Origin of the sequence: Streptomyces sp. NBC_00466 (assembly GCF_041433995.1) — a bacterium.
Taxonomy (GTDB): Bacteria; Actinomycetota; Actinomycetes; order Streptomycetales; family Streptomycetaceae; genus Streptomyces.
In genome coordinates, this window is the sequence record NZ_CP107896.1 from 2356966 (window position 1) to 2470294 (window position 113329).

Consider the following 113329-nt stretch of genomic DNA (forward strand, 5'->3'; position numbering starts at 1 on the left):
GGCCGTCCTCGGCGATCAGCACGTTGGACGGCTTCACATCGCGGTGCAGGATGCCCTCACGGTGCGCGAGGCGCAGCACATCGAGAATGGCGAGGCCCACCTCGGCCGCGCGTACCGGTGTGAGGACACCCTTCTCCCGTACCAACTCGGCCAGCGAGCAGCCCTCGACGAGCTCCATGACGATCCACGGCCGGTCGTCCTCGTCGACCACGTCGTAGACAGTGACCGCTCCGTTGTTACGGATCCGGGCAATCGCCTTGGCCTCGCGCAGCGTGCGCGTCACGAGCCTGCGCTTCTCGTCCTCGTCGATGGCCGAGGGGAAACGCAGCTCCTTCACCGCGACGGTGCGGCCGAGTGTCTCGTCCACAGCCCGCCAGACGGTGCCCATGCCGCCCTTGCCGAGCACCCCCCCGAGCCGGTACCGCCCAGCCAGGAGGCGCCCCTTGGTGTCCTTCGCCTGCTCCGCCTCCGACATGCGTCCCCTCTGCATTCAACCCGCCCTGGCAGAGCGTCCATTGTCTCTCACTCCGGCACCGATGATGGTGCCGGGTCCGTGGGCGACCATCATGGGCCATGCGGAAGGCATTTCCTGCCACGCCGGTGCCCCACCTGCCGCTCGCCACCGCGGCCGATCCCGGTACCGCCCGGCGGTACCGCCCAGTCCCTGCCCGGAGAACCCGAGGTCAAGCAGGCGTACGGCGCCCTCCCGCCCCGCACACACCACCATCCCCCCGGACCCCACCCGGCTCGGTCCAGCCCGCCCCGGCCCTGCCCCATGCCTCGAAACAGCCGTTCCCCATGAGGAGTTCCACCTGCTCCGGCCGGGCCCCGCCGAAGCGGGCCCCGACCCCGCCGAAGCAGGCCCCGCCCCACCCGCTCGCTCACTCACTCACTTGCTCACCCACTCATCAACCCGCTCGCCCGCCCCGTCCGTTGCTCCGTTGCTCCGTTGCTCACTCCAGCGGCACAATGTCCGGCGCCCCCAGCCTCGCGGCGTCCGCCGTCAGGTCGTCCGGCTGGCGCTGCGACTCCCGCTCTGCCTCGACCCGCTTCTCGTAGTGCTCGATCTCCTGCTCGACGCGCTTCTTGTCCCAGCCCAGCACCGTGGCCATCAGCGCGGCAGCCTCCCGTGCGCTGCGCGTGCCCCGGTCGAACGTCTCGATCGAGATGCGCGTGCGCCGGGTGAGTACGTCGTCCAGGTGCCTGGCCCCTTCGTGCGAGGCCGCGTAGACGACCTCCGCCCGCAGATAGTCGTCCGCGCCCCCCAGCGGTTCGCCCAGCGACGGGTCCTCGGTGATGAGGTCGAGGACCTCCTGGGTCATCGCACCGAAGCGGTTCAGCAGGTGTTCCACCCGGGCCACATGCAGGCCCGTCCGCTTGGCGATGTGCGCCCGCGCATTCCACAGGGCGTTGTACCCCTCGGCGCCGATCAGCGCAACATTCTCCGTGACGCACTCGGCAACCCGCTGGTCCAGACCGTGCACCGCCTCGTCCACCGCGTCCTTCGCCATCACACGGTAGGTCGTGTACTTCCCGCCCGCGACGACCACGAGCCCCGGCACCGGATGGGCCACCGTGTGCTCCCGCGAGAGCTTGCTGGTCGCGTCGGACTCCCCGGCCAGCAGGGGCCGCAGGCCGGCGTACACGCCCTGTACGTCGTCGCGCGTCAGCGGCACTGCGAGCACCGAGTTGACGTGTTCGAGCAAGTAGTCGATGTCGGCGCTGGACGCGGCCGGATGCGCCTTGTCGAGGTCCCAGTCCGTGTCCGTGGTCCCCACGATCCAGTGGCGCCCCCACGGGATCACGAACAGCACCGACTTCTCGGTCCGCAGGATGAGCCCGGTCGTCGAGTGGATCCGGTCCTTCGGTACGACCAGATGGATCCCCTTCGAGGCCCGCACATGGAACTGGCCGCGCTCCGCGATCAGCCCCTGGGTGTCGTCCGTCCACACCCCTGTGGCGTTGACGACCTGCTTGGCGCGGATCTCGTAGTCCCCGCCGCCCTCGACGTCCTGCACCCGCGCGCCGACGACCCGCTCGCCCTCCCGCAGGAAGCCGGTCACCTTGGCCCGGTTCGCCACCAGTGCGCCGTAGCTCGCGGCCGTCCGCGCCAGCGTCGCCACATAACGCGCGTCGTCCATCTGCGCGTCGTAGTACTGCAAGGCGCCGACCAGCGCGTCCTTCTTCAGCGCCGGGGCCACCCGCAGCGCGTGCTTACGTGTCAGATGCCGGTGCATCGGGAGCCCGCGGCCGTGCCCCGACGAGACCGACATGGCGTCGTACAGCGCGACACCCGAGCCCGCGTACCAGCGCTCCCAGCCCTTGTGCTGCAAGGGGTAGAGGAAGGGCACCGGCTTCACCAAGTGGGGTGCCAGCCGCTCGAGCAGCAGCCCGCGCTCCTTCAGCGCCTCCCGTACGAGTGCGAAGTCGAGCATCTCCAGATAGCGCAGGCCACCGTGGATGAGCTTGCTCGACCGGCTCGACGTTCCCGACGCCCAGTCCCTCGCTTCGACCAGGCCGGTCGCCAGCCCGCGCGTCGCGGCGTCCAGCGCCGTCCCCGTGCCGACCACGCCGCCGCCCACGACCAGTACGTCCAGTTCACGCTCGGCCATCCCGGCGAGCGCCTGTGCGCGCTCCTCGGGCCCCAGTGTCGCTGTCCTCACTGCTGCCTCCCGTTGATCAGGCCGCCGAAGCGGTGTCCGGTGCACCCTCGATTCTGTCCGCGATCTCCGACTTCAGCCACCGCCTGTGGACAACACACGGACACCCAGGCCCGCCCAATACCGCAAATCGGTCATATTTACTCCTAACCTGACATTGCGCTGTCCACAGGACTTGCGCACTCGTCCCCCTCCGGCTATTGGGAAGGACGGATCACCCATGCCCGCAGATCTCGCCGTGATCGGACTCGGCCACCTCGGCCTGCCGCTCGCCCAGGCCGCCGTCGCCACCGGCCTCGTAACCATCGGTTACGACACCGACCCGCGCCGTCTGCTGCAACTCGCCGCCGGTCACACCCCCGTCGACGGCTCCCTCAGCGCGGCCGACATCCGCCGGATGCTCTCGGGGGGCTTCCGGCCCGTCACCGATCCGGCCGAACTGGGCCGGGTCCGTACCGCCGTCATCTGCGCGCCCACCCCACTGGGCGAGGACCGGGCACTCGACCTGGCACCGGTCACCGACGCGACCCGCGCACTCGCCGCCAGGCTCCGCCCGCACACCACGGTCATCGTCGAATCGGCCGTCTACCCGGGCACCACGGAGGAAATCCTGCGCCCGCTCCTGGAAGAGGGCTCAGGACTGCGGGCCGGCCGGGACTTCCACCTCGCCTACTCCCCCAGCCGCCTCGACCCCGGCAACCGGACCCAGGCGTACGCGGCGACCCCCAAGGTCATCGGCGGCCTGACCCCCGCCTGCACCGAATCCGCTGCCGCCTTCTACGGCCGGTTGAGTGACAAAGTCGTACGGGCGCGCGGCCCCCGCGAGGCCGAAATGACCAAACTCCTCGAAACCAACTACCGGCACGTCAACATCGCCCTGGTCAACGAGATGGCCGTGCTCTGCCACGAGCTGGGCGTGGACCTCTGGGACGTCATCCGCTGCGCCGAGACGAAGCCCTTCGGCTTCCAGCCCTTCCGCCCCGGCCCCGGCGTCGGCGGCCACGGCGTCCCCGTCGACACCGCGGGCCCCCCGCACACCGTCCGCCCGCTGCGCATGGTCGAACTCGCCCAGCAGGTCAACGACCGGATGCCGCAGTACGTCATCCAGCGCTGCGCCACCCTCCTCAACGAGCACGGCAAGTCGGCGCGCGGCGCCCGCGTGCTGCTCCTCGGCGTCACCTACAAGCCCGACCTGGCCGACCGGCAGAACTCCCCGGCAGGCGAGATCGCCCGCCGGCTGATGGACCTGGGCGCGTCGGTGAGCTACCACGACCCGTACGTCCCGGACTGGCGCATCCGCGACGTGCCGGTGCCCCGCGCGGACTCCCTCTACGAGGCGGCGGCGGGCGCGGACCTGACGGTGCTGCTCCAGAACCACCGCACGTACGACCTCCAGGGCCTCGCGGTGAAGGCCCAACTCCTGCTGGACACCAGGGGAGCCACCCCGGTGGGAGCCGCCCACCGGCTGTGACCGCCTTGCCGCGGTCGCGCAGGCCGGCCACCCGGACCCGGTCGCGCAGGCCGACTGCCCAGACTTCCCAGGTGGCCACCCGTGAACGTCATGTGTGGATTTCATGTGTGAATGGCGGCGCAGGCTGCTAGCGTGCGGCGTTCGCTTATCGCACAACCGTGCGTATCTGTCCCAGGGGGACCCCGTCATGACCCAGCCCGTGCCACCGCCTCACACGCCGGACCCGTCCACGCACCAGCCGCCGGCCTTCGGCTACCCGATGGCTCCGCAGGCCGCCCCGGCGAAGGTCAACATCGCGGGCGGCATCGTGGCCGCCGTGATCACCGCTCTCGTGGTGGGCGCGGCGTACGGGGGCATCCTCGGTGCCACCAAGCACGAGTTCGGTTACGCGGCCGTCGCCGTGGGGTTCATCATCGGTTTCGCGGCGGGCAAGGTGGGCGGCGACCACGTCGGGCTCGCGGCCGTCGGCGCCGTCCTGTCACTGGCGTCCGTCTACTTCGGGCAGCTGCTCGGCGAGGCGATCCTCGCGTCCAAGCAACTCCCGGTCTCCGTCGGTGAGCTGTTCTTCCAGCACTTCGGCCTGCTCAACGACGCCTGGCGGGCGGATGCGGACTTCCTCAGCTACCTCTTCATCGCGATCGCCGTGGGGGCGTCCTTCGCGGGCATGAAGCGGGCCCTCTGACGGCAGACGCCGGGAGGACTCGACCGTTCGCGGCACCCCGTACCCCACACGAAGACGCCCAGCACCACGAAGATACCCAGCACGAAGCCCGGACCGCGGCTGCGGTCCGGGCCTGTGCAGGGCGCGACAAGGGCGGCACCGGCCGGTACCGCCCCGTCGGGCTCAGCGCTTGTGCTGGGCGTCCGCCACCGTCACCTCGACGCGCTGGAACTCCTTGAGCTCGCTGTACCCCGTGGTCGCCATCGAGCGGCGCAGCGCCCCGAAGAAGTTCATCGAACCGTCCGGGATGTGCGAGGGCCCGGCGAGGATCTCCTCGGTCGTGCCGACGATGCCCAGGTCCACCAGCTTGCCGCGCGGCACGTCCTCGTGGACGGCCTCCATGCCCCAGTGGTGGCCCTTGCCGGGCGCGTCCGTCGCGCGGGCCAGCGGAGAGCCGATCATGACCGAGTCCGCACCGCAGGCGATGGCCTTCGGCAGGTCGCCCGACCAGCCGACGCCGCCGTCCGCGATGACGTGCACATAGCGGCCGCCGGACTCGTCCATGTAGTCGCGGCGGGCCGCGGCCACATCGGCGACCGCGGTCGCCATCGGGACCTGGATGCCCAGCACATTGCGCGTGGTGTGCGCGGCGCCGCCACCGAAGCCGACGAGCACACCCGCCGCTCCGGTACGCATCAGGTGCAGCGCGGCGGTGTACGTCGCGCAGCCGCCGACGATGACCGGGACGTCCAGCTCATAGATGAACTGCTTCAGGTTCAGCGGCTCGGCGGCACCGGATACGTGCTCGGCGGAGACCGTCGTACCGCGGATGACGAAGATGTCGACGCCCGCGTCCACGACCGCCTTGGAGAACTGGGCGGTGCGCTGCGGGGACAACGCGGCGGCCGTGACCACACCCGAGTCGCGCACCTCCTTGATCCGCAGGCCGATCAGGTCCTCCTGGATCGGGGCCGCGTAGATCTCCTGGAGACGCCGCGTCGCGGTCTCCTCGTCGAGCCCGGCGATCTCGTCGAGCAGCGGCTGGGGGTCCTCGTACCGCGTCCACAGGCCTTCGAGGTTCAGGACTCCGAGGCCGCCCATCTCACCGATGCGGATGGCGGTCTGCGGGGACACGACCGAGTCCATCGGAGCGGCCAGGAACGGCAGCTCGAATCGGTAGGCATCGATCTGCCAGGCGATCGAGACCTCCTTCGGGTCCCGGGTGCGCCGGCTCGGCACGATGGCGATGTCGTCGAACGCGTACGCCCTGCGGCCGCGCTTGCCGCGCCCGATCTCGATCTCAGTCACGATGTGTGGCCTTTCCCTCTACGTCTGCCGTTCCAGTATCCCCGACGCGCGCGCGGAAGCCCGCGGGCCGTCCGGCCCACGGGCTTCCGCGTTGCTACGTACGCCTCAGCGCCGTGCGTAGTTCGGCGCCTCGACGGTCATCTGGATGTCGTGCGGGTGGCTCTCCTTGAGCCCCGCCGACGTGATCCGGACGAACCGGCCCTTGCTCTCCATCTCGTCCACGCTGGCCGCACCGACATACCCCATCGTCTGGCGCAGACCGCCGACGAGCTGGTGCAGGACGTTGCCCAGCGGACCCCGGTAGGGCACCTGCCCCTCGATGCCCTCGGGCACGAGCTTGTCGTCGGACGCCACATCGGCCTGGAAGTAGCGGTCCTTGGAGTACGAGCGGGCCTGGCCGCGCGTCTGCATCGCGCCGAGCGAGCCCATGCCGCGGTACGACTTGAACTGCTTGCCGTTGATGAACAGCAGCTCACCGGGCGACTCCTCGCAGCCCGCGAGCAGACTGCCCAGCATCACGCTGTCGGCACCGGCGGCCAGCGCCTTGCCGATGTCGCCGGAGTACTGCAGGCCACCGTCGCCGATCACCGGGACGCCCGCGGCACGCGCGGCGAGCGCGGCCTCGTAGATCGCCGTGACCTGCGGGACACCGATACCGGCGACCACGCGGGTGGTGCAGATCGAGCCCGGTCCGACGCCGACCTTGACGCCGTCCACACCCGCGTCGACCAGCGCCTGGGCGCCGTCGCGGGTGGCGACGTTCCCGCCGATGACGTCCACGGAGACGCCCGACTTGATCTTCGCCATCCAGTTCAGGGCGTTGCTGTTGTGGCCGTGCGAGGTGTCGACGATCAGGAAGTCGGCTCCGGCCTCGGCCAGCGCCTGGGCGCGGTCCAGCGCCTCCGGGCTCGCCCCGACGGCCGCACCGACGAGCAGCCTGCCCTCGGCGTCCTTGGCCGCGTTCGGGTACTTCTCGGCCTTGACGAAGTCCTTGACCGTGATCAGGCCCTTGAGGATGCCCGCGTCGTTGACCAGCGGAAGCTTCTCGATCTTGTGCCGGCGCAGCAGCTCCATGGCGTCGGCGCCGGAGATACCGACCTTGCCGGTCACCAGCGGCATCGGGGTCATGACCTCGCGCACCTGGCGGTTCCGGTCGGACTCGAACGCCATGTCACGGTTGGTGACGATGCCGAGCAGCTTGCCCGCGGGGTCGGTCACCGGGACACCACTGATACGGAACTTGGCGCACAGCTCGTCGGCCTCGCGCAGCGTCGCGTCGGGGTGCACCGTGATCGGGTCGGTGACCATGCCGGACTCGGAACGCTTGACCAGATCGACCTGGTTGGCCTGGTCCTCGATCGAAAGATTGCGGTGCAGCACACCGACGCCGCCCTGGCGGGCCATCGCGATGGCCATCCGCGCCTCGGTGACCTTGTCCATGGCGGCGGACAGCAGCGGGATGTTCACGGTGACGTTCCGCGAGATCCTGGACGAGGTGTCGACGGCGTTCGGGAGCACTTCCGATGCGCCCGGCAGCAGCAGCACGTCGTCGTATGTCAGCCCGAGCGTCGCGAATTTCTCGGGCACTCCGTCGACGTTTGCAGTCATGACACCTTCCCCAAATGGCCTTGATCGGTGCGGATGTCCATGCTAACGGGCCAGAGAGGCGTCTCATTCCACGATCGGCCCGATCTGACATCCTTGGAGGTTCCTACCGCCAGGAGCGACATCCGGCGCCCGGCCCGCCCGTGGCTGTGAGCGGCCGCCGGTGCTTGCCGAGCGCGGCGAACGGTTGCCCGCGACCGCCGATGACCGCGGGTGGCTGTGACGAATGTCCCTGCGCGGACAATGGGGCCTCACGGACATGGGGGACTGACGGGCATGAGGACTGACGGGCAGGGGACCAGGCGGGCGCCTGCGTGAGCACGAGGCCTGCGCGCGGCCGACGCCTGCCGTACGCACCTCATGCCCGTACGCACCTCATGTCCGTACGTACCTGATGCCTGCCCGTACCCAGTGCCTGCGTGTGCCTATTGCCTGCGTGTGCCTATTGCCTGTGTGTGCCGACTGCCTGCGTGTGCCTACTGCTCGGCCAGTGCCCGCAGCCGGCTCAGTGCGCGGTGCTGAGCGACCCGTACCGCCCCCGGTGACATCCCCAGCATCTGCCCGGTCTCCTCGGCGGTCAGCCCGACGGCGACCCGCAGCACCAGCAGCTCGCGCTGATTCTCCGGGAGGTTGGCCAGCAGCTTCCTGGCCCAGGCGGCATCGCTGCTGAGCAGCGCACGCTCTTCGGGGCCGAGGGAGTCGTCCGGACGCTCGGGCATCTCGTCCGACGGCACAGCCGTGGATCCGGGATGTCGCATGGCCGCCCGCTGGAGGTCAGCGACCTTGTGGGTGGCGATGGCGAAGACGAAAGCCTCGAAGGGCCTGCCCGTGTCCTTGTAGCGCGGCAGCGCCATCAGGACGGCGACACAGACCTCCTGGGCGAGATCCTCCACGAAGTGGCGGGCATCGCCGGGCAGCCGGTTCAGCCGCGTACGGCAGTAGCGCAGGGCCAGTGGGTGGACGTGCGCCAGCAGGTCGTGCGTGGCCTGCTGGTCTCCGTCGACAGCGAGATGGACGAGCGCGCCGATGGCCCCATGGGCATTCGCAGCCTCGTCGTCACGCATCGGTCCATGGTGCCTCGGCACCGAACCATCCGCTTCACCACGCTCGTAGTTGTGCACTGAAGCGTTATGAGCAGGTGCGCCGGAACTCATCCGCTGCGCCCTCCCCTCCCGCTCGAACGACTCGTCCCCGAGGAACTCCACACCCTCAAGGATGCGGCATCGCGCGGGAAACAGAGTTGGGGCGTCCGCCACCCCGTCCGCCACCGAGCGGACGGGGGTCCTGCCGGTCATCCTCTAACGAACCAGACCCCAGCGGAAACCGAGCGCCACCGCGTGCGCGCGGTCCGAGGCGCCGAGCTTCTTGAACAGCCGCCTGGCGTGCGTCTTCACCGTGTCCTCGGAGAGGAAGAGCTCCCTGCCGATCTCCGCGTTCGACCGGCCGTGACTCATCCCTTCGAGTACCTGGATCTCACGCGCAGTGAGCGTGGGAGCCGCGCCCATTTCGGCCGAACGGAGTCGTCGCGGGGCGAGTCGCCAGGTCGGATCGGCGAGCGCCTGCGTGACCGTCGCGCGCAGCTCGGCACGCGAGGCGTCCTTGTGCAGATAGCCACGGGCACCGGCGGCGACCGCCAGCGCGACACCGTCCAGATCCTCGGCGACCGTCAGCATGATGATCCGGGCACCGGGGTCTGCCGAGAGGAGCCGGCGCACCGTCTCCACACCACCCAGACCGGGCATGCGTACGTCCATCAGAATCAGGTCCGAACGGTCGGCTCCCCAGCGGCGGAGGACTTCCTCGCCGTTGGCCGCCGTCGTCACCCGCTCGACGCCGGGCACCGTCGCGACCGCGCGACGGAGCGCTTCTCGGGCAAGCGGGGAATCGTCGCAGACGAGGACGGATGTCATGACCGCCCTCCGCAGCTGATGCGCGTCACCTTGAGCCTCCAGGCTGGGTACGAATCGTCACCTGTGCGGTCGACGCCTCTCGGACATGTGCCCGAGCGCTTCTTGTTTCAACCGCCCACACACTCTCAACGATGGTCACTCGAAAGAGTTACGGGCCGGACGGCCGCCTTCGACACTCTACGTGAGGGAACGGTCGCAGAGGAGAGCCCCACGCCCCATTTGTCTAGTTTGAAAGACAATGACCCGTTCAGCTGCTTTTCTTCCATTTTGCTGGTGTCTATGACTAGATTCGTAATGAGTCATATTTACATCTACTTACATCGTGGATGTACGGTCGCGGGTGCGGTCGACATCACCGCCCCCGCCTCAGCAACGGCTTCAAGGGGACAAGCAATGGCAGATTTCTCCCGCCTTCCCGGACCCAATGCCGACCTATGGGACTGGCAGCTCCTCGCGGCCTGCCGCGGGGTGGACAGCTCGCTCTTCTTCCATCCAGAGGGTGAACGGGGCGCAGCGCGCAGCGCGCGTGAGACCTCGGCGAAAGAGGTGTGCATGCGCTGCCCGGTCCGTGCCGAGTGCGCGGCGCACGCACTTGCCGTACGCGAGCCCTACGGAGTGTGGGGCGGCCTGACCGAGGACGAACGCGAGGAGCTGATGGGGCGCGCCCGCAATCGGCTGATCACCGCGGCGAGCCCGAACGGCCCCGGGGCCGCTTAGCGGCTCAGCATCGGAAACCTTGAGAGGAAACGTTCCTGCACTCTCGCCTCCCGCACGCACACCCACTCCCGCGCAGCCTCTCCCGCGCGCCGCATCCGCTCCCGTTCACTTCAGCGAGTCCACCGTCGGCAGGGCAGGACAGAGGCCGGCAGGACAGAGGCCGGCAAGGCAGCGGTCAGCAAGGCAGCAGGGCGGCCCCGGCCGTGACTCGGCGCTCAGGGATCAGCGCGCGGCGGCCCGAGCGAGCCGGTCCAGGGTCGCCGCGACGGCGGGGACCTGGGCCAGGTCCGGAAGGGTCAGTGCGACGATCTCGCGCTGGACCGCCGGTTCCACCGATACCGTCCTGGCCCCCATGGGCCGTACGGACTCGATCGCCAGCTCCGGCAGCACAGCGACCCCGAGACCCGCGCCGACCAGGCCGATGACCGCCGGGTAGTCATCCGTAGCGAAGTCGATCCGGGGGGTGAAGCCCGCGCTCTCGCAGACCTCGACCAGCTGACGGCGGCAGCGCGGGCAGCCCGCGATCCAGGACTCTTCGGCCAGGTCGCCCACGCTGATGGCATCCGCGTCGGCCAACCGGTGCCCGTCCGGCACCAGTCCGACCATGCGGTCGGTGAGCAGCGGCCGTACGACCAGGTCGTCCCACTCGTCCGTGGCGGGTCCGTAGCGGAAGGCGAGCGCCACATCGCAGTCCCCGTCGCGCACCATCTCGACGGAGCGCGGCGGCTCCCCCTCGACCAGGGAGACCCGGGTGCCGGGGTGGGCGGCCCGCAGTGCGGCCAGGGCGGTGGGCACCAGCGTCGAACTGCCGCTGGGGAACGACACCAGCCGCACCCGGCCCGCGCGCAGCCCGGCGATGGCGGCGACCTCCTCCTCGGCGGCCGTGAGTCCGGCGAGGATCCCGCCCGCGTGGCGGACCAGGGCCTCCCCCGCCTGCGTGAGGCGCATCTCGCGGCCCGTACGGATCAGCAGCGTCGTGCCCGATGACGTCTCGAGGGCCTTCATCTGCTGGCTGACCGCAGGCTGGGTGCAGCCCAGCTCGCGGGCGGCGGCGGAGAAGGATCCGGTGGCGGCGACGGCTCGCAGGACGCGGAGATGACGGGCCTCAATCATGATGCAAGCATAAGCGATTCTTGGGGTGGGCGCGGATTATCGCGTATCAGCTATGACGATGAAGTGGCACGCGGCGGCGGTGCCGGACAGAGACACGGTGTCAGCAAGCCTCTAGCCTCTTCCCATGAGACTTCTGTCAGTGAATGTGGGGCGCGCCAGGACCGCCGCGTACACGGACGCCGAGGGCGGCAGGACCGGCGTCGACAAGCGGCCGGTCGACGGGCCCGTACGGGTTTTCCAGCCGGGCCCCAAGGGTGTGGGCGCCAGTGGGGTCGAGGGCGACTCGGTCTGCGACCTGCGCTTCCACGGCGGCAACGACCGTGCTGTGTACGCCTTCGCGCGCGAGGACCTGGACACCTGGGAGCAGGAGCTGGGGCGCCCGCTCGCCGACGGCTCGTTCGCCGAGAACCTCACCACCAGCGGTGTCGATGTGAGCGGCGCACTCATCGGTGAACGGTGGCGCGTCGGCCCCGATGTCGTACTCGAGGTCACCGGCGGCCGCATTCCCTGCCGCACGTTCCAGGGACACATGGGCGAGCCGGGTTGGGTCAAGCGCTTCACTCTGGCCGGGGCCCCAGGAGCGCTGCTGCGGGTGATCCGGCCGGGCGCTTTCCGTGCGGGCGATGCCGTCGAGGTCGTACGCCGCCCGGAGCACGACATCACGGTGGCTCTGCTCTTCCGCGCGGCGACGATCGAGCGCGAACTGCTCCCCCGGACGCTGGTGGCGGCGGAGTGGATGGAGTCGGGGCTGCTGGGCGTGGCACGTGACTACACGGACAAGCACGGGAGTTCGGACTGACGGGCCGGCGGGAGGGCGCCCAGCCCGGCCAGGACGGTGAGCGGGAGTATCCGGTTGATCCGCGCTGACGGATCGGCGGGAGGGCGGACCGGCCGGCCGGCTGATGCGTGAACGGGCACGGCCGCGGTCGTACGGACGGCCGGATCCGGGGTCGTCGCAGGTGCTGGGCGGGGCACTAACGTTCCGCTCATGACGACAGCACTGATCACGGGCGCGACAGCGGGAATCGGAGCCGCCTTCGCGCGGCGACTGGCCACGGACGGGCACAACCTCGTTCTGGTGGCACGCAATACCGAGCGGTTGCAGGAGCAGGCGACCGAACTGCACGACCGGCACGGCATCGAAGCCGAGGTACTGACCGCGGACCTCGGCACCGAGGACGGCATCGCCCTCGTCGAGAAGCGCCTCACGGACTCCCGGAACGCGATCGACCTGCTGGTCAACAACGCCGGGTTCGGAAACAAGGGTCAGTTCCTCGACGTCCCGATGTCCGAGGAACTGACCATGCTCAAGGTGCACTGCGAGGCCGTCCTGCGGCTGACCTCCGCCGCGGTGCCGGGGATGCGGGCGCGGGGCCGCGGTGGCGTCGTCAACGTGGCATCGGTGGCGGCGTTCCTGCCACGGGGGACGTACGGCGCTTCGAAGGCCTGGGTCGTGCAGTTCACCCAGGGCGCTGCCAGGGACCTGGCCGGCTCGGGGGTGCGGCTGATGGCACTGTGCCCCGGCTTCGTGCGTACGGAGTTCCATGAGCGGGCGGGCATGGGGACGGACAACATCCCCGGGTGGATGTGGCTGGACGCCGACAAGCTGGTGACGGCCGCGCTCGCCGATCTCTCGCGCGGGAAGTCGCTGTCGATTCCCGACCCCCGGTACAAGGCGCTGATGGGCGCCGCGAAGCTGGCGCCGCGCGGCCTGCTCGGAGGCATCACCTCCAAGACAGGCCGCAAGTACGGTCCTCAGTATCGGCCGGCAGCCACCTCAGCGTCAGCCACGGGCGGCAGCCACGGCTGTCAGTGCATTCGGCCGCCACGGCCATCAGTCGCAGTCGGCGATTCGGCAGACCTGGCCGTCGGTAGCGGGTCTCTGGGGTTGCGGCAGAGATCCTGGTCAGCCGGTGGTGCCCGGCCCTGCGTAGGCGCCGATGTTGGGTGCGCCCGGCTTCAGCTTGTTGCCGAAGTAGTCCTTGCCGCCGTTGTCAGGGACGGCCGTTCCCGCGCCGATGGCGGGTGAGCCATCGGACAGGCGGAAGTCGCTGCGCAGCAGCGGGTCGGAGGTGATGCCTCCGGGGTTGGGGCGGGTCATGTCGATCCCGTAGAACGCGTTGTGGTCGAGCGCCAGCCCTGCCGTCGGGTTGGAGAAGCCGTAGCCGCCGGTCCCGCCGCTCACGAAGATGTTGTTGCGGATGTGCTGCTCGTGCTGGGTGGTGGCAGGGCTGCTGTTGTCGTCCTGGACCAGATATCCGGGGATCGTCTCCTTGTTGGAGAAGGTGTTGTTGTAGATCTGGGTGTTGAGGATGGGGCCCGCGCAGTTCTGGAGCAGCCGGGTGCCGTCGTTGTGGCTGACGTTGTACCGGGCGACCGTGTCGATCGTCTTCGCCCCGCTGTACGGGCAGACCAGCAGGAAGCCGCCCTTGTTGTCGTGGCTGTAGTTGTACTGGAAGACCGTGTGGCTGGAGGCGCCGTCCGCATCGAAGGACATGCCGTCGTGACTGTTCCCGCCGCCCGAGACCTCGTTGTGCTGGATCAGGGTGTCATCGGTGTTGAACGTCCAGATACCGGCGTTGGCAGAGGGCGAACGCAGCTGGAATCCGTCGACCCGGTTGCGCTCGACGACCGCGCCGCTGGTGGTGTCCAGCTTCATCCCGTCGCCGCCGATGGACTTCAGGGTGTTGTCGTGGACGCGGACGCCGGTGGACGGGGTCCAGGCGCCGGGGTAGACGTTCGGGTCCTGTTGCTGGCCGACGAGATCGCGCTTGGAGAACGTCGACTTGAAGTAGATGCCCTCGCGGTCGACGTTCTCGATGCGGTTGTGGTGGATGTCCAGGCCGTCGTAACTGCTCGCCTTCGCCGTGCCCTCGACACCGATGTGGATGGCGCTCGAACCGGTGAGGGTCTTGGCGTCACCGCCGCGTACGTCGTGAATGTAGAGGTGGTCGATCTCGAAGCCGTGGGCAGTGCCGTAGTCGGTGAGGCGGAGCCGGACGGCGTTGCGCTCGCTGCCGGGGTCGGCGGCGTTGGTGATCTCCAGTCGGGACAGGTGAACGTACTGGGTGTTGGAGAGCAGGACGGCGTCGTGCGCGCCCGCACCGTCGATCGCGGCGCGGCCGTTGCCCGGGCCGTAGTCGGCGATGGTGAAGGGGGCGTCGGACGATCCGGCTCCCTTCGGGGTGAGGGAACCTGTGCACGTCGTGCCTCGTTTGAAGAGGAGACGGTCGCCGGGGCCGTAGGTGTGGGCGTTGGCCTGGGCGAGGGTGGTCCAGGGGTGGCTTGCCGAGCCGTCGCTCCCGGCGGGTGCGGCGGGTGCGGTGGCGCAGTCGACGTGGAAGGTGGCTCCGGGGTGGGGAGCCGCTTGGGCGGGGGTGGCTGGTCCGGTGACTGCCAGTCCCGTCACAGCCAGTCCCGTCACAGCTAGCCCCGTCACCGCGAGTGCGGTGAGGGACGCGGGGGTCAGGGGGGTGTGCGCAGGGCGAAGTCTCATCGTTCCTCCGGGAGTTGCGGGGGCTACGGGAGCTGCGGGAGCTGCAGAACGGCGGTGGTGCCGTCCTGCCAGGTCACGTGGATCGTGCGGGGATCGCTGACATGAACGTTCGCGAGGGCTGCGGCGGGGGCGGGGTCCGGCTCGGCGGTAAGCGAGGCGAGGCTGACGAAGAGCGACTCGGGGGCGGTAATGACGCCGTCGAGCGCGAGAATCTGCGAGCTTGGGCCGAACAGGGTTGACCCAGCGGCAAGTTGGCGTGTCACCCCTGTGTAGCCGTGGACGGGGTGGAGCTGGGCGGTCAGGTGGGCAGGCGCGTGGGCAGAAGCGTGGGCAAGCAGGTGGGCGGCGGCCGGTTCGGCTGGGGCAGGCGGAGTGAGCGCGGACTGTGGGGCGGCCTCACCCGTTGTGCCGGTCGTGGTTTCTGTTCCGGTGGCGGCGGTTGTGGCAGTGGTCGTGGTGGTGGCAGCGGCGCTGGATGTGCTCGTCGTGGCGATGGCCCAGCCGGTCTGGCGTACGGAGGTGCCGGCGTCCGCTCCGACGACCAGATGCACACGGAGCTCTGCACGGCCGTGGACGACCGTCGCGGAGACGATTCGCACACCTGGGAGCGGTGTGGTCACGGACGCCACCCAACCGGGCCCGGCGGCGAGGGGCGTAGCTGGGCCACGAGAGGTGGAGTCACCGTCGATGACCAGGGCGAAGTGGTTGTCGCACGGCGAGACCTGGGAGCCGGCTGGGGCGTTGGGAACGGTGGCGGCAGTGGGGGTTGCCGGGGCAGGGGCGGGGACAGCAGCAGGGGCGGGGGCAGGAGCGGCGGCGCTTGCGGAACCGGCCGGATGGCCCATATCCGTGCCGGTACTGACGGGGCTCGTAAATCCGGTGCGGGTGGAGTACGCGTAGCGGGAGTACCCCGGGTCGTCATCCTCGCCGACGTGGTTACTGCCGTGATTGTGGAGACGTACGAGCCCGTCCGCCGCGGTGGACTGGATCAGCATGGCGGGCGGACCCAGCACGGTCACGGCGTCTGCCGTCTCGGCGGGCAGCCGCTCCTCCGTCGCCGTCCAGACCGGATGACCGGCCGGCATCAGGAGCCCGAGGAACCCCTTGGACGCCCAGTACGGTGATGCCGGGCCCGAGTACGGCTGGATGATCGGTTCGTACGGGCCGTGCCAGCCCAGAGTGAGCAGTCCGCGTTCGTCGGTCGCGCGACGGCGCGCCAAAGGGCTGGGGACGACCGAGTCCACTGGGGCTACTGGGGCTACTGGGACAACGGGGACTATCGGAGCTGTCGGGTCCACCGGAGCTGCTGGGGCGGGGCTCGGTTGCGGGGCCGCGTCCCGGTCCAGGAAGTACCGCAGCGTTCCGGAGGCCAGGCGGCGGGTGGCTCCGGGAGTCAGCGGGGTGTAGCCGGTCATGGCGCCGAGCCAGGGGGCGGCCGCGGCGGCGAAACGGTAGCTCAGCGAGCGGCCGTACGGCATCGGCGCCCCGTCCGCGCCGAACATCCGCGTGTACGCGTCGAGGTGGTCGTGCAGCCGGGGCCCGTACCGGGCAAGCAGTTCCTCGTCCCCGCCGAGATGGGCATGCAGGACCGGGTAGAAGTGCATCGCCCAGGCGTTGTAGTGGTCGAAGGAGCGGTTGGGTCCGTCGCTGTACCAGCCGTCGCCGAGCCACCACTCCTCTATGCGTTCCAGGGCGCGGTCGATCGTCTGCCGCGCCCGGTCGGTCTCGATTCCGGCGTCCTGCAGAAAACCGGCCACGGTGAGGCCGAAGAGCCACCAGTTGTTGTTCACGGGGGACGGGCCGAGCGCGGGCAGTAGCCAGTCGACGGCCTGCTGCTGTGTGCGGCCGTCGAGGGTGTCCCAGAGCCAGGGCCGCGTGAGGCGCAGACCGATCGCGACGGATGCAGATTCCACGACGGCCTGCGGGGTGTCTGCCATCCGGGGCCAGCGGTCCGCGGCATCGTGACCCGCCCCCTCCGGGCTGGGCGACGTGCCCGCCGCGAGGCCCTCGGCGTAACGCGGGAGGAAGCCGTGCGGGTCATCGCCCTCCGCACCGGCGACCCGGAAGGCGGCAAGGAGCCAGGTGCGGGCGTACCCTTCAAGGCCGTCGGAGCGCGGGCCCGACCAACTGGGCCGGTGGCCGGGGAGATTGATCAGACCATGACGGGGCGAGGCGTAGGGCCGCACGGCCAGCAGCAGTTCATCGGCCGCACCCTCCCAATCGGCACGGGTCCAGCCGGTGCACGGGCTGAGCAGGCTGGACGGGACGGGCCAGCCAGGGTCGGGCTGAGCGGACCGGGCAGGCCGGCCGGAAGGGACGGGCTGAGCGGACGGGCTTGGCCGGCCGTGCGGGCCGGGCCGGCTCGACAGGTTCGGGCTCAGCATGATGCTCCCTGGGGGCGGACTTCGTCGTCGCCCGGCATCTTGAACCCACGAATGATCGAACGTCAATGCAAGAGTGACGAATGATCGAAACTCCCATCGTTCGATCAAATTGCACTAGGGTCTGGCCGTGGCATCCGAACCTGCCCAACCAGCCGTCGCATTGCCAGCCGTCGCAACGCCAACCACCGCACCGCTACCCGTCACACAGCCAGCCACCACACAGCCACCCATCAGACCGCGAGGGGGACCGCCGCCGTGCGCGAGAGTGCCGACGAACGCCATGACCGACTGCTCGAGTTCGTACGGGAGCAGGGATCGGCCCGCGTCTCCGATCTCGCGGCGCAGCTCGGCGTCTCCCCCGTCACGGTCCGGCGGGACGTCGAGACACTGGCGGAACGCGGACTGCTCGACCGGGTGCACGGCTCGGTCTCCTGGCCGCGGTCAGCGGCAGCCACAGCCGGAACGGCCGCACCCGCCGGAGGCAGCGGCCTGGTTCTCGGGCTGCTGGTCCCCTCGGCGACGTACTACTTCGCCGAAGTGATCAGAGGTGCCCACGACGCGGCCGCACAAGCCGGCGCACGGCTGATCCTTCGGATCTCCGACTACCGCCCCAAGGAGGACAAGGCCCGCGCCGAGGGCCTGCTCGCGGCGGGCGCCGAGGGGCTCCTGATCGCGCCGGGCTGGCAGGCGGCGGGCGACCAGGCGGCGTACGGCGACTGGATGTCGGAGCTGCCCGTACCCGCCGTGCTCCTGGAACGGCAGCCCGCGCTGGGCAGCCCCCTCGACGACATGGACCGGGTCTGTTCCGACCATCGGCACGGGGTCCTGCTGGCCGTGCGCCATCTGATCCGCCTCGGCCACGGCGCACCGTTGCTGGTCGCGCGCACGGACAGCCCGACCGCGCTCGCGGTACGGACCGGCTACGACGAGGCACTGGGCGCGCTTGGCCTGGAGCAGCCGCACCCCGTGATCGATTCGGTACCGGCCGAACTCGACCGGAGCCGCTTCGAGGAGGCCGTACGGACCGTGCAGGCCGCGGTGGCCACCGGGGGCGTGACGGCGGCCCTGGTCCACAACGACGTGGATGCCATCCATCTGGTCCAGCGCCTGGCCGAACTGGGCGTACGCGTGCCGGAGGATCTGGCCCTGGTCGCCTACGACGACGAGGTGGCCGCCCTCGCGGATACTCCGCTCACCGCGGTGGCTCCGCCGAAACGCCAGGTCGGGATGTACGGGACCCGGATGCTGGTCGAGCGGCTGAGCACGGGACCGCGTCGCCGGACGCCGGAACGCCAGGAGCAGGAGGAGGCGGGCCAGCACCTGGCACTGCTGCCCAGGCTGCACGTACGGATTTCCTGCGGGGCCGCCGCACCCCGGTAGCCGGAGCGGGCCCGGCAGCCGGAGCGGGCCCGGCAGCCGGAGCGGGCCCCGTTAGCCGGAGCGGGCCTCGGCGAGCGGAGTGTCCGCGGGCGCGGGGGAACAGGCGCGGGCACACGGCTGAGCGCGGGACTGCGGGATTCACCACGCCTCCACGCGAGCACAGGATTCACCGGGACCGGCGGGATTCCACCGGCCCTCCACGGGTTCCGGCCCCGCCGGGATTTCGATAACACTCTGATCTTTTTTCGATCATTCAATCTTTCGCTCTTGACTTCGGTCATTGCGGGGCCAAGGATCACGGCCAACGTCAATGTCGCCGCTAGCTCAGGAGTGTCACTGTGAGCCGCAGTTGGAGCAGAACGACCCTTTCCATAGCCGGCGCCGCCACTGCCCTGGCCGTCCTCACGGCCTGCGGCAGCAGCGGCGACGACTCCGCGAAGGGCGCGGACGGCAAGCCCGTGGCCATCACGTTCTGGGGCTGGGCCAAGGGCTCCAAGGAGACCGTGGACGCGTTCAACGCCTCGCACAAGAACATCCACGTGAAGTACGAGGAGATCCCGTCCGGCAACGCCGGCGGCTACGCCAAGATCTCCAACGCGGTCAAGGCGGGCAACGCCCCCGACCTGGTCTCCATCGAGTACCCCCAGCTGCCGGAGTACGTCAGCCAGGGCGCGCTCCAGGACATCAGCAAGTACATGACCGACGACGTCAAGAAGAAGTTCCTGCCGCAGGCCGTCGACCAGACCACGCTGGGCGGCAAGAACTGGGCCGTCCCGTTCGACGCGTCGCCGCAGGCCTTCTACTACCGCAAGGACCTCTTCAGCAAGTACGGAGTCACGGTACCCAAGACATGGGACGACTTCCGCAAGGCCGCGGAGAAGATCAAGAAGGCCGACAAGAAAGCCCGGATCGGCACCTTCTTCCCTGACGACCCGACCACCTTCGAGGCGATGGCCTGGCAGGCCGGCGCCCAGTGGTTCAAGGCGGACGGGGACACCTGGAAGGTCAACACCACGGACTCCGCCACCACCAAGGTCTCCAGCTACTGGCAGGGGCTGATCAAGGACGACCTGATCCGCTCGCAGGCATCATTCAGCCCGGAGTGGACCAACTCCCTCAAGAACGGCGGCACCATCGGGTACCTCGGCGCCGCCTGGGGTGCCGGAGTCCTGAAGTCCACGCTGCCCGAGCAGAAGGGCAAGTGGGCCATCGCTCCGATGCCGACCTGGGACGGGCAGGCCGCCAGCGGCATGCTCGGTGGCTCCACCTGGGCCGTCACCAAGGACAGCAAGCACGCCGATGCGGCAGTCGAGTTCGCCAAGTGGATGTCGACCACGCAGGACGGCATCAAGGCCCGTATCTCTTCGGGCACTTCGAGCGCCTACCCGGCCGCGACCGAGCTGCTGCCCGCCGCGAAGAAGGCCTTCGACGACTCGTACTACGGCGGCCAGGACATCTACCAGCTGTTCGGCACCGCGGCTGCCTCGATCAAGCAGGGCTGGACCTGGGGCCCGGCGACCGGCACCACGAACACCGCGATCAAGGACCAGTTCGGCAAGGTCGCCAGCGGTGGCTCCACGATCAGCGGGTCGGTCAAGGCCGGCCATGACGCGACCGTCCAGGAACTGAAGAAGCGCGGACTGAAGGTCGAGGGCTGACCGGTATGAAGGCCCGCACCCGCGCCGCCGCGATCCTGCTGACCCCGTTCTACGTCCTGTTCACCGCTGTGATGCTGGTGCCGATCGGATACGCGGTCTGGCTCAGCCTCTTCACCGAGAAGCAGTCGGGACTTGGGTTCGGCGGCTCCGAGTCCGTGTTCTCGGGTCTCGACAACTACGCGGCGGCGCTGGGTGACCGGGCCTTCCGTGAGGGCTTCGGCGTACTGCTCGGATACTGCGTCATCTACATCCCCCTGATGGTCTGCGGCGCCCTCGCACTCGCACTGCTCCTGGACTCCGCGCTGGCCCGCGCCAAGCGCTTCTTCCAGCTCGCGCTCTTCCTGCCGCACGCGGTTCCCGGCATCATCGCGGCGCTGATCTGGGTCTACCTCTACACACCCGGACTGAGCCCGGTGGTCTCCGCGATGCACTCGGGTGGCATCGGCTTCGACTTCTTCTCCTCGTCGGGCGCTCTCCCCTCCGTCGTCAACATCGCACTGTGGGAGTGGCTCGGCTACAACATGGTGATCTTCTACGCCGCCCTGCAGGCCATCGACCGCTCGGTTCTCGAAGCGGCCACGGTGGACGGCGCCGGCGGCTGGCGCACCGCCGTCAGCATCAAACTCCCGCTGATCCGCGCCTCTGTGGTGATGGTCGCTCTGTTCACCATCATCGGTTCGCTCCAGCTGTTCACCGAGCCGCTGATACTCAACAGCGGCGCCGGGTCCGCCGTCTCCTCCACCTGGACACCGAACATGTACGCGTACACCGCCGCCTTCTCCCGCAACGACTACGGGCTCGCGGCGTCCGCCTCCGTCCTCCTGGCTCTCACCGCCGCACTGCTGTCGTTCCTCGTCACCCGCTTCACAGGCCGCAAGGGGAAGAACGCATGAGCCCCCGCCCGGCACCGAAGAACCGCTGGCTCTCGAAGACCGCAGTCAACGGCGCACTGGTACTCGCCGTCGTCTACACGCTCTTCCCGCTCATCTGGCTGGTCACCGCCTCTACCAAGGACACCGGCGGGCTGCTCTCCGGCAACGCCTTCTCGTTCAAGGGCTTCAGCCTCGGCCAGAACATCTCCGACCTGGCCTCCTACGGTGGCGGCGTCTACTTCCGCTGGTACGGGAACAGCCTGTTGTACGCGGGTGTGGGCGCCGTCCTCTGCTCACTGATCTGCGTCGCCGCCGGATACGCCTTCGACAAGTACGAGTTCCGGGGCAAGGAGAAGCTCTTCGGGCTCGTTCTGCTCGGCGTGCTGGTGCCCACCACCGCACTCGCACTGCCGATGTACCTGCTGGCCAGCAAGATCGGCATCGTCAACACCTACTGGTCGGTGCTGATCCCGGTCCTGGTCAACCCCTTCGGCGTCTACCTCGCCCGGGTCTTCAGCGCCGGCTACATCCCGAATGAGGCGCTGGAGGCAGCCCGTATCGACGGGGCCGGCGAGCTGCGGACCTTCTGGTCCATCGGTATGCCGATGATGATGCCGGGGTTCGTGACGATCTTCCTTTTCCAGTTCACAGCGATCTGGAACAACTTCTTCCTCCCCCTGGTCATGCTCTCGGACCGCGATCTCTTCCCCTTGAGCCTCGGCCTGTACTCGTGGAACACCAACACCCACGGCGAGCCGAGCTTCTATCCGCTCGTGGTCACCGGTTCCCTCCTCGCTGTCATCCCCCTGATCGTCGCCTTCGTCTCCCTGCAGCGGCACTGGAAGGCCGGCCTGACCGCCGGAAGCGTCAAATGACCACCGCCGAGCGGCCACCGACCATCGCGGTCCGGCCCCGACCGGTCCTGACTGGACCAGTCCGGACCGACTCCGACCAGGCCAACACAGACCAGGCCGACCCCGACCGGACCGACTCCTACCGGGCTGCGCCCGGAGTGACCGAGAAGGAGCACTGGAACCACCATGCACCACGCCACTGACAATCGGCCGGGCGTCCTGCTTGCCATGGCTCCGGGCATCGTGGACCGCCTTTTCGCCGAGCGCCATCACGTCCGGCTCACCACCCTGGCGCGTACGGACAGCCGACTCGTCGCCCACGATCTGGCGAGACCCACGGCCGAGGTCGCCGCAGCTCTCGCCGAGGCCGAAGTCCTCTTCACCTGCTGGGGCGCGACCCCGCTCACCCCCCGGATCCTGGACTCCGCACCCCGGTTGCGCGCCGTCGTCCACGCGGCCGGCTCGGTCAAGCACCACATCACCGAGGCATGCTGGGAGCGCGGCATCACCGTCGCTTCGGCCGCCGCGGCCAATGCGCTGCCCGTGGCCGAGTACACCCTCGCCACGATCCTGCTCGCCAACAAGCGTGTCCTGCAGTCCGCGTACCGGTACCGCGCGATGCGCGGCGACCACGACTGGCGGGACGAGCTGGACGGCGCGGGCAACTACCGGCGCACCGTCGGCATCATCGGCGCCTCCCGGATCGGCCGGCGGGTGATCGAACTGCTGCGCCCCTTCGATCTGCGGGTCCTGCTGTACGACCCGTACGTCGATACGGCAGAAGCCGCCGTGCTCGGTGTGGAGCCGGTGCCGCTGGACGCACTGTGCGCCCACAGCGACATCGTCAGCGTGCACGCCCCTCAGCTTCCCACCACCCGGCACATGATCGGAGCCCGTCAACTGGCCGCGATGCGGGACGGCGCGACGCTGATCAACACGGCCCGCGGCTCGCTGATCGACGAGGACGCGCTGGTTCCGGAACTGGCGAGCGGGCGGCTGCACGCGGTGCTCGATGTGACGGATCCTGAGACCCCGTACGCGGATTCACCGCTCTACGACCTGCCGAACGTCCTGCTGACCCCGCATGTCGCGGGGTCGCTCGGCGGCGAACTGCACCGGATGGCGGACCAGGCTCTGGACGAACTCGAACGGTACGCGTCGGGGCAGGAATTCGCGGATCCCGTGCTTCCGTCCGACCTGATGCACTCGGCCTGACGGGAGACAGCAGGCACCAGGCGCGGGCACGGGGGCACCAGGCACGGCACCGGGCGTTGGAGGAACAGGCATTGAGGAAACGGATGGGAACGGACGGAACGGACCCGGACCTGTCCCATCCTTCGGGGCCAGCCAGTCCCGAGCCCCGAACCCAGTCCTCAAGAGCCCCCGGCCCGTAACCACCGAGGCCCGGCACCCCTTCGAAGTGAAGGGGTGCCGGGCCTCAGACGTGCGTCGGGTCAGCCTCAGTGCGAGTGGCCGTGGCCGTGGCCCGCCTCGGGCTCCTCCTCCGCCGGCTTCTCGACGACCAGGGTCTCGGTCGTGAGCAGCAGCGAAGCGATGGACGCGGCGTTCTCCAGCGCGGAGCGGGTGACCTTGACCGGGTCGATGACGCCGGCCTTCACCAGGTCGCCGTACTCACCGGTCGCGGCGTTGAAGCCGTTGCCCTTGTCGAGCTCGGCGACCTTCGAGGTGATGACGTAGCCCTCGAGGCCGGCGTTCTCGGCGATCCAGCGCAGCGGCTCGACAGCGGCGCGGCGGACGACCGCGACACCCGTGGCCTCGTCGCCGGTCTTGCCCAGGTTGCCTTCGAGCACCTTGACGGCGTGCACCAGAGCGGAGCCACCACCGGAGACGATGCCCTCCTCGACCGCGGCGCGGGTCGCGGAGATGGCGTCCTCCAGACGGTGCTTCTTCTCCTTGAGCTCAACCTCGGTGGCGGCACCGACGCGGATCACGCACACGCCGCCGGCCAGCTTCGCAAGGCGCTCCTGGAGCTTCTCGCGGTCCCAGTCGGAGTCCGTGGACTCGATCTCGGCCTTGATCTGGTTGACGCGGCCCTGGACCTCGTCCGACTTGCCACCGCCGTCGACGATGGTGGTGTCGTCCTTGGTGATGGTCACGCGGCGGGCGGTGCCCAGCACGTCGAGACCGGCCTGGTCGAGCTTGAGTCCGACCTCCTCGGCGATGACCGTGGCACCGGTGAGGGTGGCCATGTCGCCGAGCATCGCCTTGCGGCGGTCGCCGAAGCCGGGGGCCTTGACCGCGACAGCGTTGAAGGTGCCACGGATCTTGTTCACGACCAGGGTCGACAGGGCCTCGCCCTCGACGTCCTCGGCGATGATCAGCAGCGGCTTGGAGCTACCCGCCTGGATGACCTTCTCAAGGAGCGGCAGCAGGTCCTGGATCGAACCGATCTTGCCCTGGTGGATCAGGATGTACGGGTCGTCGAGGACGGCCTCCATACGCTCCTGGTCGGTCACCATGTACGGCGAGAGGTAACCCTTGTCGAAGGCCATGCCCTCGGTGAAGTCCAGGTCCAGACCGAAGGTGTTGGACTCCTCGACGGTGATGACACCGTCCTTGCCGACCTTGTCCATCGCCTCGGCGATGAGCTCGCCGACCTGCTTGTCCTGCGCGGAAAGACCCGCGACAGCGGCGATGTCGGACTTGTCATCGATCGGGCGGGCGGTCGCGAGGAGCTCCTCGGACACAGCCTTGACCGCGGCGTCGATGCCCTTCTTCAGGGAGGCGGGGGAAGCGCCGGCGGCGACGTTGCGCAGACCCTCGCGGACCAGCGCCTGGGCCAGCACGGTGGCGGTGGTGGTGCCGTCACCCGCGATGTCGTTGGTCTTGGTCGCCACCTCCTTCACCAGCTGCGCGCCGAGGTTCTCGTACGGGTCGTCGAGCTCGACCTCGCGGGCGATCGTGACACCGTCGTTGGTAATGGTGGGAGCGCCGAACTTCTTGTCGATGACGACGTTGCGGCCCTTGGGGCCGATCGTCACCTTGACCGTGTCGGCAAGCTTGTTGACGCCGCGCTCAAGGGCGCGACGGGCGTCCTCGTCGAACTTCAGGATCTTCGCCATGGAGCTGATTCAGTCCTCTCAAAAACGAACTGCGCCCCCAGTGCCCGTCACTCGGTGTGCGAACACAGCAGATGCGGGGCCAGGGGCGCAGATCAAGAAATACGTCGGTGAATTACTTCTCGACGATCGCGAGAACGTCGCGAGCCGAGAGGACGAGGTACTCCTCGCCGTTGTACTTCACCTCGGTGCCGCCGTACTTGCTGTACAGCACGACATCGCCGGCCTTGACGTCAAGCGGAAGACGCTCGCCGTTCTCGAAGCGGCCCGGGCCCACGGCCAGGACGACGCCCTCCTGGGGCTTCTCCTTGGCGGTGTCCGGAATGACCAGGCCGGAGGCCGTGGTCTGCTCGGCGTCGAGCGGCTGGACCACAATGCGGTCCTCGAGCGGCTTAATGGCAACCTTGGAGCTGGTTGTCGACACGATCCGGTCTCCCCCTTCGGAGATCTCACGGGGTGAACTGTCTGAGTGGCGACCGGATGGATCCGTCGTCGCGGGTGCCGGACCGGCCCGTCGCCATATTTGGCACTCTCCCGTGGGGAGTGCCAGAACTGAGACTAGGACGGCAGTTAGCACTCGGTCAAGCGGAGTGCCAATCTGCTCAGGCCATGTCGCCTTCCCCCTGCGCCTCTCGTGCGTCCAGTGCCTCCCTTGCTCCCCCCTGCCCTCTCAACGGACGGACAGCCATCACCCGCCATGGCGATCACCCACAATGGACGGGTGACCGATCTCGACGCCTTCACCGCGCTGTTCACCAATGAGGGCGCCGCCCTGCTCGCATCCCTGCGGGAGTACGACCCCGCACAGGAGCTGGCCGTCGCCACCCGGTTGCGCCGCACGTACCCCACCGAGCTGGTCTCCGCCGCCCTGGCCCAGGCGCGGCTGCGGCAGCGGGCGGTGCCGAAATTCGGCGCGGACGACGCGTACCGGATGTTCTTCACACCCAACGGCGTGGAGCAGTCCACCCGTAAATCCGTCGCCGAGTACCGCGCCCGCCGCTTCGCCGAGCTGGGCGTACGCAGCGTCGCGGACCTGTGCTGCGGCATCGGCGGGGATGCCCTGGCACTCGCCCGCGCCGGGCTCTCCGTACTGGCGGTCGACCGCGACCCCCTGACAGCCGAGGTCGTACGGGCCAACGCCGACGCCCTCGGGCTGAGCAGCCTGATCGAGGTGCGGTGCACGGATGTGGCGGAGGTCGGCACGGACCCGTACGACGCGGTCTTCGTCGACCCGGCACGGCGTGGCGGTCGCGGACGGATCTTCAACCCCGAGGCGTACTCACCGCCGCTGTCCTGGGCTACTGGCGCGGTGGCCGGCCGCCCGGCGTCCGGCGCGTCGTCCCGAGCAGCGGGCGCTATCAAGATCGCTCCCGGTATCCCGCACGAGATGATCCCCGGCAGCGCCGAGGCCGAGTGGATCTCCGACAGCGGCGACGTCAAGGAAGCGGTGCTCTGGTTCGGCACGGATCCGGGGCTGCGCCGTGCCACGCTGCTCCCTTCGGGGGCCACCCTCACGGGCCGCGGACTCCCCGACCCCGCGGTGCGCACGCTGGGCCGGTATCTGTACGAACCGGACGGCGCCGTCATCCGCGCCCACCTCGTCGCCGAGGTCGCCGAGGAACTCGGCGGCGGGCTGATCGACGAGACCATCGCCTACGTCACGGCGGACGAACTGTGCTCCACCCCGTACGCGACGGCCTACGAGATCACGGACAAACTCCCCTTCGGCCTGAAAAAACTGAAGGCCCTGCTGCGCGAGCGGGAGGTCGGCAACCTGACCGTCAAGAAGCGCGGCTCGGCAGTCGAACCGGAAGAGGTACGGCGCAGAGTCAAGCCGCAGGGGCCGAACGCGGCGACCGTGATCCTCACCCGCGTCGCAGGCGCGCCGACGATGCTGATCGGACAGCCGGCGGGCCCCCCGTCGAGCCCCTGACGGAGCCGGACCCTGCGATTCCGTACCTCTGCTCTGACGCTCTTCTCTTCCCTGACTCTCTTTCCCTGGCCCTCTTCCGCAGGTCTTTCCCCAGGCTCTCTTTGCTCAGGCCCTCTTCCTCAGGCCCTCTTCACTCAGGTCAGGTCGGTCAGCTCGTCCGCATACACCTGGGACAGCGGCTGCGGTCCCACGTACTGCTGGCAGTTGCAGACCCCGGGCTCGAAACTCAGCGGTTTCTTGTTCTCGTCCCAGGCCGTCGGAACCTCGACGGTCTCGTGGCACTTGCCCTGCCGGTCGTGCTTGGCGAGGTGATGCGTACAGCCGCAGACCGGCTCGGGCGGTTTGTGCGCCGCCTCGATCTCCCTGCGCTCCCGCTCGGCCGTCTCCAGCCGCTCCATCCGGCGCTCATGGCGCGTGCGCAGAGCGGTGCGGCCCGTGTCGGCGATCCAGCCGAAGCCGCCGACCATGAAGAAGATGAATACCCACCAGAACCAGCTCACTTGCGGCCCCTTCCCCCGGCCGGTGCGTCCCGGCCTTCAAGGTTACGCGCACGGGTGCCGGGAGCCGTAGGGCCGGACGGTAATCCTGGCCCGGTTTGCTGGACGGGGCTGGGTGAAGGGGCCGGGGCGGCTTGGTCCGCCGTCCCCCGTACGGACCTTGTGCCGGGCGGGATCCGACGGGTCGTCAGAGGATGATCGACATGACGCCTCGTAAGCCGTCGCGCCCGTCGGCGCGTTTGTCGCTCCGTTCGTCCCACACGTCCCTCCCAGCACCGTTCCGCACGCCGTTCCGTACGCCGCCCGGTACGTCCCCCGGTGAGCCGTCCCGTAAGGCGTGGGCCGGCGTGCCCCGTAAGGCCGTCGGCCGTGCCGTGGGATGCGCCGCTGCCGCTTCCCTGCTGCTCGGCGGGCCCGCGTTCGCCGCCGCGCCGGCACCGCCTGCCGCCACACCGTCGGGAGCCGCCGGCGCCGGCGCGGCATCCCCGGCTCAGGAACGGCCGACATGGACCACGTGTCCCGCGCCTTCCCAGGCGCAGGGCGGCGGCAAGGCACCCGGCACGGGCTGGACCTGCGCCACTCTGAACGTCCCCCTCGACTACGCCAAGCCCGGCGGGAAGACGATTCCGCTGGCGCTGATCCGGCATCGTGCGACGGGTCCCGGCAAGCGCATCGGCTCGCTGATCTACAACTTCGGCGGTCCCGGCGGCTCGGGCGTCGACACACTGCCTGGCTTCATGCCCACGTTCGCGAAGCTCAACACCCGCTATGACCTGGTGAGTTTCGATCCACGCGGAGTTGGCAACAGCGCGCCCGTCCACTGCCTCACCGGCCCGGAGACCGATGCGTTCAACGCGGTCGACTCCACCCCCGACACCCCCGCCGAGGTCCGGCGTTGGATGGACGCGACCCGGAACTTCGCGGCGCACTGCGCGAAGAAGTCCGGCCCACTCCTGCCGTATCTGACGACGACCAATGTGGCCAGGGACCTGGACCGGATCCGCGCCGCGGTGGGCGACAGGAAGCTGAACTATTACGGCTTCTCGTACGGTACGGAGCTCGGCGCGACGTATGCCCACCTCTTCCCGCGGATGGTGGGCCGTGCGGTGCTCGACGGGGTCATGCACCCCGACAAGGACTTCACACAAGGGGCCCTCTACCAGCTGAAGGGCTTTCAGCTGGCGCTGGACCACTTCGCGCGCTCGTGCGTCGCGGCCACGTACCTCTGTCCGCTGCACCGTTCCACTCCCGAAGGGGTCGAGAAGGTACTGACCGGTCTCGTGGCCGGTCTGGAGAAGCACCCCGCAGCCGCAGCAGGGGGCCGCACGCTCAACGACTCGCTCGCCCTGACAGCGATCGAAGGCGCCCTGTACTCGCCGGCGTCCGGCTGGCCGCGGATGGCGATTGCGGTCGCCGGATACCTCCGTACGCACAACCCCGCGGCGCTGCTCATGATGGCCGACAGCATGACGGGCCGTGATGCCAAGGGGCATTACTCGAACAGCAACAACGTCTTCTCCGCGACCAGTTGCGCAGATTCCGGCGTACCGGTGCAGACTGCCGGGATCGAGCGGCGACTGCCCGCTTACCGCAAGGCGTCGCCGCTGTTCGGCGCGCAGTTCGCGTGGGCGCTGAACCAGTGCACGTACTGGCCCGTCAAGGGAGCCATGAAGCACATGGAGGTCAGCGCGAAGGGAGCCCCGCCCATTCTGGTCATCGGCAATACGGGCGACCCTGCCACCCCGTACGGCGGCGCGAAGGCGATGGCGCGGCGGCTCGGGAAGGGGGTCGGAGTGCTGGTCGCCTGGAAGGGCGGCGAGGGGCACTGCTCGTACGGGAACGGCAGCGCGTGCATCGACGGCACGGCGAACGCGTATCTGCTGGACGGGAAGGTACCGGCATACGGGACTAGCTGCTCCTGACCGGTGGCCTGGGGGGGACAGTTGTTGGAGCGGGGCGCGGAACCCCCGGGGGGCGGGGCCCCGGGGGGGCGCGGGCGGGGCCCCGGGGCGGGTACGGCGGGCGGGGTTCCAGGGCGGGTGCGGCGGGCGGGGTTCCAGGGGTAAGCCGCGCCCCCTCTGCAGCTGTCACTCCTCCAGCAGCTCCGCCGCGAGACGTTTGACCTGGTCGGCGAGGGGGCGTTGAGCGGGCTCGTGCTGGGCGGCCGCGTCCGCGAGCCGTACGACGTCCGCACGCCACCGGCCGCTCGCCGACCCGCTGGCGCCGACCCTCCGCAGACCGCGCTCCAGCAGCCCCGCTGCCACGTCCGGCTGCCCGCGCAGCACCGCCTTGACGACAGCCACGGCATTGGCGAGCGCACTGGCCGCGAGAGACCACTCGGGATCCCACACTGCTGCGGGACTGCCGCCGTCCTGCGCCCGGTCCCCACCGGCGCCCGCACCCACCACACCCCCCGGGCCCGCCGACTCGTCGGACACTGCCGCGATCTCCAGATCCAGCCGCCAGAACAGCGGCATATCCCGGAAAGCGAGGAACAACAGTCTCCGGCGGCAAGGCCGTTGGGAATACCGTTGAGAATCCGGATCGCTGCGCAGCGAGACGACCGCTCGAACCGCACCCAGGCAGGGCCCGACGGCAGCCACACAGGTCTCGAACTGCGCGTCGGGGACAGTCCAGGCAAGGTCGATGTCGCTGTACGAATCCGCCGTGCCCCGGGCAAGCGAACCACGCAGCTCCGCCACCGAGCCGGGGCACTGCGCCACGAGCGCGTCCCGCAGTTCCTGAGAGAAGGCGGCCCGGCGGGCGGGGTCGAGGTCCATGGCGGGCGGAGTGGAGGACATGGCGCCACAGCGTAAGGCAGGTCGGGACGACCGAGCCGTGCCCGCGCCCGACCCCATGCCCGTGGACACAACGGGTAGCACTCGCGACCTCAGGGGCTCCCCGACCGGATCTGAACGGTGCCCTGCCACCCAGAAAACCGACCGTACTCAATCGGCTTGGCCAGCACCGGCTCGTCCCACGCAGCAGGGCGAAGATGTTGAGTTCCGTGTTCCGGATCTGCCATTCATACGAGTGAAAATGCGCCACGACCTGGTATTACTACGGAGAGTAAGAAACGATAGGGGTGTGGCTCGCCAGGGGAATGGCGAGATTTGAGGCCAATCACGGGGGTGTCGGCCATGACCATCCAGACTGATCAGACGAACCGAACGGCAGGGGCCGGCAGGAAAGGCCAGTCCATCCGGACAGCCCGGATCGGCACCGACCGGTCGACATACGTAGCCCAGACCGCTGTGCTGGACAGAAACGAGCCTGAGCCACCGACTTCATCCAGCCCGCGCGCCCCACTTGGCGCGGCGGACGGGCCGGACGGGCCGGACGGGCTGGACGGGCTGGACGGGCTGGACGGGCTGGACGGGCTGGACGAAGACTTCCAACTCCGGCTGCCCGGTGCACCGGCCCTGCCCAATCCACCAGTTCCTTCGGGCGCTTCAACTCCAGGAGCCCCATCAGCTCCAGCAGCTCCACCGAGCCCAGCCGGCCCTCAGACACCGGACGACTGGGCCGCCCACCTACGGGAAACAGCCCCCTCAGCCCAGACTGCAGCGCTCCTCGGAGCCCTCGAGTCAAAGAAGCTGTCACCGCGCGGACGTATCGACGCATTGGCCGTACTGGAGCGCCACGCAGCATGGTTCGCTGCCCGGCAAGTCCATCTGCTGGCGGACATCGCAGCACATGCCGAGTCAGCGCCGCCCTCCAACGAACGCGATATCGACACCCAACTCCTGAACAACGGGGACTACGCAGCCGAAGAGGTGGCCTGTGCCCTGCGCATCAGCAACGCGACCGCCGCCGAGCGGCTTCAGACCGCCAAGGAACTGGCCGGCCGGTATGCCGGCACGCTCGGCCTGCTCGAAGGCGGAGAGATCTGTTACATGCAGGCCAGAAACCTTGCCCACGCATGCCGGGTCCTCGAACCGAAGGCGGCCGCCCAGGTCGAGACGGCCATGGCGACGAAGATGCCCACCCAGGCCACCGGCCAGAGTTCCCGAGCGCTGCGCCGCCAGGTAATCAAGGCAGACCCGGAGGGCTACCAGCGCCGACTGGAGCTGCGGACGAAGGAGCGGGAGATCGTCCGTTATCCGCAGGACGACGGCATGATCACCTGGGGTGCCACGGTGCCGGCGGACCTCGGCGCCCGCTTCGACCAAGCAGTCGACGCCCATGCCACGACTCTCGTCGTGGACGGCCGTACGCTCAGCCAGCGCCGAGTGGACGCTCTGGCCGATCTCATCCTCAACCGGCCTGCCCTGCCCAGCGCTTCCCCCGCGTCTGCGGAATCCGAGGCGCCCCAGGGCCTCTCGGGGCGGCCCGCCGCCGCTACCGCACTCGTGCACGTAACTGTGCCCCTCGACGTACTGATCGGAGCGAGCGAGGATCCGGCAGAGCTGAAGGGCTACGGCCCCATCACCGCTACGCAGGCCCGCACCATCGCCTTCGCCGAGGGCACGATCTGGCGCCGCTTGATCACCCACCCCAAAACAGGCCTGCTCATCAAGACCGACCCCACCACCTACCGCCCCACCGCTGAAGCCGAACGGCATGTCATCGCCCGGGACCAGCAGTGCGCCTTCCCTTCCTGCCGCATGCCCGCACAGCGATGCGACCTCGACCACGTCAAGGAGTTCGATCACGGCAATCCCGAGTCGGGCGGGAAGACAGTCCCGGAGAATCTCATCCCGATCTGCCGTCGCCACCACCTGATGAAGCACCGCGGCAACTGGACGGTCACGCGGGACTCAGTCACCGGAATCACCACCTGGGTCAGTCCGACCGGCCACATCTACCTCAATACGCCGCGCAACTACACGGAATAGCAAAGGCGACAGGCGACCTCCGGGACCAGCTACCGACCCAGGCTCAGAGCAGGCACCGGCGAAGCACTCGCCGCGGATGACCAGGGAGCAACGTGTGCGTGGGCGATCCAGGGAACAGAACCACAGCCGCAGCGGGCCTACTCCACCCAGACCGATTCAAAGCGCCACCGGTGCACCGCTCGAGTGATCAAGCCGGCGTCGGGTTCGGGAAGTTCGGGCAGGTCCGCATCGTAAGGAGCGTCCCACCAGGTGAGGACCAGCACCCGGTCCTGCGGAGCACGCAGAAACTCGCGGCGCAGAGGGCGCCTCGTTCCTTCCACACCCGCCCTGGAAACCTCTGCCTGTGCCTGCTGCCGCGCCCACTCCAGCAACTCGCCGCCCCGGCCGTCGGCAGCGCGGGCTTCCCACATCAGCGCGACGGTCATGAGTACAGGTTGCCCTTGCTGATCTCGTGGACATGGTCGTGATCATGTACGGGCCCGCCACCAAGCCCCTGGCCACCCGACCCGCCATGTCCCGGACCGTCCACATCAGCATGACCGGCCCCTTCCTCATGATCCCGTGCAACACCGGGCACATGCGGGTCCGTCACCGGCAAGGACGAGTCCGCAGACAGTTCCCAGTCCGATGCTGCCCTGTTTCGCGCCACCATTTCCGCACCAAGCGCCGCGACCATCGCGCCGTTGTCCGTACACAGTCCGGGACGCGGCACCCGCAGTCGGATACCCACCCGCTCGCACCGTTCCTGGGCGAGTGCGCGCAACCTGGAGTTGGCGGCGACACCACCGCCGATCATCAAGTGGTCGACGCCCTCGTCCTTGCACGCACGGACAGCCTTGCGCGTGAGTACATCGACGACCGCCTCCTGGAACGACGCCGCCACATCACGCACCGGAAGTTCCTCGCCCGCCGCCCGCTTCGCCTCGACCCAGCGCGCCACTGATGTCTTGAGCCCGGAAAACGAGAAGTCGTACGCCGCGTCGCGCGACCCCGTCAGCCCGCGTGGGAACGCAATCGCCGCCGGGTCTCCCTCCCGTGCCAGTCGGTCGATGACCGGACCGCCCGGGAAGCCGAGGTTCAACACCCGTGCGATCTTGTCGAAGGCCTCGCCGGCCGCGTCGTCGATCGTCGCGCCCAGCGGCCGGACATCCGCCGTGATGTCGGGCGCCAGCAACAGCGACGAGTGTCCGCCCGACACGAGCAACGCCATCGTCGGTTCGGGCAGCGGCCCGTGCTCCAGCTGGTCCACGCAGATGTGTGAGGCCAGATGGTTGACGCCGTACAGCGGTTTGCCCAGCACGTATGCGTACGCCTTGGCCGCCGATACGCCGACCAGCAACGCCCCTGCGAGACCGGGTCCCGCCGTCACGGCGATGCCGTCGAGATCCCTCGCGGCGACCCCGGCTTCCTTCAGCGCACGTTCAATGGTCGGAACCATCGCTTCCAGGTGCGCCCGCGAGGCGATCTCAGGCACGACTCCGCCGAAGCGGGCATGCGTGTCGACGCTCGACGCGACCGCGTCGGCGAGCAGTGTCGTACCGCGGACGATCCCGACCCCTGTCTCGTCGCAGGAGGTCTCGATGCCGAGTACGAGAGGTTCGTCAGCCATGGATCTCTGTTCCTTGTGCGAGGCCCATTTCCGGGCGCAGTTCGAGGCGCATGACGAGCGCGTCCACATTGCCCGGCTGGTAGTAGCCCCGGCGGAAGCCGATGGGCTCGAAGCCGAAGCGTTCGTAGAGTTTCTGGGCACGGATGTTGTCGACCCGTACTTCGAGAAGGATTTCAGCGCATTCGAAGGCGGTGGCGTGTTTGAGGAGATCGGTCAGGAGCTCGGCGCCAAGGCCTGTGCCCCACTGATCCCGGGCCGACGCAATCGTCTGTACGTCGCCCATGCCGCCGACAGCAGCGAGGCCCGCGTAGCCGACGATCCGCTCGGCGGTCTCCGCGACCACATAGCGCCGGGTCGCGGCCGGCCCGCGCGCGTGCGCGAGCTCGGACCAGAACATGCCCTCGGACCAGGCGTCGTCCGGGAACAGCTCGTGTTCGAGCTCCAGCACGGGCGTGATGTCCCACCAGCGCATCTCGCGTAGTACGGCCGTCACTGCGGGGTGACCACCTTGTAGTTCTTCGGCACCTGGGCGTCGGGGCGCCGCAGATAGAGCGGCGTGACCGGAAGAAACCCTTCAGCGGTCCCCACGTCACCCCTCTCCCCCCCGGCTCCGTCGCCAGTGCTTCCGTCAGCATCGCTTCCCCGTGCCAGCTTCTCGGCCGCCAGTGCCGCGAGGGCCCCCGCCGATACGTGTTCGGGACCGCGCGCGTCGAGGAAGACGTCGGGATACAAGAACGCTCCGGCCCCCACCGCAGGCAACCCGGCGACCTGTTCGGCAATGTCCGCGGGCCGGTCCACGGCAGGCTCGCCCAGCCGGGTCCCGAATCCGTCGTAGCGCGCCCAGTAGACCTCCTTGCGCCGTGCGTCCGTCGCGACGACGAAGGGGCCGCTGAGCCCGGACGCGTACGCGAGACCGTCCAGCGTGCACAGCCCGTACACGGGCACGCCCAGAGCGGACCCGAACGTGGCGGCCGTCACCAGCCCGACGCGCAGCCCGGTGTAAGGTCCCGGCCCGACACCGACGACGATGCCCGTGACGGCGTCCAGTTTCAGCCCGGCTTCGGCGAGTACATGGTCGACGGCGGGCAGCAGCAGCTCCCCATGACGGCGGGCATCGGTCCGACTGGACTCGGCGACCACGGATGTTCCGTCGTGGAGGGCAGCAGTGACGGCGGGCGTGGCGGTATCAACAGCGAGCAGGAGCACACAAACAGCCTACGGCTCCCGCAGCGGGGGCACGGCGCCCCGTCCCGTCAGCCCGCTGCTGCTACCGTCACCGGGAATTCGTAAGTACGAGAAATGGGGAGCCTCAGGTGTCAAGGAGCAGCTCGGGAATCGTGGCCGGGCTCACCGGGGCAGCGCTTGCCGTGGTCGGCTTCCTCGCTTACCAGGCGTCGGCGAACGCCCCCGCCAACCTCGCGGCCCCCAAGCCCTCGTCCTCGGCATCCGCCTCGGCCAACCCGTCGGGCGCCCCGACAAAGCCGGGAAAGCAGAACAGCCACGCGGTGCCGCCGCGCTCGGGTGCGGGCTCCCGCGTCGTGTACTCCCTCAAAGCGAAGCGGGTCTGGCTGGTGAGCGACACCGGGGTCGGCGTGCGGACCTTCGAGGTCATGCCGAGCGTGGTGAATCCGCGGCCGGGGACGTACCAGGTGACTTCGCGCACAGGCAGCACGATGGGCTCCGACGGGGTGCCGATCGAGCACGTGGTGCGGTTCGCGAGCGTCAACGGGGTGACGGTCGGGTTCAGCGCCGCCACGAACAACTCGATGTCCAGCCCCGACCCCCAGCAGAAGACCGGCGGAATCCGGATGAAGCGCGCGGACGGCGACGCGATGTGGCCGCTCGCGACATACGGCACGAAGATCGTCGTCGTGCCGTAGCCGCCCGCAGCTCCTGACTGGCTCACGCAGAGGCTCGTACGGCTCGCGCGGCCTTCCATACGGCTCGCGTCACGGTCCGCCGTACGACTCACGGTCCCTGCGACTCGCTCTCGGAACCCGGCAGCCCCGCAGCATGCCTCGTACGCCCCGCGCAGCCTCCCGTGCGCCCGGCTGCTGACGACCGAGCCGTAACCCGTACGGATTACGCGGCGTCGCGCTTTTCCTCAGGCTTCCCGGTGACGGCAGCGGGCTCCGGCGCGGGGGCACGCGGTGGTGTGGACACGGCGTTCGCCGCCTCGCAGGAGGCGAGCAGATCGCGCATCGACATGGGGGACGGCGACTGCGCTTCGGTCTCCGACGCGGACATGGCTGCCTCCTCGGTCAGGCATGGTTAGGTAGACCTAACCAGGTCTTGGTATCCATGTGACCACGCCCGGTGGGATCTGTGCAACACCTTGCCGACGGCTTGTCGGAAAGTACCGGGTGAATTTCCGGATGCGTCGGATGCGTATGCGAACCGGCTCAGGCGGCCACGAGTGGCAAAGGCCCTACTCCTCCGGATCTCTCAAGGCATCCCGAAGCCTCAGCCCTTCCGGGAAACCCCCCGGGCCCGTCCGAAACCTCCACCGAACGAACCCTCCTCAAGCCCTGGAGCCGTCTCAGGCCGGAAGCGCCCCGCAAGCCGGAAGCCCCCTCAGGCCTCCCCCAGCGCCCGAAGCCCGTCGAGGCCCGTGCGCTGTTCTTCTGCCGCCCAGCGCGCTCCGAACCCGCTGACCGTCACCACGCGGCGCTCGTCGCCCGTGTCGCCCACACCCCGCTCGATGACCACCCGGAGCCGGTCGTCCGACAGGTCCTCGACCTTCCCGTCCCCCCACTCGACGACGATCACCGAGTCGGGCAGCGAGACGTCCAGATCGAGGTCCTCCATCTCGTCGAGCCCACCGCCCAGGCGGTACGCGTCCACATGCACCAGCGCGGGACCGTCGCCCAGCGGCGGATGGACGCGGGCGATGACGAAGGTCGGGGACGTGACCGCCCCACGCACGCCGAGGCCCTCGCCCAGGCCGCGGGTGAGGGTGGTCTTGCCCGCGCCGAGTTCACCGGAGAGCATCACCAGATCGCCGGGGCGCAGCAGTACGGCGAGGCGACGGCCCAACTCCTGCATACGGTCGGGGGAGTCGATGGTCAGACGGGTGGCAAATGCGGCGGCCGTGTCAGCTGCCGGGCTGTGCGGGGCTTCCATACAGGCCAACGTTAGCGTCTGCCGGTACCGCACCCGCCCTCGCCAGCAGTTCGGTCAGCCGGCCGGTCACGGTCTCCGGATGTTCGAGCATGACCAGGTGCCCGGCGTCGGGAACGATGACCAGCTCGGCCGCCGGCAGCAGATCGGCGATGATCTGGCTGTGCGCACTCGGTGTCACCAGGTCGTTCTCCCCGGCCAGGACGAGTGCGGGCACCTCGGCGAAGACCTCGGCCAGCGCGTCCGCCTTGTCGTGGTCGGTGAAGGCCGGATAGAACTCCGCGACCACGTCGATCGCTGTCCCCTCGATCAGCCGCTCCGCGAACCGGGCCACGCCGGGGTCGACGTCCTTCGAACCGAACGAGTACCGCTTGATCAGCCCGGCGAACAGGTCCGCCGTGGCCCGCCGTCCCCGCTCCACCAGCTCCGTCTGGGACCCGAGGGCCTTCAGTACGCCGGGAAGCACGCGCCGCACCGCGTTCACGCCCGCCACCGGCAGCCCGAAACTGACCTCGCCGAGCTTCCCGCAGGAGGTGCCGACGAACGCGGCGCCGACGACCCGGTCTCTGACCAGTTCGGGGAACTGGTCGCCGAACGCCATCATCGTCATGCCGCCCATCGAATGCCCCACCAGCACCAGAGGCCCCTCCGGCGCTGCCGCGTCGATGACTGCCTTCAGATCGCGGCCGAGCTGGTCGATGGTGAGCGGTACGCCGTCGGCCTGCGCCCTGCCGCGCTCCGAGCGGCCGTGGCTGCGCTGGTCCCAGTGAACGGTCCGGACGACGCCGCGCAGCGCCGCACGCTGGAAGTGCCAGGAGTCCTGGCTGAGGCAGTAGCCGTGCGAGAAGACGACCGTGACTGGCTCAGCGGCCCTGCGCCCGGACAGCCGCCGCTTACGCGCCCCGGCCGCCCTGCCGGTCCCCGCCGCCCCTGGTGCCCCTGCTGCCCCTGACGCACCGGCCGTCCCAGCGGCCCCAGGTCTCCCCGGCTCCCCGTCGGCACCCGAGGCCCGCACGCCGCTGAGCTGCCCCGGCGGGTAGGCATCGACCTCGTCGACCTCGTAGTAGATCCCGGTCCCGTCATCGGCGGCCGCCCGGCCCGGCATGCCCCGCAGTGAGCCGTACGGGCCCGATGCGTCGAGGGCGAGCCGCGCCTTCTTGCGCATGCCGCGGCCAACCGTCAGCCGCTCGACCGCCACGCCCGCCGCCGCACCGGCCGCGAGCACACCGATCGCGGCGCCGGCGAAGCCACCGGCCCTGCGCCAGTTGGCGCCCGCCACGGCCTGGGCCACATTCGCGCTGGTGCTCTCGCTCACCGTGCCGCTCTCCTACTGGTCGTCCGGCTGCTGCCTGTCCGGTTGCTGAACGTCCCGGTTACTGAATGTCCCGGCTACTGAATGTCCGAGTCGCTGAACGTCCGAGTCGCTGAACGTCCGGGTCACTGAACGTTCGGCTCACTGCTGGTCGATTGCTGCTCGTCCGGTTCCTCGTTCACGTACACACGGTCCACTCGCGACCCGATGCGGGTGACGATCTCGTACGCGATCGTGTCCGCCGCCCGGGCCCAGTCCTCGGCGGTCGGCTCGCCCCGGTCGCCCGGCCCGAACAGCACCGCCTCCGCACCCGGAAGGAGTTCGTCCCCCTCCAGGTCCACGACGAACTGGTCCATGGCGATCCGGCCCGCGACCCGCCGCAGTCTCCCGCCGACCAGCACAGGCCCCTTACCCGAAGCGTGGCGCGGGACACCGTCCGCGTACCCGAGGGGGACCAGGCCGAGTGTGGTCTCGGACGGGGTGACGTAGTGGTGGCCATAGCTGACGCCGTGCCCCGCCGGTACGTGTTTGACCAGGCCCAGGCGGGCGCTGAGCGTCATGACGGGGCGGAGACCGAAGTCGGCGGCGGTGCCGACCTGCGGTACGGGCGAGATGCCGTAGACCGCGACGCCCGGACGGATCAGGTCGTACTGCGTCCCGGGCAGCGTCAGCACCGCAGGCGAGTTGGCGATGTGCCGGACCTCGGGGCTGAGCCCTGCCTTCTCGGCGTACGCGATGGCCTCGTCGAAGCGGTCCTGCTGCCCGGCGATGGACGGATGGCCGGGCTCGTCGGCGCACGCGAAGTGCGACCAGATCCCGGTGACATCGGCCAGCCCGCCGGCCTCGGCTGCGACCGCGGCGCCGACGAGTTCGGGCCAGTCGGCGGGCTGGCAGCCGCCGCGCCCGAGACCGGTGTCGGCCTTGAGCTGGATACGGGCCGTACGGCCGCTTGCCCGCGCCGCGTCCAGTACCTCGTCGAGCGCCCACATACCGCCCACGGACACGTCGATATCGGCCTCGATCGCCTCCCGCCACGGCCCGCCGGGCGTCCACAGCCAGCAGAGCAGCCGGGCCCCGATACCCGCGGCGCGCAGTGCGAGAGCCTCTTGCGGGGTCGCGGTACCGAGCCAGTCGGCTCCGGCCTCAAGTGCTGCCCTGGCGCAGGGCAGCATGCCGTGGCCGTACGCATCCGCCTTGACCACAGCCATGAGCTGGGCACGAGGCGCACGGGCGCGCAGCGCGCGCACATTGGCGCGCAGCGCGCCGAGGTCGATCTCCGCGCGCGCTCGCATGAGTCCCCCGGACGCTCCGGTGCCCCGGTCACCGCATGCCCCGGCCGTCTCGGTGCCCCGCTCACTGCGAGTCCCGTCACTACGAGTCCCGTCACTGCGAGTCCCGTTACTACGAGTCCCGTCACCACGAGTCCCGTCACTGCGAGTCCCGGTCATCTACGTGCCTCAGTCATCTGTCTGTCCCCGTCATCGCGCCCCAGTCTCTCAGAGCGGACTCCTCCCCTTCCCGCTCAAGAGCGCGGGCACCCGCCCCGCGGCGTCCATGCCGCCCGGGCCGGGACAGGAAGGGAAGCCAGGAAGGAAAGCCAGGGGGCTGCAGGGGAAGGGACGGGCCGGGACGGACAGCCCGGCTCCCCTCATCCGCGGATTCACCCGCGGGCTCATCCACAGACTCTCCCGCGGACTCACCCGCAGACGTCCCGCCAGGCCGCCGCGATCCCGTCCGCCACGTCCTGGGCGACCACAGCGGCCCCGCCGGAAGCCCGACGGGCCGCCAGGCCGTGCAGATAGGCCGCGACGGAGCCCGCGTCCCTGGCGTCGAGTCCGGCCGCCAGCAGTGAGCCCGCCAGGCCCGACAGGACGTCGCCGCTGCCCGCCGTGGCCAGCCAGGGGGTACCGGTCGGGTTCACCCGGACCGGTGTGTCACCCGAAGGGGCCGCGACGAGGGTGGTCGAGCCCTTGAGCAGGACGGTCGCTCCGTAACGCGAAGCCAGCGCCCGTACTGACGCGAGCCGCGCCCCCTCGATCTCCTCGCGTGACACGTCGAGCAGCGCAGCCGCCTCGCCCGCGTGCGGGGTGAGCAGGGTCGGCGCCGTCCGGGCCTGTACGGCCGACGCGTCCAGCAGCCGGAGCCCGTCCGCGTCCACCAGTACCGGCACGTCGGAGGCCAGTACGTCGTCGACCACCGACCTGTCGTCCCCGAGGCCGGGGCCCACGACCCACGCCTGGACGCGTCCCGCCTTCGCCGGCGGCCCGGCGTGCACCAGGGTCTCCGGGAACCGTGCGATCACCGCGTCGGCGGCAGGCCCGACGTACCGCACCGCCCCGGCCCCGCCCCGCAGCGCGCCCGCCACGGCCAGCACGGCCGCTCCCGGATAACGCGCGGATCCGGCGACGATGCCGACGACGCCCCGCCGGTACTTGTCGCTCTCCGCCGAGGGCATCGGCAGCAGTTCCGCCACGTCCGCGTACTGGAGCGACTCCAGATCCGGTACGACGGGCAGGTCGAGCCCGATGTCCACGAGCCGCAGGGCCCCCGCGTACTCGGCGGCCGGATCGATGAGCAGCGCAGGCTTGTACGCGCCGAACGTCACAGTCGCGTCCGCCCGTACGGCCTCGCCGACGACCTCGCCCGTGTCCGCGGACACCCCGCTCGGCAGGTCCACGGAGACCACCGGCACCGCGTCGGACACCGCCCAGAGGGCGGCCACCGCATCGGGTCGCAGGCCGCCCCGGCCGCCGATACCGGTGATCCCGTCGACCACCAGGTCGGCCCGGCCGACCACCGACACGTCGTCGACCCGCCCGCCGGCCGCGAGCAGCGCCCGCAGGCCGCCCTGATGGGCCCGGTCGGGGGCCAGCAGCACCGCCGCCACCCCCGCGCCGCGCCGGGCCAGGCGGGCGCCCGCGTACAGGGCGTCTCCCCCGTTGTCCCCGCTCCCGACGAGCAGCACGACCCGGGCGCCGTACACCTTCCCCAGCAGATCCGCGCAGGCCGCGGCGAGCCCGGCGGCGGCCCGCTGCATGAGGGCGCCCTCCGGCAGCCTGGCCATCAGTTCGCGCTCGGCGGTCCGTACGGTCTCCACGCTGTAAGCAGTACGCATGCCTCAACCCTCCACTGTCGCCCCGCCGCTCTCAACCGCCCGCGACCCACGCCACGCCGACCTCACCCGGCCGCTGCGCCCGGAGCCACCCGCCAGGCCACCCCGGCCTCAGCCCGACCAACCCAGCAACCAGCAACCAGCAACCAGCAACCAACCCTCGCCCTCACCTCGCAGCGATCACCCCTCAGCGATCACGACGGCCGAGGCCACCCCCGCGTCATGACTGAGTGAGACATGCCACGACTGCACGCCCAGTTCGGCGGCGCGCGCCGCCACCGTGCCGGTCACCCGCAGCCGGGGCCGGCCGCCGTCCTCCACGAACACCTCAGCGTCGGTCCAGCGCAGCCCACCGGGTGCGCCGAGCGCCTTGGCCAGCGCCTCCTTGGCCGCGAACCGGGCGGCCAGCGACGCGATGCCCCGCCGCTCACCGCCCGGAAGCCGCAACTCGTCAGGCAGGAAGAGCCGTTGGGCCATCTCGGGGGTCCGCTCCAGCGCCGCGGCGAACCGTTCGATCTCCGCGACGTCGATCCCCACTCCGACAATCACCCGGCCGCCCCCCGCTCCGTGAGACTGCGGCTGTACGGCCTGCTCAGGCCGGCCCCCGCTCCCACGGTCACTCCAGCACCCCCAGTCACCGCACCGCCCCCAGTCACTCCAGCACCCCCAGTCACCGCACCACCCCCAGTCACTCCAGCACCCACCGTCACTCCACCGTCACCGACTTCGCGAGGTTGCGCGGCTGGTCGACCTCGTTGCCCCGCGCGGTCGCCAGTTCACAGGCGAAGACCTGGAGCGGGACGGCCGCGACCAGAGGCTGCAGCAGGGTGGGCGTGGCCGGGATGCGGATCAGATGGTCGGCGTACGGCACGACTGCCTCGTCCCCCTCCTCCGCGATGACGATGGTCCGCGCACCGCGTGCCCGGATCTCCTGGATGTTCGACACCATCTTCCCGTGCAGCACCGACCGCCCGCGCGGCGAGGGCACGACGACGACCACCGGCAGATCCTCCTCGATCAGCGCGATGGGACCGTGCTTGAGCTCGCCCGCCGCGAATCCCTCCGCGTGCATATAGGCGAGTTCCTTCAGCTTGAGCGCGCCCTCCAGCGCGACCGGATACCCGACGTGCCTGCCGAGGAACAGCACGGTGTCCTTGCCGGACAGCGACCGCGCCAACTCCCGCACCGGCTCCATGGTTTCCAGCACCCGCTCGACCTGGCAGGAGATCTCGGACAGCTCCCGGATGACGGCCCGGATCTCGTCCGCCCACTTCGTCCCGCGCACCTGCCCCAGATAGAGCGCGACCAGATAGCAGGCCACCAGCTGCGTCAGAAAGGCCTTGGTCGACGCGACCGCCACCTCGGGTCCGGCGTGCGTATAGAGCACGGCGTCCGATTCCCGTGGAATGGTCGAACCGTTGGTGTTGCAGATGGCCAGCACCTTCGCGCCCTGCTCGCGGGCATGGCGCAGCGCCATCAGGGTGTCCATGGTCTCGCCGGACTGCGAGATGGCGATCACCAGCGTCTGCTGGTCGAGGATCGGATCCCGGTAGCGGAACTCGCTGGCGAGCTCGGTCTCGCAGGGAATCCGGGTCCAGTGCTCGATGGCGTACTTGGCGATCATCCCCGCGTGGAAAGCGGTACCGCAGGCGACGATGACGACCTTGTTGACCTCGCGCAGCACCGCGGCCGGAATCCGTACCTCGTCGAGCGTCAGCAGCCCGCCGGTATCGATACGCCCCAGCAGAGTGTCGGCGACAGCCTTCGGCTGCTCGGCGATCTCCTTGAGCATGAAGTAGTCATAACCCCCCTTTTCCGCCGCCGAGGCGTCCCAGTCGACGTGGTACGAACGGACGTCGGCCGGTGCCCCGTCGAAGTCGGTGACGAGCACGCCGTCCCGGCGGAGCTCCACCACCTGGTCCTGCCCCAGCTCGATCGCGGACCGCGTGTGGGCGATGAACGCGGCCACGTCCGACGCGAGGAAGGCCTCACCCTCTCCAACGCCCACCACCAGCGGTGAGTTCCGCCGCGCACCGACCACCACATCCGGTTCGTCGGCATGCACCGCGACCAGCGTGAACGCCCCGTCCAGCCTGCGGCACACCTGCCGCATCGCCTCGGCCAGGTCCCCGCACGAGGAGTACGCCTCGGCCAGCAGATGCGCTGTGACCTCCGTGTCGGTCTCGGACGCCAAGTCATGCCCGCGTCCGGCCAGTTCGTCACGGAGGGCGGCGAAGTTCTCGATGATCCCGTTGTGGACGACGGCGACCCGGCCCGCATTGTCCAGATGCGGGTGCGCGTTCTCGTCGTTGGGCGCCCCGTGCGTGGCCCAGCGGGTGTGCCCGATCCCCGTCGCTCCGGCCGGCAAAGGCCTCTCGACCAGCTCCTTCTCCAGATTGGCGAGCTTCCCGGCCTTCTTCGCGGCCGCCAGCCCGCCATCGGCGAGCACCGCCACGCCGGCCGAGTCGTAGCCCCGGTACTCCAGCCTCTTGAGACCCGCGATGACAACATCCAGCGCCGACTGCCCGCCGACGTACCCCACGATTCCGCACATCCCGGCAGCCTACGGCGGAGCCACCCGGAGAGCCCGCAGCGGTCGGCCGTCCGGGACACCGCAGTCCCGAGTGCCGCAGTCCCGAGTGCCGCAGTCCCCAGTGCCGCAATCCCGATTGCCGCAGCCCCCGGGACACCGCAGCCCCCGGGCCCCGAGCTTCCCCCCTCCCCAGCGCCCCCATCCCAACCGCCACAGACCGCCACAGCCGGACCCCGAGTGACGCACCCCACCCGCCACCCGCGTCGCACAGCCGCCACAATGAACAGGTGATCTCTCCGGTCTCCCCGCCGCCGCGGAGCGCCCACCGGCCCAGGCCGGAGGCGACTCCCTACGTCGACCTCACCCGTACCGAGTGGAGTGCGCTGCGGGAGAAGACGCCGCTGCCGCTCACCGCCGAGGAGGTCGAACGGCTCCGCGGGCTCGGGGACGTCATAGACCTCGACGAGGTACGGGACATCTACCTCCCGCTGTCCCGGCTGCTCAACCTTTACGTCCAGGCGTCGGACGGGCTGCGCGGGGCGCTCAACACCTTCCTGGGCGACGCGGGCAACGGCCACGGCACCCAGCACGGCACCCCCTTCGTCATAGGGGTCGCCGGGAGCGTCGCCGTGGGCAAGTCCACCGTCGCCCGCCTCCTCCAGGCGCTGCTCGCCCGCTGGCCCGAGCACCCGCGCGTCGAACTGGTCACCACCGACGGGTTCCTGTACCCGATGGAGGAGTTGAAGCGGCGCGGGCTCCTGGGCCGCAAGGGGTTCCCCGAGTCGTACGACCGCCGCGCCCTCACCCGGTTCGTCGCGGACGTGAAGTCCGGCAGGGGCGAGGTCACCGCCCCGGTCTACTCGCACCTGATCTACGACATCGTGCCGGGCGAGCGGCTGACCGTACGCCGCCCGGACATCCTCATCGTGGAGGGGCTCAACGTGCTGCAGCCCGCGCTCCCCGGAAGCGACGGCCGCACCCGGATCGGTCTCGCCGACTACTTCGACTTCTCCGTGTACGTGGACGCGCGCGCCGATGACATCGAGAGCTGGTATCTCAACAGGTTCAGGAAGCTGCGCGCGACCGCGTTCCAGGACCCGTCCTCGTACTTCAGGAAGTACACCCAGGTCTCCGAGGACGAGGCGCTGGAGTACGCGCGCACCATGTGGCGGACCATCAACAAGCCGAACCTGGTGGAGAATGTGGCACCGACACGCAGCCGCGCCACCCTCGTCGTGCGCAAGGGCCCGGACCACAAGGTCCAGCGTCTCTCGCTGCGCAAACTCTGACCTTCCGGGAGTGCCCGCGTGCTGCATCTGCGCCTGATCGTGCCCGCCGACCGTACGGACGAGGTCCTGCACCTCATAGGCCGCACCGTGGGCACCGCACACCTCGTCGTGATGCCCGGCGCGGCCCGCGATCCGCAGGGCGATGTGGTGCTGTGCGATGTGGCGCGCGAGGCGGGCGACGATCTGATCGGCGCGCTGCGCGGGCTCGGTATCGACCGGACCGGTTCGATCGCTGTCGAGAACACGGACCTGACGCTCTCCGCGTACGCCGACAAGGCCGAGGCCGATGCGCCCGGTGAGGGCTCGGACGCGGTGCTGTGGGAGGAGCTGACGCAGGCGACCGACGAGGAGTCCACGTTCAGCGTCACCTATGTGGCGTTCATGGCCGTCGCGACGATGCTGGCCGCCTGCGGTGTGATGCTCGACAACGCGATCCTGATCGTGGGCGCGATGGCGGTCGGACCCGATTTCGGGCCGCTGGCGGGGATCTCGACGGCGCTCGTGCAGCGGGCTCCGCGCCTGGTGGGGCGGTCGCTGTGGGCGCTGATCGGGGGGTTCGCCAGCGCGATGGTGCTGACGGCCGGGTTCGCCTGGATGATGAACGCCTTCGGGCTCTTCACCATGCACATGATCGAAGCGGCCCGGCCCAACACGGCGTTCATCTGGCAGCCGGACTGGATGTCCTTCGTGGTGGCGTTCCTCGCGGGCATCGCGGGGACGCTCTCGCTCACCTCGGCGAAGTCCGGGGCGCTGATCGGTGTGGCCATCTCCGTGACGACGGTACCGGCCGCGGCCAATGCGGCGGTGGCGTTCAACTACGGTGACTACAGCCAGACTTGGGGTTCTGTCAGCCAGCTGCTCGCCAACCTCGGCGGAATCGTGCTCGCGGGCACGCTGACCCTGCTGGCACAGAAGGCCCTGCTGTCGGTACGCCGCCGCCGCACGCACTGAACCGGCCGGGCCCTGGCAGCCGCACAGCCAACTGCCTCGCGCAACGCCCACATGCCCTACGCACCCCACATGCCCTGTGCACCCACATGTCCTACGCACCCATGTGCTGACCGCACCCACACGCCCGACGCACCACACCCGCCGGCAGCAGTGCGGGCGGGTGTGGGTGCGTGCGTGCGTGCGTGCGTGCGGGAACGGTGCAGTACGTGCGGGAACGGCGCGCCGGGAGCCGAGGCCGCCCAGGACCTCGAAAGGGCCTAACCCAGCGCGGACTTCACCACGTCGGCCAGCCGTGCCGCCACCGCTTTCGCCTGGTCGATGTCCGCGGCCTCGACCATGACCCGCACCAGCGGCTCCGTACCGGAGGGGCGCAGCAGTACGCGGCCCGTCGAGCCCAGTTCACGCTCGGCCTCGGTCACCGCCGCCCTCAGCTCGGCCGATGTGGCGACCCGCGACCTGTCCACGTCCGGCACGTTGACCAGGACCTGCGGCAGCCGCACCATCACACCCGCCAGCTCGGCCAGCGTCCGGCCGGTGGCCGCGACCCGGGCGGCCAGCATAAGTCCGGTGAGGGTGCCGTCGCCGGTCGTCGCGTGGTCGAGCACGATGACATGCCCGGACTGCTCGCCACCCAGCGCGTAGCCGTGCTCCTTCATCGACTCCAGGACGTAGCGGTCACCGACCGCCGTCTGGACCAGTTCGATGCCCTCGCGCTCCATGGCCATCTTGAACCCGAGGTTGGACATCACGGTGCCCACCACGGTGTTCCCGCGCAGCGTGCCCGCCTCGCGCATGGCGAGGGCCAGGACGGCGAGGATCTGGTCGCCGTCGACCTCCTCGCCGGACGCGTCCACGGCGAGGCAGCGGTCGGCGTCGCCGTCGTGCGCGATGCCGAAGTCGGCGCCGTGTTCGACCACGGCGGCCTTGATCAGCGCCAGATGGGTCGACCCGCAGCCATCGTTGATGTTCAGCCCGTCGGGCTCGGCGCCCAGGGTGATGACCTCGGCCCCGGCCCGGGTGAACGCCTCGGGCGAGACGCGGGACGCCGCGCCGTGCGCCTCGTCGAGGACGACCTTGAGACCGTCGAGCCGGTTGGGCAGGACGCCGATGAGATGGGCGACGTACTGGTCGAAGCCCTGGTCGTACGTACGGACCCGGCCGACGCCCGCGCCCGTCGGGCGCTCCCACGGCTCGCCCGTGCGGTGCTGGTCGTAGACCGTCTCGACGCGGTCCTCCAGCTCGTCGGCGAGTTTGTGGCCGCCGCGCGCGAAGAACTTGATGCCGTTGTCGGGCATGGCGTTGTGACTGGCGGAGAGCATCACGCCGAAGTCGGCGCCCAGCGCACCGGTGAGATACGCCACCGCGGGGGTGGGCAGCACACCGACGCGCAGGACGTCCACGCCCGCGCTCGCGAGGCCCGCGACGACGGCGGCCTCCAGGAACTCTCCGGAGGCACGCGGATCGCGTCCGACCACTGCTTTCGGCCGATGGCCCTCGAATGTGCCCGCTTCCGCGAGTACGTGCGCCGCCGCGACCGAGAGACCGAGCGCGAGCTCAGCCGTCAGGTCCACGTTGGCGACACCGCGCACACCGTCCGTGCCGAAGAGTCGTCCCACTGCTGTCCTCCGAAAGATGCTCCGAGAAATTCCGAATACCCAATACCCAGGTCTCTGAGCGCTGTGAACGTCTTGTGCCGTTATACGCCGGAGGACCTGATATACGAACGCCCCGGCAGCACGAAAGGTGCCGCCGGGGCGAACGTACAAACAGGGTCGTGCATGCAGCCCTGCAAGCCGTCTTTAGCGCTTGCTGTACTGCGGGGCCTTACGGGCCTTCTTGAGACCGGCCTTCTTGCGCTCGACCGCACGGTCGTCGCGGGAGAGGAAGCCGGCCTTCTTCAGCGTGGCGCGGTTGTTGTCCACGTCCGCCTCGTTCAGCGAGCGGGCCACGCCGAGGCGCAGGGCGCCGGCCTGACCGGACACGCCGCCACCCGAGATGCGGGCGATGACGTCGTAGCGGTTGTCGAGCTCGAGCACCTTGAAGGGCTCGTTGACTTCCTGCTGGTGCACCTTGTTGGGGAAGTAGTCCTCAAGGGTGCGACCGTTGATCTTCCACTTGCCGGTGCCCGGAACGATCCGGACGCGGGCGATGGCGTTCTTGCGACGGCCCAGGCCGGCCGCCGGCTGCGGGTCGCCGAAGCGGCCCGCGAGCGACTCGCTGGTGTACTCGCCCTCGACGGGAACCTCGGACTCGAAGGTGGTCACCTCGGCGAAGGTCTCTTCGCCCTCGGTGCCCGCCACGTCGTCGGTGGGCGTCTCTGCAGTGGTCTCGGCCACGATTCTCCTCAGATCTTTCTTTACGTCTTAGGGGGTGGCCGGAACTACTGCGCGACCTGGGTGATCTCGAACGGGACAGGCTGCTGGGCAGCGTGCGGGTGCTGGTCTCCCGCGTAGATCTTCAGCTTCGAGAGCACCTGACGGCCCAGGGTGTTCTTGGGGATCATGCCCTTGATGGCCTTCTCGATGGCCTTCTCGGGGCTCTTCTCGAGCAGCTCGTCGTAGCGGACGGAACGCAGACCACCCGGGTAACCGGAGTGGCGGTACGCCATCTTCTGGGTCTTCTTGTTGCCGGAGAGGTGAACCTTCTCGGCGTTGATGATGATGACGAAGTCACCCATGTCCATGTGCGGGGCGTAGATCGCCTTGTGCTTGCCCCGCAGGAGGGTGGCGGCGGTCGTCGCCAGACGGCCAAGGACGATGTCCTGCGCGTCGATGATGTGCCACTGGCGAGTGACATCGCCGGGCTTGGGGCTGTACGTACGCACTTCGTAGCCTTCGCTTCTTCAGTGGATGGGGTCCAGACACACGGCTCCCCTGAAGCGATCATGCAGCTGGGGCTCACAATACCGGGGACGCTGCCCGTATGCGAGCCACTGGTAACTGCTCCAGGGAACCTACGTAAGGGCCCTTCGCGTGAGAACGACGAAGCCAATACGTATAACAATCGCCGAGACTACCCGCGCCGCCCCGGGTGGGTCAAAACAGCCGGGGCGGGCCCGGGCTCACGGGCCCGGACGAGAGTCCGGCCACCGGACCGGCTGCCCCGGCCACCGCACCTGTCACACCTGCCGTACCGCCTCACACCCACCGCACGCGTCACACCCGTCACCCCCGCCGCACCCGCCGCACCCGCCGCACCCGCCGCACCCGCCGCACCCGCCCCGCCTACCGCACCCGCTCCACGCGGCGCTCGTCCCACACCGGCTCGGACGTCTCCCGTACGACGCCGTCCGAGCCGTAGACCAGATACCGGTCGAAGGACTTCGCGAACCAGCGGTCGTGGGTGACCGCGAGCACCGTCCCCTCGTACGCCTCAAGGCCCTCCTGGAGCGCCTCGGCCGACTCCAGGTCCAGGTTGTCCGTCGGCTCGTCCAGGAGCAGCGCGGTGGTGCCCGCCAGCTCCAGGAGCAGGATCTGGAAGCGCGCCTGCTGGCCGCCCGAGAGCCGCTCGAAGAGCTGGTCGCCCTGGCGCTCCATCTCGTAACGGCGCAGCACGCCCATGGCCGCCCCCCGGTCCTTCGCGTGCTCCGTCCACAGGATGTCGACGAGCGTGCGGCCCAGCAGCTCCGGGTGCGCATGGGTCTGGGCGAAGTGGCCGGGCACGACACGGGCGCCGAGCTTCCACTGGCCGGTGTGGGCGACGTCGCCGCCGGCCAGCAGCCGCAGGAAGTGGGACTTGCCCGACCCGTTGGAGCCGAGCACCGCGACCCGCTCGCCGTAGAAGATCTCCAGCGAGAAGGGCTTCATCAGGCCGGTCAGCTCAAGGTTCTCGCAGGTCACGGCCCGTACGCCGGTACGGCCTCCACGCAGCCGCATCCGGATCTCCTGCTCGCGCGGCGGCTCGGGCGGCGGCCCGGCCTCCTCGAACTTCTGGAAGCGGGTCTGCATGGCCCGGTAGCGCGATGCCATGTCGGGGCTGATCGCCGCCTGGTTCCGCAGCCGCAGCACCAGCGCCTTCAGCCGGGCGTGCTCCTCGTCCCAGCGCCGCTTGAGCTCCTCGAACCTCGCGAAGCGCTCCTTGCGGGCCGCGTGGTACGTGTCGAACCCGCCGCCGTGCACCCAGACGTCCGAGCCTGCCGGGCCGGGCTCCACACTCACGATCTTCTCGGCGGCCCTCGACAGCAGCTCCCGGTCGTGGGAGACGAAGAGCACCGTCTTACGGGTCTCCTTCAGCCGCTCCTCCAGCCAGCGCTTGCCCGGCACGTCCAGATAGTTGTCCGGCTCGTCCAGCAGCAGCACCTCGTCGGGCCCCCGCAGCAGCGCCTCCAGGACAAGCCGCTTCTGCTCGCCCCCGGAGAGCGTCCGCACCTCGCGGAACTGCGCCTTGTCGTACGGAACGCCGAGCGCGGCCATGGTGCACATGTCCCATACGGTCTCGGCCTCGTACCCCTGCACCTCGGCCCAGTCGCTCAGGGCCTGCGCGTACGTCATCTGCGCGGCCTCGTCGTCGACCGTCATGATCAGGTGCTCGGCGGCGTCCACCGCCTGCGCCGCTTCCCGGATCCGCGGCTGCGCGACCGAGACGAGCAGGTCCCGGACCGTACGGCCGTCGCGGACCGAGCCGACGAACTGCCGCATCACCCCGAGCCCGCCGCTCACCGAGACCGTCCCGCCGTGCGGCTGGATCTCCCCCGCGATCAGCCGCAGCAGGGTGGTCTTGCCGGCGCCGTTGGCACCGACCAGGGCCACGACCGCGCCGTCGCCCACCCGGAACGAGGCATCACCGAGCAGCACCCGCCCGTCCGGCAAGTAGTACTCAAGATGACCCGCTTCAAGATGTCCCATGCACCGGATTGTCGCCCACGCCCACCCCGGTGAGGCAACCGGATTCCGGCGCCCCTGAGGGCTCCGGCGTCACAAAGCCGGATTAGTATGCGCGCCATGAGCTTCGGGCAAGGGGGGCCCTCCTGGGGGCCGGGGGATTCACAGCAGAACCACACCGACGGCCGGGACGGCCGGTGGCAGGCCCCGGGCGGCCAGGCACCCGGCGGGACACCCGACTGGGCCGCGATGGCCGACGAGAGCGCCGCACGCGGCAAACGCAGGAAGCTGCTGCTGATCGGCGGCGGGGTACTGGCGACCGCCGTGGTGGGGGCCCTCGTCGCGGCCGTGGTCGTGGCGGCGGGCAACAACTCCGACACGTCCGGCAAGAACCTCCCCTCCCCCGAGGCGCTGCCGAGCAGGAGCGGCGAGGCCCTGCCGTCCTTCACGCCGAAGGCCCCGGCTCCGCCGCCCGACCCCAAGGACTTCATCTCCAGCTCGAAGAAGGACACGGCCCCGCTCAGCGCCGCCACCCTCTTCCCCGGCGCGACGATCGCGGTGGGCGACCACACGTACAAGAAGGCGGCCACCCACCGCACCACGGCCTGCTCGTCCGTCACCCAGGGCGCGCTCGGGTCCGTGCTGGTCAACAACGGCTGCGGGCAGGTCATCCGGGCGACGTTCAGCAAGGGCGGCATCGCGGTGACCATCGGTGTCGCCGTCTTCGACACCGAGGCGCAGGCCCGGAAGGCGATGAAGCAGTCGGCGGGAGGCGTCGCCTCGCTCAACGGCGCGGGTGTCCCCACCTTCTGCCGCAACGGCTCGGTCTGCCGCAGGACCGCCAACGCCTATGGGCGCTACGCCTACTTCACGGTCGGCGGTTTCACCAGCGGCAAGAACGTCACACAGTCCGACGCCGACGTCTTCACGGCGGGCGACGACGTGGCGGAGTTCACCTTCCGCCAGATCGTGGCGCGCGGCCAGGCCCAGGCATCGGCGGCGGCCACCGCTCCGGCGAGCTGAGGCCGCCGCGCCGGAGAACCGCGCTGGACGGACGGCTGCGCGGAACCCCCCGCGCCCAGCCGGCCGCCGCGCTCAGCGCCGGCCGCTGCCGCCGTGGCCGCCCCGGTGGCGCAGCCGCAGCCGCAGGGGCAGCAGCGCGGACTCGATCTGCGTCGCCAGGTCCATCTTCGACACCCCTTCGGTGCGTTCCTCGAAGCGGATCGGAATCTCCACACCGTTGTAGCCGCGGCGCACGGCCAGGAACTTCAGCTCCACCTGGAAGCTGTATCCGGCGCTGCCCAGCGTCGTCAGGTCCACGGCGCGCAGCGTCTGCGCGCGCCACAGGTTGAACCCCGCGGTGACGTCGCGGATCCGGGTGTCCAGGATGGTGCGCGCGTACTGGTTGGCGAAGCCCGACAGCAGCTTCCGGTGCAGGCCCCAGTCCTCGTCGAGCGAGCCGCCGTCGACGTACCGGCTGCCGACGACGAAGCCCGCGCCGGTCGCCTGCGCGGTCCCCAGCAGCTGCGGCACGACGTGCGCGGGGTGGCTGCCGTCGGCGTCCATCTGTACGACGTAATCGGCGCCCTCGTCGAGCGCGGCCAGCATCCCGGCGGCGTAGGCGCGCCCCAGGCCGTCCTTCTCGGTACGGTGCAGCACGGTCATCCGCGGCCGCGCCCCGACGGCGTCCACCGTGTCGTGGGCGGCGTTGTACTGGGCGGCCAGCTCGTCCGCCAGCCGGCCGGTGCCGTCGGGGCTGGCGTCGTCCACCACCTTCAGCTGGAGGCCGGGCAGCGGCAGGGCCAGCACGGCCTCGGCGGTGCGCGGCAGGCTGGCGGCCTCGTTGTACGTCGGCATCACCACGGTCAGCGGCAGTGCGCCCCACTCCTGGGGGAGCTGCCCGGTCGTGGAGGGCTGGGGCATGGGATCTCCGTACGTCGGCGATGTGCGCTTCCCTGCGGGTCACCGGGCCGCGCGGCGCAGGCCTCGGTCCCAGTCCCAGCAGACCTCGGCCTCAGCAGCAGCCGGCCCCCGGCAGGGTCCGCATATTACGTGCCTCACGGCTCCTGGCCGCGAGCAACTCGTCGGCGGGGTAGCCCACTTCCTCCAGCGTCAGCCCATGTGGCCGCACCACGCGCACCGAGGAGTCGCGCACCGCGACGGCGAGCACCTTCCCCGGCCACTCCACCGGCCGGTGCCCGTCGCCGACGGAGAGCAGCGCGCCCACCAGTGAGCGGACCATGTTGTGGCAGAAGGCGTCCGCCCGCACCGTCCCGGTGACGATCCCGTCGGTGCCGCGCTCCCAGATCAGCTGCTGGAGGGTGCGGATCGTGGTCGCGCCCTCGCGCTTCTTGCAGAACGCGGCGAAGTCGTGCTCCCCGATGAGGGCCTGCGACGCGGCGTTCATCGCCGGGAGGTCCAGCCCCCGGTCGTGCCAGAGGACGTGCCCGCGCAGCAGCGGATCGACGCCGCCGGGCCGGTCGCTCACGCGGTAGGCGTACCGGCGCCAGATAGCCGAGAACCGGGCGTTGAAGCCCGGCGGCGCCTCGGCCACCCGCCACACCCGTACGTCCTGGGGAAGCCGCCCGGACAGCCGCCGCAGCAGCATCCCCCGGTGCTCCTCCCACACCTCACGGGGGAGGTCGACCTGCGCGACCTGGCCGCGGGCGTGCACCCCGGCGTCGGTGCGCCCGGCGACCGTCAGGTCGTACGTCGTGGCCGAGCGGGTCACCGTACGGATGGCCGACTCCAACTCGCCCTGCACCGTGCGCCGTTCGTTCTGCTTCGCCCAGCCGGAGAAGTCCCTGCCGTCGTACGCAAGGTCCAGCCGCACCCGTACCGAACCGGGCTCCACCTCATCACTCACCAGCGCATCCTCTCAGCCTGAAGCACCCCACCGCACACCGTCCGCACCTGCCACAAGCAGAACGGACCCGCACCGCCCCGGAGGGAGATACGAGCCCGTTCAGCTGTCTTCTGTCTTCGGAACACTGCCCTCGAAGGGGTCAGGCGTCCTTGGACTCCGCCTCGACCGGCTTGGCGTCCTCGACGACCTCGGCCGGGGCCTCGGTCTTCGGGGCAGCGTCCTTGGCGGCACGCTTGGTCGCGGCCTCGGCCTCACCGGTGGCCTCCTGGGCCACGGTCAGCGCCTCGACCAGCTCGATGACCGCCATCGGGGCGTTGTCGCCACGACGGTTGCCGATCTTGGTGATGCGGGTGTAACCACCGGGGCGGTTCTCGTACCGGGGGGCGATCTCGGTGAAGAGCGTGTGGACCACACCCTTGTCCGTGATCGACTTCAGCACGAGGCGACGGTTGTGGATGTCGCCCTTCTTCGCCTTGGTGATGAAACGCTCCGCGACCGGACGCAGGCGGCGAGCCTTGGCCTCGGTCGTGGTGATGCGGCCGTGCTCGAACAGCGACTTCGCGAGGTTCGCGAGAAGCAGACGCTCGTGCGCGGCGCTGCCGCCCAGACGGGCACCCTTGGCAGGCTTCGGCATGGTGTTTCTCCTTGTGATCTGCACCGGCCGTATCAGGTACCGGTGTCAGTAACCGGCGGGCTGCTGCCCGCCGGAAGTCCACGGCCGGGGCCCCGGAATTTCCCGGGGCCCCGGCCGGAGGCGAATCAGTACTGCTCGGTCTCCACGAAACCGGCGTCCGCGTCGTCGTCGGCGCCGAAGGCGTCGGCGGCGGCGGTCGGGTCGAAGCCGGGAGGCGAGTCCTTCAGCGCGAGGCCCATACCGGCCAGCTTCGCCTTGACCTCGTCGATCGACTTCGCACCGAAGTTGCGGATGTCGAGCAGGTCGGCCTCGGACCGCGCCACGAGCTCACCCACGGAGTGGATGCCCTCGCGCTTGAGGCAGTTGTACGAGCGGACGGTGAGCTCCAGCTCCTCGATCGGCAGGGCCAGATCGGCGGCGAGCGCGGCGTCCGTCGGCGACGGGCCCATGTCGATGCCCTCGGCGTCGATGTTGAGCTCGCGGGCCAGACCGAACAGCTCGACCAGGGTCTTACCGGCCGACGCCATGGCGTCACGGGGACGCATGGCCTGCTTGGTCTCGACGTCGACGATCAGCTTGTCGAAGTCGGTGCGCTGCTCGACACGGGTCGCCTCGACCTTGTACGTGACCTTCAGCACCGGGGAGTAGATGGAGTCGACCGGGATGCGGCCGATCTCCTGGCCCAGCTGCTTGTTCTGCACGGCGGAGACGTAGCCGCGACCGCGCTCGACGGTCAGCTCCATCTCCAGCTTGCCCTTGCCGTTCAGCGTGGCGAGGACCAGGTCGGGGTTGTGCACCTCGACACCGGCCGGCGGGGCGATGTCAGCAGCGGTGACCAGGCCGGGGCCCTGCTTGCGCAGGTACATCACGACCGGCTCGTCGTGCTCCGAGGAGACGACCAGCTGCTTGATGTTGAGGATGAGGTCGGTCACGTCCTCCTTGACGCCCGGCACGGTGGTGAACTCGTGCAGGACACCGTCGACGCGGATGCTGGTGACAGCGGCGCCGGGGATCGAGGAGAGGAGCGTGCGGCGGAGCGAGTTGCCGAGGGTGTAGCCGAAACCGGGCTCCAGCGGCTCGATCACGAACCGCGAGCGGTACTCGTCGACGACCTCTTCGGTCAGCGACGGACGCTGAGCGATAAGCATGCGGTGATCCTTCAGTCGTGGGCGCCCACTATTTGACGCCCCCAATGTTTTGCTGTGAAGCAGTCTTGCGGTGAAGCGGTCCTGCGGTGGTGCTGCGCAGGCACACGAAGCGCGTGCCGCACACGTACTACAAGAGTACGAGTCCTACAAGGGTACGGGCGGTACGCCGAAAAGAGGCCGTACCGCCCGCATGACCCTGTGGAACAGTCCGACGCCGGAGCGTCAGACGCGACGCCGCTTCGGGGGGCGGCAGCCGTTGTGCGGGGTGGGGGTGACGTCCTGGATCGAACCGACCTCGAGGCCGGTGGCCTGGAGGGAGCGGATCGCGGTCTCGCGGCCGGAGCCGGGACCCTTCACAAAGACGTCGACCTTGCGCATGCCGTGCTCCTGCGCGCGACGGGCGGCCGACTCAGCGGCCATCTGCGCGGCGAAGGGGGTGGACTTGCGCGAGCCCTTGAAGCCGACGTGGCCGGCGGAGGCCCAGGAGATCACGTTGCCCGAGGGGTCCGTGATCGAGACGATCGTGTTGTTGAACGTGCTCTTGATGTGGGCATGCCCGTGAGCGACGTTCTTCTTTTCCTTGCGGCGCACCTTCTTGGTAGCACCCTGACGGCCCTTAGGAGGCATGTCTTACTCCCGGTGGAGTGGAGGTGATCGGTCCTACAGCGAAGACCGCTGAACAGCGTCCCTAGCTGAGGACTACTTCTTGCCCGGCTTCTTCTTACCGGCGATCGCGCGACGCGGGCCCTTGCGGGTACGAGCGTTCGTGCTGGTGCGCTGGCCGTGGACCGGAAGCCCACGACGGTGACGCAGACCCTGGTAGCAGCCGATCTCGACCTTGCGGCGGATGTCGGCCTGGATCTCGCGGCGGAGGTCACCCTCGGTGCGGAGGTTGGCGTCCACGTACTCGCGGATCTTGACCAGGTCCTCTTCGGCCAGATCACGAACGCGGGTGTTGGGGTCAACACCGGTGGCGGCCAGGGCCTCCTTGGACCGGGTGCGCCCGATGCCGAAGACGTAGGTGAGGGCAACCTCCACGCGCTTTTCGCGCGGGATGTCAACACCTGAAACGCGTGCCATTCAATGGCTCCTGTTGATATCGGGGGTCTTCCGCAGAGCCTCTCCCAGACGAAAGTGCCTACGTTGCGTAGGCACCATTCCGGGTCCCCGGCCCCCGCCGGAGGTGTCGCCCGCTGTGTCAGCTGGGCGGGCCCTGCGTATGTACGTATTTACGTGCGTCGCGCGAAGAACTGCGAGGTGCAGGTCGTGCGTCAGCCCTGGCGCTGCTTGTGGCGCAGGTTGTCGCAGATGACCATGACCCGACCGTGACGGCGGATCACCTTGCACTTGTCGCAGATCTTCTTGACGCTCGGCTTGACCTTCATGGGATGTCAGGTTCTCCGGGTCGGTGCCACCACCGCGCCGTGAAGCGGGGTGCGGGCAAGATCTACTTGTAGCGGTAGACGATCCGACCACGCGTCAGGTCGTACGGAGACAGCTCCACGACGACCCGGTCATCCGGGAGGATACGGATGTAGTGCATCCGCATCTTGCCGCTGATGTGCGCTAGGACCTTGTGACCGTTCTGAAGTTCCACCTTGAACATTGCGTTCGGGAGGGACTCGATCACGGTGCCCTCGATTTCGATGGCACCTTGCTTCTTGGCCACGCTTCGCCCTTCGAATCGGCTACCTTGATCGGCTCCGTACAGCGCGCATGTCGACATGACATGCATGAAGACATACGGGTATACGCGAGCCGACGAGTCAGTCTACGTCAGGGCATCCATAAAGACGAATCCGGGAAGACTGCCCTGCTGTCAAGATCCTTAAGCCACCCGGCCGCACGCGCCCGCGCGCTCAGCCGCGCACGGTCAGCCGAGCGGGTCGGGAGCCGTGGTCACACCCAGCTCCGCCAGCTTCGCCTTGCCGCCGTCCGGCGCCGTCAGCACGATCAGCCCCTCGTCGGTCAGCGCGATCGAGTGCTCCCAGTGCGAGGACCAGGTCCCGTCGGTCGTGATGACCGTCCAGTCGTCCTCCAGCACCTGGGTACGGGGCGTGCCGAGCGAGACCATCGGCTCGATCGCCAGGCAGAAACCGGGGACCAGCTTCGGGTTGTGCCGGCCGATGAGGCGGCGCTTGTCGACGTAGTTCAGCAGATGCGGGTCCATGTGCATCTCGGAGCCGATGCCGTGGCCGCCGTAGTCCTCGATGATCCCGTACTTGCCGGAGGACGGGCGGGGCTGGCGGCGGATGTAGCCCTCGATCGCCTTCGACACCTCGGCGAGCCTGCCGCCCTTCTTCATCGCGGCGATCCCGGCCCACATCGACTCCTCGGTCACCCGGGAGAGCTCGACCAGCTCGGGAGCGTGCCCGGTGCCGACGAACGCGGTGTAGGCGGCGTCGCCGTGCCAGCCGTCGATGATCGCGCCGCAGTCGATCGAGATGATGTCGCCGTCCTTGAGGACGGTCTTCTCGTCCGGGATGCCGTGGACCACGACCTCGTTCACGGACGTGCAGATGGTGGCGGGGAAACCGCCGTAGCCGAGGAAGTTCGGCTTCGCGTTGTGGTCGGCGAGCACCTTGCGGGCCACCTGGTCCAGGTCGTGCGTGGTGGCCCCGGGTACCGCGGCCTCACGGGTCGCGGCGTGGATCGCGGCGACGACCAGCCCCGCCTCACGCATCTTCGCGATCTGCTCGGGAGTCTTGATCTCCACCATCGAAATTGCCTTCCGCATCGAACCGGCGTCTATCTGCTCAACAGTACGGCCGCGGCGTCCTGGGGACACCGCGGCCGTGCGTACACGTACTGCCTGTCAGACCTTGTCGGTCTGCAGGGCCTCCATCGCCCTCGCGGTCACCTCGGTGACCTTGCCGAGCGCGGAGATCGTCGACACCAGGCCCTGGGCCTTGTAGTGGTCGATGATCGGCTCGGTCTGCGTGTGGTAGACCTCCAGCCGGGTACGCACCGTCGCCTCGGTGTCGTCACCGCGCTGGTAGAGCTCGCCGCCGCAGATGTCGCAGACGCCCTCGTGCTTCGGGCGGCTGTACTCGACGTGGAACACATGGCTCGAGTCGTTGCGGCAGATACGCCGGCCGGCGATCCGCTTCACGACCTCGTCCTCGGGGACCTCGAGGTCCAGCACCGCGTCCAGCTTCTGTCCCTCGGCGCTCAGCCACTCGTCGAGTGCCTGGGCCTGGGCGACATTGCGCGGGAAACCGTCGAGGAGGAAACCGCCCTCGGCGTCGGGCTGTGACATCCGGTCCTGCGCCATCCCGATGGTGACCTCGTCCGGAACCAGCTCGCCGGCGTCCATCAGCGCCTTGGCCTGCTTGCCCAGCTCCGTGCCCTGACTGATATTGGCACGGAAGAGGTCGCCCGTGGAGATGTGCGGGATCACCAGGTCCTTGGCAAGGTACGCGGCCTGCGTTCCCTTGCCCGCCCCGGGCGGTCCGACGAGGACGATACGCATCAGCGGAGGAACCCTTCGTAATTACGCTGCTGGAGCTGGCTCTCGATCTGCTTCACGGTCTCCAGACCCACACCCACGATGATGAGGATGCTCGTCCCGCCGAACGGGAAGTTCTGGTTCGCGCCGAAGCCCACCAACGCCATCGTTGGGACGAGAGCGATCACACCCAGATACAGCGACCCCGGCCAGGTGATCCGGTTGAGCACGTAACTCAGGTACTCAGCGGTCGGTCGGCCAGCCCGGATGCCCGGGATGAAGCCACCATACTTCTTCATGTTGTCCGCGACTTCCTCGGGGTTGAACGAGATCGCCACATAGAAGAAGGCGAAGAACACGATCAACAGGAAGTACGTGATGATGTAAGCAGGGTGGTCGCCCTTGACCAGGTTGTCCTTGACCCAGGTCGCCCAGCCGGCGGTCGAACCGCTGAACTGCACGATGAGGCCAGGGATGTAGAGCAGCGAAGAAGCGAAGATGACCGGGATCACACCGGCCTGGTTCACCTTGAGCGGGATGTAAGTGGACGTACCCCCGTAGGACTTCCGGCCGATCATGCGCTTCGCGTACTGAACGGGGATGCGGCGCTGGGCCTGCTCCACGAAGACGACGAGGCCGACCATGGCCAGACCCACCAGGATCACCGCACCGAACTCGATCCAGCCGCCCGCCAGCTTGCCCTGCTGCTTGACGGCCCACAGCGCGCCGGGGAAGCCGGCCGCGATCGAGACGAACATCAGGATCGACATTCCGTTGCCGATGCCGCGGTCGGTGACGAGCTCGCCGAGCCACATGACCATGCAGGTGCCGGCGACCATGCAGATCACCATGGTGACGGTGGTGAAGATCGACTGGTCGGGCACGATCTGGTTGGCCACGGGGCAGCTGCCGAAGAGCGCGCCGGTCCGGGCGGTCGCCACCAGACCGGTGCCCTGCAGGACCGCGAGCGCCACGGTCAGATAACGCGTGTACTGCGTGACCTTCGCCTGACCGGACTGCCCCTCCTTCTTCAGGGCTTCCAGCCGCGGGATCACCACGGTCAGCAGCTGAAGGATGATGCTCGCCGTGATGTACGGCATGATGCCGAGCGCGAAGATGGTGATCTGCAACAGTGCGCCACCACTGAACATGTTGACCAGACCGAAGAGACCCTGGTTGGTCTTCGTCTGGTCAAGACACTGCTGGACGTTCGTGTAGCTGACCCCGGGGATCGGGATGTGCGTTCCGAGCCGGTAGATCACGATGATGGCGAGTGTGAACAGCAGCTTCTTGCGCAGGTCGGGCGTCTTGAACGCTCGGGCGAACGCGGTGAGCACGGTGCCTCCTGCGACCCCCGCGCGTCTGCGAAGAGGTGACGGTAATGAGAATTCGACGGTGGACGGTATGCGTATCGGTCGATGGCCGCACCGATACACCACGCTGAGTACAGACAGTGCAGCGCCACCATACCGGCGACCCTGCCCCCCTTGGAACGACCAACCGGGGATGCCCTTTCAAAAAGGCATCCCCGGTTGGGTGTTCAGGTCATCGAGTCGTCTCAGACGAGCTCGGTGACGGTGCCGCCCGCGGCGGCAATCTTCTCCTTGGCGGAGCCGGAGACGGCGTCAACCGAAACCGTCAGCGCCACCGAGATCTCGCCCTGGCCCAGGACCTTGACGAGGCTGTTCTTACGCACCGCGCCCTTGGCGACCAGGTCGGCCACCGTGACGTCTCCACCCTCGGGGTAGAGCTCACCGAGCTTGTCCAGGTTGACAACCTGGAACTCGGTGCGGAACGGGTTCTTGAAGCCCTTCAGCTTCGGGAGGCGCATGTGGAGGGGCATCTGCCCGCCCTCGAAGCGCTCCGGAACCTGGTAACGGGCCTTCGTGCCCTTGGTACCACGACCTGCGGTCTTACCCTTGGACGCCTCACCACGACCCACACGGGTCTTGGCGGTCTTGGCGCCCGGGGCGGGCCGGAGGTTGTGGACCTTCAGCGGGTTGTTCTCCGCCATGTCAGTCGACCTCCTCAACCGTCACGAGGTGGCGGACGGTGTTAGCCATTCCGCGGAACTCGGGGCGGTCCTCCTTGACAACCACGTCGTGCAGGCGCTTGAGCCCGAGCGAACGCAGGGTGTCGCGGTGGTTCTGCTTGCTGCCGATGTACGACTTCGTCTGCGTGATCTTGAGGCGAGCCATTACGCACCCGCTCCCGCACGCGCACGGAGCAGAGCCGCGGGGGCGACGTCCTCGAGGGGCAGACCACGGCGAGCCGCGATCTCCTCGGGACGCTGCAGGCCCTGGAGGGCCGCCACGGTCGCGTGCACGATGTTGATCGCGTTGTCGGAGCCGAGCGACTTCGACAGGATGTCGTGGACGCCGGCGCACTCCAGAACGGCGCGCACCGGGCCACCGGCGATAACACCGGTACCGGGGGAAGCAGGCTTGAGCAGGACGACGCCCGCAGCCTTCTCGCCCGTGATCGGGTGAGGGATGGTGCCCTGGATACGCGGAACCTTGAAGAAGCTCTTCTTGGCCTCTTCGACGCCCTTGGCGATGGCCGCGGGAACTTCCTTGGCCTTGCCGTATCCGACACCTACGGTGCCGTCACCGTCTCCGACCACGACGAGCGCGGTGAAGCTGAAGCGACGACCACCCTTGACAACCTTGGCAACGCGGTTGATCGCGACTACGCGCTCAACGTAAGCGGTCTTCTCGGCGGCAGCGCCACCGTCGCGACCCTTCCGGTCCCGCCGCTCGCCGCCACCGGCACCGCTTCCGCGGCGCTGGGGTCCAGCCATTGGATTTACCTCTCTCTGTTACGTCCGTTAGTCCCGGAACCGGGGCTTAGAACTTCAGCCCGGCTTCGCGGGCGGCGTCAGCCAGAGCGGCAATGCGCCCGGCGTACCTGTTGCCACCACGGTCGAACACGACAGCCTCGACACCGGCGGCCTTCGCACGCTCTGCGACGAGCGCGCCGACCTGCTGTGCCTGGGCGCTCTTGTCGCCCTCGCCACCGCGGATCGAGGTGTCCAGGGTCGACGCCGAAGCGAGCGTGTGGCCCGCGATGTCGTCGATGACCTGCGCGACGATGTTGCGGTTGGAGCGCGTCACGACCAGGCGCGGACGCTCCGGCGTGCCGGAGATGTGCTTGCGGACACGGACGTGGCGGCGCTTGATGGCAGCGCGCTTGTACGCGTCACCCTTGGCGATCTTTACACCGTATGCCATGGCTTACTTACCCGCCTTTCCGACCTTGCGGCGGATAACCTCGCCGGCGTACTTGACGCCCTTGGCCTTGTACGGGTCGGGCTTCCGCAGCTTGCGGATGTTAGCGGCGACCTCGCCGACCTTCTGCTTGTCGATGCCCTCGACGCTGAGCTTCGTGGGCGACTCGACCTTGAAGGTGATGCCCTCAGGGGCCTCAACGACGATCGGGTGGCTGTAGCCCAGGGCGAACTCCAGGTTGGAGCCCTTCGCCTGGACGCGGTAACCGACACCGCTGATTTCGAGCGCCTTGGTGTATCCCGTGGTCACGCCGGTGATCATGTTCGCCACCAGCGTGCGGGACAGGCCGTGAAGGGCCTTGTTCTGACGCTCGTCGTTAGGACGGACGACGTTGAGCACGCCGTCCTCGCCCTTGGTGACCTCGATCGGCGACGCAACGGTGTGCGAGAGGGACCCCTTGGGGCCCTTCACCGCGACCGTGCGGCCATCGATGGTGACGTCCACACCGGCGGGAACCTGAATGGGGAGCTTGCCGATTCGCGACATGGCTTTTCCTCCGTTCCCGACTACCAGACGTAGGCGAGGACTTCCCCACCTACGCCCTTCTTGCTGGCCTGCTGGCCGGTCAGGAGACCGTGGGACGTGGAGATGATCGCCACGCCCAGGCCGCCGAGAACCTTCGGCAGATTGGTGGACTTCGCGTACACACGCAGACCCGGCTTCGAGATCCGCTTGATGCCTGCGATCGAGCGCTCGCGGTTCGGGCCGAACTTCAGCTCGAGAACGAGGTTCTTGCCGACCTCGGCGTCCTCGGTCTTCCAGCCGGTGATGAAGCCCTCCTGCTGGAGGATCTCCGCGATGTGCGACTTGATCTTGCTGTGCGGCATCACGACGGAGTCGTGGTACGCCGAGTTTGCGTTACGCAGACGCGTGAGCATGTCTGCGATGGGATCAGTCATGGTCATGAATTGGCCTTCGGCCTCTCTCGCCGGGGTTTCCTGTATGCGCCATCCCTCTCCCCACTCAGTGGCGGGACGGGTGCGGTGCGGGGACCTACGGCGTAGTAAGCGTTTTGTCAGCGGGCTTCGCCCGCGGGCGGTCGGGCGGCAGAGGCCCAACCCCGCAAGCCTACGGCATACGGAGGAGGGCTTCTGCCGACCAGATGCTTACCGAGAGCCTCCGATAATTCCCGGAAAGGGAATTACCAGGAGCTCTTGGTCACGCCCGGCAGCTCGCCGCGGTGGGCCATCTCACGAAGGCACACACGGCACAGGCCGAACTTGCGGTAGACGGAGTGGGGCCGGCCGCAGCGCTGGCAGCGGGTGTACCCGCGGACGCCGAACTTCGGCTTGCGGGCGGCCTTAGCGATCAGGGACTTCTTCGCCACGGTCAGTTCTCCTTGAACGGGAAGCCGAGGTGACGAAGGAGGGCACGACCCTCGTCGTCATTGGTCGCCGTGGTGACCACGGTGATGTCCATGCCCCGGACCCGGTCGATCTTGTCCTGGTCGATCTCGTGGAACATGACCTGCTCCGTGAGACCGAAGGTGTAGTTGCCACGGCCGTCGAACTGCTTCGGCGACAGGCCACGGAAGTCACGGATACGCGGAAGCGCGAGCGACAGCGTACGGTCCAGGAACTCCCACATCCGGTCACCGCGGAGGGTGACGTGGCAGCCGATCGGCTGCCCCTCGCGCAGCTTGAACTGCGCGATCGACTTGCGGGCCTTGGTGACGGCCGGCTTCTGACCGGTGATCGTGGTGAGGTCCTTGATGGCACCGTCGATCAGCTTGGAGTCGCGGGCGGCGTCGCCCACACCCATGTTGACCACGATCTTGACGAGACCGGGGATCTGCATGACGTTCTCGTACGAGAACTCCTCACGCAGCTTGCCGGCGATTTCCTCGCGGTAGCGCGTCTTGAGACGCGGCGCAGTGGTGGCAGTCATCAGATGTCCTCACCGGTCCGCTTGGCAACGCGGATCTTGTTGCCCTCGTCGTCAAAGCGGTAGCCGACGCGGGTGACGACCTTCTTGCCGTCCTTCTCCACCACCAGCTGAACGTTGCTGACGTGGACAGGGGCTTCGGTCGTCACGATGCCACCGGTCTGCGAACCACGAGCGGTCTGGCCGGCCTTGGTGTGCTTCTTGACCCGGTTGACACCCTCGACGAGGACACGGTTCTGCGTGGGGTAGGCAACGATGACCTTGCCCTGCTTGCCGCGGTCCTTACCGGTGATGACCTGAACCAGGTCGCCCTTCTTGATCTTCATGCTTACAGCACCTCCGGCGCGAGCGAGATGATCTTCATGAACTTCTTCTCGCGCAGCTCACGGCCCACCGGGCCGAAGATACGGGTGCCGCGGGGGTCGCCGTCGTTCTTCAGAATGACGGCGGCGTTCTCGTCGAAGCGGATGTACGAGCCGTCCTGACGACGACGCTCCTTGACGGTGCGAACGATGACCGCCTTGACGACGTCACCCTTCTTCACGTTGCCACCGGGGATCGCGTCCTTGACGGTGGCGACAATGACGTCACCGATACCCGCGTAGCGGCGACCCGAGCCACCGAGAACACGAATGGTGAGAATTTCCTTCGCACCCGTGTTGTCGGCGACGCGAAGTCGCGACTCCTGCTGGATCACGTCTATCTCCTGATCGTCTGCCGGTTCCCGGCGGGGGACTCACGTAAGTGACTTACGCGGGTCCCCCACCGAGCCTGGCGGAACTGACCTGAGCGATGAGCTCAGGGATTCTTACTTGGCCTTCTCGAGGATCTCGACGATGCGCCAGCGCTTCGATGCCGACAGCGGCCGTGTCTCCATGATGACAACACGGTCGCCGATACCGGCGGCGTTGGCCTCGTCGTGCGCCTTGAGCTTGTTCGTACGGCGGATGACCTTGCCGTACAGCGCGTGCTTGACGCGGTCCTCGACAGCGACGACGACGGTCTTGTCCATCTTGTCGCTGACGACGAGACCCTCACGGGTCTTGCGGAATCCGCGCTGCTCAGTCGTCTCAGTCACATTCTTCTCGCTCATCAGGCGCTCTCCACCGTCTCGATGCCCAGCTCGCGCTCACGCATCAGGGTGTAGATCCGGGCGATGTCCTTACGGACGGACTTGAGCCGACCGTGGTTTTCGAGCTGTCCGGTCGCCGCCTGGAAGCGGAGGTTGAACAGCTCTTCCTTGGCCTCACGCAGCTTGGCGACGAGGTCCTCGTCGTTCAGCTCACGCAGCTCGGTCGCCTTGGTACCGGCCGCCATCACGACTCACCTGCCTCGCGCCGCACGATGCGGCACTTCATCGGAAGCTTGTGGGCGGCGCGGGTGAGCGCCTCCTTAGCGACCTTCTCGTTCGGGTAGGACAGCTCGAACATCACCCGGCCGGGCTTGACGTTCGCGATCCACCACTCCGGGGAGCCCTTACCCGAACCCATGCGGGTCTCGGCGGGCTTCTTGGTGAGGGGACGGTCCGGGTAAATGTTGATCCAGACCTTGCCGCCACGCTTGATGTGGCGGGTCATCGCGATACGAGCAGCCTCGATCTGGCGGTTCGTCACGTACGCCGGCGTCAGAGCCTGGATGCCGTACTCACCGAATGCGACCTCAGTTCCACCCTTCGCCATACCACTGCGCTTGGGGTGGTGCTGCTTGCGGTGCTTGACCCTACGAGGGATCAGCATGTCGGTCAGGCCTCCGTTCCAGTGCTCTCAGCCGGAGCAGCGGCGGCGGGAGCCTCGGCCTTGGGGGCCTCGGCTGCCGGCGCGGACTGCTGCGGCTTGCGGCCGCGGCCGCCACGCTCGCCGCCACGGCCACCACGGCCGCCGGCTGCCGGACGGTCACTGCCGCCACCACGGGCCGGGCGGTTACCCGCACGGGCCGCGGCGTTCTCGGCACGGACCTCGGCGATGTTCTTGACATTGCCCTTGTAGATCCAGACCTTCACGCCGATACGGCCGAAGGTCGTCTTGGCCTCGAAGAAGCCGTAGTCCACGTTCGCGCGGAGCGTGTGCAGCGGCACACGGCCCTCGCGGTAGAACTCCGAACGGGACATCTCGGCGCCGCCGAGACGGCCACCGCACTGGATCTTGATGCCCTTGGCGCCGGCCTTCATCGTCGACTGCATGCTCTTACGCATGGCGCGACGGAAGGAGACACGCGAGGAGAGCTGCTCGGCGACGGCCTGGGCCACCAGCTGAGCGTCCACCTCGGGGTTCTTGACCTCAAGGATGTTGAGCTGGACCTGCTTGCCGGTCAGCTTCTCCAGCTCGCCGCGGATGCGGTCGGCCTCGGCGCCGCGGCGGCCGATGACGATGCCCGGACGAGCGGTGTGGATGTCGACGCGGACGCGGTCGCGGGTGCGCTCGATCTCAACCTTCGAGATACCGGCGCGCTCCATGCCCTTCGTCATCATGCGACGAATGGCGACGTCTTCCTTGACGTAGTCCTTGTACAGCTTGTCGGCGTACCAACGGGACTTGAAGTCCGTGGTAATGCCGAGTCGGAACCCGTGCGGGTTAACCTTCTGGCCCATTACCGGGTTCCTTCCTTGCTGCTGACGACCACGGTGATGTGGCTGGTCCGCTTGCGGATCCGGTAGGCACGGCCCTGGGCGCGCGGACGGAACCGCTTCAGGGTCGGGCCCTCGTCGACGTACGCCTCGGAGATGACGAGGCTGCCGGCGTCGGTGTGGTCGTAGTTGTGTGCAGCGTTGGCGATGGCGCTGTCAAGCACCTTGCCAACCGGCACGCTCGCGGCCTGCGGGGCGAAACGCAGGACCGCCTGAGCCTCCGTGGCATCCATGCCACGGATAAGGTCCACCACGCGGCGGGCCTTCATGGGCGTGACGCGGATGTACCGCGCCTGGGCCCTGGCTTCCATGGTTGTCCCTTCGGTGTCGTTCATAGTCTTCGCACCCCGCCTTAGCGGCGCTTCGACTTGCGGTCGTCCTTGACGTGGCCGCGGAAGGTGCGGGTCGGCGCAAACTCGCCGAGCTTGTGGCCGACCATCGACTCGGTGACGAACACCGGGACGTGGATCTTGCCGTTGTGCACCGCGATGGTGTGTCCCAGCATGTCCGGGATGATCATCGAGCGCCGGGACCAGGTCTTGATGACGTTCTTGGTGCCTGCTTCGTTCTGTACGTCCACCTTCTTGACAAGGTGTCCGTCGACGAAAGGCCCCTTCTTGAGACTGCGCGGCATCTAAACCCGCTCCTAGCGCTTCTTGTTCGTCTTGCGGCGGCGGACGATGTACTTGCTCGAAGCCTTCTTCGGCGAGCGAGTACGACCCTCCTTCTGACCCCACGGGCTGACCGGGTGGCGACCACCGGAGGTCTTGCCCTCACCACCACCGTGCGGGTGGTCGACCGGGTTCATCGCGACACCGCGGACGGACGGGCGGACGCCCTTCCAGCGCATACGGCCGGCCTTGCCCCAGTTGATGTTCGACTGCTCGGCATTGCCGACCTCGCCGATGGTGGCGCGGCAGCGGATGTCGACCAGGCGGACCTCGCCCGACGGCATACGAAGGTGCGCCATGGCGCCTTCCTTCGCGAGCAGCTGGACCGAAGCACCCGCGGAACGGGCGATCTTCGCTCCGCCACCGGGACGCATCTCGATGGCGTGGATGGTCGTACCGACCGGGATGTTGCGCAGCGGCAGGTTGTTGCCCGGCTTGATGTCGGCACCTGCGCCGTTCTCCACCCGGTCGCCCTGGCCCAGCTTGGCCGGGGCGAGGATGTAGCGCTTCTCGCCGTCTGCGTAGTGCAGGAGCGCGATGCGCGCGGTGCGGTTCGGGTCGTACTCGATGTGCGCGACCTTGGCCGGCACGCCGTCCTTGTCGTGACGACGGAAGTCGATCACACGGAAGGCGCGCTTGTGTCCGCCACCCTGGTGGCGAACGGTGATCCGGCCGGTGTTGTTACGGCCGCCCTTGCTGTGCAGAGGGCGAACCAGCGACTTCTCCGGCGTGGACCGCGTGATCTCGACAAAGTCGGCGACGCTGGAGCCACGACGGCCCGGGGTCGTCGGCTTGTACTTGCGGATACCCATTTCTCAGTCCTCGTCCGATTCCGGACGACTCGGACTCCGTTAGGAGACCGGGCCGCCGAAGATGTCGATACGGTCGCCCTCGGCAAGGGTCACAATGGCGCGCTTGGTGTCAGCGCGCTTTCCGAACCCGGTGCGGGTGCGCTTGCGCTTGCCCTGGCGGTTGATCGTGTTGACTCCGGTGACCTTGACCGAGAAGACCGCTTCCACGGCCTGCTTGATCTGGGTCTTGTTGGAGCCCGGCGCGACGATGAACGTGTACTTGTTCTCGTCGAGCAGCGCGTAGCTCTTCTCGGAAACAACCGGCTTGACGAGGACGTCGCGCGGGTCCGTGAAGGTCTTGCTGGTAACGGTCGTCTCAGCCATCAGACGTCGCTCCCTTCGGTCTCAGTGGTGGCCTTGGGGCCAGACACGAAGGACTCGAAGGCGGCCTTGGTGAAGACCACGTCATCGGATACGAGCACGTCGTACGTGTTCAGCTGGCCCGGCTCCAGGAGGTGCACCTGGGGCAGGTTGCGGGCGGAGAGCCACGCGGCCTCGTCCGAACGCTCGGCGACCAGGAGCACGTGCTTGCGCTCGCTGACCTTGCCCAGCAGGGACTTCGCGGCCTTCGTGGAGGCAGCGCCCTCGACCACGCCGGAGACGACGTGGACGCGAGCGTTCTGCGCCCGGTCGGTGAGGGCACCGCGCAGAGCGGCGACCTTCATCTTCTTCGGGGTGCGCTGCGAGTAGTCACGCGGCTGCGGGCCGTGGACGACGCCACCGCCGGCGAACTGCGGCGCACGGGTCGAACCCTGGCGCGCGCGGCCGGTGCCCTTCTGGCGGTAAGGCTTCTTACCGCCACCGCGGACTTCGCCGCGACGCTTGGTCTTGTGCGTGCCCTGACGGGCCGCGGCCAGCTGTGCGACAACGACCTGGTGGATCAGCGGGATGCTGATCTTGGCGTCGAAGATCTCCGAGGGGAGTTCGACGGTCCCGGCCTTGTCGCCTGCCGGCGAAAGGATGTCAATGGTGCTCATCGGTTCCTCAAGCCCCCTTGGCCGCGGTACGGACCAGGACGAGGCCGCCGTTCGGACCGGGGACCGCGCCCTTGATGAGCAGCAGACCCTTCTCCGCGTCAACGGCGTGGACGGTCAGGTTCTGGGTGGTGACCCGCTCGTTGCCCATGCGGCCCGCCATGCGCATGCCCTTGAAGACACGGCCCGGGGTGGCACAGCCACCGATGGAGCCAGGCTTACGGTGCACGCGGTGGGCACCGTGGGAAGCCTTGCCACCCTTGAAGTTGTGGCGCTTCATGACACCGGCGAAGCCCTTGCCCTTGCTCTTGCCCGTGACATCAACCTTGATGCCGGACTCGAACACCTGGGCGGTGATCTCCTGGCCCAGCGTGTACTCGCTGGCGTCAGGGGTGCGGAGCTCCACCAGGTGGCGGCGCGGAGTCACGTCGGCCTTGGCGAAGTGACCCTTGAGGGGCTTGTTCACCTTGCGAGGGTCGATCTCGCCGAAGGCGATCTGGACCGACTCGTAGCCGTCGATGTCGTTCGTACGGACCTGCGTCACGACGCACGGCCCGGCCTTGACGACGGTCACCGGGACAACCCGGTTGTTCTCGTCCCAGACCTGGGTCATGCCGAGCTTCTCGCCCAGGACGCCCTTGATGTTCTTAGTCATCTCGCGCGTCACCTCAGAGCTTGATCTCGATGTCGACGCCAGCCGGGAGGTCGAGACGCATCAGCGAGTCAACCGTCTTCGGCGTGGGGTCGAGAATGTCGATGAGGCGCTTGTGCGTGCGCATCTCGAAGTGCTCGCGCGAGTCCTTGTACTTGTGCGGCGACTTGATGACGCAGTACACGTTCTTCTCAGTGGGCAGCGGCACCGGGCCTGCGACCGACGCACCAGTTCGCGTCACCGTCTCGACGATCTTCTTTGCCGAAGAGTCGATGACCTCGTGGTCGTAGGCCTTGAGCCGGATGCGGATCTTCTGTCCCGCCATGGCTACTCAGTAGTCCTGTCTCTCGTAACGCTCTGGGACCCGGCAGGTCCTGCATTCATCTCCGACCCACGCGGTCGGGCGTGTCGCATTCCCTCTACGAAGATCTCCCGAAGGATTTCCCAACCAAGGGGTGCGGGCCAGTGACCGCGAGCCGGGGGATGAACACCCACCGGGCGCCTGGTCGGCACCCCGCTGACGCTTCCCGGAAGATTCCCGTACGTCCGCCTCAGCGCTGCCTTACGGCAGTTGGGGCGACGAGTACTGTGGGACTTGCTTCCAGTCCTCCCGACGGGAGGCGCGCAGCATCGGCACTCAACCGAGCAACCCCGATAGTCTGCCATACGGGTCACCACGGACGCCAATCGCGGCCGGAGACTGTACCCCAGCCCTCGCCCGGCCGGACGCGGGCCACCCGCGAAGCCGTACGGGGCGGTCGTGCGGCGGGGCTCCTCTTCACCTCAATGAGTGAGCGAGAACCGGTTTTGCATATGCCATAGGCCTATGACTTCTCCCCGCATGGTCAATTCACCGCACGAGGCGATGCACCGCGTCTTCCAGGAGGACCCGGGGATCATGGCCGCCGGCCTGGGCGCTCACCGCCACCGCCGCGGACGATCTCTTCACCGAGGGCTGACCGCCCCGGCTCGCGGCAGCGCCGCACAGCGGTGCCGGCCGCGCTCCGGCGGGAGCGGGGCCGGCACCGGCTGCTGTTCCAGCGGGCCTCTCAGATGACGCCCTGGGCCAGCATCGCGTCCGCCACCCGTTCGAAACCGGCGATGTTGGCGCCGGTCACGTAGTTGCCGGGGGCGCCGTAGCGTTCGGCGGTCTCGTAGCAGGTGTGGTGGATGTCGCGCATGATCCGCAGCAGTTCGTCCTCGACGCGCGCGGGTGTCCAGGTGTCGCGGGCCGCGTTCTGCTGCATCTCCAGGGCGCTGACCGCGACACCGCCCGCGTTGGCCGCCTTGCCGGGGCCGAAGGCGACGCCCGCCTCGTGCAGGACGTCCACGGCCTCCAGGGTGGCCGGCATGTTGGCGCCCTCGGAGACGGCCTTGACCCCGTTGCGTACGAGGGTCGTCGCGGCGTCGGCGTCGAGTTCGTTCTGGGTGGCCGATGGCAGTGCGATGTCCGCGGGTACGTCCCAGACGCTGCCGCCGCTGATGTACCGGGCGGACGCGCCGCGGCGCTCCGCGTACTCGCTGATGCGGGCGCGTTCGACCTCCTTGACCTGCTTCAGGAGTTCGACGTCGATGCCCTTGTCGTCGATGACGTAGCCACCGGAGTCCGAGCAGGTCAGGGCGTTGGCACCGAGGGCCTTGAGCTTCTCGATGGTGTAGATGGCGACGTTGCCCGACCCGGAGACCACCGCGGTCTGCCCCTGCAGGTCCTCGCCGCGGCGGCGCAGCATCTCGGCGGCGAAGTAGACGTTCCCGTATCCGGTCGCCTCGGGCCGGATCGCCGAGCCGCCCCAGGACGGGCCCTTGCCGGTGAGGACACCGGACTCCCAGCGGTTGGTGATGCGCCGGTACTGGCCGAAGAGGTAGCCGATCTCGCGGCCGCCGACGCCGATGTCACCGGCGGGCACGTCGGTGTGCGCGCCGATGTGCCGGTGCAGTTCCGTCATGAAGGACTGGCAGAAGCGCATGACTTCGGAGTCGGAGCGGCCGTGCGGGTCGAAGTCGCTGCCGCCCTTGCCGCCGCCGATGCCGAGACCGGTCAGCGCGTTCTTGAAGACCTGCTCGAAGCCCAGGAACTTCACGATGCCGAGGTTCACCGACGAGTGGAAGCGCAGACCGCCCTTGTACGGGCCGAGCGCGCTGTTGAACTCCACCCGGAAGCCGCGGTTGACGTGGACCCTGCCCCGGTCGTCCTGCCAGGGCACCCGGAAGATGATCTGCCGCTCGGGCTCGCAGAGACGTTCCACCAGGCTCGCCTGCGCGTAGTCGTCCCGCACGGCCAGCACCGGTGCCAGGCTCTCCAGCACTTCGTGAACTGCCTGGTGGAACTCGGGCTGGGCCGGGTTGCGGTGCTCGATCTCGGTGCGCAGGGCAGCGAGCTTGTCCTTCGAAGAACTCGTGGTTGGCGGTGTCACAGGTGTCCCTTCCGGTCGGGCGCAGACGGCGGCCGCCCGTGTGCGGCGGGCGGTCACCGGCCCAGTGTCTCCCCTCAACGATCGTCCCGGCGAGAACACCTGTGCCCAGCCGTCCGGTTACTGAGACGGCGGACGGGCCGACGGGCCGGCGGACGGCGGGCGCGGCAGTGATGACGGCAGGCACTTTCTACCAGTTCGCGCGATGCGTACGAGCCACCGCGGAACAGAGTCGGAGCATCACCGCCACGGCACCCGGCGCCGCACCGGCCGGGCCCCCGGCCCTCCCCGCACCGCCTTCACCTCCCGTAACAGCGTCCGGCCCGGAGGCAACCTCCGGTCGGAGAACCCCGTCAAGCAGACCGGGAGAGCACGGGAGGGCCCGTGCAGGGGAGCGGACGGAGCACCATCATGGGGATATCGCATACAGGGATATCGGAGGGGCCCGGCCCCGACCACCAGGGATCCGGCCCCGCCCACCAGGATTCCCGTCCCGCCCATCAGGATGCCGGTTCCGCCCGCCGAGGGCCCGGCCCGTCCCGGAGGCTCCTGCTCGCGGGGCTGGGTACAGCCGCCGCGGCCGCCGCGCTCACCGCCTGCTCCGTGCCCGCGTCGCCGCACCGTACCACCAGCACCGCCGACCCGATGCCGGGCAAGGCGATCTCCATCGCCCGGCACGACCGGCTCATGCAGATACTGGCCCACCCCGACGACGACATGTACTTCATGAACCCGGACACCCAGCGGATGCTGGACTCCGGAACACCCCTGGTCTGCGTGTACGTCACCGGGGGTGAGGCCACCGGTATCAACGTCATCGCAGGCCAGCCGCGCCCCGTCCCGGACAAGCCCGCCTACTCGTCGGCCCGCCACCAGGGGCTGCGCCAGGCGTACGCGGTGCAGCTGGGCCTCCCCCCGTTCACGCAGTGGCAAAAGGAAGTCGTCACCCTGCGCGGCGGCCGCCGCGCCGAGGTCAACACGCTGATACGGGGCACCCGCCGGGTCGAACTGGTATTCCTCAACACCGCCATGCACACCTCCCACGGGCGGCTCGGCCTGCCGTCGCTCTGGTCCGACCGGGGGCTCAGCCTGCGGACCGTGGTCGCGGAGGGTTCACCGCTCCAGGAGGCGGACTCGTACACGTACGACGCCATGGTCGACGTGCTCACCGGGCTGATGGCGCAGTACCGCCCGACCGTCATCCACACCCTCGACCCCGACCCGGACATCCAGCACAGCCCGACCGCCGTCCGCCGCAAGGACAGCGAGCAGGTCGGCTACTCCGACCACGCGGACCACACCGCCACCGCCTCCTTCAGCTGGGCGGCGATGATCCGCTGGGTCGCAGAGGCAACGCAGGGGAAGGGCGAGGTGCCCGCCTTCGTCGCCACCTCCTACCGGGGCTACTACAACCGCCACTGGCCGAAGAACCTGTCGCCGAAGGTGCTCGCCCAGAAGGCCGCGAACCTGCTCCCGTACGGCGGCAACGAGGCCTGGAACTGCGGAAACCCGGGCGGCTGCGGCGACTACAACGTGGGCATCGGCCGTCCGCTGACCAACAAGAAGGGGTGGGTCCGCTCCACCCACTACCGCTACCCGGGCCCGCGCCCCGTCCTGGCCACCGAGCAGGACGGACGCCTCGTCGGGTACGGGGTTCTCGGCCTGCACGCGGTGCGCTGGAGCGAGACGGCGCCGGGCAGCGGCCAGTGGGGGACGCCGCACGACCTGGGCGGCGGGCCGCTGGCCCCGACGATCGGTGCGGCCGCGCTCAAGGACGGCCGGCAGCTGCTGTTCGCGCTGCGGTTCTCCTCGATAGCCGGGCACGGCGCGGCCAACACGCGCGAGATAGTGCTGCTCCAACAGCGCACGCCCGGTGGGAAGTTCGCGGCGTGGACCGGGCTCGGCAACCCGGAGAGCGACCCGGACCGGGGCCGCCGAATAGGCGTCCCCGTCGCGGTCACCGACCGCGCGGGGCAAGTGCACCTCTTCATACGCGACGCCGCCCAGGGCATCAGCACCCGGGTCCGCTCCACCGGGGGCAGCTGGTCCCCCTGGCGGAGCCTGGGCGGCGGCCAGATCCAGGACGGCCTCTCCGCCACGGTCGACTCGGCGGGCCGCGTCCATCTCTTCGCCTCGGGCCGGGACACCGTGCACCACTGGACCCAGGCGGTGGCCGGCGGCCCTGTGGCGCTGTACCCGGACCCCCTCCTGCCGCTGCCCGGCGACTTCCCCACCGCGACGGCCGCGCCGGACGGCGGCGTGGACGTGTACTACCGCAGGCCGGCGACGGCCGCGACGACCCACGTACACCTGGGCGGCACCCGCCCCGGCGCCCGCGCGGGCACCCGCGCCGACACCCGCGCCGCGGAACCCACGCTGCTCGGCCAGGACGACCGGGGCCGCATCCAGCTCCTGCTGAACGGGAAGGTGCTGCGGCGCACCGAAGGCGTCGTACCGCTCGCGGGGGCCTCCCTGCTGGCCGAGGGCGCCAGGCCCGCCGGGACCGCCAAGACCGCCGGGACCGCCGGGGACTCTTCCGGCCCGACCGTGGCGGGCCTCGGCCCGGGAGCGCTCCCCTGGCTGTGGCGGCCGGTCCGGGAGGTGTAGGACCTCTCTCCCCCGCAGAGACGCCGACACGCACACCCACACCCACAGGCTCAGGCACAGGCGCACGCACGTAGAAGGATCCAGACAAGCAGAAGGGCCCCCGGTCCGCCGCGAACGGCGGGCCGGGGGCCCTCTGCTGTTACCAGGTGCTCTGTGAGCGACCAGGTCAGACCGTCAAGTGATTACTTGAGGATCTTCGTGACCTGGCCGGCGCCCACGGTCCGGCCACCCTCACGGATGGCGAACTTCAGGCCCTCTTCCATGGCGACGGGCTGGATCAGCGACACGGTCATGAGGGTGTTGTCCCCCGGCATGACCATCTCGGTGCCCTCGGGAAGGGTCACAACGCCCGTTACGTCCGTGGTACGGAAGTAGAACTGCGGGCGGTAGTTGTTGAAGAACGGGGTGTGACGGCCACCCTCGTCCTTCGACAGGATGTAGGCCTGGGCCTCGAACTCGGTGTGCGGCGTGACCGAACCGGGCTTGATGATGACCTGGCCGCGCTCGACGTCCTCGCGCTTGATGCCACGGAGGAGCAGACCGACGTTCTCACCGGCCTGGCCCTCGTCGAGCAGCTTGCGGAACATCTCGATGCCGGTGACCGTGGTGGTGGTCTTCTCCTGCTTGATGCCCACGATGTCAACGGTCTCGTTGACCTTGAGGACACCACGCTCGATACGACCGGTGACGACGGTGCCACGACCGGTGATCGTGAAGACGTCCTCGATCGGCATCAGGAACGGCTTCTCGACGTCACGCTCGGGCTGCGGGATCGACTCGTCGACGGCCTTCATCAGGTCGAGGACGGTCTGGCCCCACTCCTTGTCGCCCTCAAGGGCCTTGAGCGCCGAGACCTTGACGACCGGAAGGTCGTCGCCCGGGAACTCGTACTCGGAGAGGAGCTCACGGACCTCGAGCTCGACGAGCTCCAGGATCTCCTCGTCGTCCACCATGTCGGCCTTGTTCAGCGCGACAACGATGTACGGAACGCCGACCTGGCGGGCCAGGAGCACGTGCTCCTTGGTCTGCGGCATCGGGCCGTCGGTGGCCGCGACCACGAGGATGGCGCCGTCCATCTGCGCCGCACCCGTGATCATGTTCTTGATGTAGTCAGCGTGACCCGGGCAGTCGACGTGCGCGTAGTGACGCTGCTCCGTCTGGTACTCGACGTGCGCGATCGAGATCGTGATACCGCGCTGGCGCTCCTCGGGAGCCTTGTCGATCTGGTCGAAGGCCGAGGCCTCGTTCAGGTCCGGGTACGCGTCATGCAGCACCTTGGTAATGGCGGCCGTGAGGGTCGTCTTACCGTGGTCAATGTGACCGATGGTGCCGATGTTGACGTGCGGCTTAGTCCGCTCGAACTTCGCCTTCGCCACTGGGTCCTCCTGGAGTGGTTCTGTACGCCTTGCTTCATCGGCGCCAGGTGATCTTTGCTGGGATGCCGGGGCCCGGGGCACCCGCCGCATTGCTTGTGCTCTGCGTCGAATGCCCCAGTGGCTCCGGTGATAAGCCTAAAGCGTGGACTCGGAAGAGTTACTCGCCCTTGGCCTTCGCGATGATCTCCTCGGCGACGTTCCGCGGAACCTCGGCGTAGGAGTCGAACTGCATCGAGTAGCTTGCGCGACCCGAGGTCTTGCTGCGGAGGTCTCCGACGTAGCCGAACATCTCCGAGAGGGGCACGAGGCCCTTCACGACGCGAGCGCCGCTGCGCTCCTCCATGGCCTGGATCTGGCCACGGCGGGAGTTGAGGTCGCCGATGACATCGCCCATGTAGTCCTCGGGCGTGGTGACCTCGACGGCCATCATCGGCTCGAGGAGCACGGGGGACGCCTTGCGGGCACCCTCCTTGAACGCCTGCGAACCGGCGATCTTGAAGGCGAGCTCCGAGGAGTCCACCTCGTGGTAGCCACCGTCGAGAAGGGTGATGCGGACACCCACCATCTCGTAACCGGCCAGGATGCCGAACTTCATGGCTTCCTGCGCGCCCGCGTCCACCGAGGGGATGTACTCACGGGGGATGCGGCCACCGGTGACCTTGTTCACGAACTCGTAGGTCGCGTCGCCGCCCTCGATGGGCTCCATCGCGATCTGCACCTTCGCGAACTGGCCGGTACCACCAGTCTGCTTCTTGTGCGTGTAGTCGATACGGTCGACGGTCTTGCGGATCGTCTCGCGGTACGCGACCTGGGGCTTGCCGACGTTCGCCTCGACGCGGAACTCGCGCTTCATGCGGTCGACGAGCACCTCGAGGTGAAGCTCGCCCATACCACCGATGATGGTCTGGCCGGTCTCCTCCTCGGAGTGGACCTGGAAGGAGGGGTCCTCCTCCGAGAGCCGCTGGATGGCGACACCCAGCTTCTCCTGGTCACCCTTGGACTTCGGCTCGATGGCGACCTCGATGACCGGCGCCGGGAAGTCCATGGACTCCAGGATCACCGGCTGCTTGTCGTCGCAGAGCGTCTCACCGGTCGTGGTCTGCTTCAGCCCCATGACGGCGATGATGTCGCCCGCGCCCACCGACGCGATCTCCTCACGCTTGTTCGCGTGCATACGGTAGATCTTGCCGATGCGCTCCTTCTTGCCCTTGACCGAGTTCAGCACCGCGGTGCCGGCCTCGAGGCGGCCCGAATAAATCCGGACGAAGGTGAGCTTGCCGAGGTGCGGGTCACTCGCGATCTTGAACGCAAGACCGGAGAACGGCTCGTCGTCGGACGGCTTGCGCTTGACGACGGTCTCGGGGTCCTTGACGTCGTGGCCCTCAATGGCCTCGACGTCCAGGGGGGAAGGCAGGTAGCGGACGACCGCGTCGAGCAGGGGCTGAACGCCCTTGTTCTTGAAGGCCGTGCCACAGAAGACGGGAGTGACGGTGACGGAGTCCGCGCTGCCCTTGGAAGCAAGGGTGATACGGCGGATCGCCGCGTACAGCTGCTCCTCGGTGGGCTCCTGGCCCTCCAGGTACAGCTCCATCATCTCGTCGTCGTTCTCCGAGACGGCTTCGAGCAGCTTGCCGCGCCACTCGTCGGCCGCCTCGGTGTGCGTCTCCGGGATGTCGACGATGTCGTACATCTCGCCCTTGGTCGCCTCGGCGGACCACACAAAGGCCTTCATCGTCACGAGGTCGACGACGCCCTTGAAGTCGGCCTCGGCACCGATCGGGAGCTGCATGACCAGCGGAACCGCACCGAGGCGGTCGACGATCATGTCGACGCAGCGGTGGAACTCGGCACCGGTACGGTCCAGCTTGTTGACGAAGCAGATACGCGGAACGCCGTAGCGGTCCGCCTGACGCCAGACGGTCTCGGACTGCGGCTCGACGCCCGCGACACCGTCGAACACGGTGACAGCGCCGTCGAGGACGCGGAGCGAACGCTCCACCTCGACGGTGAAGTCGACGTGACCCGGGGTGTCGATGATGTTGATCGTGTGATCGACATCGTTGAGCGGCCAGTGGCAGGTCGTCGCGGCCGACGTGATCGTGATGCCGCGCTCCTGCTCCTGCTCCATCCAGTCCATCGTGGCTGCGCCGTCGTGGACTTCACCGATCTTGTAGCTCACACCGGTGTAGAAGAGGATCCGCTCAGTGGTGGTCGTCTTGCCCGCGTCGATGTGGGCCATGATCCCAATGTTGCGGACCTTGGCCAGGTCAAGCGAAGTGGTGGCCATAAGGCTCAATCTTCTCTCGGTCTCGATGTGGGTAGCGACTACCAGCGGTAGTGCGCGAAGGCCTTGTTGGACTCGGCCATCTTGTGGGTGTCCTCACGCTTCTTGACGGCAGCGCCAAGACCGTTCGAGGCGTCGAGCAGCTCGTTGGTGAGCCGCTCGGTCATCGTCTTCTCGCGACGGGCGCGGGAGTAGCCGACGACCCAGCGCAGCGCGAGGGTGGCGGCGCGACCGGGCTTGACCTCGATCGGCACCTGGTAGGTGGCGCCACCGACACGGCGGGACTTGACCTCGAGAGACGGCTTGACGTTCTCAAGAGCGCGCTTCAGCGTGATGACCGGGTCGGCGCCGGTCTTCTCGCGAAGGCCCTCCATGGCGCCGTACACGATCCGCTCGGCGGTGGAACGCTTGCCGTTCAGCAGGATCTTGTTGATCAGCGAGGTGACAAGAGGAGAACCATAGACCGGGTCAATGATGACCGGGCGCTTCGGGGCGGGGCCCTTACGAGGCATTCTTACTTCTCCTTCTTGGCGCCGTAGCGGCTGCGGGCCTGCTTGCGGTTCTTGACACCCTGGGTGTCGAGCGAACCGCGGATGATCTTGTAGCGAACACCGGGCAGGTCCTTCACACGGCCACCACGCACGAGCACGATCGAGTGCTCCTGCAGGTTGTGTCCCTCACCCGGGATGTAGGCCGTGACCTCAATGCCGGAGGTCAGACGAACACGCGCGACCTTACGGAGCGCCGAGTTGGGCTTCTTCGGGGTGGTCGTGAAGACACGGGTGCAGACACCACGACGCTGGGGCGAGCCCTCGAGCGCGGGGGTCTTGTTCTTCTCGACCTTGTCCTGCCGGCCCTTCCGGACCAGCTGCTGGATCGTAGGCACTACTTCTCCGGTTTCTGTGTGCCGTGTAGAACTAACCTGGAACCACTCCGACCCACGCGGTCGGGTGTGTCGAATACTGCAGACCTCCGCCGAAGTGGCGGGAAGGACACAGATTGCGGTGGTCACTTACAGCTCGTCATGCGGTTGAAGACACGCACAGGAGCCAGGGCACACCCCAGGCACAAGGTCAGAGCGTACCTACCGCATCGGCTGCGGTCAAAACAAATGCCCACGCGGGCGGACAGACCGCCCTGGGTCGGCGCAGAGAGGGGCCGGTACGAGGCCGTTCCCGGCACGGAAGCGGGTACGCCGAAGGGCGGCCACCCCGCTGGGGTGACCGCCCTTCGTCAGACATGCGCCTTACTGGTTGTACGGACCGTAGTCGTAGTCCTCCAGCGGGACGGCCTGGCCGGAGCCGGTGCCGAACGGCGAGTAGTCGATGTCGTCGTAGCCGACAGCCGAGTACATCGCGGCCTTGGCCTCCTCGGTGGGCTCCACCCGGATGTTGCGGTAGCGGGCGAGGCCCGTACCGGCCGGGATGAGCTTACCGATGATGACGTTCTCCTTGAGGCCGATCAGGGAGTCCGACTTGGCGTTGATCGCCGCGTCGGTCAGGACCCTGGTGGTCTCCTGGAAGGACGCCGCCGACAGCCACGACTCGGTGGCCAGCGAGGCCTTGGTGATACCCATCAGCTGCGGACGGCCGGAGGCCGGGTGGCCGCCTTCCGTGACCACACGACGGTTCTCGGTCTCGAACTTCGAGCGCTCGACGAGCTCGCCCGGCAGCAGTTCCGCGTCGCCGGACTCGATGATCGTCACGCGGCGCAGCATCTGCCGGATGATGATCTCGATGTGCTTGTCGTGGATCGACACGCCCTGCGAGTTGTAGACCTTCTGGACTTCGCCGACCAGGTGGACCTGGACCGCACGCTGGCCGAGGATGCGCAGCACGTCGTGCGGGTTGGTGGCACCCACGGTGAGCTTCTGGCCCACCTCGACGCGGTCGCCCTCGCCCACGAGCAGACGGGCCCGCTTGGAGATCGGGAAGGGCGTCTCCTCGCTGCCGTCGTCCGGGGTGACGACGAGCTTCTTCGTCTTCTCGGTCTCCTCGATGCGGACGGTGCCCGCGGCCTCGGAGATCGGCGCGACACCCTTGGGTGTACGGGCCTCGAAGAGCTCGACGACACGCGGCAGACCCTGCGTGATGTCGTCACCCGCCACACCACCGGTGTGGAAGGTACGCATCGTCAGCTGGGTACCGGGCTCACCGATGGACTGGGCGGCGATGATGCCGACCGCCTCACCGATGTCGACCAGCTTGCCGGTGGCCAGCGAGCGTCCGTAGCAGAAGGCACAGGTGCCGACCGCGGACTCACAGGTCAGGACCGAGCGGGTCTTGACCTCCTCGACACCGGCGCCCACCAGGGCGTCGATCAGGACGTCACCCAGGTCGACATTGGCCGGCGCGATGACCTTGCCGTCGATGACGACGTCCTCGGCGAGCATGCGGGCGTAGACCGAGGTCTCGACGTCCTCCGTCTTGCGGAGCACACCGTCCTCGCCCTTGACCGCGATCTTGAGCTTCAGACCGCGCTCGGTGCCGCAGTCCTCCTCGCGGATGATCACGTCCTGCGAGACGTCCACCAGACGACGGGTCAGGTAACCCGAGTCGGCGGTACGCAGGGCGGTGTCCGCGAGGCCCTTACGGGCACCGTGGGTGGAGATGAAGTACTCCAGTACGGAGAGACCCTCACGGAACGACGCCTTGATGGGACGCGGGATGGTCTCGTTCTTCGCGTTCGACACCAGACCACGCATACCGGCGATCTGCCGCATCTGCATCATGTTTCCTCGGGCACCCGAGTCAACCATCATGAAGATGGGGTTCGTCTTGGGGAAGTTCGCGTTCATCGCCTCGGCAACCTCGTTGGTCGCCTTGGTCCAGATCGCGATGAGCTCCTGCGTGCGCTCGTCCTTGGTGATCAGACCGCGCTCGTACTGCTTCTGGACCTTCTCGTCCTGGGCCTCGTAGCCCTGGACGATGGCCTTCTTGGCCTCCGGGACGACGATGTCCGAAACGGCGACGGTGACGCCGGAACGGGTCGCCCAGTGGAAGCCCGCAGCCTTCAGGTTGTCGAGCGTCGCCGCCACGATGACCTTGGGGTAGCGCTCGGCCAGGTCGTTGACGATCTCGGAGAGCTGCTTCTTGCCCACCGAGTAGTCGACGAACGGGTAGTCCTCGGGCAGCAGCTCGTTGAAGAGCGCGCGGCCCAGGGTCGTACGCAGCCGGAAGGTGTCACCCGGCTGGTACTCGGGCTCGCCCGGCTCGGCGACCGGCGGCACCCAGCCACGCGGCGGGATGGTGCCCACCGGGAAGCGGATGTCGACCTTCGCCTGCAGCGACAGCTCGCGGTTGTCGAAGGCCATGATCGCCTCGGCCGCGGAACCGAAGTTCCGGCCCTCGCCGATGACCTTGCGCTCTGCCTCGTCGGTCGTGAGGAAGAACAGTCCGAGCACCATGTCCTGGGTCGGCATGGTGACGGGACGGCCGTCGGCCGGCTTCAGGATGTTGTTCGAGGACAGCATCAGGATGCGGGCCTCGGCCTGCGCCTCTGCCGACAGCGGCAGGTGGACGGCCATCTGGTCACCGTCGAAGTCCGCGTTGAACGCGGTGCAGACGAGCGGGTGGATCTGGATGGCCTTGCCCTCGACCAGCTGCGGCTCGAAGGCCTGGATGCCCAGGCGGTGCAGGGTCGGCGCACGGTTCAGCAGCACCGGGTGCTCGGCGATGACCTCTTCGAGGACGTCGTACACCACGGTGCGGCCGCGCTCGACCATGCGCTTGGCCGACTTGATGTTCTGCGCGTGGTTCAGGTCCACCAGGCGCTTCATCACGAACGGCTTGAAGAGCTCCAGCGCCATGGCCTTCGGCAGACCGCACTGGTGCAGCTTGAGCTGCGGGCCGACGACGATCACGGAACGCGCGGAGTAGTCCACACGCTTGCCGAGGAGGTTCTGGCGGAAACGGCCCTGCTTGCCCTTGAGCATGTCGCTCAGGGACTTCAGGGGACGGTTGCCGGGACCGGTGACCGGGCGACCGCGGCGGCCGTTGTCGAACAGCGCGTCGACGGCCTCCTGCAGCATCCGCTTCTCGTTGTTCACGATGATCTCGGGGGCACCGAGGTCAAGGAGACGCTTGAGGCGGTTGTTGCGGTTGATCACACGGCGGTACAGGTCGTTCAGGTCGGAGGTCGCGAAGCGGCCACCGTCCAGCTGCACCATCGGACGCAGGTCCGGCGGGATGACCGGTACGCAGTCGAGCACCATGCCCTTGGGCTTGTTGCTGGTCTGCAGGAACGCGGAGACGACCTTGAGGCGCTTGAGCGCACGGGTCTTCTTCTGGCCCTTGCCGGTACGGATGATCTCGCGGAGGCGCTCGGCCTCCTCGTCGAGGTCGAAGGACTCCAGGCGCTTCTGCAGGGCAGCAGCGCCCATGCAGCCGTCGAAGTACGTGCCGAAGCGGTCACGCAGCTCGCGGTAGAGCAGCTCGTCGCCCTCCAGGTCCTGGACCTTGAGGCTCTTGAAGCGGCTCCACACCTCGTCGAGACGGTCGATCTCGCGCTGCGCACGGTCACGCAGCTGCTTCATCTCGCGCTCGGCGCCTTCGCGCACCTTGCGGCGCACGTCGGCCTTGGCACCCTCGGCCTCCAGCTCGGCCAGGTCGGTCTCGAGCTTCTTGGCGCGGGCCTCCAGGTCGGAGTCGCGGCGGTTCTCGACCTGCTGGCGCTCGACGGAGACGTGTGCCTCCAGCGAGGGCAGGTCGCGCGTCCGGCGCTCCTCGTCCACAAAGGTGATCATGTACGCGGCGAAGTAGATGACCTTTTCGAGGTCCTTCGGCGCGAGGTCGAGCAGGTAGCCCAGACGGGACGGGACACCCTTGAAGTACCAGATGTGGGTGACGGGAGCGGCCAGCTCAATGTGGCCCATCCGCTCACGGCGCACCTTGGCGCGAGTGACCTCGACGCCGCAGCGCTCACAGATGATGCCCTTGAAGCGGACACGCTTGTACTTGCCGCAGTAGCACTCCCAGTCCCGGGTGGGGCCGAAGATCTTCTCGCAGAAGAGTCCGTCCTTCTCGGGCTTGAGGGTGCGGTAGTTGATGGTCTCCGGCTTCTTCACTTCGCCGTGGGACCAGGTCCGGATGTCGTCCGCGGTGGCGAGGCCAATCCGCAGCTCGTCGAAGAAGTTGACGTCGAGCACTTGTCGTCAATCCCTCTTTCGGGGGTTCGAGCCCCTCGCGTCAGCGAGAAAAATGGGCACTTCAGCAATGGTCTGAACGGGTCCGGGGAGAGCCGGCCGCCTCAGTGCGAGGCGGCCGGCCAACCCGTCAGACCTCTTCGACGCTGCTCGGCTCGCGCCGGGACAGGTCGATACCGAGCTCCTCCGCTGCACGGAAGACGTCCTCGTCCGTGTCGCGCATCTCGATGGACATGCCGTCCGAGGACAGCACCTCCACGTTGAGGCAGAGCGACTGCATCTCCTTGATGAGCACCTTGAAGGACTCGGGAATGCCGGGCTCGGGGATGTTCTCGCCCTTGACGATGGCCTCGTAGACCTTCACGCGACCGGTCACGTCGTCGGACTTGATCGTCAGCAGCTCCTGGAGGGCGTACGCGGCGCCATAAGCCTCCAGCGCCCACACCTCCATCTCACCGAAGCGCTGTCCACCGAACTGAGCCTTACCACCCAGCGGCTGCTGGGTGATCATCGAGTACGGGCCGGTCGAACGCGCGTGCAGCTTGTCGTCGACCAGGTGGTGGAGCTTGAGGATGTACATGTACCCGACCGAGACCGGGTCCGGGAAAGGCTCGCCGGAGCGGCCGTCGAACATCCGGGCCTTGCCGGACGGGAGGACCATGCGGTCACCGTCGCGGTTCGGGATGGTGGACTCGAAGAGACCGGAGATCTCGTCCTCGCGCGCACCGTCGAAGACCGGGGTGGCGACGTTGGTGCCGGGGGCGACATCGTCGGCGCCGATGGACTTGAGGCGCTCCATCCACTCCTCGTTGCCCTCGACCTTCCAGCCCTGGCTGGCGAGCCAGCCGAGGTGGATCTCCAGGACCTGGCCCGGGTTCATCCGGGACGGGACACCCAGCGGGTTGAGGATGATGTCGACCGGGGTGCCGTCCTCCAGGAACGGCATGTCCTCGATCGGCAGGATCTTCGAGATGACGCCCTTGTTGCCGTGACGGCCGGCGAGCTTGTCACCATCGGTGATCTTGCGCTTCTGCGCGACGTAGACGCGGACCAGCTGGTTCACGCCCGGCGGCAGCTCGTCGCCCTCTTCGCGGTCGAAGACGCGGACGCCGATGACCTTGCCGATCTCACCGTGCGGCACCTTCAGCGAGGTGTCGCGCACTTCGCGCGCCTTCTCACCGAAGATCGCACGGAGCAGACGCTCCTCCGGGGTGAGCTCGGTCTCGCCCTTGGGCGTGACCTTGCCGACCAGGATGTCGCCGGCGACGACGTCGGCACCGATACGGATGATGCCGCGCTCGTCGAGGTCGGCGAGGACCTCTTCGGAGACGTTCGGGATGTCCCGGGTGATCTCCTCCGGGCCGAGCTTGGTGTCACGGGCGTCGACCTCGTGCTCCTCGATGTGGATCGAGGAGAGGACGTCGTCCTGCACGAGGCGCTGCGACAGGATGATCGCGTCCTCGTAGTTGTGACCTTCCCACGGCATGAAGGCGACAAGGAGGTTCTTGCCGAGCGCCATCTCGCCGTTCTCGGTCGCGGGACCGTCGGCCAGCACCTGGCTCTCGATCACCCGGTCGCCCTCGTTGACGACGACCTTCTGGTTGACCGATGTGCCCTGGTTCGAGCGGGAGAACTTGGCGATGCGGTACGTCGAGTACGTGCCGTCGTCGTTGGCGATGGTGATGTAGTCCGCGGATACCTCCTGGACCACACCGTCCTTCTCCGCCTTGAGGACGTCACCGGCGTCGACCGCGCAGCGGTACTCCATGCCGGTGCCGACCAGCGGCGCCTCGGACTGGATCAGCGGCACGGCCTGACGCATCATGTTCGCGCCCATGAGGGCACGGTTGGCGTCGTCGTGCTCGAGGAACGGGATCATGGCGGTCGCGACCGACACCATCTGGCGCGGCGAGACATCCATGTAGTCGACGTCGTCGCCGGGGATGTAGTCGACCTCGCCACCACGGCGGCGGACCAGGACGCGCGGTTCGGTGAACCGCATGTCCTCGGAGAGCGTCGCGTTGGCCTGGGCGATGACGAAGCGGTCTTCCTCGTCGGCCGTCAGGTAGTCGACGTCGTCGGTGACGACACCTTCGACGACCTTGCGGTACGGCGTCTCGACGAAGCCGAACGCGTTGACCCGGCCGTAGGAGGCGAGCGAACCGATCAGACCGATGTTCGGGCCTTCGGGCGTCTCGATCGGGCACATGCGTCCGTAGTGGGACGGGTGCACGTCACGGACCTCGAAGCCGGCCCGCTCACGGGAGAGACCACCCGGGCCGAGCGCCGACAGGCGGCGCTTGTGGGTGAGACCCGACAGCGGGTTGTTCTGGTCCATGAACTGGGACAGCTGGCTGGTGCCGAAGAACTCCTTGATGGAGGCGACGACGGGCCGGATGTTGATCAGGGTCTGCGGCGTGATCGCCTCGACGTCCTGAGTCGTCATGCGCTCACGCACGACGCGCTCCATCCGGGCCAGGCCGGTACGGACCTGGTTCTGGATGAGCTCGCCGACGTTGCGCAGACGGCGGTTGCCGAAGTGGTCGATGTCGTCGGTCTCGACGACGATCTGACGGCCGGACTCGCCCACCGTCTCGGTCTCGCCGGCGTGCAGCTTGACCAGGTACTTGATGGTGGCGATGACGTCGTCGCTGGTGAGGACACCGGCGTCGAGCGGCTCGTCGGCGCCGAGCTTCTTGTTCACCTTGTAGCGGCCGACCTTCGCGAGGTCGTAGCGCTTCGGGTTGAAGTAGAGGTTCTCGAGCAGCGTCTGAGCAGCCTCGCGCGTGGGCGGCTCGCCCGGGCGCAGCTTGCGGTAGATGTCGAGCAGTGCGTCGTCCTGGCCCTGGGTGTGGTCCTTCTCCAGGGTGGCGCGCATCGACTCGTACTCGCCGAACTCTTCAAGGATCTGCTCAGTGGTCCAGCCGAGAGCCTTGAGGAGGACGGTGACGGACTGCTTGCGCTTGCGGTCGATGCGGACACCGACCATGTCGCGCTTGTCGATCTCCATCTCCAGCCAGGCACCCCGGGACGGGATGATCTTGGCCGAGAAGATGTCCTTGTCGGACGTCTTGTCGATGGAGGAGTCGAAGTAGACACCGGGCGAACGGACCAGCTGCGACACCACGACACGCTCGGTGCCGTTGATGACGAACGTGCCCTTGTTGGTCATGAGCGGGAAATCGCCCATGAAGACCGTCTGAGACTTGATCTCACCGGTCTCGTTGTTGGTGAACTCGGCCGTGACGAAGAGAGGCGCGGCGAACGTGAAGTCGCGGTCCTTGCACTCGTCGATGGAGTTCTTCGGGGGCTCGAAACGGTGGTCGCGGAACGTCAGCGACATCGACCCCGAGAAGTCCTCGATCGGCGAGATCTCTTCGAAGATCTCTTCCAGACCGGACTTGGTGGGAACGTCCTGTCCGCTCTCGAGAGCGGCCTCGACGCGACCCTTCCAAGCGGCATTCCCGAGCAGCCAGTCAAAGCTCTCGGTCTGCAGCGCAAGGAGGTTCGGAACCTCGAGGGGCTCCCTGATCTTTGCAAAGGAGATGCGCAGCGGGGCGGTGCTGGCGCCGTTGTTCGTATTGGAGGTCGAGGCGTTGCGCGAGGCGGCCAAGAGGGGGTCCTTCCGAGGGCTCGGACTCACTACGCGCGTACCGGTCCCAAGCGGGGCACAGAGAGAGACATCCCAGGTCAGGGAGGGCAGTCATCGATGCTCAAGCGTGGGCATGCCCCTGGTGACGGGCAGGAGGCAGCTAACAGGCAGCGCAAAGGGTCAGTGTAGCCACTGGGCTCACTGATGTCCAGAGCGGGTTCTGGGAGACCCTCATTCTTCTTCTCAACACCTGCGTCAAAGCTTCCCTCTTCGTCGCCGATCCATGCCTCGGATACGGATCGATGTGACGACGCGTCCTGAGAATTGCGCGCTCCGTGCGGTTCGTCAAGGCCCCCCACCCCTCGGGGGTCGCCGCCGTCAGCGCTGCGGGAGCGAGAGAAGCCACCTGGCCCGGCGCGCAACGAAGATCACCATACTCGTCAGGGCGGGAAGAGCAAGGCAGGCAGGAGGGGCGTCAGGCACGCAGAAGGGCGACCACCCGGATGGGTGATCGCCCTTCGCTGTGCAGGTGTACGCCGAGGGCGTACGAGGGAGTCCGGAGACTCCCGGGAATTACTTGACCTCGACCGAGGCGCCGGCGCCCTTGAGGGACTCGGCGGCCTTCTCAGCGGCCTCCTTGGCGACCTTCTCGAGGACGGGCTTCGGGGCGCCGTCCACGAGGTCCTTGGCCTCCTTGAGACCCAGCGAGGTCAGCTCACGCACGACCTTGATGACCTGGATCTTCTTGTCGCCGGCACCCGTGAGGATGACGTCGAACTCGTCCTGCTCCTCAGCGGCCTCAGCGGCACCGGCAGCGGCACCACCGGCGGCGGCAACGGCGACCGGGGCGGCAGCCTTGACGTCGAACTTCTCCTCGAAGGCCTTGACGAACTCGGAGAGCTCGATGAGGGTCAGGGTCTCGAACTGCTCGAGCAGCTCGTCCTGGGACAGCTTCGCCATGATGGCGTCCTTCCACTTTTCGGCAGGTGCCGGATGTATATGACGGCGGGCGTACGGGGCCCGCTGCGACGCGAAGCCGAATTACTCGGCGTCGGCCTCGGCGGGAGCCGGCGTACCGGCACCGCCCTGCTCGACCTTGGCGCGAAGGGCGTCCGCGGTGCGGACGAACTCCGACAGCGGGGCCTGGAAAGTCGCCGCGGCCTTGGCCATCGACGCCTTGATTCCACCGGCCACCTTGGCGAGCAGAACCTCGCGGGACTCGAGGTCCGCGAGCTTCTTGATCTCATCCGCGGACAGCGCCTTACCATCAAGGACACCGCCCTTGATGACGAGGTTGGGGTTCTCCTTGGCGAAGTCACGAAGACCCTTCGCCGACTCCACCGGGTCACCGGTGACGAAGGCAACCGCCGTCGGACCTGCGAACAGGTCGTCCAGCGTGTTGATCCCGGCCTCGTTGGCCGCGATCTTGGTCAGCGTGTTCTTCACCACGGCGTACTGGGCGTTCTCACCGAGCGAACGGCGCAGCTGCTTGAGCTGGGCCACGGTGAGACCCCGGTACTCGGTCAGCACAGCGGCGTTCGAGCTGCGGAACTTGTCCGCCAGCTCGGCTACCGCGGCAGCCTTGTCGGGCCTTGCCATAGAGCGTCGGCCTCCTTCCGGGTGATGAGGACCGCTCAGAAGGGGCTGGACAGACGAAACGCCCCGGCACAGGTGCACGGGGCGCGAGCTCGACCGGACGGATCCGGGAGCACTTCCACGATCACCTGCGCGAGTCGCCCGCATCCAGCGGATCCTTCGGCCGCCGCGCCCTCTTGCGAGCACACGGCAACGACCAGCGGTCTTTGGCTTCGTCGGAAGAGTACGCGAACGGGGGCACGCCGAGCAAATCCGTTCCCTGGCAGCTGGTTAAGCACCCGGCGCGGGGGTAGAGGGCGGCGTCTTCACCAGCTGGGTGAAGTCCACGGTGTCACCCGCCGGCGGCTCGTCGGCCCGTACCGCCGTGCCGTAGCCGGAGTAGTACACGGTGGCGCTGTACGTCCCGGTCCGCAGCCTGCCACGCTCGGTCTTCTTCACCAGCAGGTCGTTGCGGTCCACCCAGATGTCGACCGTCTCGGTGCTGATCCCGGCGGCGGTGAGCTGGGCCCTGAACGCCTTCAGCCCGGCCGCGGTGAGCGCCGAGTCCCGCTCCGTCAGTGCGGCGGCGTCGACCGTGCCCGAATAGTGCGTGACCGGCACGCCCCGGATCTCGGTGTGTCCGGCCCGCTTCACGTCGCCCGAGGCCAGCAGCGCCTTCACACCCTGGTCGGGGGCCGTCTTCTGCATCTGGTCGCGCATCGCGGCGCCGGAGGCCCCCATGAGCCGGGAGAGGTCCGCGTAGCCGTATCTGATCCAGCGCTTCCCGCCGGTCCTCGCGGCGAAGCGCCGGCCCATGTCGGCGTAATAGGCGTCGCGCCGGTAGCGGGCCCTGATGGTGCTGTCCGCGCCTGCCTGCCGCAGCGCGCCCGCCAGGGTGCCACCGGTGTACGTGATGTCCAGGGCGCCCGTGACGCCGTCGCCCCAGGCCACGGTGCCCTTGACCCGGGTGGACATCTCGGGGCCCAGGACGGTCGTCCCCTCGACCCTCGCGGACCGGGCGCGGCCCGTACTCCGGTCGACGGCCCGCAGGGCGGTGACGGAGCTGTCCGCCGTCGTACGTCCAGGCGCCGGGGAGCCGCCCGTACCGGATCCGGTGCCGGTACCGCCGCCTGTACCGCCGCCGCCCGCCGAGCAGCCTGCCAGCGCGGCCAGCGCGACGGCCGCCACGGCTGTCACGCGCCCCCGCCGTACCGTGGTGCCGCCCATGAAGTGCCCGCCCCTCAGGTCCGGTTGGTCGCACAGGTCGGTTGGTCGCACAGGTCATTGTGCCGGGGCTGCGGCACGGCGTCCGGCAAAGGCGGGAAGCGCGGGAAGCGCGGCCGCCCGGAAGCGGGTTCTCCAGAGATGCGGAGCGGCGCGGGCAACGCAAAGAAGCCGGGCCCCGCACCTCCGGAGAGATGCGGGGCCCGGCTCACAGCACGCGTGTCCCGCGGCTGCCTGCCGATCCGGAGGATCAGACGGCAGCCGGGTCCTCCTCGACGAGGAGGTTGCGGGTGCGGTTGGAGTCCAGCGGGATGCCGGGGCCCATCGTGGTGGCCAGCGTGGCCTTCTTGATGTAGCGGCCCTTGGCAGCCGACGGCTTCAGACGGAGGACTTCCTCCAGCGCGGCGGCGTAGTTCTCGACCAGCTTCGTCTCGTCGAAGGAGACCTTGCCGATGATGAAGTGCAGGTTCGAGTGCTTGTCGACGCGGAACTCGATCTTGCCGCCCTTGATGTCCGTGACAGCCTTCGTCACGTCCGGGGTGACCGTTCCGGTCTTCGGGTTCGGCATGAGCCCACGCGGACCGAGCACGCGGCCGAGGCGGCCGACCTTGCCCATGAGGTCCGGGGTGGCGACGACGGCGTCGAAGTCCAGACGGCCCTTCGCCACCTCGTCGATGAGCTCGTCGGCGCCGACGATGTCGGCGCCCGCGGCCTCCGCGGCCGCAGCACGGTCACCGGTCGCGAAGACCAGGACCCGGGCGGTCTTGCCGGTGCCGTGCGGCAGGTTCACGGTGCCGCGGACCATCTGGTCGGCCTTGCGCGGGTCGACGCCCAGACGCATGGCGACCTCGACGGTGCCGTCGAACTTGGTCGCGGAGGTGTCCTTGGCGAGGCGGACGGCTTCGAGCGGGGCGTACAGCTTGTCCGCGTCGACCTTGGCGTCCGCAGCGCGGAGAGTCTTGCTGCGCTTCACTTCTGCTCCTAGATGGGGAGTGGGAGTCGTGGTGCGGGCCGGCGCTGGCCCTACCACTGTGGTGCGGAGGGGGGCTTGATCAGCCCTCGACCGTGACGCCCATGGAACGGGCGGTGCCGGCGATGATCTTGGCCGCGGCCTCGATGTCGTTGGCGTTCAGGTCGGGCATCTTGGTCGTGGCGATCTCGCGGACCTGCTCGCCGGTGATCTTGGCGACCTTGGTCTTGTGCGGCTCGCCGGAGCCCTTCTCCACGCCCGCGGCCTTGAGGATCAGCTTCGCGGCCGGCGGGGTCTTGGTGACGAAGGTGAAGGAGCGGTCCTCGTAGACCGTGATCTCCACCGGCACGACCATGCCACGCTGCGACTCGGTCGCGGCGTTGTAGGCCTTGCAGAACTCCATGATGTTGACGCCGTGCTGGCCCAGCGCGGGGCCGACCGGCGGAGCCGGGTTGGCCGCGCCGGCCTTGATCTGGAGCTTGATAAGCCCCGTGACCTTCTTCTTCTTGGGAGGCATTGCTCTCTCCGGGTCCTAGTGAGAGTGTTTCGCCGCCATCCGGTCATCCGGACGGAGGCATACCGCGCAACGATAACGGGTATAGCTGCGCGACCAAAAACCAAGCAGGTCAGACCGGCTGTGTGAGCCGGTCTGACCTGCTTGGAAGGCGTGTGTGCCAGAAGCCCTGAGAGGCGCTAGTTCTTCTGGATCTGGTCGAAGCTGAGCTCGACCGGGGTCTCGCGGCCGAAGATCTCGACGAGGCCCTTGACCTTCTTCGAGTCGGCGTTGATCTCGTTGATCGTGGCCTGGAGCGTCGCGAACGGACCGTCGGTGACGGTGACCGAGTCGCCGACCTCGAAGTCGAGCACCTGGACCTCGACCTTGCGGGCCGGAGCCGGCTTGCCCTCGGCCTCAGCGGCCTCGCGGGCGGCCTTCTCCTCGGCCTCCGGGGCGAGCATCTTGACGATCTCGTCCAGGGTCAGCGGGTACGGGTCGTAGGCGTTGCCGACGAAGCCGGTGACTCCGGGGGTGTTGCGGACGACGCCCCAGGACTCGTTGGTGAGGTCCATGCGGACCAGGACGTAACCGGGAAGCTTGTTCTGGCGGACGTTCTTGCGCTCGCCGTTCTTGATCTGGACGATCTCTTCCTCGGGCACTTCGGCCTGGTAGATGAACTCCTCGACGTTCAGCGAGACGGCGCGCTGCTCCAGGTTGGCCTTCACACGCTTCTCGTAACCGGCGTACGTGTGGATGACGTACCACTCGCCGGGCAGACCGCGGAGCTCCTGGCGCAGGGCCTCGACCGGGTCGACCGGGGGAACGTCAGCGGCCTCTTCGGCGGCTTCCTCGTCCTCGGCCTCTTCGGCGGCTTCCTCGACCTCGGCGGCGGCTTCGGCGTCCTCGGCGGACTCCGCCACGGCCGCGGCCTCGTCCTCGGTGTGCACAGCGGCCTCTTCGGCGGGCTCACCGGCGACGGCATCGGCAGCTTCGGCCTGGTCCGGCTTCACAGCGTCCGCCGCCTCTACGATGTCGAGCTCGTCCTCTGTGGACTCGAAGCTTTCGCCCGGCTCGACGGCCTCGTTCAGGTTCGGGTCAGACACGGTGGCTGCTTCTTCCTGGATACAAATCGGGTGGAACATGCGAAAAAGACGCCGCTCCCGGCGTCTTTCGCGGATCAGCCAAAGACGTACTTGGCGGCCTGGTTGAACCCATAGTCAATCACGGTCACGATGCCGATCATGATGACGACGAAAACGATCACCACGGAGGTGTAGGTCGAGAGCTGGTTACGCGTAGGCCAGACAACCTTGCGCAGCTCCGCGACGATCTGGCGGTAGAAGAGTGCGAGGCGGCCGAAGGGGCCCTTCTTGCCGCGCTTCCCGCCTTTGCGCGCCTTCTTCGACTCCGGCGCTTCATCCTGCGCATCAGGCACGTCGATGGAGCCGACGGCGTCCGTCACGATCTCTCACCTGATTCCGGGTCGTGGCCGTGCCGCGCCCGGTGGAGCCGCACGGCGGTGCATAGATGTACGTACATGCGCACACAGCCTGGCGAAGGTGTGTGTAGCAGGGCCGGAGGGACTTGAACCCCCAACCGCTGGTTTTGGAGACCAGTGCTCTACCAATTGAGCTACGACCCTTTGTGGTTCCCCCAACCTACCGCATCCGACCGGGTGCACGGAGTGCGCTCGGCGGGACGGTTGGTGGAGGCCAACGACGAGTGAGTGTACGTGGTCGGGGGCCTGACGTCGAACAGCTTCGGCCGGGGCGGTCCACGGCCGGCCCGCGCATTCCGGTACGAGCCGGGTTCCGGCCGGGTTCCCGCTCGGCGTACGGCCGTTGCCCGGACTGGTGTCCGGACCGGTGTCCAGCGGTGTCCGCCCATCGAAACCTGTGTGCCGAGTCCGTTTGCGGTCTGGGACCATGGGCCCCATGAGCGCCGCAACTCCTCCGACCGAGCGCAGGGTCTCCGCCCGCATCGGTGCCATCTCCGAGTCCGCCACCCTGGCAGTCGACGCCAAGGCGAAGGCCCTGAAGGCCGCCGGGCGTCCGGTGATCGGCTTCGGTGCCGGTGAGCCCGACTTCCCCACGCCCGGCTACATCGTCGAGGCCGCGATCGAGGCCTGCCGCAACCCGAAGTTCCACCGCTACACGCCGGCCGGCGGGCTCCCCGAGCTCAAGGCCGCCATCGCCGCGAAGACCCTGCGCGACTCCGGTTACGAGGTCGAGGCCTCCCAGGTGCTCGTCACCAACGGCGGCAAGCAGGCCATCTACCAGGCGTTCGCCGCGATCCTCGACCCGGGCGACGAGGTCATCGTCCCGGCTCCGTACTGGACCACGTACCCCGAGTCGATCCGGCTCGCGGGCGGTGTCCCGGTCGAGGTCGTCGCCGACGAGACCACCGGCTACCGGGTCTCCGTCGAGCAGCTGGAAGCCGCCCGCACGGAGCGGACCAAGGTCGTCCTCTTCGTCTCGCCTTCCAACCCGACGGGCGCCGTCTACAGCCCCGCCGACACCGAGGCCATCGGCCGCTGGGCCGTCGAGCACGGTCTGTGGGTGATGACGGACGAGATCTACGAGCACCTGATCTACGGCGACGCGGAGTTCACCTCGCTGCCCGCCGTCGTGCCCGAGCTGCGCGACAAGTGCATCGTGGTCAACGGCGTGGCCAAGACGTACGCCATGACCGGCTGGCGCGTGGGGTGGATCGTCGGCCCGAAGGACGTCGTGAAGGCCGCGACCAACCTCCAGTCGCACGCCACCTCCAACGTCTCCAACGTCTCGCAGATGGCCGCGCTCGCCGCGGTGTCGGGGAACCTGGACGCGGTCGACGAGATGCGCACCGCCTTCGACCGGCGCCGCAGGACCATCGTGCGGATGCTCAACGAGATCGACGGTGTGCTGTGCCCGGAGCCGGAGGGCGCGTTCTACGCGTACCCCTCGGTCAAGGCGCTCATCGGCAAGGAGATCCGCGGCAAGCGCCCGCAGAGCTCGGTCGAGCTGGCCGCGCTGATCCTGGACGAGGTCGAGGTCGCCGTGGTGCCCGGTGAGGCGTTCGGCACCCCCGGCTACCTGCGTCTGTCGTACGCGCTCGGCGACGAGGACCTGGTCGAGGGCGTGTCCCGGATCCAGAAGCTGCTGGCCGAGGCGACCGACTGACGGACGGGCCGCACGCCGTCCGCTCGACAGCCACGGCACGCACGGCACGTAAGGAACGGGCCTCCGGTTCTCCACCGGGGGCCCGTTTCTTCGTTCGGTGGCCTCCTCGTTGGGGGAAAGTGGCTTCCGGTGCGGCGGTTCCGTACGGCAGGATCCTTGGATGGAGCGAGTACGTGACATCCGGCTGCTGCCCAAGGCCCATCTGCACCTGCATTTCACCGGGTCGATGCGGCCCTCGACGCTGCTGGAGCTGGCCGGCAGATACGGCGTGCACCTGCCTGAGGCGCTGACCGGCGGTGAACCTCCGAAGCTGCGGGCCACCGACGAGCGCGGCTGGTTCCGGTTCCAGCGGCTGTACGACATCGCGCGCTCCTGTCTGCGCACCCCGGAGGACATCCAGCGGCTGGTGCGCGAGGCCGCCCAGGAGGATGTCGCGGACGGCTCGCAGTGGCTGGAGATCCAGGTCGACCCGACCTCGTACGCCCCGTTCCTCGGCGGGCTGATCCCGGCGCTCGAAGTCATCCTGGACGCGGTGGACTCGGCCTCGCGCGACACCGGGCTCGGCATACGCGTGGTGGTCGCGGCGAACCGGATGAAGCACCCGCTGGACGCGCGGACCCTCGCGCGCCTCGCGGTGCGTTACGCGGACCGCGGTGTGATCGGCTTCGGGCTCTCCAACGACGAGCGCCGGGGCATGGCGCGGGACTTCGACCGCGCGTTCGCCATCGCCAGGGAGGGCGGTCTGCTTGCCGCGCCGCACGGCGGGGAGCTCAGCGGGCCCTCGTCGGTGCGGGACTGTCTGGACGATCTGCACGCGGCGCGGATCGGGCACGGGGTGCGGGCCGCCGAGGACCCGCTGCTGCTGAGGCGGCTGGCCGAGCGCGGGGTGACCTGTGAGGTCTGCCCGGCGTCGAATGTGGCGCTCGGCGTCTACGAGAAGCCCGAGGACGTACCCCTGCGAAAGCTGTTCGACGCGGGGGTGCCGATGGCTCTCGGCGCGGACGACCCGCTGCTGTTCGGGTCGCGGCTCGCGGCCCAGTACGAGCTGGCGCGCGCCCAGGGGTTCAGCGACGCCGAACTGGCCGAGCTGGCACGGCAGTCGGTGCGCGGCTCGGCGGCGCCCGCGGACGTCCGGCGGAAGCTGCTCGCCGGCGTCGACGACTGGCTCACCGGCTGACCTCTCGTACGACCCCCCGCAGGAGCGTGCGGGCGAGCCCGGCGGCGAACACGTCGAGCGGCTGCGGGGGCCCGCCCTCCTCGGTCATGTCGTACGCGAAGGCGCGCTGGGCGCAGGCGCCGAGCAGCAGTGAGGCGGCGGCGTAGGTGTCGGCGCCGCTGTCGATCCGGCCCGCGTCCCGCTCGGCGCGCAGATAGGTGTCGACGCCGCGGATGGGCATGTGGGGGCCGGTGCCGAGTTCGCGCATGGCCGCTTCGTGGCGCCGCTTGAGCTGGGGGTCGGCGTAGAGCGAGGCGGCGATCGGGAAGCTCTGCTCGTAGAAGAGGGCGGCCCTGCGGGCGATCTCGGTGAGGTTCTCCTCGACGCTGTGCAGCTGCGGTTCGGCGGCCAGTTGGTCAAGGAGTGGAGTCAGCCTGGGCAACCGTTCTCTGAGAACGGTCACGAACAGTTCTTCCTTGCTCGCGAAGTGCTTGTAGAGCGCCGCTTCCGAACAGCCGGCCGCCCTGGCGATCTCTTTGGTGGTGGTCCGGGCCAGGCCGATGGTCAGCATGAGGCTGTGGGCGGCGTCGACGATCCGGCCGCGGGCGGGCTTCTGCTGCGCGGGTGGCTGCACGGGCGCTCCTACCAGGCTTGACGGAGGGGTGAGTGACTGCCCACTCTAGGGGTGAGTGAATACTTACCCACCTTGGGAGGGTGCGCGATGAGGCTCACGGTGTTCGGTGCGACCGGCGGTATCGGAGGGCAGGTCGTCCAGCAGGCGCTGGACGCGGGCCACCAGGTCACGGCGGTGGTCCGCGATCCGGCCCGGCTCAGGGCGACCGGGTCGGGTCTCGATGTGGTCCGCTCGGATCTCGGCGACCCGGAGCCGCTGCGGGCGGCGGTGGCCGGGCGGGACGCGGTGCTCTCAGGTCTGGGGGCGCGCGGCCGCAAGGACGCGGGCATCACCCAGGTGCTGACCCGGCCGGTGCTCGCGGCCATGGAGGCGGAGGGCGTACGGCGGCTGCTGGTGGTGAGCGCGGCGCCGCTGGCACCGCCCGGGGACCAGTCGTTCGCGGACCGCGCCGCGCTCGGGCTGATCGGCGTGATCCTGAAAGCGGTCTACGAGGATCTGCGGGTGATGGAGGCCGAGGTCGCGCGCAGTGCGACGGACTGGACGTCGGTCCGGCCGCCGAAGCTGACGGACAAGCCGCTGACCGGCAGGTACCGGACCGTCATCGGGGGCAATCCGCGCGGCGGCCGGAGCATCTCGCGCGCCGATGTGGCGCACGCGATGCTGGCGATGATCGACGACCCCGCGACGGTGAAGCAGGGGGTCGGGGTCGCGTACTGAGCCGGTCGCGTACTGAGCCCGGGTCGCGTACTGAGGGGGACGGTGCCGGCGCCGGTTACAGGCTGACGCCGACCGTCACCGGCTCGTTGACCAGCGTCACGCCGAACGCCTCGTGCACGCCGGTGACGACCTCGCGGGCGAGCGCGAGCAGGTCGTCGGTGGTGGCCCGGCCCCGGTTGGTGAGCGCCAGCGTGTGCTTGGTGGAGATGCGGGCCGGGCCCGTTCCGTACCCCTTGGTGAAGCCCGCCCGGTCGATCAGCCAGGCCGCCGACGTCTTGGTCAGCCCCTCCCCCGCCGGGAACGCGGGCGGCGCGGTCTCCGTTCCGAGCCGCTCCCTCACCCGCGCCAGGAACGCGGCGAACTGCGCGTCGTCGAGGATCGGATTGGTGAAGAACGAGCCGGCCGACCAGGTGTCGTGGTCCTCGGCGTCCAGCACCATGCCCTTGCCCGCGCGCAGCTTCAGCACGGTCTCGCGGACTGTTGCCGCGGGCACCCGGTCGCCCGCCTCGACACCGAGGACGCGGGCCGTCTCCGGGTACTTGACCGGTGCCGAGAGGCCACCCGCGTCTTCGAGCTGGAAACGCACCCGCAGCACCACATAGCGGTCGGGTTCGGCCTTGAAGCGGCTGTGCCGGTACGAGAACCGGCACTCGGCGTTCGAGAGGGTGACCGTCTCCCCCGTGGTCCGGTCGTACGCGACGACCTCGGTGAGGGTCGACGAGACCTCCTGGCCGTACGCCCCCACGTTCTGGATCGGGGTGGCGCCGGCGGAACCGGGGATCCCGGCGAGGCACTCGATGCCCGCGAGCCCGGCCTCGACGGTACGGGCCACCGCGTCGCTCCACACCTCTCCCGCCGCGAGTTCGAGCGCGGTGCCGGAGAGCGAGAACCCGCGTGTCGCGATCCGCAGGGCGGTGCCGGCGAACCCCTTGTCGCCGATGACCAGATTGGAGCCGCCGCCGATGACGAGCAGCGGGGTGCCGCTCTCGTCGGCCTCCCGGACGGCCGCGGTCACTTCGGCGTCGGTCTCCGCCGTGACCAGCCGGGTCGCGGGGCCGCCGAGGCGGAAGGTGGTCAGGGGGGCGAGTGGGGCTTCAAGGAGTTCCTGCACGCGCCAAGCGTACGAGAACGGCCCCGCCGGTCGGGCAGGGCCGTTCTCGTACGGAGGTCCGGAGTGGCTCAGGCGGAGGTCCGGGGTGGTTCAGACGGGGACCGTCTCGCGGTCCGTCTCGGCCTCCGGTGCCGTGTCCGCGGGTCCCGGTGTGCCGCGCCGCGGGATCAGCAGCGCGACGAGCGCGGCGACCGCGACCACGGCGGCGCCGATCCACAGGGCCGGGACGGTGCCGTCGGTGAAGGAGTCGGGGGACTCGTACCCGCCGCGGGCGGCGAAGACCGCGCCGAGTACCGCGATACCGAGCGCGCCGCCGACCTCGCGCAGCGCGTTGTTCGCGCCGGAGGCGATGCCCTGTTCGGCGGGGCGGACGCTGGACATGACCACGCTGGACGCGGGGGCGAAGTACAGCGCCATCCCGGCCCCGCCGAGGATCAGGGCCGGCAGCATCGTGGGGTACGACACATCCGGACCGATGAGCAGCGCGAAGAGCGCGAGCCCGGCCGCCTGGAGGGCGAGGCCGGCGGCGACGACGGGCCGGCCGCCGATCCGGTCCGAGAGGATGCCCGCGAACGGCGCGATGATCAGCGGCATCCCGGTCCAGGGCAGCATCCGCAGTCCGGCCTGGGTGGGCGAGTAGCCCAGGACGCCCTGGAAGAACTGGCTCAGCAGGAATATCGAGCCGAACATCCCCAGGAACATCAGCAGGGACGCCCCGTTGATCCCGGCGAAGGCGCGGTTACGGAAGAGCCGCATGGGGAGCATGGGGTGGGCATTACGGAAGCCGTGGTGGACGAACCCGGCCAGGAGCGCGACACCCGCGAAGAGGCTCGTGAGGATCCGCGCACTGGACCAGCCGTCCGTCTGCCCGTTGACGAGGGCGTAGACGACGCCGAAGAGGCCGCCGCTGACCAGGAGCGTGCCAGGAATGTCGAGCCGGGCGCCGAGCCCGCGCGACTCGGCGAGGCGCAGCCCGGCGAGCGGGAGCAGGGCGAGGCCGATCGGCACGTTCAGCCAGAAGATCCACTGCCAGGACAGGTGCTCGGTGAGGGCGCCGCCGATGAGCGGCCCGCTGGCTACGGCGAGGCCGGTGACGGCGCTGAAGATCCCGAGGGCCGCGCCCCGGCGGGCGGCGGGTACGGCGGCGGTGAGCAGGGTCAGCGTGAGCGGCATCATGATCGCGGCGCCGACGCCCTGCACCGCGCGGGCGGCGATGAGCGGGGCTATCCCGGAGGCGAGGGCCGCCGCGGCGGATGCGCCGGTGAATATCGTGAGGCCGGTGATGAAGAGCCTGCGGCGGCCGAACCGGTCGCCGAGGGCCGCACCGAACATGAGCAGGACGGCGAAGGTGAGCGTGTAGGCATTCACCGTCCACTGAAGGTCTTCCAGCGCGCCGCCGAGATCCTCACGGATCGAGGGCAGCGCCGTGGTGACGACGAGGTTGTCGAGAGCCGCCATGAAACCGGCGACGCTGGTGATGATCAGAGCCCAGGTGGCGCCTCCGCGCCGGGCCGTCCGCTCGTTCACTGCTCCCCTTGCTGGTTGGTCGAGTACTGGTTGGTTAGTTATTGATGACTAACTTTTGTGCCCATGGGCGCGCGCCGCCGCAGGAAAACCCACTCGCGAGCCGCCCGCTCACTGCCGCTCACTGCCGCTCACTCACCTCTTCGGCTGCGGCAACTCATCGAAGCCGGTCCAGACCCGGTGCTCCGGGGCGAAGCCCAGCGACACCAGCGTGTTGATCAGCATTCCGTACGCCAGGAACACCGTCGTCTCGTCGACGTCCGCACCCAGGGCCAGGTGGACCGCGTCGTACAGCCCCATCCACGCGGCGCGCACGGCCCGTCCGAACTCGCGGTCCCCCGACGCCGCGGCGGAGGCCACCGCGACATAGACCTGCATCTGCATCAGGAGCTTGTCCGGGTCCTCGGCGATGAGCGACTGGTAGGCCCGCCCCATGGCATGGTGGGCGTCTTCACCCTGCAGACCGTCGGCTGCCGCCAAGAGGACGGCCGACGTCTCCGCGACACAGCGCTCGGCGGCCGCGAGGAAGATGGCCCCCTTGTTCGGGAAGAGCCGGAAGAGATACGGCTGGGAGACGCCCACCCGCTTGGCGATCACCTCGGTGGAGGTGCCGTGATAGCCACCGCGGGCGAATTCGACCATCGCCGCACGGATGACACTCTCGCGCCGCTCCTCTGCGCTCATCCTGACCATACGAGAAAGTTAGTGGCCAATCACTATGTACGTCAAGGCCATAAGGCGGACTGCGGACGCGTACGCGAGGGACCCCGCCCCCACCCGCACCCGTTCACGTACGAGCAAGGGGCGCCCGCCTCCGCGAACGCCCCTTGCCACTACCGCCACAACCGCCCTGCCGCCGTACCGCACAGCAGACCCGCGCAGCAGCCCGCGTAACCGCGCCGCCTCAGGCGAGGCGGACCACCGCTCGGGACATGCCCAGCACCTTCTTGCCGTCACTCATCGCCGTGAGATCCACCCGCACCGTCTTGTCATCGGGCTCGCCGACGACAGCTCCGACCTTGGCGCTGACCTCGATCAGCGCCCCGTCGGCGTCGTTCGGAACAACCACCGGCTTGGTGAACCGGACGCCGTACTCCACGATCGCGCCCGGGTCCCCGACCCAGTCGGTCACCACCCGGATCGCCTCGGCCATGGTGAACATCCCGTGCGCGATGACGTCGGGCAGCCCGACCTCCAGCGCGAACTTCTCGTTCCAGTGGATCGGGTTGAAGTCGCCGGACGCACCCGCGTACTGCACCAGCGTCGCCCGCGACACCGGGAAGGACCGCGCCGGCAGCTCCGTGCCGACCTCGACGCTCCCGTAGGAGATCTTCGCTGTCACCGTCACGCCTCCCCGGCCGCGCGCGCGACCAGCTTCGTCCACGCCGTCACGACGTGCTCGCCGGACTCGTCGTGGACCTCACCGCGAATATCAATGATGTCGTTCCCGGCAAGGGACTTGATCGCCTCGATGGTCGAGGTGACCGTGAGCCTGTCCCCCGCCCGGACCGGGCGCCGGTAGACGAACTTCTGATCGCCGTGCACCACCCGCGTGTAGTCGAGACCCAGCTGCGGATCCTGGACGACGACGCCCGCGGCCTTGAAAGTGATCGAGAAGACGAACGTCGGCGGAGCGATGACGTCGGCATGACCGAGCGCCTTCGCCGCGTCCACATCGGTGTACGCGGGATTCGCGTCACCCACCGCGTCGGCGAACTCGCGGATCTTCTCCCGGCCCACCTCGTACGGCGCGGAGGGCGGATAGGTCCGCCCCACGAAGGACTGGTCGAGCGCCATGGCTCACTACCTCCTGGTGGAGTGCCGGGAATCGGAAAGAATCACAATAACCGCGAGTAACCGCAGAAATGACACGAGGCCGCCCCCGGTAAGGGGACGACCTCGTGTCTGTGCCTGTGGAGAGCTGTTCTTGTGGAAAGAACAGCCAGGATCAGCGCGTTTCGCGGTGCGCGGTGTGCGAGTTGCAGCGCGGGCAGTGCTTCTTCATCTCAAGACGGTCCGGGTCGTTACGCCGGTTCTTCTTGGTGATGTAGTTCCGCTCCTTGCACTCCACGCAGGCCAGCGTGATCTTCGGGCGGACGTCGGTGGCAGCCACGTGAGTGCTCCTTGGACGGATGGACGGATGAACGCATAAAAGAGTAGCCGATCGAAGGACCGAGCCCACCATCGGCTACCGTGTGTAGCGGTGACCGGACTTGAACCGGTGACACAGCGATTATGAGCCGCTTGCTCTACCGACTGAGCTACACCGCTTTGCTACGGAATCCCTCACCCGAAGGTGAGGGCTCCCGCACCAGAGCCCCAATACGGAATCGAACCGTAGACCTTCTCCTTACCATGGAGACGCTCTACCGACTGAGCTATTGGGGCGAGCGATGAAGACATTACACGGTCCTTCGCCGACTCCCAAATCCTTATGAAGGCCCCTCTCCGCCCCTATCCCCGCCCCTCTCCCCGCCCCCTTCTCCCCCACGGTGTCCCGCCACCCTCGCGGCCTCCACCAGCCCCTCCTGCCGCCGTTCGGCCCACGGGACCCATCGGCCACAGGAGTCACTCCCAGTACGACTAATCCGCCCCTCCTCGAAGCAGGACCGGCCTTCCCCATAGGCTCGCTTCACGCTGTGTGACCTCGTACGTCATGCCCGGCCCAGCACCCAGGAGCGCGATGCCCGACAGCCAGCCGCGGCCTCCCGAAGGAGCCACCGCAGACACCACCGCGCTCCTCCTCCGCGGGGCCCGCCTGGCCGACGGCCGCACCGTGGACGTCAGCATCAGCGACGGGCTCATCGAAGCCGTCGGCACCGCGGGCAGCCTCACCGCACCCGGCGCCCGCGCCTCCGCGTCCTCGTCCGCTTCCCACATCGAACTCGACGGCTACCTGCTGCTCCCCGCCCCCGCCGAACCCCACGCCCACAGCGACACCGCGCTGACCGCCGACGCCGGACCGGGACCGGGCCCCGCCACCACCGGTTCCGCCCCCGCCATCCAGCGCCGCGCCACCGAAGCCGCCCTCCTCCAGCTCGGACACGGCGCCACCGCCCTGCGCTCGCACATCCGCATCGGCGACGTCCAGGGCCTCGGCGCCATGGAGGCCGTGCTCCAGGCCCGGCGGTCGCTGCGCGGACTCGCCGACCTCACCACCGTCGCCGTGCCCCGGCTGCTCACCGGTGTCGCCGGTGCCGACGGCCTCGCCATGCTGCGCGACGCCGTGAAGATGGGCGCCACCGTCGTCGGCGGCTGCCCCGACCTCGACCCCGACCCGACCGGGTACACCCAGGCCGTCCTCGAAGTCGCCGCCGAACACGGCTGCGCCGTCGATCTGCACACCGAGGGTGACGACCCCGCCCGGCTCGCCCGGCTCGCCGCCATGTCCGGCGGACTGCGCCCCGGCGTCGCCATCGGCCCCTGCGGCGGGCTCTCCCGGCTCCCGCACGACACGGCGGTCCGCGCCGCCGGGCGGCTCGCCGCCGCGGGCGTCACCGTGATCTGCCAGCCCCAGGGCGGCTGCGGCGGAGTGGAGAGCCGCGGGACCGCGCCCGTACGCCTGCTCCGCTCGGCCGGCGTCCATGTCGCCGCGGGCAGCGGCGCTCTGCGCGACCTGGCCAACCCGGTCGGCCGCGGCGACCCCCTGGAGGCCGCGTACCTGCTCGCGTCGCAGAGCGGTCTGCGGCCCGACGACGCGTACAGCGCGGTCAGTTCGGCGCCGCGCGAGGCCATGGGGCTCCCCGAGGTACGGGTGGAGGCGGGCTTCCCCGCCGAGCTGCTCGCCGTGCGCGGGGACCAGCTCTCCGCGGTGCTCTCCCTCGCGTACAGCAGGATCGTCATCCACCGCGGGCGGGTCGTCGCACGGACCAACGCGGTACGCGAGTACTGCGACTCGACCACCCCCAGCGCACTCGAACTGCCGCGCCAGGGACGGGCCGGCACGGGGCCCTGAGCGCTGGACCCGGCGGTCGCCGAACCGTCTGTTGAACGCGCAACCGACCGGGCCGAGGCCCTGCGCCCACCGGCCCCCGGGGCACGACGGGGAACCCCCGCGCGGGCCGTCCCGTCACCCGCGCGGGCATTCCTGAGCGCGCGGGGCCGCCGGAGCGTACCGTCGGAAACATGCGCATTGTCATCGCAGGTGGACACGGTCAGATCGCGCTGCGGCTGGAGCGGCTGCTCGCCGCGCGCGGCGACGAGGTCGCGGGCATCATCCGCGCCGCGGGGCAGGCCGACGACCTGAGATCCGCGGGCGCCGAACCGGTCGTACTCGACCTGGAGTCGGCCACGGTGGACCAGGTGGCCCAGGCCCTTTCCGGCGCCGACGCGGTGGTCTTCGCGGCGGGTGCGGGCCCCGGCAGCACCATCGAACGCAAGGACAGCGTCGACCGCGACGCGGCGGTCAAACTCGCGGACGCCGCCGAACAGGCCAGCGTACGCCGTTACCTCATGATCTCTGCCATGGGCGCCGACACCGCCCACCGGGGCGACGGGGTCTTCGACGCCTACCTCCGGGCCAAGGGTGCGGCGGACGAAGCCGTACGGGCCCGCCGCACCCTGGAGTGGACGGTGCTGCGTCCCGGCGCGCTGACCGACGACGCGGGCACCGGACACGTACGCCTGGAGGCCAGGACCGGCCGGGGCCGGATCCCGCGCGACGACGTGGCCGCGGTACTCGCCGAGCTGGTCGAGACCCCGGCGACCGCGGGTCTGACCCTGGAGCTGATCGGCGGATCGGTGCCGGTGTCGGTCGCCGTGAAGGACGTGGCGGGCAACTGATGCAGAACCCGCCGGTGGTCGTCGAGCGTGCGGCGCAGCCGTACGCCGCGATCCGGGAGACCGTCACCATGGACACGCTCCCGGTGATCGCCGACCGGCTGGTGGAGGTGTTCGGCAGGCTCGCCGATCGCGGGATCGAACCGGCGGGGGCGCCCTTCTTCCGGTACGACGTCATCGACGTGGAACGCGGCATGGAGATCGAGGCGGGCGTGCCGGTGGCGCAGCCGCTGGAGGCGGCGGGCTGGGGCGTCAACGAGGCCGACGCCGACGCGGGTGAGGTCTTCACCGGCACGCTGCCCGCGGGCCGGTATCTGACGGTCACCCATATCGGGCACCCGGACGAGCTGTTGGGGGTCACCGCGGGTCTGCTGGAGTACGCGGCGGCGCGCGGCATGGAGTGGGACATGGAGAGGGCCGACGTCGTCGAGGAGTGGGGCTGCCGGCTGGAGATCTACAAGACGGATCCGCGGGAGGAGCCGGACATGTCCAAGTGGGAGACGGAACTGGCGTTCCGGCTCGCGGACCCCGGCAAGCAGCAGCAGCGCTAGCAGGAGCCACGGCCGTGGGACAAGGACGGGCCTGCCTGCCTGTCTACCTGCCTCAAAGGGCCCGAAATCCAGCCCGAAAACCAGCCGGAAAACCAGAAAGCCTCTGACCAGAAATGCTGGTCAGAGGCTGATTCCAGTGGCGGCGCCAGGGTTCGAACCTGGGTAGGCTGAGCCGGCAGATTTACAGTCTGCTCCCTTTGGCCACTCGGGCACACCGCCGGGGTTTTGTCGCTGCGGATCCGCGTGCTGCGGGAGTCCGTGGCAACGACGTAAACGATACCTGATGACACGGGGTGCTTCGCCACCCGATTGATCAGGGACGGGCGGGGCCTGCCGCGGCGCAGCCCTTAGGCTTGCGCGGAACAGGCCGGGACACCGTTCGTGCCCCTCAACACACCCGATACAAGGAGCCACAGGACATGGCCGACTCCAGTTTCGACATCGTCTCGAAGGTCGAGCGGCAAGAGGTCGACAACGCCCTCAACCAGGCCGCCAAGGAGATCTCTCAGCGTTACGACTTCAAGAACGTCGGCGCCTCCATCGACTGGTCGGGCGAGAAGATCCTGATGCAGGCGAACACCGAGGAGCGGGTCACCGCGATCCTCGACGTCTTCCAGACCAAGCTGATCAAGCGCGGGATCTCGCTCAAGGCGCTGGACGCGGGCGAGCCGCAGCTGTCCGGCAAGGAGTACAAGATCTTCGCCTCCATCGAGGAGGGCATCTCGCAGGACAACGCCAAGAAGGTCGCGAAGGTCATCCGCGACGAGGGCCCCAAGGGCGTCAAGGCGCAGGTCCAGGGCGAGGAACTGCGGGTCAGCTCCAAGAGCCGGGACGACCTGCAGGCTGTGCAGGCGCTGGTGAAGGGCAAGGACTTCGACTTCGCGCTGCAGTTTGTGAACTACCGCTGACCAGCCGGCCCGACCCGCACGGACGCCGCTGGGCGGACTTCACGGGGCACGACGGGGGCACATCGCCGAGGGCCGCCTCGACGGCGGCCCGCGTCGTGCCCCTCGTCGTCGGTCCACAGGTGTGTGCAGCACCACGGGCCACCGACGGCCCCAGGCCCGGGCGCGGCACCACGCGGGGCCGCGCCTTCGTATCGGGCGGCCGATGCCTTTCCCTCGTTCGCGAGGTGCGGTGGCATGGGGCGCGGCAGGCGGCGTGACCCATGACGTCCGAAATCCGCCGGTCCGGATGCTCGGGGGGCGGCAGACTCGTAGGTGTCCCGGTGGAACGGCCGCTGGGACGCTGTGAGGAAGGGAGCGACCGATGGCTGTCCGCACAACGGTCTGGACGACGGTCGGCAGCCCGCTCGGTGACCTGCTGCTGGTGGGCGAGGAATCGGCGGACGCCCGGGGCGGGGTGGCGCTGGTCTCGCTGTCGGTGCCGGGCCAGAAGGGCGGGGTGACCGCCGAGGACGCCGCCGCCGCGGGGTGGCGCCGGGATCCGGCCGTGTTCACCTGGGTCACCGACCAGCTGCGGGCCTATTTCGCCGGTGCGTCGACCCGGTTCGAGATCGACTACGCGGGTGGCGGAACCGACTTCCAGCAGCGGGTGTGGGCCGCGCTGGACGGTCTCGCGTACGGCACCACGGTGTCGTACGGGGAGCTCGCGGGGAGCATCGGGCTCTCGGGCGCCGGAGTGCGCGCCGTGGGCACCGCGATCGGGCGCAATCCCCTGCTGGTCGTACGGCCGTGCCACCGGGTGATCGGGGCCGACGGGGCGCTGCGCGGGTACGCGGGCGGGCTGGAACGCAAGCAGTGGCTGCTGGGGCTCGAAGGGGTGCCCGCGTCGTGACGGGGTGGTGTGCCGACCCGGGCCGCGGGGTGGGTACAGCCGGATGACCGGGCTGTACCCGCGGGACAGGGTGGAGGTCGCGCCCGGTGCGGTGCATGTTCCGGAGTGGCTGTCGGTGGAACGCCAAAGGGAGTTGGTCGCCGCGTGCCGCGGGTGGGCGCGGGGGCCTGTGCCGCTGCGGCATACGCGGCTGCCGGGCGGGGGCGTGATGTCCGTACGGACGGTGTGCCTGGGGTGGCACTGGCAGCCGTACCGGTATGCGCGTACCGCCGACGATGTGAACGGCGCACGGGTGGCGGAACTCCCGGGCTGGCTGGCGGAGTTGGGGCGGTCCGCAGTGGCTGAGGCGTACGGGGGCGGCGGCCGTGCCGGAGATGCCGGGGTGCCGGTCGGGGCCGGAGATACCGGGGGTGCCGGGGCGTACGCGCCCGATGCGGCGCTCGTGAACTTCTACGACGGTGACGCACGGATGGGCATGCACCAGGACAAGGAGGAGCGGTGCGCTGCTCCGGTGGTGTCACTGAGCCTGGGCGACACGTGCGTCTTCCGTTTCGGGAACCCGGAGGGGCGGGGGCGGCCCTATACGGATGTGCGGTTGGCGTCCGGGGATCTGTTTGTCTTCGGAGGACCTTCGCGGTTCGCGTACCACGGTGTCCCGAAGGTCCTTCCGGAGACGGCTGATCCGGCGGTGGGGCTGCTCGGCGGGCGGTTGAACATCACGCTGCGGGAGACGGGGCTCGGTGGCCCGGCCGACTGCGGCTGATCAGGGTCGGCCACGGGTGATCAGAGGCGGCCACGGGTGATCAGTGGTGGCCCGGGCCGCCCCGGTACGAGGGTGTGCCGTCAGCGGGGGGGGATGCAGTCAGCGCAGGTGCGCGGTCAGCGGTGTGAACGGGAGTTGCCGAAGAGCACCCGGTAGACGACCAGCAGGACGAGTGCGCCCGCGATGGCGGAGATCCAGGTCGCGCCGTCGTAGAAGTGCTTCGCCACCGGGTGGTGGAAGAAGTGCGAGGCGCCCCATCCGCCGACGAAGGCTCCCACGATGCCTATGAGGGTGGTGCCGACGAGACCTCCCGGGTCACGGCCGGGGAGCAGGAACTTGGCGATGGCCCCTGCGAGCAGTCCGAGGATGATCCAACTGATGATTCCCATGAACAGAGCCTGCCTTACGTTCGGTGTCTTAAACAGGGACGTCGAGGCGGCACTGCTGGTTGCGTCGCTGGTCGCAGACGTGTGGTCGCAGGAACAGGTGGTGCGGGCGTGGCGAGTTCCGCCGTCCGGCGCTGCTCAGCGGGCGGCGAAGGGCTGGTCCGTGGGGACGATCTCCTTGCCCAGCGGCATCAGGGAGACCGGGATCAGCTTGAAGTTCGCGATGCCCAGGGGGATGCCGATGATGGTGATGCACAGGGCGACGCCGGTGAAGATGTGGCCGAGTGCGAGCCACCAGCCGGCGAGGACCAGCCACAGGACGTTGCCCACGCAGGACGGGGCTCCGGCGTCGGTGCGGTCCACCGCCATGTAGCCGAAGGGCCAGAGCGCGTAGACACCGATGCGGAACGCGGCGATCCCGAACGGGATGCCGATGATGGTGATGCAGAGCAGTGCGCCCGCGAGAAGGTAGCCGAGGAACATCCAGAAGCCGCACAGGATGAGCCAGATGATGTTGAGGATGGTCTTCATGTCCGGGGACCTGCCATCTGTTCGAGTCGGGAGATGCGCTCCGCCATGGGCGGGTGTGTGGAGAACATCTTGGACAGTCCCTGACCGGGGCGGAAAGGGTTCGCGATCATCATGTGACTCGCGGTCTCGATCCGGGGCTCGGGGGGCAGCGGCAATTGTTTCGTACCGGCTTCGAGCTTGCGCAGCGCGCCTGCGAGGGCGAGCGGGTCGCCGGTGAGCTGGGCACCCGACGCGTCGGCCTCGTACTCGCGTGAGCGGCTGACGGCCAGTTGGATGAGGGATGCGGCCAGCGGCCCCAGGATCATGATCAACAGCATACCGATGAGGCCCGGGCCCTCGTCGTCGTCGGAGCGGCCGACGGGGATGAGCCAGGCGAAGTTGACCAGGAACATGACGACGGAGGCCAGGGCGCCGGCGACGGAGGAGATCAGGATGTCGCGGTTGTAGACATGGCTGAGCTCGTGGCCCAGGACTCCGCGCAGTTCGCGTTCGTCGAGGATCTGGAGGATGCCCTCGGTGCAGCAGACGGCGGCGTTGCGCGGGTTGCGCCCGGTGGCGAAGGCGTTGGGCGCCTGGGTCGGCGAGATGTAGAGCCGGGGCATGGGCTGGCGGGCCGCGGTGGAGAGCTCGCGGACGATGCGGTAGAGCGCCGGGGCCTCGAATTCGCTGACGGGCCGGGCCCGCATGGCGCGCAGGGCGAGCTTGTCGCTGTTCCAGTAGGCGTACGCGTTGGTGCCGAGCGCGACGACGAGCGCGACGATCAGACCCGTACGGCCGAAGAAGCTGCCGATGACGATGAGGAGGGCGGACAGCCCCCCGAGGAGGACAGCGGTCCTCAGCCCGTTGTGCCGGCGGTGCACGGTACGCCCTCCAAGTCGTGCGGCGGGGAACCTTCGCTCAGTGGCCCAGTCCACTGTCCACTGTCCAGTGGACCCTCCCTCACTGGTCAACGCCAGGCGAGGGAGGCTAGTTCCCTTGTGCGCGCGGCCCGTGCTGTGCGCCGTACGGGTGGGTCAGCCCTGTGCGGGGACCTTCACCAGTGCCAGGGCCTCGGGCACGGGCTCGACCTGGCTGGTGCAGTGGGCGCAGCGGGAGGCGACGGCCGGGATCTCGGTGTAGCAGTACGGGCAGTCGCGGAGGGCCGCCTTGATGTCGACGGGCTTGTCGGCGGTGAAGCGAGACTGGATCTTGGCCAGCGGGACGACGACGCAGAAGTAGAGGACTGCGGCGGTCACCAGGAAGGCGACTCCGGCGTTGATGAGGAGGCCGTAGCGGAAGGTGGCGCCGTCGACGGTGAACTCGGCCTTGCTGAAGTCGCCCATCGCGGAGCTGGTGGCGAGGCCGATGAGGGGCGTGATGAAGGCGGTGCTGAGTGCGGTGACGACTGCCGTGAAGGCGGACCCGACTGCGAGGCCGATGGCCAGGGAGATGACGTTCCCGCGGAGGATGAAGTCTTTGAACCCGCTCAGCACTGGTTGCTCCTTGATTCGGTGGGTTTCGGTGGTTTCAGTGGCTTCGGTAGTCCTGCGCGCTGCTCTCGGACGCGCCCTTCGGTGTCGCTCTCCGGCGGCGTACTGCCTCCGCCCCGGGGCGTGCGCCGGAGCGCCGTCCGTGGTGTGAGCCCGGCGGAAGACCGTAGCAAAACTCAGAAGAGGCTGCCGGACGCGAAGTGCAGGACCAGCTGGGGGGCGACGGAGAGTACGGCTCCTGCGGCGGCCGCGAGAGCGACAGTGAGCGTGAGCGGGACAGGGATGCGCAGGCCGGGGTGGGTGTCGCCGGCCGCGGACCCGGTCCGGGCCGCGGCGGCCCGGGGTGTGCGGAACAGCACAGCCGTCCAGCGGAGGTAGTAGTACAGGGCGATGACGACGTTGACGGCCATGACCGCGGCGAGCCAGCCGAGACCCGCGTCGACCGCGCTCTGGAAGACGGTGACCTTGGCGAAGAGGCCGATGATGCCGGGGGGCAGTCCGGCCAGGCACAGCAGGAAGAAGGCGAGCGCCAGCGCGGTGAAGGGCCGCGTGGCGTAGAGGCCGCGGTAGTCGCTCAGGCGCCTGCCGGGGCGGGAGCGGGCGACGAGGGCCACGGTGGCGAACGCGCCGAGGTTCACGACGGCGTACATGAGGGCGTACGCGACGGTGGAGCCGATTTCGCGGTCCGAGGTGTATCCGGCGGCGGCGATCGGCACCAGGAGGTACCCGGCCTGGCCGATGGAGGACCAGGCGAGGAGCCGGACGGCGCTGTGGGCGCGGGTGGCCTGCTGGCGGAGGGCGGCGGTGTTGCCGACGGTCATGGTGAGCCCGGCCAGCACGGCGACTGCCGGGCCCCAGATATTGGCGTACCCGGGGAAGGCGACGACGGTCACGAGGATCAGCCCGGAGAAGCCGACGGCCTTCCCGATCACGGAGAGGTAGGCGGCGACGGGCAGAGGCGCGCCGACGTAGGTGTCGGGGGCCCAGAAGTGGAAGGGCGCGACGGCCGTCTTGAAGGCGAAGCCGACCAGAGTGAGGACGACGCCGGCCTCGGCGAGGGTGTCGAGCTGCGGGTCGACCTGGGCTGTGGCGATGCGGGTGAGGTGCAGGGTGCCGGTGGCCGCGTAGACGAAGCTCACGCCGAGCAGGGTGACGGCGGTCGCCGTGACCGAGGACAGGAAGAACTTGAGGGCCGCTTCGGAGGAGAGGCGGTTGCCGCGCTTGAGGCCGACGAGGGCGAAGGCGGGCAGCGAGGCCACTTCGAGGGCGACGACGAGGGTGGCGAGGTCCCGCGACGCGGGCAGCAGCGCGGCTCCGGAGGCGGAGGCGAGCAGCAGGAACCAGAATTCGCCGGCCGGGAGGCGGTCGCCGCCGGTCTCGCTCATCGAGAGGAGTGCGGTGAGCAGAGCGCCGCCGAGTACGAGCAGCTGGATGGCGAGGGTGAAGTGGTCCGCGGTGTAGCTGCAGGCTCCGTGGTCGGTGGTGAGGCAGAAGGTGGAGCGGTTGCCGTGGCGCAGGGGCAGGAGCATGAGGACGGCGGCGGCGAGTCCGGCGACCGCGGTCCAGCCGAGGAGCGGCTTGCGGTGGTCGGGGACGAAGAGGTCGGCGACAAGGATGATCAGCGCGGTCGCGGCGACGATGAGGGGCGGGGCGATCGCGAGCCAGTCGACGGACTGGACGAGGGAGGTCATGCCTTGCCTCCTGCGAGGAGCTTCTGCACGGCCGGGTCGGAGAGGCCGAGGAGGGCCGCGGGCCACAGGCCGGCGAGGACGGTGAGTGCGACGAGCGGGCTCCAGGTGGCGAGCTCGTAGCCCTGGACGTCCTGAATGTTCCGGATGTCCGGGATTCCGTGGATCTCGTGGGTCTCGTGTGCTTTCCCTGCCTCGGATGTTTCCGGTGCGTCGCGTGCTTCGTGTGTGGTCTGTGGTGCGCTTCCCATGCAGACGCGGCGTACGACGACGAGGAGGTACGCGGCGGTGAGCAGGGTGCCGAGGGCCGCGAGCGACATGAAGGTGAGGAAGGCCGGGCGGCTGAGCCCCCTGGCCGGGTCGAAGGCGCCGAACATGGTGAGCATCTCGCCCCAGAACCCGGCGAGCCCCGGCAAGCCGAGTGAGGCGACGGCGGCGAAGGCGACGAGGCCGCCGAGCCGGGGTGCCCGGCCGTAGAGGGCGGCGCCGGTGGCTCCGGCAAGCGTGTCGAGGTCGGCGGTGCCGTACCGGTCCTTGAGCGCGCCGACGAGGAAGAAGAGCAGCCCGGTGATGAGGCCGTGGGCGATGTTGGCGAAGAGCGCGCCGTTGACGCCGGTGGGGGTCATCGACGCGATGCCGAGGAGTACGAAGCCCATGTGGCCGACGGAGGAGTAGGCGATGAGCCGCTTCAGGTCGCCCTCGTTGCCCCGCCGGGCGAGCGAGAGGCAGGCGAGCGATCCGTAGATGATGCCGACGACGGCGAAGGCCGCGAGGTAGGGGGCGAAGGTGTGCATGCCCTCGGGTGCGATGGGCAGGGCGATGCGGACGAATCCGTAGGTGCCCATCTTGAGCATGACTCCGGCGAGGAGGACGGAGCCGACGGTGGGCGCCGCGGTGTGGGCGTCGGGGAGCCAGCTGTGCAGCGGCCACATCGGGGTCTTCACGGCGAGGCCGATGGCGATGGCGAGGACCGCGAGGACCTGGGTGGTGTGGGTGAGGTCGCGGCCGTTGTCAGTGGCGAGTGCCACCATGTCGAGTGTGCCGCTTTTCACGCCGATGAGGAGGATGCCGAGCAGCATGACGACGGAGCCGAGCACGGTGTAGAGGATGAACTTCCAGGCGGCGGCGGTGCGTTCGGCGCCGCCCCAGCGGGCGATGAGGAA

General features: G+C 68.9%; 113 protein-coding genes, 4 tRNA genes and 1 pseudogene (2 of these 118 running past the window's edge). 27 read left to right on the top strand and 91 right to left on the bottom strand.

Going from position 1 to position 113329, the window contains the following annotated elements; all coding sequences use genetic code 11:
- Both OG210_RS10240 and OG210_RS10245 read right to left on the bottom strand, forming a co-directional pair.
- Nucleotides 1-475, bottom strand: the start of a protein-coding gene (locus OG210_RS10240; RefSeq protein ID WP_328330273.1) for a serine/threonine-protein kinase. 1439 nt of this gene lie to the left of the window's left edge; only the first 475 of its 1914 coding nucleotides appear in the window; the start codon lies at nt 473-475; the stop codon falls past the left edge of the window.
- Between the two features lie 478 nt (nt 476-953).
- Nucleotides 954-2663 carry a glycerol-3-phosphate dehydrogenase/oxidase gene (locus OG210_RS10245; RefSeq protein WP_371535921.1) on the bottom strand — a complete coding sequence of 570 codons (1710 nt, stop codon included), beginning with the start codon at nt 2661-2663 and terminating at the stop codon, nt 954-956.
- Nucleotides 2664-2880: 217 nt separating this feature from the next.
- Between OG210_RS10245 and OG210_RS10250 the strand changes: the two genes are divergently transcribed.
- Together OG210_RS10250 and OG210_RS10255 are read left to right on the top strand one after the other, a co-directional pair.
- Nucleotides 2881-4131, top strand: coding sequence for a nucleotide sugar dehydrogenase (locus OG210_RS10250; protein WP_328330269.1), 1251 nt, complete (start codon nt 2881-2883; stop codon nt 4129-4131).
- 187 nt (nt 4132-4318) lie between these two features.
- Nucleotides 4319-4813, top strand: coding sequence for a hypothetical protein (locus OG210_RS10255; RefSeq protein WP_328330267.1), 495 nt, complete (start codon nt 4319-4321; stop codon nt 4811-4813).
- Between the two features lie 162 nt (nt 4814-4975).
- Here the strand turns inward: OG210_RS10255 and OG210_RS10260 are convergent, their stop codons facing one another.
- The 4 genes from OG210_RS10260 to OG210_RS10275 form a co-directional block, all read right to left on the bottom strand.
- On the bottom strand, nt 4976-6100 hold the full coding sequence (locus tag OG210_RS10260; RefSeq protein ID WP_328330265.1) for a GuaB3 family IMP dehydrogenase-related protein: 1125 nt from the start codon (nt 6098-6100) through the stop codon (nt 4976-4978).
- Nucleotides 6101-6205: 105 nt separating this feature from the next.
- Nucleotides 6206-7708, bottom strand: coding sequence for an IMP dehydrogenase (guaB, locus tag OG210_RS10265; protein ID WP_328330263.1), 1503 nt, complete (start codon nt 7706-7708; stop codon nt 6206-6208).
- A gap of 473 nt (nt 7709-8181) precedes the next feature.
- The gene (locus tag OG210_RS10270; RefSeq protein ID WP_266854188.1) at nt 8182-8769 is read right to left on the bottom strand and encodes a sigma-70 family RNA polymerase sigma factor; all 588 of its coding nucleotides are present in this window, start codon (nt 8767-8769) and stop codon (nt 8182-8184) included.
- Nucleotides 8770-9003: 234 nt separating this feature from the next.
- On the bottom strand, nt 9004-9615 hold the full coding sequence (locus OG210_RS10275) for a response regulator transcription factor (RefSeq protein WP_003948568.1): 612 nt from the start codon (nt 9613-9615) through the stop codon (nt 9004-9006).
- Nucleotides 9616-10008: 393 nt separating this feature from the next.
- Between OG210_RS10275 and OG210_RS10280 the strand changes: the two genes are divergently transcribed.
- On the top strand, nt 10009-10332 hold the full coding sequence (locus OG210_RS10280; RefSeq protein WP_328330261.1) for a WhiB family transcriptional regulator: 324 nt from the start codon (nt 10009-10011) through the stop codon (nt 10330-10332).
- A gap of 222 nt (nt 10333-10554) precedes the next feature.
- Here OG210_RS10280 and OG210_RS10285 read toward each other — a convergent pair whose 3' ends face one another.
- Nucleotides 10555-11445 carry a LysR family transcriptional regulator gene (locus tag OG210_RS10285; RefSeq protein WP_328330259.1) on the bottom strand — a complete coding sequence of 297 codons (891 nt, stop codon included), beginning with the start codon at nt 11443-11445 and terminating at the stop codon, nt 10555-10557.
- A gap of 124 nt (nt 11446-11569) precedes the next feature.
- Between OG210_RS10285 and OG210_RS10290 the strand changes: the two genes are divergently transcribed.
- Nucleotides 11570-12244, top strand: coding sequence for an MOSC domain-containing protein (locus OG210_RS10290; protein ID WP_328330257.1), 675 nt, complete (start codon nt 11570-11572; stop codon nt 12242-12244).
- Nucleotides 12245-12433: 189 nt separating this feature from the next.
- Nucleotides 12434-13204, top strand: a pseudogene (locus OG210_RS10295) (SDR family NAD(P)-dependent oxidoreductase); the annotation flags it as partial.
- Between the two features lie 147 nt (nt 13205-13351).
- Here the strand turns inward: OG210_RS10295 and OG210_RS10300 are convergent.
- Nucleotides 13352-14941, bottom strand: a complete 1590-nt coding sequence (locus OG210_RS10300) for a right-handed parallel beta-helix repeat-containing protein (RefSeq protein ID WP_328330253.1) — start codon at nt 14939-14941, stop codon at nt 13352-13354.
- 23 nt (nt 14942-14964) lie between these two features.
- Nucleotides 14965-17325: a DUF2264 domain-containing protein gene (locus tag OG210_RS10305; RefSeq protein ID WP_371535928.1), complete on the bottom strand. Its 2361-nt coding sequence runs from the start codon at nt 17323-17325 to the stop codon at nt 14965-14967.
- Nucleotides 17326-17580: 255 nt separating this feature from the next.
- On the opposite strand from OG210_RS10305, the gene OG210_RS10310 reads away from it, so the two are divergent.
- The 5 genes from OG210_RS10310 to OG210_RS10330 all read left to right on the top strand — a co-directional run bounded on the left by OG210_RS10310 (nt 17581) and on the right by OG210_RS10330 (nt 23304).
- Nucleotides 17581-18705, top strand: coding sequence for a substrate-binding domain-containing protein (locus OG210_RS10310; RefSeq protein WP_328330251.1), 1125 nt, complete (start codon nt 17581-17583; stop codon nt 18703-18705).
- 338 nt (nt 18706-19043) lie between these two features.
- Nucleotides 19044-20363 carry a sugar ABC transporter substrate-binding protein gene (locus OG210_RS10315; RefSeq protein WP_328330249.1) on the top strand — a complete coding sequence of 440 codons (1320 nt, stop codon included), beginning with the start codon at nt 19044-19046 and terminating at the stop codon, nt 20361-20363.
- 5 nt (nt 20364-20368) lie between these two features.
- Complete coding sequence (locus OG210_RS10320; RefSeq protein WP_266854201.1) at nt 20369-21256, top strand: carbohydrate ABC transporter permease; 888 nt, start codon at nt 20369-20371, stop codon at nt 21254-21256.
- Nucleotides 21253-22110: a carbohydrate ABC transporter permease gene (locus OG210_RS10325; protein WP_328330247.1), complete on the top strand. Its 858-nt coding sequence runs from the start codon at nt 21253-21255 to the stop codon at nt 22108-22110. The genes OG210_RS10320 and OG210_RS10325 overlap by 4 nt, the downstream gene beginning before the upstream one ends.
- Nucleotides 22111-22275: 165 nt before the next feature.
- On the top strand, nt 22276-23304 hold the full coding sequence (locus OG210_RS10330; RefSeq protein WP_328330245.1) for a hydroxyacid dehydrogenase: 1029 nt from the start codon (nt 22276-22278) through the stop codon (nt 23302-23304).
- 245 nt (nt 23305-23549) lie between these two features.
- Here the strand turns inward: OG210_RS10330 and groL are convergent, their stop codons facing one another.
- Nucleotides 23550-25172, bottom strand: coding sequence for a chaperonin GroEL (groL, locus tag OG210_RS10335; RefSeq protein ID WP_328330243.1), 1623 nt, complete (start codon nt 25170-25172; stop codon nt 23550-23552).
- A gap of 112 nt (nt 25173-25284) precedes the next feature.
- On the bottom strand, nt 25285-25593 hold the full coding sequence (gene groES, locus OG210_RS10340) for a co-chaperone GroES (protein ID WP_164262571.1): 309 nt from the start codon (nt 25591-25593) through the stop codon (nt 25285-25287).
- Between the two features lie 273 nt (nt 25594-25866).
- Here groES and OG210_RS10345 point away from each other — a divergent pair, with 273 nt between their 5' ends.
- Nucleotides 25867-27102 carry an SAM-dependent methyltransferase gene (locus OG210_RS10345; protein WP_371535934.1) on the top strand — a complete coding sequence of 412 codons (1236 nt, stop codon included), beginning with the start codon at nt 25867-25869 and terminating at the stop codon, nt 27100-27102.
- 134 nt (nt 27103-27236) lie between these two features.
- On the opposite strand, the gene OG210_RS10350 is transcribed toward OG210_RS10345, so the two are convergent.
- Entirely contained in the window at nt 27237-27602 is a 366-nt protein-coding gene (locus tag OG210_RS10350) for a hypothetical protein (protein WP_371535937.1), read from the bottom strand.
- A 344-nt stretch (nt 27603-27946) separates the two neighbouring features.
- Between OG210_RS10350 and OG210_RS10355 the strand changes: the two genes are divergently transcribed.
- Entirely contained in the window at nt 27947-29521 is a 1575-nt protein-coding gene (locus tag OG210_RS10355) for an alpha/beta hydrolase (RefSeq protein ID WP_371535939.1), read from the top strand.
- Nucleotides 29522-29686: 165 nt separating this feature from the next.
- Here the strand turns inward: OG210_RS10355 and OG210_RS10360 are convergent, their stop codons facing one another.
- Nucleotides 29687-30400: a nucleotidyltransferase domain-containing protein gene (locus OG210_RS10360; RefSeq protein WP_328330234.1), complete on the bottom strand. Its 714-nt coding sequence runs from the start codon at nt 30398-30400 to the stop codon at nt 29687-29689.
- An 822-nt stretch (nt 30401-31222) separates the two neighbouring features.
- On the opposite strand from OG210_RS10360, the gene OG210_RS10365 reads away from it, so the two are divergent.
- A complete protein-coding gene (locus tag OG210_RS10365) occupies nt 31223-32437 on the top strand; it encodes a DUF222 domain-containing protein (RefSeq protein ID WP_328330232.1) in 1215 nt (404 codons plus the stop codon).
- Nucleotides 32438-32574: 137 nt separating this feature from the next.
- On the opposite strand, the gene OG210_RS10370 is transcribed toward OG210_RS10365, so the two are convergent.
- The 4 genes from OG210_RS10370 to tsaB are packed head-to-tail and all read right to left on the bottom strand — an operon-like array spanning nt 32575 to nt 35252.
- On the bottom strand, nt 32575-32862 hold the full coding sequence (locus OG210_RS10370; protein WP_371535942.1) for a hypothetical protein: 288 nt from the start codon (nt 32860-32862) through the stop codon (nt 32575-32577).
- Nucleotides 32859-34046, bottom strand: coding sequence for a tRNA (adenosine(37)-N6)-threonylcarbamoyltransferase complex transferase subunit TsaD (gene tsaD / locus OG210_RS10375; protein ID WP_328330228.1), 1188 nt, complete (start codon nt 34044-34046; stop codon nt 32859-32861). Before tsaD ends, OG210_RS10370 begins: the two co-directional genes overlap by 4 nt.
- Complete coding sequence (gene rimI, locus OG210_RS10380; protein ID WP_328335574.1) at nt 34039-34518, bottom strand: ribosomal protein S18-alanine N-acetyltransferase; 480 nt, start codon at nt 34516-34518, stop codon at nt 34039-34041. The genes tsaD and rimI overlap by 8 nt, the downstream gene beginning before the upstream one ends.
- A 17-nt stretch (nt 34519-34535) precedes the next feature.
- Nucleotides 34536-35252, bottom strand: coding sequence for a tRNA (adenosine(37)-N6)-threonylcarbamoyltransferase complex dimerization subunit type 1 TsaB (gene tsaB, locus OG210_RS10385; RefSeq protein WP_328330226.1), 717 nt, complete (start codon nt 35250-35252; stop codon nt 34536-34538).
- A gap of 107 nt (nt 35253-35359) precedes the next feature.
- Between tsaB and OG210_RS10390 the strand changes: the two genes are divergently transcribed.
- Nucleotides 35360-35926: a hypothetical protein gene (locus OG210_RS10390; RefSeq protein WP_328330224.1), complete on the top strand. Its 567-nt coding sequence runs from the start codon at nt 35360-35362 to the stop codon at nt 35924-35926.
- Between the two features lie 202 nt (nt 35927-36128).
- Here the strand turns inward: OG210_RS10390 and OG210_RS10395 are convergent, their stop codons facing one another.
- From OG210_RS10395 to glmS, 7 genes are all read right to left on the bottom strand, one after another.
- Nucleotides 36129-36293: a hypothetical protein gene (locus OG210_RS10395; RefSeq protein WP_328330222.1), complete on the bottom strand. Its 165-nt coding sequence runs from the start codon at nt 36291-36293 to the stop codon at nt 36129-36131.
- 327 nt (nt 36294-36620) lie between these two features.
- Nucleotides 36621-37169, bottom strand: a complete 549-nt coding sequence (gene tsaE / locus OG210_RS10400) for a tRNA (adenosine(37)-N6)-threonylcarbamoyltransferase complex ATPase subunit type 1 TsaE (protein ID WP_328330220.1) — start codon at nt 37167-37169, stop codon at nt 36621-36623.
- Nucleotides 37141-38481 carry an alpha/beta hydrolase gene (locus OG210_RS10405; RefSeq protein WP_328330218.1) on the bottom strand — a complete coding sequence of 447 codons (1341 nt, stop codon included), beginning with the start codon at nt 38479-38481 and terminating at the stop codon, nt 37141-37143. The genes tsaE and OG210_RS10405 overlap by 29 nt, the downstream gene beginning before the upstream one ends.
- A 122-nt stretch (nt 38482-38603) precedes the next feature.
- Nucleotides 38604-39770 carry an alanine racemase gene (alr, locus tag OG210_RS10410; RefSeq protein ID WP_328330216.1) on the bottom strand — a complete coding sequence of 389 codons (1167 nt, stop codon included), beginning with the start codon at nt 39768-39770 and terminating at the stop codon, nt 38604-38606.
- 404 nt (nt 39771-40174) lie between these two features.
- Nucleotides 40175-41593 carry an NAD(P)H-hydrate dehydratase gene (locus OG210_RS10415; RefSeq protein WP_328330214.1) on the bottom strand — a complete coding sequence of 473 codons (1419 nt, stop codon included), beginning with the start codon at nt 41591-41593 and terminating at the stop codon, nt 40175-40177.
- Nucleotides 41594-41770: 177 nt separating this feature from the next.
- On the bottom strand, nt 41771-42139 hold the full coding sequence (locus OG210_RS10420) for a holo-ACP synthase (protein ID WP_266854231.1): 369 nt from the start codon (nt 42137-42139) through the stop codon (nt 41771-41773).
- 157 nt (nt 42140-42296) lie between these two features.
- A complete protein-coding gene (glmS, locus tag OG210_RS10425; RefSeq protein ID WP_371535947.1) occupies nt 42297-44144 on the bottom strand; it encodes a glutamine--fructose-6-phosphate transaminase (isomerizing) in 1848 nt (615 codons plus the stop codon).
- Between the two features lie 266 nt (nt 44145-44410).
- Between glmS and coaA the strand changes: the two genes are divergently transcribed.
- Complete coding sequence (coaA, locus tag OG210_RS10430; RefSeq protein WP_328330209.1) at nt 44411-45412, top strand: type I pantothenate kinase; 1002 nt, start codon at nt 44411-44413, stop codon at nt 45410-45412.
- A gap of 18 nt (nt 45413-45430) precedes the next feature.
- Nucleotides 45431-46363 (top strand): DUF389 domain-containing protein, encoded by a 933-nt coding sequence (locus OG210_RS10435; RefSeq protein WP_371535949.1) that lies wholly within the window; start codon nt 45431-45433, stop codon nt 46361-46363.
- 257 nt (nt 46364-46620) lie between these two features.
- Here the strand turns inward: OG210_RS10435 and glmM are convergent, their stop codons facing one another.
- The 4 genes from glmM to OG210_RS10455 form a co-directional block, all read right to left on the bottom strand.
- A complete protein-coding gene (gene glmM / locus OG210_RS10440) occupies nt 46621-47979 on the bottom strand; it encodes a phosphoglucosamine mutase (RefSeq protein ID WP_328330205.1) in 1359 nt (452 codons plus the stop codon).
- 183 nt (nt 47980-48162) lie between these two features.
- Nucleotides 48163-48699, bottom strand: a complete 537-nt coding sequence (gene rpsI / locus OG210_RS10445) for a 30S ribosomal protein S9 (protein ID WP_371535952.1) — start codon at nt 48697-48699, stop codon at nt 48163-48165.
- A gap of 44 nt (nt 48700-48743) precedes the next feature.
- Entirely contained in the window at nt 48744-49187 is a 444-nt protein-coding gene (gene rplM / locus OG210_RS10450; protein WP_250299329.1) for a 50S ribosomal protein L13, read from the bottom strand.
- Between the two features lie 400 nt (nt 49188-49587).
- A complete protein-coding gene (locus OG210_RS10455; RefSeq protein ID WP_328330203.1) occupies nt 49588-51207 on the bottom strand; it encodes an ATP-binding cassette domain-containing protein in 1620 nt (539 codons plus the stop codon).
- 96 nt (nt 51208-51303) lie between these two features.
- Between OG210_RS10455 and OG210_RS10460 the strand changes: the two genes are divergently transcribed.
- Nucleotides 51304-52206, top strand: coding sequence for a hypothetical protein (locus tag OG210_RS10460; protein ID WP_328330201.1), 903 nt, complete (start codon nt 51304-51306; stop codon nt 52204-52206).
- Between the two features lie 72 nt (nt 52207-52278).
- On the opposite strand, the gene OG210_RS10465 is transcribed toward OG210_RS10460, so the two are convergent.
- From OG210_RS10465 to gdhA, 33 genes are all read right to left on the bottom strand, one after another.
- The gene (locus tag OG210_RS10465; protein ID WP_328330199.1) at nt 52279-53106 is read right to left on the bottom strand and encodes a polyprenol monophosphomannose synthase; all 828 of its coding nucleotides are present in this window, start codon (nt 53104-53106) and stop codon (nt 52279-52281) included.
- A 91-nt stretch (nt 53107-53197) separates the two neighbouring features.
- A complete protein-coding gene (gene truA, locus OG210_RS10470) occupies nt 53198-54049 on the bottom strand; it encodes a tRNA pseudouridine(38-40) synthase TruA (protein WP_328330197.1) in 852 nt (283 codons plus the stop codon).
- A 139-nt stretch (nt 54050-54188) separates the two neighbouring features.
- Nucleotides 54189-54683, bottom strand: coding sequence for a 50S ribosomal protein L17 (gene rplQ / locus OG210_RS10475; protein ID WP_328330195.1), 495 nt, complete (start codon nt 54681-54683; stop codon nt 54189-54191).
- 125 nt (nt 54684-54808) lie between these two features.
- On the bottom strand, nt 54809-55831 hold the full coding sequence (locus OG210_RS10480; RefSeq protein ID WP_164264460.1) for a DNA-directed RNA polymerase subunit alpha: 1023 nt from the start codon (nt 55829-55831) through the stop codon (nt 54809-54811).
- A 222-nt stretch (nt 55832-56053) separates the two neighbouring features.
- The gene (gene rpsK, locus OG210_RS10485) at nt 56054-56458 is read right to left on the bottom strand and encodes a 30S ribosomal protein S11 (RefSeq protein WP_125496499.1); all 405 of its coding nucleotides are present in this window, start codon (nt 56456-56458) and stop codon (nt 56054-56056) included.
- Between the two features lie 72 nt (nt 56459-56530).
- On the bottom strand, nt 56531-56911 hold the full coding sequence (gene rpsM / locus OG210_RS10490; protein ID WP_164264459.1) for a 30S ribosomal protein S13: 381 nt from the start codon (nt 56909-56911) through the stop codon (nt 56531-56533).
- 191 nt (nt 56912-57102) lie between these two features.
- Nucleotides 57103-57216 (bottom strand): 50S ribosomal protein L36, encoded by a 114-nt coding sequence (gene rpmJ, locus OG210_RS10495; RefSeq protein ID WP_003956441.1) that lies wholly within the window; start codon nt 57214-57216, stop codon nt 57103-57105.
- A gap of 62 nt (nt 57217-57278) precedes the next feature.
- Entirely contained in the window at nt 57279-57500 is a 222-nt protein-coding gene (gene infA / locus OG210_RS10500; protein WP_003956442.1) for a translation initiation factor IF-1, read from the bottom strand.
- 204 nt (nt 57501-57704) lie between these two features.
- Nucleotides 57705-58550, bottom strand: a complete 846-nt coding sequence (map, locus tag OG210_RS10505) for a type I methionyl aminopeptidase (protein WP_328335573.1) — start codon at nt 58548-58550, stop codon at nt 57705-57707.
- Between the two features lie 96 nt (nt 58551-58646).
- Nucleotides 58647-59303 carry an adenylate kinase gene (locus tag OG210_RS10510; protein WP_328330193.1) on the bottom strand — a complete coding sequence of 219 codons (657 nt, stop codon included), beginning with the start codon at nt 59301-59303 and terminating at the stop codon, nt 58647-58649.
- Nucleotides 59303-60616, bottom strand: coding sequence for a preprotein translocase subunit SecY (gene secY / locus OG210_RS10515; protein ID WP_328330190.1), 1314 nt, complete (start codon nt 60614-60616; stop codon nt 59303-59305). The genes OG210_RS10510 and secY overlap by 1 nt, the downstream gene beginning before the upstream one ends.
- Nucleotides 60617-60837: 221 nt before the next feature.
- On the bottom strand, nt 60838-61293 hold the full coding sequence (gene rplO / locus OG210_RS10520; RefSeq protein ID WP_328330188.1) for a 50S ribosomal protein L15: 456 nt from the start codon (nt 61291-61293) through the stop codon (nt 60838-60840).
- Between the two features lies 1 nt (nt 61294).
- Nucleotides 61295-61477, bottom strand: a complete 183-nt coding sequence (rpmD, locus tag OG210_RS10525) for a 50S ribosomal protein L30 (RefSeq protein WP_024491595.1) — start codon at nt 61475-61477, stop codon at nt 61295-61297.
- Nucleotides 61477-62079 (bottom strand): 30S ribosomal protein S5, encoded by a 603-nt coding sequence (gene rpsE / locus OG210_RS10530; protein ID WP_164264455.1) that lies wholly within the window; start codon nt 62077-62079, stop codon nt 61477-61479. Before rpsE ends, rpmD begins: the two co-directional genes overlap by 1 nt.
- Before the next feature lie 46 nt (nt 62080-62125).
- The gene (gene rplR, locus OG210_RS10535; protein WP_328330185.1) at nt 62126-62509 is read right to left on the bottom strand and encodes a 50S ribosomal protein L18; all 384 of its coding nucleotides are present in this window, start codon (nt 62507-62509) and stop codon (nt 62126-62128) included.
- A gap of 3 nt (nt 62510-62512) precedes the next feature.
- Nucleotides 62513-63052: a 50S ribosomal protein L6 gene (gene rplF / locus OG210_RS10540; protein ID WP_164264453.1), complete on the bottom strand. Its 540-nt coding sequence runs from the start codon at nt 63050-63052 to the stop codon at nt 62513-62515.
- A 20-nt stretch (nt 63053-63072) separates the two neighbouring features.
- On the bottom strand, nt 63073-63471 hold the full coding sequence (gene rpsH / locus OG210_RS10545; RefSeq protein ID WP_164264452.1) for a 30S ribosomal protein S8: 399 nt from the start codon (nt 63469-63471) through the stop codon (nt 63073-63075).
- Between the two features lie 236 nt (nt 63472-63707).
- Nucleotides 63708-63893 carry a type Z 30S ribosomal protein S14 gene (locus OG210_RS10550; protein WP_024491590.1) on the bottom strand — a complete coding sequence of 62 codons (186 nt, stop codon included), beginning with the start codon at nt 63891-63893 and terminating at the stop codon, nt 63708-63710.
- A gap of 2 nt (nt 63894-63895) precedes the next feature.
- The gene (gene rplE / locus OG210_RS10555) at nt 63896-64453 is read right to left on the bottom strand and encodes a 50S ribosomal protein L5 (RefSeq protein ID WP_164264451.1); all 558 of its coding nucleotides are present in this window, start codon (nt 64451-64453) and stop codon (nt 63896-63898) included.
- Nucleotides 64453-64776 carry a 50S ribosomal protein L24 gene (rplX, locus tag OG210_RS10560; RefSeq protein ID WP_164264450.1) on the bottom strand — a complete coding sequence of 108 codons (324 nt, stop codon included), beginning with the start codon at nt 64774-64776 and terminating at the stop codon, nt 64453-64455. The genes rplE and rplX overlap by 1 nt, the downstream gene beginning before the upstream one ends.
- A gap of 2 nt (nt 64777-64778) precedes the next feature.
- On the bottom strand, nt 64779-65147 hold the full coding sequence (gene rplN / locus OG210_RS10565; protein WP_003966950.1) for a 50S ribosomal protein L14: 369 nt from the start codon (nt 65145-65147) through the stop codon (nt 64779-64781).
- Nucleotides 65148-65258: 111 nt separating this feature from the next.
- The gene (gene rpsQ, locus OG210_RS10570) at nt 65259-65543 is read right to left on the bottom strand and encodes a 30S ribosomal protein S17 (protein WP_327295856.1); all 285 of its coding nucleotides are present in this window, start codon (nt 65541-65543) and stop codon (nt 65259-65261) included.
- Nucleotides 65543-65767 (bottom strand): 50S ribosomal protein L29, encoded by a 225-nt coding sequence (gene rpmC / locus OG210_RS10575; protein ID WP_028812369.1) that lies wholly within the window; start codon nt 65765-65767, stop codon nt 65543-65545. Before rpmC ends, rpsQ begins: the two co-directional genes overlap by 1 nt.
- Nucleotides 65767-66186: a 50S ribosomal protein L16 gene (rplP, locus tag OG210_RS10580; protein ID WP_164264448.1), complete on the bottom strand. Its 420-nt coding sequence runs from the start codon at nt 66184-66186 to the stop codon at nt 65767-65769. Before rplP ends, rpmC begins: the two co-directional genes overlap by 1 nt.
- A gap of 5 nt (nt 66187-66191) precedes the next feature.
- Nucleotides 66192-67037 (bottom strand): 30S ribosomal protein S3, encoded by an 846-nt coding sequence (gene rpsC / locus OG210_RS10585; RefSeq protein WP_327295857.1) that lies wholly within the window; start codon nt 67035-67037, stop codon nt 66192-66194.
- Entirely contained in the window at nt 67037-67384 is a 348-nt protein-coding gene (gene rplV, locus OG210_RS10590; RefSeq protein ID WP_006604878.1) for a 50S ribosomal protein L22, read from the bottom strand. The genes rpsC and rplV overlap by 1 nt, the downstream gene beginning before the upstream one ends.
- 41 nt (nt 67385-67425) lie before the next feature.
- Nucleotides 67426-67707 (bottom strand): 30S ribosomal protein S19, encoded by a 282-nt coding sequence (gene rpsS, locus OG210_RS10595; RefSeq protein ID WP_164264446.1) that lies wholly within the window; start codon nt 67705-67707, stop codon nt 67426-67428.
- A gap of 12 nt (nt 67708-67719) precedes the next feature.
- Entirely contained in the window at nt 67720-68556 is an 837-nt protein-coding gene (rplB, locus tag OG210_RS10600; protein ID WP_164264445.1) for a 50S ribosomal protein L2, read from the bottom strand.
- Nucleotides 68557-68595: 39 nt separating this feature from the next.
- Entirely contained in the window at nt 68596-68919 is a 324-nt protein-coding gene (gene rplW, locus OG210_RS10605; RefSeq protein ID WP_164264444.1) for a 50S ribosomal protein L23, read from the bottom strand.
- The gene (rplD, locus tag OG210_RS10610) at nt 68919-69572 is read right to left on the bottom strand and encodes a 50S ribosomal protein L4 (protein WP_164264443.1); all 654 of its coding nucleotides are present in this window, start codon (nt 69570-69572) and stop codon (nt 68919-68921) included. Before rplD ends, rplW begins: the two co-directional genes overlap by 1 nt.
- 7 nt (nt 69573-69579) lie before the next feature.
- Nucleotides 69580-70224: a 50S ribosomal protein L3 gene (gene rplC / locus OG210_RS10615; RefSeq protein WP_250299280.1), complete on the bottom strand. Its 645-nt coding sequence runs from the start codon at nt 70222-70224 to the stop codon at nt 69580-69582.
- Between the two features lie 13 nt (nt 70225-70237).
- On the bottom strand, nt 70238-70546 hold the full coding sequence (rpsJ, locus tag OG210_RS10620) for a 30S ribosomal protein S10 (RefSeq protein ID WP_003948644.1): 309 nt from the start codon (nt 70544-70546) through the stop codon (nt 70238-70240).
- 724 nt (nt 70547-71270) lie between these two features.
- On the bottom strand, nt 71271-72635 hold the full coding sequence (gene gdhA / locus OG210_RS10625) for an NADP-specific glutamate dehydrogenase (protein ID WP_328330180.1): 1365 nt from the start codon (nt 72633-72635) through the stop codon (nt 71271-71273).
- A 408-nt stretch (nt 72636-73043) separates the two neighbouring features.
- Here gdhA and OG210_RS10630 point away from each other — a divergent pair, with 408 nt between their 5' ends.
- The gene (locus tag OG210_RS10630; RefSeq protein WP_371535974.1) at nt 73044-75239 is read left to right on the top strand and encodes a PIG-L family deacetylase; all 2196 of its coding nucleotides are present in this window, start codon (nt 73044-73046) and stop codon (nt 75237-75239) included.
- A gap of 182 nt (nt 75240-75421) precedes the next feature.
- Here OG210_RS10630 and tuf read toward each other — a convergent pair whose 3' ends face one another.
- The 14 genes from tuf to OG210_RS10700 all read right to left on the bottom strand — a co-directional run bounded on the left by tuf (nt 75422) and on the right by OG210_RS10700 (nt 93541).
- Nucleotides 75422-76615, bottom strand: coding sequence for an elongation factor Tu (gene tuf, locus OG210_RS10635; RefSeq protein ID WP_328330176.1), 1194 nt, complete (start codon nt 76613-76615; stop codon nt 75422-75424).
- A 157-nt stretch (nt 76616-76772) separates the two neighbouring features.
- On the bottom strand, nt 76773-78902 hold the full coding sequence (gene fusA, locus OG210_RS10640) for an elongation factor G (RefSeq protein ID WP_328330174.1): 2130 nt from the start codon (nt 78900-78902) through the stop codon (nt 76773-76775).
- A 38-nt stretch (nt 78903-78940) separates the two neighbouring features.
- Entirely contained in the window at nt 78941-79411 is a 471-nt protein-coding gene (gene rpsG / locus OG210_RS10645) for a 30S ribosomal protein S7 (RefSeq protein ID WP_164264073.1), read from the bottom strand.
- A 2-nt stretch (nt 79412-79413) separates the two neighbouring features.
- Nucleotides 79414-79785, bottom strand: a complete 372-nt coding sequence (rpsL, locus tag OG210_RS10650) for a 30S ribosomal protein S12 (protein WP_003948652.1) — start codon at nt 79783-79785, stop codon at nt 79414-79416.
- Nucleotides 79786-80145: 360 nt separating this feature from the next.
- Nucleotides 80146-84045, bottom strand: a complete 3900-nt coding sequence (locus OG210_RS10655) for a DNA-directed RNA polymerase subunit beta' (protein WP_164264067.1) — start codon at nt 84043-84045, stop codon at nt 80146-80148.
- Nucleotides 84046-84172: 127 nt separating this feature from the next.
- Nucleotides 84173-87655 carry a DNA-directed RNA polymerase subunit beta gene (gene rpoB / locus OG210_RS10660; RefSeq protein ID WP_266854288.1) on the bottom strand — a complete coding sequence of 1161 codons (3483 nt, stop codon included), beginning with the start codon at nt 87653-87655 and terminating at the stop codon, nt 84173-84175.
- A gap of 552 nt (nt 87656-88207) precedes the next feature.
- A complete protein-coding gene (rplL, locus tag OG210_RS10665) occupies nt 88208-88594 on the bottom strand; it encodes a 50S ribosomal protein L7/L12 (protein ID WP_266854290.1) in 387 nt (128 codons plus the stop codon).
- A gap of 81 nt (nt 88595-88675) precedes the next feature.
- Nucleotides 88676-89233: a 50S ribosomal protein L10 gene (rplJ, locus tag OG210_RS10670; RefSeq protein ID WP_266854292.1), complete on the bottom strand. Its 558-nt coding sequence runs from the start codon at nt 89231-89233 to the stop codon at nt 88676-88678.
- A gap of 267 nt (nt 89234-89500) precedes the next feature.
- Nucleotides 89501-90436 (bottom strand): hypothetical protein, encoded by a 936-nt coding sequence (locus OG210_RS10675; protein ID WP_328330171.1) that lies wholly within the window; start codon nt 90434-90436, stop codon nt 89501-89503.
- A gap of 247 nt (nt 90437-90683) precedes the next feature.
- Nucleotides 90684-91406, bottom strand: coding sequence for a 50S ribosomal protein L1 (gene rplA, locus OG210_RS10680; protein WP_327295865.1), 723 nt, complete (start codon nt 91404-91406; stop codon nt 90684-90686).
- Nucleotides 91407-91485: 79 nt separating this feature from the next.
- Nucleotides 91486-91920 carry a 50S ribosomal protein L11 gene (gene rplK / locus OG210_RS10685; RefSeq protein ID WP_328330169.1) on the bottom strand — a complete coding sequence of 145 codons (435 nt, stop codon included), beginning with the start codon at nt 91918-91920 and terminating at the stop codon, nt 91486-91488.
- Between the two features lie 176 nt (nt 91921-92096).
- On the bottom strand, nt 92097-93002 hold the full coding sequence (gene nusG / locus OG210_RS10690; protein WP_328330167.1) for a transcription termination/antitermination protein NusG: 906 nt from the start codon (nt 93000-93002) through the stop codon (nt 92097-92099).
- Between the two features lie 74 nt (nt 93003-93076).
- A complete protein-coding gene (gene secE / locus OG210_RS10695) occupies nt 93077-93361 on the bottom strand; it encodes a preprotein translocase subunit SecE (protein WP_328330166.1) in 285 nt (94 codons plus the stop codon).
- Nucleotides 93362-93468: 107 nt separating this feature from the next.
- Nucleotides 93469-93541: transfer RNA gene (locus OG210_RS10700), tRNA-Trp, on the bottom strand.
- A 292-nt stretch (nt 93542-93833) separates the two neighbouring features.
- On the opposite strand from OG210_RS10700, the gene OG210_RS10705 reads away from it, so the two are divergent.
- Both OG210_RS10705 and OG210_RS10710 read left to right on the top strand, forming a co-directional pair.
- Nucleotides 93834-95060 carry a pyridoxal phosphate-dependent aminotransferase gene (locus OG210_RS10705; protein ID WP_328330164.1) on the top strand — a complete coding sequence of 409 codons (1227 nt, stop codon included), beginning with the start codon at nt 93834-93836 and terminating at the stop codon, nt 95058-95060.
- A 160-nt stretch (nt 95061-95220) separates the two neighbouring features.
- Nucleotides 95221-96237 carry an adenosine deaminase gene (locus OG210_RS10710; protein WP_328330162.1) on the top strand — a complete coding sequence of 339 codons (1017 nt, stop codon included), beginning with the start codon at nt 95221-95223 and terminating at the stop codon, nt 96235-96237.
- Here OG210_RS10710 and OG210_RS10715 read toward each other — a convergent pair.
- On the bottom strand, nt 96227-96850 hold the full coding sequence (locus tag OG210_RS10715) for a TetR/AcrR family transcriptional regulator (protein WP_328330160.1): 624 nt from the start codon (nt 96848-96850) through the stop codon (nt 96227-96229). The genes OG210_RS10710 and OG210_RS10715 overlap by 11 nt on opposite strands.
- A gap of 87 nt (nt 96851-96937) precedes the next feature.
- Here OG210_RS10715 and OG210_RS10720 point away from each other — a divergent pair, with 87 nt between their 5' ends.
- Nucleotides 96938-97567, top strand: coding sequence for an NAD(P)-binding oxidoreductase (locus tag OG210_RS10720; RefSeq protein WP_328330158.1), 630 nt, complete (start codon nt 96938-96940; stop codon nt 97565-97567).
- A 55-nt stretch (nt 97568-97622) separates the two neighbouring features.
- Here the strand turns inward: OG210_RS10720 and OG210_RS10725 are convergent, their stop codons facing one another.
- From OG210_RS10725 to OG210_RS10760, 8 genes are all read right to left on the bottom strand, one after another.
- Complete coding sequence (locus OG210_RS10725; RefSeq protein ID WP_328330156.1) at nt 97623-98678, bottom strand: UDP-N-acetylmuramate dehydrogenase; 1056 nt, start codon at nt 98676-98678, stop codon at nt 97623-97625.
- 90 nt (nt 98679-98768) lie between these two features.
- The gene (locus OG210_RS10730; protein ID WP_371535985.1) at nt 98769-100205 is read right to left on the bottom strand and encodes an MFS transporter; all 1437 of its coding nucleotides are present in this window, start codon (nt 100203-100205) and stop codon (nt 98769-98771) included.
- Nucleotides 100206-100337: 132 nt separating this feature from the next.
- On the bottom strand, nt 100338-100895 hold the full coding sequence (locus OG210_RS10735) for a TetR/AcrR family transcriptional regulator (RefSeq protein ID WP_328330154.1): 558 nt from the start codon (nt 100893-100895) through the stop codon (nt 100338-100340).
- 211 nt (nt 100896-101106) lie between these two features.
- Complete coding sequence (locus OG210_RS10740) at nt 101107-101544, bottom strand: MaoC family dehydratase (RefSeq protein WP_328330152.1); 438 nt, start codon at nt 101542-101544, stop codon at nt 101107-101109.
- Between the two features lie 2 nt (nt 101545-101546).
- Nucleotides 101547-101999, bottom strand: coding sequence for a MaoC family dehydratase N-terminal domain-containing protein (locus tag OG210_RS10745; RefSeq protein WP_328330150.1), 453 nt, complete (start codon nt 101997-101999; stop codon nt 101547-101549).
- 151 nt (nt 102000-102150) lie between these two features.
- Nucleotides 102151-102315 carry a 50S ribosomal protein L33 gene (gene rpmG / locus OG210_RS10750; protein WP_006604855.1) on the bottom strand — a complete coding sequence of 55 codons (165 nt, stop codon included), beginning with the start codon at nt 102313-102315 and terminating at the stop codon, nt 102151-102153.
- Nucleotides 102316-102400: 85 nt separating this feature from the next.
- Nucleotides 102401-102473 (bottom strand) — tRNA-Met (locus OG210_RS10755).
- 44 nt (nt 102474-102517) lie between these two features.
- A tRNA-Thr gene (locus tag OG210_RS10760) sits at nt 102518-102590 on the bottom strand.
- Between the two features lie 295 nt (nt 102591-102885).
- Here OG210_RS10760 and OG210_RS10765 point away from each other — a divergent pair.
- The 3 genes from OG210_RS10765 (at nt 102886) to OG210_RS10775 (ending at nt 105532) form a co-directional block, all read left to right on the top strand.
- Complete coding sequence (locus OG210_RS10765; RefSeq protein ID WP_328330148.1) at nt 102886-104157, top strand: amidohydrolase family protein; 1272 nt, start codon at nt 102886-102888, stop codon at nt 104155-104157.
- Nucleotides 104158-104327: 170 nt separating this feature from the next.
- Nucleotides 104328-104984, top strand: coding sequence for an SDR family oxidoreductase (locus OG210_RS10770; protein ID WP_328330146.1), 657 nt, complete (start codon nt 104328-104330; stop codon nt 104982-104984).
- Complete coding sequence (locus tag OG210_RS10775; RefSeq protein WP_328330144.1) at nt 104984-105532, top strand: GyrI-like domain-containing protein; 549 nt, start codon at nt 104984-104986, stop codon at nt 105530-105532. The genes OG210_RS10770 and OG210_RS10775 overlap by 1 nt, the downstream gene beginning before the upstream one ends.
- Before the next feature lie 137 nt (nt 105533-105669).
- On the opposite strand, the gene OG210_RS10780 is transcribed toward OG210_RS10775, so the two are convergent.
- Nucleotides 105670-105751 (bottom strand) — tRNA-Tyr (locus OG210_RS10780).
- A 200-nt stretch (nt 105752-105951) separates the two neighbouring features.
- On the opposite strand from OG210_RS10780, the gene OG210_RS10785 reads away from it, so the two are divergent.
- The 3 genes from OG210_RS10785 (at nt 105952) to OG210_RS10795 (ending at nt 108092) form a co-directional block, all read left to right on the top strand.
- Nucleotides 105952-106440 carry a YajQ family cyclic di-GMP-binding protein gene (locus OG210_RS10785; protein ID WP_266854321.1) on the top strand — a complete coding sequence of 163 codons (489 nt, stop codon included), beginning with the start codon at nt 105952-105954 and terminating at the stop codon, nt 106438-106440.
- 361 nt (nt 106441-106801) lie between these two features.
- On the top strand, nt 106802-107329 hold the full coding sequence (locus OG210_RS10790; RefSeq protein ID WP_328330142.1) for a methylated-DNA--[protein]-cysteine S-methyltransferase: 528 nt from the start codon (nt 106802-106804) through the stop codon (nt 107327-107329).
- Nucleotides 107330-107372: 43 nt separating this feature from the next.
- Complete coding sequence (locus OG210_RS10795; protein WP_371535991.1) at nt 107373-108092, top strand: alpha-ketoglutarate-dependent dioxygenase AlkB; 720 nt, start codon at nt 107373-107375, stop codon at nt 108090-108092.
- Nucleotides 108093-108208: 116 nt separating this feature from the next.
- Here OG210_RS10795 and OG210_RS10800 read toward each other — a convergent pair whose 3' ends face one another.
- From OG210_RS10800 to OG210_RS10825, 6 genes are all read right to left on the bottom strand, one after another.
- Entirely contained in the window at nt 108209-108481 is a 273-nt protein-coding gene (locus OG210_RS10800; RefSeq protein ID WP_328330138.1) for a GlsB/YeaQ/YmgE family stress response membrane protein, read from the bottom strand.
- A 135-nt stretch (nt 108482-108616) separates the two neighbouring features.
- Nucleotides 108617-109009: a YccF domain-containing protein gene (locus tag OG210_RS10805; protein WP_328330136.1), complete on the bottom strand. Its 393-nt coding sequence runs from the start codon at nt 109007-109009 to the stop codon at nt 108617-108619.
- Nucleotides 109006-109869 carry a zinc metalloprotease HtpX gene (htpX, locus tag OG210_RS10810; protein WP_266854330.1) on the bottom strand — a complete coding sequence of 288 codons (864 nt, stop codon included), beginning with the start codon at nt 109867-109869 and terminating at the stop codon, nt 109006-109008. Before htpX ends, OG210_RS10805 begins: the two co-directional genes overlap by 4 nt.
- Before the next feature lie 153 nt (nt 109870-110022).
- Entirely contained in the window at nt 110023-110481 is a 459-nt protein-coding gene (locus OG210_RS10815) for an MscL family protein (RefSeq protein WP_328330133.1), read from the bottom strand.
- A 173-nt stretch (nt 110482-110654) separates the two neighbouring features.
- Nucleotides 110655-112169 (bottom strand): NADH-quinone oxidoreductase subunit N, encoded by a 1515-nt coding sequence (locus OG210_RS10820; protein ID WP_328330131.1) that lies wholly within the window; start codon nt 112167-112169, stop codon nt 110655-110657.
- Nucleotides 112166-113329 carry the 3' portion of a NuoM family protein gene (locus OG210_RS10825; protein ID WP_371540248.1) on the bottom strand. The gene runs 468 nt beyond the window's last position, so only the last 1164 of its 1632 coding nucleotides appear in the window; its start codon lies beyond the right edge, outside the window; the stop codon is at nt 112166-112168. Before OG210_RS10825 ends, OG210_RS10820 begins: the two co-directional genes overlap by 4 nt.

What these genes read in the sequence shown, in the direction of transcription:
- OG210_RS10675 (WP_328330171.1), bottom strand. Translation starts at nt 90,436, where the DNA reads ATGGGCGGCACCACGGTACGGCGGGGGCGCGTGACAGCCGTGGCGGCC.
- rplL (WP_266854290.1), bottom strand. Translation starts at nt 88,594, where the DNA reads ATGGCGAAGCTGTCCCAGGACGAGCTGCTCGAGCAGTTCGAGACCCTG.
- OG210_RS10305 (WP_371535928.1), bottom strand. Translation starts at nt 17,325, where the DNA reads ATGCTGAGCCCGAACCTGTCGAGCCGGCCCGGCCCGCACGGCCGGCCA.
- OG210_RS10735 (WP_328330154.1), bottom strand. Translation starts at nt 100,895, where the DNA reads ATGGTCAGGATGAGCGCAGAGGAGCGGCGCGAGAGTGTCATCCGTGCG.
- OG210_RS10415 (WP_328330214.1), bottom strand. Translation starts at nt 41,593, where the DNA reads ATGCGTACTGCTTACAGCGTGGAGACCGTACGGACCGCCGAGCGCGAA.
- rpmD (WP_024491595.1), bottom strand. Translation starts at nt 61,477, where the DNA reads ATGGCTCGCCTCAAGATCACGCAGACGAAGTCGTACATCGGCAGCAAG.
- map (WP_328335573.1), bottom strand. Translation starts at nt 58,550, where the DNA reads ATGGTGGAGATCAAGACTCCCGAGCAGATCGCGAAGATGCGTGAGGCG.
- OG210_RS10720 (WP_328330158.1), top strand. Translation starts at nt 96,938, where the DNA reads ATGAGGCTCACGGTGTTCGGTGCGACCGGCGGTATCGGAGGGCAGGTC.
- OG210_RS10280 (WP_328330261.1), top strand. Translation starts at nt 10,009, where the DNA reads ATGGCAGATTTCTCCCGCCTTCCCGGACCCAATGCCGACCTATGGGAC.
- groL (WP_328330243.1), bottom strand. Translation starts at nt 25,172, where the DNA reads ATGGCGAAGATCCTGAAGTTCGACGAGGACGCCCGTCGCGCCCTTGAG.
- rpsK (WP_125496499.1), bottom strand. Translation starts at nt 56,458, where the DNA reads ATGCCTCCTAAGGGCCGTCAGGGTGCTACCAAGAAGGTGCGCCGCAAG.
- alr (WP_328330216.1), bottom strand. Translation starts at nt 39,770, where the DNA reads ATGCGAGCGCGCGCGGAGATCGACCTCGGCGCGCTGCGCGCCAATGTG.
- OG210_RS10800 (WP_328330138.1), bottom strand. Translation starts at nt 108,481, where the DNA reads ATGGGAATCATCAGTTGGATCATCCTCGGACTGCTCGCAGGGGCCATC.
- rplJ (WP_266854292.1), bottom strand. Translation starts at nt 89,233, where the DNA reads ATGGCAAGGCCCGACAAGGCTGCCGCGGTAGCCGAGCTGGCGGACAAG.
- tsaD (WP_328330228.1), bottom strand. Translation starts at nt 34,046, where the DNA reads ATGGCTGACGAACCTCTCGTACTCGGCATCGAGACCTCCTGCGACGAG.
- OG210_RS10465 (WP_328330199.1), bottom strand. Translation starts at nt 53,106, where the DNA reads ATGCCCCAGCCCTCCACGACCGGGCAGCTCCCCCAGGAGTGGGGCGCA.
- rplV (WP_006604878.1), bottom strand. Translation starts at nt 67,384, where the DNA reads ATGGAAGCCAGGGCCCAGGCGCGGTACATCCGCGTCACGCCCATGAAG.
- OG210_RS10795 (WP_371535991.1), top strand. Translation starts at nt 107,373, where the DNA reads ATGACCGGGCTGTACCCGCGGGACAGGGTGGAGGTCGCGCCCGGTGCG.
- OG210_RS10345 (WP_371535934.1), top strand. Translation starts at nt 25,867, where the DNA reads ATGGCGATCACCCACAATGGACGGGTGACCGATCTCGACGCCTTCACC.
- OG210_RS10790 (WP_328330142.1), top strand. Translation starts at nt 106,802, where the DNA reads ATGGCTGTCCGCACAACGGTCTGGACGACGGTCGGCAGCCCGCTCGGT.
- rplK (WP_328330169.1), bottom strand. Translation starts at nt 91,920, where the DNA reads ATGCCTCCCAAGAAGAAGAAGGTCACGGGGCTTATCAAGCTCCAGATC.
- OG210_RS10820 (WP_328330131.1), bottom strand. Translation starts at nt 112,169, where the DNA reads ATGACCTCCCTCGTCCAGTCCGTCGACTGGCTCGCGATCGCCCCGCCC.
- OG210_RS10270 (WP_266854188.1), bottom strand. Translation starts at nt 8,769, where the DNA reads ATGCGTGACGACGAGGCTGCGAATGCCCATGGGGCCATCGGCGCGCTC.
- OG210_RS10765 (WP_328330148.1), top strand. Translation starts at nt 102,886, where the DNA reads ATGCCCGACAGCCAGCCGCGGCCTCCCGAAGGAGCCACCGCAGACACC.
- rpsG (WP_164264073.1), bottom strand. Translation starts at nt 79,411, where the DNA reads ATGCCTCGTAAGGGCCCCGCCCCGAAGCGCCCGGTCATCATTGACCCG.
- rimI (WP_328335574.1), bottom strand. Translation starts at nt 34,518, where the DNA reads ATGCGCTGGTGGGACATCACGCCCGTGCTGGAGCTCGAACACGAGCTG.
- rplE (WP_164264451.1), bottom strand. Translation starts at nt 64,453, where the DNA reads ATGACTGCCACCACTGCGCCGCGTCTCAAGACGCGCTACCGCGAGGAA.
- OG210_RS10705 (WP_328330164.1), top strand. Translation starts at nt 93,834, where the DNA reads ATGAGCGCCGCAACTCCTCCGACCGAGCGCAGGGTCTCCGCCCGCATC.
- rplO (WP_328330188.1), bottom strand. Translation starts at nt 61,293, where the DNA reads ATGGCGGAGAACAACCCGCTGAAGGTCCACAACCTCCGGCCCGCCCCG.
- OG210_RS10330 (WP_328330245.1), top strand. Translation starts at nt 22,276, where the DNA reads ATGCACCACGCCACTGACAATCGGCCGGGCGTCCTGCTTGCCATGGCT.
- rplR (WP_328330185.1), bottom strand. Translation starts at nt 62,509, where the DNA reads ATGGCATACGGTGTAAAGATCGCCAAGGGTGACGCGTACAAGCGCGCT.
- OG210_RS10360 (WP_328330234.1), bottom strand. Translation starts at nt 30,400, where the DNA reads ATGTCCTCCACTCCGCCCGCCATGGACCTCGACCCCGCCCGCCGGGCC.
- rpmJ (WP_003956441.1), bottom strand. Translation starts at nt 57,216, where the DNA reads ATGAAGGTCAAGCCGAGCGTCAAGAAGATCTGCGACAAGTGCAAGGTG.
- OG210_RS10285 (WP_328330259.1), bottom strand. Translation starts at nt 11,445, where the DNA reads ATGATTGAGGCCCGTCATCTCCGCGTCCTGCGAGCCGTCGCCGCCACC.
- rplD (WP_164264443.1), bottom strand. Translation starts at nt 69,572, where the DNA reads ATGAGCACCATTGACATCCTTTCGCCGGCAGGCGACAAGGCCGGGACC.
- OG210_RS10290 (WP_328330257.1), top strand. Translation starts at nt 11,570, where the DNA reads ATGAGACTTCTGTCAGTGAATGTGGGGCGCGCCAGGACCGCCGCGTAC.
- rpsE (WP_164264455.1), bottom strand. Translation starts at nt 62,079, where the DNA reads ATGGCTGGACCCCAGCGCCGCGGAAGCGGTGCCGGTGGCGGCGAGCGG.
- rplB (WP_164264445.1), bottom strand. Translation starts at nt 68,556, where the DNA reads ATGGGTATCCGCAAGTACAAGCCGACGACCCCGGGCCGTCGTGGCTCC.
- OG210_RS10255 (WP_328330267.1), top strand. Translation starts at nt 4,319, where the DNA reads ATGACCCAGCCCGTGCCACCGCCTCACACGCCGGACCCGTCCACGCAC.
- rpsS (WP_164264446.1), bottom strand. Translation starts at nt 67,707, where the DNA reads ATGCCGCGCAGTCTCAAGAAGGGGCCTTTCGTCGACGGACACCTTGTC.
- rplQ (WP_328330195.1), bottom strand. Translation starts at nt 54,683, where the DNA reads ATGCCGAAGCCTGCCAAGGGTGCCCGTCTGGGCGGCAGCGCCGCGCAC.
- OG210_RS10325 (WP_328330247.1), top strand. Translation starts at nt 21,253, where the DNA reads ATGAGCCCCCGCCCGGCACCGAAGAACCGCTGGCTCTCGAAGACCGCA.
- OG210_RS10745 (WP_328330150.1), bottom strand. Translation starts at nt 101,999, where the DNA reads ATGGCGCTCGACCAGTCCTTCGTGGGGCGGACCTATCCGCCCTCCGCG.
- OG210_RS10275 (WP_003948568.1), bottom strand. Translation starts at nt 9,615, where the DNA reads ATGACATCCGTCCTCGTCTGCGACGATTCCCCGCTTGCCCGAGAAGCG.
- rplF (WP_164264453.1), bottom strand. Translation starts at nt 63,052, where the DNA reads ATGTCGCGAATCGGCAAGCTCCCCATTCAGGTTCCCGCCGGTGTGGAC.
- fusA (WP_328330174.1), bottom strand. Translation starts at nt 78,902, where the DNA reads ATGGCCACCACTTCGCTTGACCTGGCCAAGGTCCGCAACATTGGGATC.
- OG210_RS10300 (WP_328330253.1), bottom strand. Translation starts at nt 14,941, where the DNA reads ATGAGACTTCGCCCTGCGCACACCCCCCTGACCCCCGCGTCCCTCACC.
- OG210_RS10460 (WP_328330201.1), top strand. Translation starts at nt 51,304, where the DNA reads ATGAGCTTCGGGCAAGGGGGGCCCTCCTGGGGGCCGGGGGATTCACAG.
- OG210_RS10630 (WP_371535974.1), top strand. Translation starts at nt 73,044, where the DNA reads ATGGGGATATCGCATACAGGGATATCGGAGGGGCCCGGCCCCGACCAC.
- rpsQ (WP_327295856.1), bottom strand. Translation starts at nt 65,543, where the DNA reads ATGAGCGAGAAGAATGTGACTGAGACGACTGAGCAGCGCGGATTCCGC.
- OG210_RS10250 (WP_328330269.1), top strand. Translation starts at nt 2,881, where the DNA reads ATGCCCGCAGATCTCGCCGTGATCGGACTCGGCCACCTCGGCCTGCCG.
- OG210_RS10320 (WP_266854201.1), top strand. Translation starts at nt 20,369, where the DNA reads ATGAAGGCCCGCACCCGCGCCGCCGCGATCCTGCTGACCCCGTTCTAC.
- OG210_RS10395 (WP_328330222.1), bottom strand. Translation starts at nt 36,293, where the DNA reads ATGTCCGCGTCGGAGACCGAAGCGCAGTCGCCGTCCCCCATGTCGATG.
- OG210_RS10455 (WP_328330203.1), bottom strand. Translation starts at nt 51,207, where the DNA reads ATGGGACATCTTGAAGCGGGTCATCTTGAGTACTACTTGCCGGACGGG.
- OG210_RS10770 (WP_328330146.1), top strand. Translation starts at nt 104,328, where the DNA reads ATGCGCATTGTCATCGCAGGTGGACACGGTCAGATCGCGCTGCGGCTG.
- OG210_RS10370 (WP_371535942.1), bottom strand. Translation starts at nt 32,862, where the DNA reads ATGACCGTCGCGCTGATGTGGGAAGCCCGCGCTGCCGACGGCCGGGGC.
- rplW (WP_164264444.1), bottom strand. Translation starts at nt 68,919, where the DNA reads ATGGCTGAGACGACCGTTACCAGCAAGACCTTCACGGACCCGCGCGAC.
- OG210_RS10775 (WP_328330144.1), top strand. Translation starts at nt 104,984, where the DNA reads ATGCAGAACCCGCCGGTGGTCGTCGAGCGTGCGGCGCAGCCGTACGCC.
- guaB (WP_328330263.1), bottom strand. Translation starts at nt 7,708, where the DNA reads ATGACTGCAAACGTCGACGGAGTGCCCGAGAAATTCGCGACGCTCGGG.
- tsaE (WP_328330220.1), bottom strand. Translation starts at nt 37,169, where the DNA reads ATGGAAGCCCCGCACAGCCCGGCAGCTGACACGGCCGCCGCATTTGCC.
- OG210_RS10480 (WP_164264460.1), bottom strand. Translation starts at nt 55,831, where the DNA reads ATGCTTATCGCTCAGCGTCCGTCGCTGACCGAAGAGGTCGTCGACGAG.
- glmS (WP_371535947.1), bottom strand. Translation starts at nt 44,144, where the DNA reads ATGTGCGGAATCGTGGGGTACGTCGGCGGGCAGTCGGCGCTGGATGTT.
- OG210_RS10710 (WP_328330162.1), top strand. Translation starts at nt 95,221, where the DNA reads ATGGAGCGAGTACGTGACATCCGGCTGCTGCCCAAGGCCCATCTGCAC.
- rpsC (WP_327295857.1), bottom strand. Translation starts at nt 67,037, where the DNA reads ATGGGCCAGAAGGTTAACCCGCACGGGTTCCGACTCGGCATTACCACG.
- OG210_RS10510 (WP_328330193.1), bottom strand. Translation starts at nt 59,303, where the DNA reads ATGCGTATCGTCCTCGTCGGACCGCCCGGGGCGGGCAAGGGAACGCAG.
- rplC (WP_250299280.1), bottom strand. Translation starts at nt 70,224, where the DNA reads ATGACTAAGAACATCAAGGGCGTCCTGGGCGAGAAGCTCGGCATGACC.
- rpsJ (WP_003948644.1), bottom strand. Translation starts at nt 70,546, where the DNA reads ATGGCGGGACAGAAGATCCGCATCCGGCTCAAGGCCTACGACCACGAG.
- rplX (WP_164264450.1), bottom strand. Translation starts at nt 64,776, where the DNA reads ATGAAGATCAAGAAGGGCGACCTGGTTCAGGTCATCACCGGTAAGGAC.
- rpsH (WP_164264452.1), bottom strand. Translation starts at nt 63,471, where the DNA reads ATGACCATGACTGATCCCATCGCAGACATGCTCACGCGTCTGCGTAAC.
- rplP (WP_164264448.1), bottom strand. Translation starts at nt 66,186, where the DNA reads ATGCTGATCCCTCGTAGGGTCAAGCACCGCAAGCAGCACCACCCCAAG.
- rpsM (WP_164264459.1), bottom strand. Translation starts at nt 56,911, where the DNA reads ATGGCACGCGTTTCAGGTGTTGACATCCCGCGCGAAAAGCGCGTGGAG.
- rpmC (WP_028812369.1), bottom strand. Translation starts at nt 65,767, where the DNA reads ATGGCGGCCGGTACCAAGGCGACCGAGCTGCGTGAGCTGAACGACGAG.
- OG210_RS10805 (WP_328330136.1), bottom strand. Translation starts at nt 109,009, where the DNA reads ATGAAGACCATCCTCAACATCATCTGGCTCATCCTGTGCGGCTTCTGG.
- OG210_RS10785 (WP_266854321.1), top strand. Translation starts at nt 105,952, where the DNA reads ATGGCCGACTCCAGTTTCGACATCGTCTCGAAGGTCGAGCGGCAAGAG.